The sequence below is a fragment of the Hominibacterium faecale genome (assembly GCF_020734085.1).
GTDB classification, from domain to species: Bacteria; Bacillota; Clostridia; order Peptostreptococcales; family Anaerovoracaceae; genus Hominibacterium; species Hominibacterium faecale.
In genome coordinates this window covers 1-115,343 of record NZ_JAJAGH010000005.1, presented here as the reverse complement: position 1 = coordinate 115,343, position 115,343 = coordinate 1, and the positions used below count along the sequence as shown (strand labels likewise).

General features: G+C 46.6%; 96 protein-coding genes, 1 other RNA gene, 1 pseudogene and 1 other annotated feature (1 of these 99 running past the window's edge). Of the genes and pseudogenes, 93 read left to right on the top strand and 5 right to left on the bottom strand.

The window, feature by feature from the left end; translation table 11 throughout:
* The 7 genes from LG211_RS05695 to LG211_RS05665 all read left to right on the top strand — a co-directional run.
* Positions 1-1,084, top strand: partial view of a lysylphosphatidylglycerol synthase transmembrane domain-containing protein gene (locus LG211_RS05695; RefSeq protein ID WP_269477140.1) — the 3' portion only. It extends 11 nt beyond the left edge of the window; 1,084 of the gene's 1,095 nt are visible here — the last part of the coding sequence; its start codon lies off the left edge, out of view; it ends in the stop codon at positions 1,082-1,084.
* Positions 1,062-1,694: a CDP-alcohol phosphatidyltransferase family protein gene (locus LG211_RS05690; RefSeq protein ID WP_253020468.1), complete on the top strand. Its 633-nt coding sequence runs from the start codon at positions 1,062-1,064 to the stop codon at positions 1,692-1,694. Before LG211_RS05695 ends, LG211_RS05690 begins: the two co-directional genes overlap by 23 nt.
* Positions 1,684-2,535, top strand: a complete 852-nt coding sequence (locus LG211_RS05685) for a phosphatidylserine decarboxylase (RefSeq protein WP_269477139.1) — start codon at positions 1,684-1,686, stop codon at positions 2,533-2,535. Before LG211_RS05690 ends, LG211_RS05685 begins: the two co-directional genes overlap by 11 nt.
* Positions 2,519-3,154 (top strand): phosphatase PAP2 family protein, encoded by a 636-nt coding sequence (locus tag LG211_RS05680; RefSeq protein WP_148396037.1) that lies wholly within the window; start codon positions 2,519-2,521, stop codon positions 3,152-3,154. Before LG211_RS05685 ends, LG211_RS05680 begins: the two co-directional genes overlap by 17 nt.
* A gap of 62 nt (positions 3,155-3,216) precedes the next feature.
* Complete coding sequence (gene spoIVA / locus LG211_RS05675; RefSeq protein WP_253020466.1) at positions 3,217-4,695, top strand: stage IV sporulation protein A; 1,479 nt, start codon at positions 3,217-3,219, stop codon at positions 4,693-4,695.
* A gap of 620 nt (positions 4,696-5,315) precedes the next feature.
* Entirely contained in the window at positions 5,316-5,852 is a 537-nt protein-coding gene (locus tag LG211_RS05670; protein WP_253020464.1) for an RNA polymerase sigma factor, read from the top strand.
* On the top strand, positions 5,852-6,577 hold the full coding sequence (locus LG211_RS05665; RefSeq protein ID WP_253020463.1) for a DUF4367 domain-containing protein: 726 nt from the start codon (positions 5,852-5,854) through the stop codon (positions 6,575-6,577). Before LG211_RS05670 ends, LG211_RS05665 begins: the two co-directional genes overlap by 1 nt.
* A 71-nt stretch (positions 6,578-6,648) precedes the next feature.
* On the opposite strand, the gene LG211_RS05660 is transcribed toward LG211_RS05665, so the two are convergent.
* Positions 6,649-7,125: a hypothetical protein gene (locus LG211_RS05660; protein ID WP_253020462.1), complete on the bottom strand. Its 477-nt coding sequence runs from the start codon at positions 7,123-7,125 to the stop codon at positions 6,649-6,651.
* A gap of 148 nt (positions 7,126-7,273) precedes the next feature.
* Here LG211_RS05660 and LG211_RS05655 point away from each other — a divergent pair, with 148 nt between their 5' ends.
* The 15 genes from LG211_RS05655 to LG211_RS05585 all read left to right on the top strand — a co-directional run bounded on the left by LG211_RS05655 (position 7,274) and on the right by LG211_RS05585 (position 25,018).
* Complete coding sequence (locus tag LG211_RS05655; RefSeq protein ID WP_269477138.1) at positions 7,274-16,138, top strand: DNRLRE domain-containing protein; 8,865 nt, start codon at positions 7,274-7,276, stop codon at positions 16,136-16,138.
* Positions 16,139-16,179: 41 nt separating this feature from the next.
* Positions 16,180-16,722: a hypothetical protein gene (locus LG211_RS05650; protein ID WP_269477137.1), complete on the top strand. Its 543-nt coding sequence runs from the start codon at positions 16,180-16,182 to the stop codon at positions 16,720-16,722.
* A gap of 134 nt (positions 16,723-16,856) precedes the next feature.
* Entirely contained in the window at positions 16,857-17,660 is an 804-nt protein-coding gene (locus LG211_RS05645; protein WP_269477136.1) for a hypothetical protein, read from the top strand.
* A gap of 55 nt (positions 17,661-17,715) precedes the next feature.
* On the top strand, positions 17,716-18,042 hold the full coding sequence (locus tag LG211_RS05640; RefSeq protein WP_269477135.1) for a hypothetical protein: 327 nt from the start codon (positions 17,716-17,718) through the stop codon (positions 18,040-18,042).
* 384 nt (positions 18,043-18,426) lie between these two features.
* A complete protein-coding gene (locus LG211_RS05635) occupies positions 18,427-18,687 on the top strand; it encodes a hypothetical protein (RefSeq protein WP_269477134.1) in 261 nt (86 codons plus the stop codon).
* Positions 18,688-18,813: 126 nt separating this feature from the next.
* Positions 18,814-19,239 (top strand): hypothetical protein, encoded by a 426-nt coding sequence (locus tag LG211_RS05630; RefSeq protein WP_269477133.1) that lies wholly within the window; start codon positions 18,814-18,816, stop codon positions 19,237-19,239.
* A gap of 604 nt (positions 19,240-19,843) precedes the next feature.
* The gene (locus LG211_RS05625; protein ID WP_269477132.1) at positions 19,844-20,536 is read left to right on the top strand and encodes a hypothetical protein; all 693 of its coding nucleotides are present in this window, start codon (positions 19,844-19,846) and stop codon (positions 20,534-20,536) included.
* A 119-nt stretch (positions 20,537-20,655) separates the two neighbouring features.
* Positions 20,656-21,018 (top strand): hypothetical protein, encoded by a 363-nt coding sequence (locus LG211_RS05620; RefSeq protein ID WP_269477131.1) that lies wholly within the window; start codon positions 20,656-20,658, stop codon positions 21,016-21,018.
* 445 nt (positions 21,019-21,463) lie between these two features.
* A complete protein-coding gene (locus LG211_RS05615; RefSeq protein WP_269477130.1) occupies positions 21,464-21,994 on the top strand; it encodes a hypothetical protein in 531 nt (176 codons plus the stop codon).
* Positions 21,995-22,079: 85 nt separating this feature from the next.
* Entirely contained in the window at positions 22,080-22,709 is a 630-nt protein-coding gene (locus LG211_RS05610; protein ID WP_269477129.1) for a hypothetical protein, read from the top strand.
* Positions 22,706-23,173, top strand: coding sequence for a hypothetical protein (locus LG211_RS05605; protein ID WP_269477128.1), 468 nt, complete (start codon positions 22,706-22,708; stop codon positions 23,171-23,173). The genes LG211_RS05610 and LG211_RS05605 overlap by 4 nt, the downstream gene beginning before the upstream one ends.
* Before the next feature lie 381 nt (positions 23,174-23,554).
* A complete protein-coding gene (locus tag LG211_RS05600) occupies positions 23,555-23,992 on the top strand; it encodes a hypothetical protein (RefSeq protein WP_148396063.1) in 438 nt (145 codons plus the stop codon).
* 158 nt (positions 23,993-24,150) lie between these two features.
* The gene (locus tag LG211_RS05595) at positions 24,151-24,300 is read left to right on the top strand and encodes a hypothetical protein (protein WP_253020441.1); all 150 of its coding nucleotides are present in this window, start codon (positions 24,151-24,153) and stop codon (positions 24,298-24,300) included.
* Between the two features lie 16 nt (positions 24,301-24,316).
* Positions 24,317-24,679 (top strand): hypothetical protein, encoded by a 363-nt coding sequence (locus LG211_RS05590; RefSeq protein ID WP_269477127.1) that lies wholly within the window; start codon positions 24,317-24,319, stop codon positions 24,677-24,679.
* A gap of 198 nt (positions 24,680-24,877) precedes the next feature.
* Complete coding sequence (locus LG211_RS05585; RefSeq protein WP_269477126.1) at positions 24,878-25,018, top strand: hypothetical protein; 141 nt, start codon at positions 24,878-24,880, stop codon at positions 25,016-25,018.
* 510 nt (positions 25,019-25,528) lie between these two features.
* On the opposite strand, the gene LG211_RS05580 is transcribed toward LG211_RS05585, so the two are convergent.
* Positions 25,529-27,415: a helix-turn-helix domain-containing protein gene (locus tag LG211_RS05580; protein ID WP_269477125.1), complete on the bottom strand. Its 1,887-nt coding sequence runs from the start codon at positions 27,413-27,415 to the stop codon at positions 25,529-25,531.
* 174 nt (positions 27,416-27,589) lie between these two features.
* Here LG211_RS05580 and LG211_RS05575 point away from each other — a divergent pair, with 174 nt between their 5' ends.
* From LG211_RS05575 to LG211_RS05485, 19 genes are all read left to right on the top strand, one after another.
* Positions 27,590-29,020 carry an MFS transporter gene (locus LG211_RS05575; RefSeq protein ID WP_269477124.1) on the top strand — a complete coding sequence of 477 codons (1,431 nt, stop codon included), beginning with the start codon at positions 27,590-27,592 and terminating at the stop codon, positions 29,018-29,020.
* Between the two features lie 32 nt (positions 29,021-29,052).
* Positions 29,053-30,759: an amidohydrolase gene (locus tag LG211_RS05570; RefSeq protein ID WP_269477123.1), complete on the top strand. Its 1,707-nt coding sequence runs from the start codon at positions 29,053-29,055 to the stop codon at positions 30,757-30,759.
* 16 nt (positions 30,760-30,775) lie between these two features.
* Complete coding sequence (locus LG211_RS05565) at positions 30,776-31,120, top strand: hypothetical protein (protein WP_269477122.1); 345 nt, start codon at positions 30,776-30,778, stop codon at positions 31,118-31,120.
* A 262-nt stretch (positions 31,121-31,382) separates the two neighbouring features.
* Entirely contained in the window at positions 31,383-31,991 is a 609-nt protein-coding gene (locus LG211_RS05560) for a recombinase family protein (protein WP_269477121.1), read from the top strand.
* A gap of 245 nt (positions 31,992-32,236) precedes the next feature.
* Positions 32,237-32,908 carry a hypothetical protein gene (locus tag LG211_RS05555; protein WP_269477120.1) on the top strand — a complete coding sequence of 224 codons (672 nt, stop codon included), beginning with the start codon at positions 32,237-32,239 and terminating at the stop codon, positions 32,906-32,908.
* Positions 32,909-32,936: 28 nt separating this feature from the next.
* On the top strand, positions 32,937-33,872 hold the full coding sequence (locus LG211_RS05550; protein WP_269477119.1) for a cadherin-like beta sandwich domain-containing protein: 936 nt from the start codon (positions 32,937-32,939) through the stop codon (positions 33,870-33,872).
* Positions 33,873-33,878: 6 nt separating this feature from the next.
* Complete coding sequence (locus LG211_RS05545) at positions 33,879-34,772, top strand: hypothetical protein (RefSeq protein WP_269477118.1); 894 nt, start codon at positions 33,879-33,881, stop codon at positions 34,770-34,772.
* 3 nt (positions 34,773-34,775) lie between these two features.
* Positions 34,776-35,507 carry a WecB/TagA/CpsF family glycosyltransferase gene (locus LG211_RS05540; protein WP_148396072.1) on the top strand — a complete coding sequence of 244 codons (732 nt, stop codon included), beginning with the start codon at positions 34,776-34,778 and terminating at the stop codon, positions 35,505-35,507.
* Between the two features lie 14 nt (positions 35,508-35,521).
* Positions 35,522-36,703, top strand: a complete 1,182-nt coding sequence (locus tag LG211_RS05535; RefSeq protein ID WP_269477117.1) for a nucleotide sugar dehydrogenase — start codon at positions 35,522-35,524, stop codon at positions 36,701-36,703.
* A 16-nt stretch (positions 36,704-36,719) separates the two neighbouring features.
* Positions 36,720-39,242: a glycosyltransferase gene (locus tag LG211_RS05530; RefSeq protein ID WP_148396074.1), complete on the top strand. Its 2,523-nt coding sequence runs from the start codon at positions 36,720-36,722 to the stop codon at positions 39,240-39,242.
* The gene (locus LG211_RS05525; protein ID WP_269477116.1) at positions 39,224-40,000 is read left to right on the top strand and encodes an ABC transporter permease; all 777 of its coding nucleotides are present in this window, start codon (positions 39,224-39,226) and stop codon (positions 39,998-40,000) included. Before LG211_RS05530 ends, LG211_RS05525 begins: the two co-directional genes overlap by 19 nt.
* Complete coding sequence (locus LG211_RS05520) at positions 40,000-40,761, top strand: ABC transporter ATP-binding protein (protein ID WP_269477115.1); 762 nt, start codon at positions 40,000-40,002, stop codon at positions 40,759-40,761. The genes LG211_RS05525 and LG211_RS05520 overlap by 1 nt, the downstream gene beginning before the upstream one ends.
* Positions 40,762-40,775: 14 nt before the next feature.
* Complete coding sequence (locus tag LG211_RS05515; RefSeq protein WP_269477114.1) at positions 40,776-45,503, top strand: methyltransferase domain-containing protein; 4,728 nt, start codon at positions 40,776-40,778, stop codon at positions 45,501-45,503.
* Positions 45,500-49,291 carry a DUF6270 domain-containing protein gene (locus LG211_RS05510; RefSeq protein WP_269477113.1) on the top strand — a complete coding sequence of 1,264 codons (3,792 nt, stop codon included), beginning with the start codon at positions 45,500-45,502 and terminating at the stop codon, positions 49,289-49,291. The genes LG211_RS05515 and LG211_RS05510 overlap by 4 nt, the downstream gene beginning before the upstream one ends.
* A gap of 10 nt (positions 49,292-49,301) precedes the next feature.
* Positions 49,302-50,012 carry an N-acetyltransferase gene (locus LG211_RS05505; RefSeq protein ID WP_269477112.1) on the top strand — a complete coding sequence of 237 codons (711 nt, stop codon included), beginning with the start codon at positions 49,302-49,304 and terminating at the stop codon, positions 50,010-50,012.
* Entirely contained in the window at positions 50,005-50,412 is a 408-nt protein-coding gene (locus LG211_RS05500) for a MaoC family dehydratase (protein WP_253020435.1), read from the top strand. The genes LG211_RS05505 and LG211_RS05500 overlap by 8 nt, the downstream gene beginning before the upstream one ends.
* A 26-nt stretch (positions 50,413-50,438) precedes the next feature.
* The gene (locus tag LG211_RS05495) at positions 50,439-51,221 is read left to right on the top strand and encodes a polysaccharide deacetylase WbmS family protein (RefSeq protein WP_148396079.1); all 783 of its coding nucleotides are present in this window, start codon (positions 50,439-50,441) and stop codon (positions 51,219-51,221) included.
* Positions 51,222-51,246: 25 nt separating this feature from the next.
* On the top strand, positions 51,247-52,341 hold the full coding sequence (wecB, locus tag LG211_RS05490; RefSeq protein ID WP_253020434.1) for a non-hydrolyzing UDP-N-acetylglucosamine 2-epimerase: 1,095 nt from the start codon (positions 51,247-51,249) through the stop codon (positions 52,339-52,341).
* A gap of 21 nt (positions 52,342-52,362) precedes the next feature.
* On the top strand, positions 52,363-53,820 hold the full coding sequence (locus tag LG211_RS05485) for an LCP family protein (protein ID WP_269477111.1): 1,458 nt from the start codon (positions 52,363-52,365) through the stop codon (positions 53,818-53,820).
* 754 nt (positions 53,821-54,574) lie between these two features.
* On the opposite strand, the gene LG211_RS05480 is transcribed toward LG211_RS05485, so the two are convergent.
* Positions 54,575-55,420 (bottom strand): metallophosphoesterase, encoded by an 846-nt coding sequence (locus tag LG211_RS05480; RefSeq protein WP_148396082.1) that lies wholly within the window; start codon positions 55,418-55,420, stop codon positions 54,575-54,577.
* A gap of 67 nt (positions 55,421-55,487) precedes the next feature.
* On the bottom strand, positions 55,488-56,300 hold the full coding sequence (locus LG211_RS05475; RefSeq protein WP_253020432.1) for a PAS domain-containing protein: 813 nt from the start codon (positions 56,298-56,300) through the stop codon (positions 55,488-55,490).
* A 134-nt stretch (positions 56,301-56,434) separates the two neighbouring features.
* Between LG211_RS05475 and LG211_RS05470 the strand changes: the two genes are divergently transcribed.
* The 14 genes from LG211_RS05470 to cls all read left to right on the top strand — a co-directional run bounded on the left by LG211_RS05470 (position 56,435) and on the right by cls (position 72,876).
* The gene (locus LG211_RS05470) at positions 56,435-57,829 is read left to right on the top strand and encodes an MFS transporter (RefSeq protein WP_148396084.1); all 1,395 of its coding nucleotides are present in this window, start codon (positions 56,435-56,437) and stop codon (positions 57,827-57,829) included.
* A 5-nt stretch (positions 57,830-57,834) separates the two neighbouring features.
* Positions 57,835-59,133: a Sapep family Mn(2+)-dependent dipeptidase gene (locus LG211_RS05465; RefSeq protein WP_269477110.1), complete on the top strand. Its 1,299-nt coding sequence runs from the start codon at positions 57,835-57,837 to the stop codon at positions 59,131-59,133.
* A gap of 335 nt (positions 59,134-59,468) precedes the next feature.
* On the top strand, positions 59,469-60,458 hold the full coding sequence (locus LG211_RS05460) for a hypothetical protein (RefSeq protein ID WP_148396086.1): 990 nt from the start codon (positions 59,469-59,471) through the stop codon (positions 60,456-60,458).
* A gap of 10 nt (positions 60,459-60,468) precedes the next feature.
* A complete protein-coding gene (locus tag LG211_RS05455) occupies positions 60,469-60,693 on the top strand; it encodes a helix-turn-helix domain-containing protein (RefSeq protein ID WP_148396087.1) in 225 nt (74 codons plus the stop codon).
* Positions 60,686-61,585, top strand: coding sequence for a hypothetical protein (locus tag LG211_RS05450; protein WP_148396088.1), 900 nt, complete (start codon positions 60,686-60,688; stop codon positions 61,583-61,585). The genes LG211_RS05455 and LG211_RS05450 overlap by 8 nt, the downstream gene beginning before the upstream one ends.
* Before the next feature lie 132 nt (positions 61,586-61,717).
* Entirely contained in the window at positions 61,718-62,923 is a 1,206-nt protein-coding gene (locus LG211_RS05445) for a Na+/H+ antiporter NhaA (protein WP_148396089.1), read from the top strand.
* Positions 62,924-63,003: 80 nt separating this feature from the next.
* Positions 63,004-63,684, top strand: coding sequence for a response regulator transcription factor (locus LG211_RS05440; RefSeq protein WP_148396090.1), 681 nt, complete (start codon positions 63,004-63,006; stop codon positions 63,682-63,684).
* The gene (locus LG211_RS05435) at positions 63,684-64,604 is read left to right on the top strand and encodes a sensor histidine kinase (RefSeq protein WP_148396245.1); all 921 of its coding nucleotides are present in this window, start codon (positions 63,684-63,686) and stop codon (positions 64,602-64,604) included. The genes LG211_RS05440 and LG211_RS05435 overlap by 1 nt, the downstream gene beginning before the upstream one ends.
* 94 nt (positions 64,605-64,698) lie before the next feature.
* Positions 64,699-65,415, top strand: coding sequence for an ABC transporter ATP-binding protein (locus LG211_RS05430; RefSeq protein WP_148396091.1), 717 nt, complete (start codon positions 64,699-64,701; stop codon positions 65,413-65,415).
* A complete protein-coding gene (locus LG211_RS05425) occupies positions 65,402-67,915 on the top strand; it encodes an ABC transporter permease (protein ID WP_269477109.1) in 2,514 nt (837 codons plus the stop codon). Before LG211_RS05430 ends, LG211_RS05425 begins: the two co-directional genes overlap by 14 nt.
* A 799-nt stretch (positions 67,916-68,714) precedes the next feature.
* Positions 68,715-69,698 carry an ABC transporter substrate-binding protein gene (locus LG211_RS05420; protein WP_148396093.1) on the top strand — a complete coding sequence of 328 codons (984 nt, stop codon included), beginning with the start codon at positions 68,715-68,717 and terminating at the stop codon, positions 69,696-69,698.
* 3 nt (positions 69,699-69,701) lie between these two features.
* A complete protein-coding gene (locus tag LG211_RS05415; RefSeq protein WP_272490542.1) occupies positions 69,702-70,604 on the top strand; it encodes an ABC transporter permease in 903 nt (300 codons plus the stop codon).
* On the top strand, positions 70,597-71,370 hold the full coding sequence (locus LG211_RS05410) for an ABC transporter ATP-binding protein (RefSeq protein ID WP_148396094.1): 774 nt from the start codon (positions 70,597-70,599) through the stop codon (positions 71,368-71,370). The genes LG211_RS05415 and LG211_RS05410 overlap by 8 nt, the downstream gene beginning before the upstream one ends.
* Positions 71,371-71,397: 27 nt before the next feature.
* Positions 71,398-72,876, top strand: coding sequence for a cardiolipin synthase (gene cls, locus LG211_RS05405; RefSeq protein WP_269477108.1), 1,479 nt, complete (start codon positions 71,398-71,400; stop codon positions 72,874-72,876).
* Between the two features lie 72 nt (positions 72,877-72,948).
* Here the strand turns inward: cls and LG211_RS05400 are convergent, their stop codons facing one another.
* The gene (locus tag LG211_RS05400) at positions 72,949-73,356 is read right to left on the bottom strand and encodes a LysM peptidoglycan-binding domain-containing protein (RefSeq protein ID WP_148396096.1); all 408 of its coding nucleotides are present in this window, start codon (positions 73,354-73,356) and stop codon (positions 72,949-72,951) included.
* 162 nt (positions 73,357-73,518) lie between these two features.
* Between LG211_RS05400 and LG211_RS05395 the strand changes: the two genes are divergently transcribed.
* From LG211_RS05395 to fusA, 38 genes and pseudogenes are all read left to right on the top strand, one after another.
* Positions 73,519-74,235 carry a site-2 protease family protein gene (locus LG211_RS05395; protein ID WP_148396097.1) on the top strand — a complete coding sequence of 239 codons (717 nt, stop codon included), beginning with the start codon at positions 73,519-73,521 and terminating at the stop codon, positions 74,233-74,235.
* 12 nt (positions 74,236-74,247) lie between these two features.
* Entirely contained in the window at positions 74,248-76,464 is a 2,217-nt protein-coding gene (locus LG211_RS05390) for an ATP-dependent helicase (protein ID WP_253020428.1), read from the top strand.
* A gap of 11 nt (positions 76,465-76,475) precedes the next feature.
* Positions 76,476-78,470: an NAD-dependent DNA ligase LigA gene (ligA, locus tag LG211_RS05385; RefSeq protein ID WP_269477107.1), complete on the top strand. Its 1,995-nt coding sequence runs from the start codon at positions 76,476-76,478 to the stop codon at positions 78,468-78,470.
* A complete protein-coding gene (locus LG211_RS05380; protein ID WP_253020427.1) occupies positions 78,463-79,467 on the top strand; it encodes an AIR synthase family protein in 1,005 nt (334 codons plus the stop codon). The genes ligA and LG211_RS05380 overlap by 8 nt, the downstream gene beginning before the upstream one ends.
* Positions 79,468-79,598: 131 nt before the next feature.
* Positions 79,599-79,698, top strand: an RNA gene (gene ffs, locus LG211_RS05375) — signal recognition particle sRNA small type.
* 54 nt (positions 79,699-79,752) lie between these two features.
* On the top strand, positions 79,753-81,309 hold the full coding sequence (gene dnaX / locus LG211_RS05370; RefSeq protein ID WP_269477106.1) for a DNA polymerase III subunit gamma/tau: 1,557 nt from the start codon (positions 79,753-79,755) through the stop codon (positions 81,307-81,309).
* 10 nt (positions 81,310-81,319) lie between these two features.
* The gene (locus LG211_RS05365) at positions 81,320-81,673 is read left to right on the top strand and encodes a YbaB/EbfC family nucleoid-associated protein (RefSeq protein WP_148396102.1); all 354 of its coding nucleotides are present in this window, start codon (positions 81,320-81,322) and stop codon (positions 81,671-81,673) included.
* Between the two features lie 3 nt (positions 81,674-81,676).
* Entirely contained in the window at positions 81,677-82,276 is a 600-nt protein-coding gene (gene recR / locus LG211_RS05360) for a recombination mediator RecR (protein ID WP_148396103.1), read from the top strand.
* A 118-nt stretch (positions 82,277-82,394) separates the two neighbouring features.
* Positions 82,395-82,664, top strand: a complete 270-nt coding sequence (locus LG211_RS05355) for a pro-sigmaK processing inhibitor BofA family protein (RefSeq protein WP_148396104.1) — start codon at positions 82,395-82,397, stop codon at positions 82,662-82,664.
* Positions 82,665-82,868: 204 nt separating this feature from the next.
* Entirely contained in the window at positions 82,869-84,374 is a 1,506-nt protein-coding gene (locus LG211_RS05350; protein ID WP_148396105.1) for an amino acid permease, read from the top strand.
* A 345-nt stretch (positions 84,375-84,719) separates the two neighbouring features.
* Positions 84,720-86,264: an amino acid permease gene (locus LG211_RS05345; protein WP_253020425.1), complete on the top strand. Its 1,545-nt coding sequence runs from the start codon at positions 84,720-84,722 to the stop codon at positions 86,262-86,264.
* Between the two features lie 181 nt (positions 86,265-86,445).
* A complete protein-coding gene (locus LG211_RS05340) occupies positions 86,446-88,140 on the top strand; it encodes an APC family permease (protein WP_269477105.1) in 1,695 nt (564 codons plus the stop codon).
* 517 nt (positions 88,141-88,657) lie between these two features.
* Positions 88,658-90,040: pseudogene (locus tag LG211_RS05335) on the top strand (NADH-quinone oxidoreductase subunit 5 family protein); the annotation flags it as partial.
* A gap of 550 nt (positions 90,041-90,590) precedes the next feature.
* Positions 90,591-91,454: a respiratory chain complex I subunit 1 family protein gene (locus tag LG211_RS05330; RefSeq protein WP_148396109.1), complete on the top strand. Its 864-nt coding sequence runs from the start codon at positions 90,591-90,593 to the stop codon at positions 91,452-91,454.
* A gap of 13 nt (positions 91,455-91,467) precedes the next feature.
* Positions 91,468-91,947: an NADH-quinone oxidoreductase subunit B family protein gene (locus LG211_RS05325; RefSeq protein ID WP_148396110.1), complete on the top strand. Its 480-nt coding sequence runs from the start codon at positions 91,468-91,470 to the stop codon at positions 91,945-91,947.
* Positions 91,948-92,301, top strand: a complete 354-nt coding sequence (locus tag LG211_RS05320) for an NADH-quinone oxidoreductase subunit C (protein ID WP_148396111.1) — start codon at positions 91,948-91,950, stop codon at positions 92,299-92,301.
* 15 nt (positions 92,302-92,316) lie between these two features.
* Complete coding sequence (locus LG211_RS05315) at positions 92,317-93,396, top strand: hydrogenase large subunit (RefSeq protein WP_269477103.1); 1,080 nt, start codon at positions 92,317-92,319, stop codon at positions 93,394-93,396.
* 9 nt (positions 93,397-93,405) lie between these two features.
* The gene (locus LG211_RS05310) at positions 93,406-94,257 is read left to right on the top strand and encodes a 4Fe-4S binding protein (RefSeq protein WP_148396113.1); all 852 of its coding nucleotides are present in this window, start codon (positions 93,406-93,408) and stop codon (positions 94,255-94,257) included.
* Positions 94,258-94,317: 60 nt separating this feature from the next.
* Complete coding sequence (locus LG211_RS05305; RefSeq protein ID WP_148396114.1) at positions 94,318-94,806, top strand: DUF8052 family protein; 489 nt, start codon at positions 94,318-94,320, stop codon at positions 94,804-94,806.
* Positions 94,807-94,836: 30 nt separating this feature from the next.
* Positions 94,837-96,483, top strand: a complete 1,647-nt coding sequence (locus tag LG211_RS05300) for a carbon starvation CstA family protein (protein WP_253020422.1) — start codon at positions 94,837-94,839, stop codon at positions 96,481-96,483.
* A 5-nt stretch (positions 96,484-96,488) separates the two neighbouring features.
* Positions 96,489-96,743 (top strand): hypothetical protein, encoded by a 255-nt coding sequence (locus tag LG211_RS05295; protein ID WP_269477102.1) that lies wholly within the window; start codon positions 96,489-96,491, stop codon positions 96,741-96,743.
* A 178-nt stretch (positions 96,744-96,921) separates the two neighbouring features.
* Positions 96,922-97,137, top strand: coding sequence for a helix-turn-helix transcriptional regulator (locus LG211_RS05290; protein ID WP_148396116.1), 216 nt, complete (start codon positions 96,922-96,924; stop codon positions 97,135-97,137).
* Positions 97,127-97,873 carry a PCI domain-containing protein gene (locus tag LG211_RS05285; protein ID WP_148396117.1) on the top strand — a complete coding sequence of 249 codons (747 nt, stop codon included), beginning with the start codon at positions 97,127-97,129 and terminating at the stop codon, positions 97,871-97,873. Before LG211_RS05290 ends, LG211_RS05285 begins: the two co-directional genes overlap by 11 nt.
* A 75-nt stretch (positions 97,874-97,948) precedes the next feature.
* Positions 97,949-98,509, top strand: coding sequence for an RNA polymerase sigma factor (locus LG211_RS05280; protein ID WP_148396118.1), 561 nt, complete (start codon positions 97,949-97,951; stop codon positions 98,507-98,509).
* Positions 98,502-99,440, top strand: a complete 939-nt coding sequence (locus LG211_RS05275) for a DUF4179 domain-containing protein (protein WP_148396119.1) — start codon at positions 98,502-98,504, stop codon at positions 99,438-99,440. Before LG211_RS05280 ends, LG211_RS05275 begins: the two co-directional genes overlap by 8 nt.
* Positions 99,441-99,554: 114 nt before the next feature.
* Positions 99,555-100,055, top strand: coding sequence for a PaaI family thioesterase (locus LG211_RS05270; protein ID WP_148396120.1), 501 nt, complete (start codon positions 99,555-99,557; stop codon positions 100,053-100,055).
* A 125-nt stretch (positions 100,056-100,180) separates the two neighbouring features.
* On the top strand, positions 100,181-100,330 hold the full coding sequence (rpmG, locus tag LG211_RS05265) for a 50S ribosomal protein L33 (protein WP_148396121.1): 150 nt from the start codon (positions 100,181-100,183) through the stop codon (positions 100,328-100,330).
* Positions 100,331-100,342: 12 nt separating this feature from the next.
* Entirely contained in the window at positions 100,343-100,594 is a 252-nt protein-coding gene (secE, locus tag LG211_RS05260; protein WP_148396122.1) for a preprotein translocase subunit SecE, read from the top strand.
* 234 nt (positions 100,595-100,828) lie between these two features.
* Entirely contained in the window at positions 100,829-101,353 is a 525-nt protein-coding gene (gene nusG, locus LG211_RS05255) for a transcription termination/antitermination protein NusG (RefSeq protein ID WP_465250787.1), read from the top strand.
* 17 nt (positions 101,354-101,370) lie between these two features.
* A complete protein-coding gene (gene rplK / locus LG211_RS05250; RefSeq protein WP_148396123.1) occupies positions 101,371-101,796 on the top strand; it encodes a 50S ribosomal protein L11 in 426 nt (141 codons plus the stop codon).
* Between the two features lie 45 nt (positions 101,797-101,841).
* Entirely contained in the window at positions 101,842-102,537 is a 696-nt protein-coding gene (gene rplA / locus LG211_RS05245; RefSeq protein WP_148396124.1) for a 50S ribosomal protein L1, read from the top strand.
* Between the two features lie 8 nt (positions 102,538-102,545).
* Positions 102,546-102,682, top strand: a sequence feature (ribosomal protein L10 leader region).
* Positions 102,683-102,719: 37 nt separating this feature from the next.
* Positions 102,720-103,244, top strand: a complete 525-nt coding sequence (gene rplJ, locus LG211_RS05240) for a 50S ribosomal protein L10 (RefSeq protein WP_148396125.1) — start codon at positions 102,720-102,722, stop codon at positions 103,242-103,244.
* Positions 103,245-103,307: 63 nt separating this feature from the next.
* A complete protein-coding gene (rplL, locus tag LG211_RS05235; protein ID WP_148396126.1) occupies positions 103,308-103,685 on the top strand; it encodes a 50S ribosomal protein L7/L12 in 378 nt (125 codons plus the stop codon).
* Positions 103,686-104,143: 458 nt separating this feature from the next.
* On the top strand, positions 104,144-107,842 hold the full coding sequence (gene rpoB / locus LG211_RS05230) for a DNA-directed RNA polymerase subunit beta (protein ID WP_148396127.1): 3,699 nt from the start codon (positions 104,144-104,146) through the stop codon (positions 107,840-107,842).
* 24 nt (positions 107,843-107,866) lie between these two features.
* Complete coding sequence (gene rpoC / locus LG211_RS05225) at positions 107,867-111,640, top strand: DNA-directed RNA polymerase subunit beta' (protein ID WP_148396128.1); 3,774 nt, start codon at positions 107,867-107,869, stop codon at positions 111,638-111,640.
* Positions 111,641-111,913: 273 nt separating this feature from the next.
* The gene (rpsL, locus tag LG211_RS05220) at positions 111,914-112,327 is read left to right on the top strand and encodes a 30S ribosomal protein S12 (RefSeq protein WP_148396129.1); all 414 of its coding nucleotides are present in this window, start codon (positions 111,914-111,916) and stop codon (positions 112,325-112,327) included.
* Positions 112,328-112,620: 293 nt separating this feature from the next.
* Positions 112,621-113,091 (top strand): 30S ribosomal protein S7, encoded by a 471-nt coding sequence (gene rpsG / locus LG211_RS05215; protein WP_148396130.1) that lies wholly within the window; start codon positions 112,621-112,623, stop codon positions 113,089-113,091.
* A 30-nt stretch (positions 113,092-113,121) separates the two neighbouring features.
* Positions 113,122-115,185: an elongation factor G gene (gene fusA / locus LG211_RS05210; RefSeq protein ID WP_148396248.1), complete on the top strand. Its 2,064-nt coding sequence runs from the start codon at positions 113,122-113,124 to the stop codon at positions 115,183-115,185.
* The last annotated feature ends 158 nt before the right edge of the window (positions 115,186-115,343 follow it).

Sequence of the window (115,343 nt, the reverse complement as noted above, 5' to 3'; positions counted from 1 at the left end):
GGCTACTTTCAAGGCGGGAAACAGGAAAAATCAGCTGATCAGCCTGGCTGTCATCGCTGCACTTGTTCTCCTGACCTTTTACACACTTCACAGCAAACTGGACGGCATTAATTTCCGCCATCTGTGGAGTGTTTTTGTTCATTTGGAACTAAAGTATATTGTGCTTGCGGTGGTTTCCATGTTCGTTTTTGTTGTCATTGAGGGACAATGCCTGGCAGTGATCGCAAGGTCGCTGGGGTATAAAATGAAGCTGCATCAAGCGACCGTTTATTCGGCTGCGGATCTTTATTTTTCCGCCATTACGCCATCGGCTACGGGCGGGCAGCCAGCATCGGCTTACTATATGGCTAAAGACGGAATTAAAGTTTCTGACGGAACTACCATTTTGGTGCTCAATATTTTGCTTTACACCATGTCACTGATCATTATGGGGACCTGGGGGCTTTTGGTAAAACTGAATTTCTTCATGGAAGCGGGCCGGATTTTCAAGCTGCTGTTTGTCATTGGCTTTGTGCTGCAGATTCTGCTGGTGGCGCTGTGCCTCTTGTGCATGTTCTCAAAAGAGCTGATTCGCAATTTGGGCGTTTTTCTGATAAAATGCTTGTATCGGCTGCGGTTTATCAAGTACAAGGAAGAAAAGATCGAGAAGATAAACGGATATATCGACCGTTATCAGGCGGGAATGGATTTGGTAAAACGAAAACCGGGTGTGATGGCTGTTGTACTGCTGGGAAATATTCTCCAGCGGATTGCCTTTTTCTCAATCGGTTATTTTGTATATAAGAGCTTCGGACTTTCTCAGGCCGGATATGTGGACATGGTGGCGCTCCAGTCCCTTCTGGCGATGGCTGTGAACAGCCTTCCCATTCCGGGAGCCATCGGAGTCTCAGAGGGGAGCTTTCTGCTGTTGTTTTCCAGTGTCTTTCCAGCAGCTGCGCTGGCTCCGGCGATGATCTTCACAAGGGGGATCAATTACTATTTGTGTTTTATATTGTGTGGGATTTACACCATTGCCTATCATCTGTCTATTTTGAAAAGGCAAAGCAAAAGGAGGAACAAAAATGAAGCTGATCGGATATTATAACTATACGGTCATACTGACCGATTTGTCGCTGATCTCATCAGTATTTGGAATCTACATGGCCATGCGGGGGCACGTGGCAGGGGCAGTCTATTGCCTGATGGTATCGGGGTTCTGTGACATGTTCGACGGTAAAGTGGCAAGGACCAAGAAACGGTGCGAGGCGGAGCAAAAGTTCGGCATACAGCTGGACTCCCTGAGCGATTTGGTCTGTTTTGGCGTCCTGCCTACGGTCATCGGCTATGCAATCGGAATGACCAACAAGTTTTATGTATTTGTATTTTTCATCTACGTGATGGCGGCCTTGACAAGACTGGCTTATTTCAATGTGATGGAAGAGGAGCGGCAGAGCCAGACGCCGGAGCGGCGCAAAGAATACGTGGGCCTTCCAGTTACTTCCGTTGCCCTCATTATTCCGCTGATCTACATACTTGGGAGGTTTGTAGAAATCGAATTCCACAAGATTTATGGGATCGGTCTGCTGGCAATCGCCTTTGCTTTCCTGCTCAATTTTAGAATCAAAAAACCAGGAAAGGCGACGGCGGTGGTTATGATCCTCATCGGTATTGCTGAAATTGTGTGCATGCTCTGCGGGTTTCATTATGTCGGATAAAAGAAGACCGGTACTCCAGCCGCAAAAGGACGGCGGCTCGCTGAAATTTCTCTATGATACGGCCCCGGGCAGGCTGGTTTTGAAGGCCTTGGTAAACCCTTTGTTTTCCAGGGCCGGAGGCGCATTTATGAGCAGCCGCTTTTCCAAGAGAATGATCGGCCGCTTCATCGAAAAAAATGGAATTGATATGAACAGGTACGAGAAAGGCCCTTTTTCGTGTTACAATGACTTTTTTTGCAGACGTCTGCGCCGGGAACTTTCTGTATCGGCAGGTCAGGGAGTGCTGATTTCCCCCTGCGATGCCAAGCTTTCCGTTTTTCGGATTGAGGAGGACAGCCGCTTTTTTATCAAAGGCTCATCTTACAGCATAGCCGATCTTTTGCAAAACCATGAGCTGGCGGAATTTTACCAGGGGGGATGGTGTCTGATCTTCCGCTTGACGGTGGATGATTATCATCGGTACTGTTATGTGGACGACGGCGCCAAGGGACCCAATGTTTTTATTCCGGGCAAGCTGCATACGGTGCAGCCCATTGCCCTGAAGCGGCATGATATTTATAAGGAAAACTGCCGGGAATACACGGTGATGGATACGGATCATTTCGGCCAGATCGTCCAGATCGAGGTGGGCGCTCTGATGGTGGGAAAGATTCTCAACTTCCACCAGTCAGGCAGCTTTCACAAGGGTGAGGAAAAAGGGATGTTTCAGTTCGGCGGTTCGACCATCGTCCTCTTGCTGCGCCAAGGCAGCGTGCAGCTGGATCAGGAGCTCCTGGACAATACCGCGGACCAGTTGGAAACCATCGTTAAAATAGGTGAAGGAATTGGAAGATCAATTTAAGAAAAAACGAGATCTGCTGATTTTCGCCGGTATATTGCTGGCATATATATTTTATTTGATTTCTGTTCATATTCCTATGGAGCGGCATCTGATTCACGTGCCTTTGGACGATCAGATTCCTTTTTGTGAACTCTTTGTTCTTCCGTACATTTGGTGGTACGGATTCATTTCCGGGCCGCTGATCTGGTTTTTTTTAAAATCGCGGCAGGATTTTCTGGACTTGGGAATCTATCTGCTGGCAGGGATGTGGTTTTGCTCTGCATTTTTCCTCATTTATCCCACTTATATTGACTTTCAGCCCCAGACTTTGCCCAGAGAAAACCTGTTTTCCTTTTTGGTGGAATTGCTCTACAGGGCGGATGAACCGGCCAATGTTTTTCCCAGCATTCACTGTTTTGAATCCACGGCTATCTGCATCGCCATCTGGAAGTCAAAGCTCTGGGGAGGGTATCGCAAACCTCGCATAGTAGGGCTGGCATCGGCTATTTTCATTTGTCTGTCCACCATGTTCATCAAACAGCATTCCGCAGCGGATGTGGCTGCCGGCGTGCTTTTGGCGCTGATCCTCTACTTTCCGGTCTATAAAATAAATTGGCCCTTTCGCAAAAGATTTGAATAATCCATAAACCTCTCTAATATACTATATTGATTCAAAGTCACTAGCACAGGGAGGTTTTTGTTTTGGAAAATTTAAATATCTATGAAAGCATCGCTAAAAGATCCCAGGGTGATATCTATATAGGCGTTGTAGGTCCGGTCCGCGTAGGAAAATCAACCTTCATCAAGCGGTTCATGGATCTGCTGGTAGTGCCTAATATGAAAAATATCTACGCCAAAGAGAGGCTGCTGGACGAAATGCCCCAAAGCGGTTCCGGCAGGACGATCACGACTACGGAACCAAAATTCGTGCCGGCAGAGGCTGCCAGCCTGAAGATGCCCGGCAATATGAACTGCCGGGTTCGCCTTGTGGACTGCGTAGGATATTTAGTGCCGGAGGCACTGGGCCATTCGGAAGACGGCAAATCCAGAATGGTAAACACTCCCTGGGATGAGGAAAAAATTCCGTTTGAAGAAGCTGCGGAAAAAGGAACGAGAAAAGTAATCGAGGAGCATTCGACCATCGGCATCGTTGTAACGACGGACGGTACCACTTCGGATATTCCGAGGAAGAACTACGAGGAGGCGGAGGAAACGGTCATCCGCCAGCTGAAGGAGTTGAAGAAGCCCTTTGTGGTGGTGGTCAATTCCACTGAACCCAAATCGGTCGCGGCTCAGTCTCTGGCCCAGGCGCTGGAGGAAAAACATCATGTTCCGGCCATGGCGGTCAACTGTATGCGCATGAGCAGCGGGGAGCTGAATCAGATTGTGGAAAAGGTACTCTATCAATTTCCCATCAGCGAGATATCCTTCGAACTGCCGGGATTCATGGAAGGGCTGGAAAATGACCACTGGATCAAATCCTCGGTCATTGAAAGCATCCGCGGCTGGTCGGGCACCTTCGAAACGGCGGAGGACATTCAGAAAACCGTCGATTCTCTGGCAGACGGACAAATTATCCAGTCGGTCCGCGTGGCGGATATGGATTTGGGCAGCGGGCAGGTGGTCATTGACGTGCAAATGGCCGATGGGCTGTTCTATAAGGTGATCGAGGAGCTGATGGATGAAAAGGTGGAAAACGATTACGAATTTTTCCGCCTGCTGCGCGAATTTTCAGAAGCCAAAAAGTCTTATGATAAGCTGAAAGGGGCCATGGAGCAGGTTGAGGCCACCGGATATGGAATCGTTCAGCCAAAGCTGACGGAAATGGTTTTGGGCGAACCGGAGGTGTTCAAGCAGGGGAGCAAGTGCGGAATCCGCCTTACTGCAAAAGCACCCAGCTTACATATCATCCGTACCGATATTACGACAGAGGTGGCGCCTGTGGTGGGGACGGAGCAGCAGACTGAGGATTTGGTCAAATATTTGCTCACGGAATTTGAGAATGAGCCGGAGAAGATCTGGGAAACCAACATCTTCGGAAAGACTCTGTACGATATGGTTGCCGAGCAGATGCAGAGCAAGCTGGCCGGGGTGCCGGAAAATATCCGGGTTAAGGTGCAGAAATCCCTGCAGAAGATCTGCGATGAGGGAAAAGAATATTTTATTTGTATTGTGATATAGATGGCGATACGTGAATGGCGAAACGAGGGCCTTTCTCCGCTGGGCAAACTGGCGGGGAGGGCTTTTTTATTTCTTGGAGACAGGGTGAGGGCTTGGGGAAAAGGTGACGGGAATCTGCGGGAAAAACTGAAAAAAATTTTCGCTATTTACGCAGGTTTCAACGGCTGCGGCGCTTTCAGATTCGCGATGGGACCGCACGGGCCGCAAGTTGGTGGATCAGGGCCTCGCAATCCCATAACTTTGCGTAAAAAATGCAAATCTTTACAGAAGTTTACCGGGATGTGGGGCTGCTGCGGCGTGGAGATAGGCTGCGGGGATCTGGGGAAAAAAACTGAAAAAAACTTTCACTATTTACGCAAGTTTCAACGGCCGTGGTGCTGTCAGATCCGCAATGGGGCCGCGCGGGCCGCAAGTTGATGGGATTAGGTCCCGCAACCCCATAGCTTTGCGTAAAAAATGCAAATTTTTACAGAAGTTTACCGGGATGCGGCATGCGGGCCAGCTGCGGGCCTGCTGGCCCCAGGCCCCAGGCGGATACAGAAAAATATCATTTGTCAGCAGCGCAAAAAAACGATATGATAAGAAAAAGGATATGTAATGGTAAGGAAAAACGAGTGCATATGAAAAGAGACAAATTATTTGAACAAACAATCGTGCCTTTCTATCAGGAAATATTGAAATATCTATATGCTCAGACCAATGACCGGATACTGGCAGAGGATTTAACCCAGGAGACCATGCGAAGCGCCTGGGAAAAGCTGGATCAGGTCAGGCGGCGGGATTCATACAAAAACTGGCTTATGCAGATTGCACACAATGTGCTGCGATCCCATTACCGGGCCCAGCAGGCGGAAAAGCGGCGCGGCCATGAAGGCGGGCTGCTCAATATCGATGATTATGAGATTGTGGACGAAGAAGCAGGGAATCTGCTGGACGAGCTGATCGATCAGGAAACGGTGCTGGAACTATTCAAGGATTTGGAACCGGCCCAAAAAGAGATCATTTCGCTCCACCTGTTTCTCAACGTTCGATTTTCCGATGTGGCGGAAATCCTCAATATGAACCACAACACCGTCCGGGTCTATTACCGGCGGGCATTGAAGCAGGTGGAAAAGAGCTATTATCGTCAGAAAAATAAGGAAGGAGGCAGCCTGTAATGAATGAAGAAAAGAGTCAGGAAAAATTTGAAGACGCGCTGAAGGAGGCCTTTGAAGCAGATTTTGAACAAAACTGCCAGGGCAGGACAGGGCCTGACCTGAGCTTTATGAAAGAGCAGGCCCGGGAAAAGCCGAAGAAAAAATACCGGGTTTCCTTTGGTAAAGTCGCGGCAGTGGTGGTGATCGTCCTGCTGGGAACCAATGCGGTGCTGCTCCTTTCCAATAATTCGCAGTCTTACGGAGACAAAGGGATTCTGCACCGACTCTATCAGGGAATTGCGGGAATTGTAACCGACTCTGACGAAGAGGTGAATCCGGAAGACGAAGTGGAATCCCTCACCATCACCAGCATGAAGGATATGGATAAAGCGAAGCGTTTCCTGCCGGAGCTGTATGTGCCCGAATATATTCCCCAGGGCTACCAATTGAACAACTTAACCATCGACAAATATGCGGGCGGCGATTATGTGGGTACATATGAGTTTACCGATGAAGAGGGCTCCGTATTGGGAATTTGCCCGATGGCAATCGCCGGCGACAGCAGCTATGCTACTTCAGGAAAAGGAGAGATGATCGAGCTTGCCGACCGAAAAATCCTGGTTGCTTATGATGATGTGGAGCAGTGCTATACTGCGGCGGTCTATACGGAAAGCTGTCTAATGGACATCAGCGGCAAACTGGATAAGGACGAGATCATACGAGTGGCAAAGGGATTGAAACAATAACAGGCGGCCCCCTTGTCAGAAAAAGGCCGGGCAGAACCGATGGGCCTCCGCCCGGCGAAAACAGCCGGCTGCTAGGATGATAACGCCTTATAATAAGTAGCGGAACTGGACGTTCCACTCTTCACGTATTTGACCGTCGCCTTGATGCGATATGTTTTCTTAGATGAAATGGTAAATTTGGCTGCGTGGCGGATTCTGCTGGATTTGGCAGTCTGAACGGCCGCCGTACCGGTGTTTTTGTAGGTCCCGTCAGAAGCCAGATATTGGAGCTGAATGGTGGACTTGATGCTGGAAGCCCCTGTTCGTGCTGCGATCACGGCAGCCTGCGCTTTCGTGGAAGACAGCTTTGTGAAAGACAACGTGGTAGAGACGGCAAAAGGCACGATCTGGCCGCTGCCCTCTGATGCCGGCTCATCATCCAGGTACACTTTATTTTCCAAAAGCTCTTCTACAAAACCATCCTCTGAAGATGCGGCTGCGAAGGCTGTCTGTGAAGCCAGCAGCCCCAGGACAACGAGCAGTGGAAGAAATACGTTTAATCGCTTCATAACTACCTCCTTAAAAACCCCCTTTAATAAGTAAGACGCAAAATCAGCAAATTTTGTTACAAATTTCGAAAAAGTTGTAACATTTTGACTATGAAAATGCGTCTTATATTATATATAGGGGGGATTTTTTTAAAAAGGAGGAAAGAACATGGAAACGAAACGAAGCTACAAGGCGTTGGCATGGATCCTATCCATCTGCCTGGTCATCACACTGATCCCAGAATTGGGTTTCGCAGCAAGCACAGGCGCCGGCAGCGCAAAGACACCTGCCATCAGCCCGGACGAGGTGACCGAAGAAAACGTCGTTGAATCCAAGAAAACGACCGACACCACCACCTATGACCTGGGAGGCGGTCAGGAAATGACCGTTTTACACGGAGGAGAGGTCCGTTATGAAAACGAAAAAGGAGAACTGGTCGATTACGATCCTTCACTGGTCAAAATCCAGGATGGAGAAAAGACGGACCAGGATCAGAATCTGGACGAGTACGCCTATGAGAACAAAGAGGGAGATAAGAAACAATATATCCCACAGACCCTTTCAGAAAAAACGCCCATTCTCATGGAGTACAAGGACTACCGAATCACATTTGCGCCCACAGATAAAACCCTGAAACAATCCGGCGCAGGAAAAGAACCGGTAGAAATCAAAAAGGAAAAGATTCCAACCACCTACGAGCAGGAAGAGAAGCTTCCCATCAATGCAGTCTACGGGGATCAAGAGGCGACCCTCACCTATACCTCAGGAGAACATGGTATCAAAGAGACCCTTACCCTGGAAAAAAAGCCTGAGAACAATGTATTCCAGTACCGTCTCCAGCTGAAAGGCATGACCGCCCGCAAGAATGTAACCGACCAGGGGATCACGCTGTACGATCAAGAGAGCGGAGACATTGTGGGGGATATTTCCGCGCCCTGGATGAACGATGCCAGCGGCGATGCGTTCAGCGAAGCCATCACTTATCAATTGAAAAAAGACGGGGACAAGGAGGGCCAATATCTGCTTTCCATGACAATCGATGAGGCATACCTTTCCGACCCGCAGCGCCAGTATCCGGTAACCGTGGATCCATCTACCACCTGGACCGGTTCCAGCAAAGTAAAGGACGCCTATATCATCAGCGGCAGCTATAAAAATACCAACTTTTACGAAAGTGGAACCAAGGTGATGCCCGCGGGAAAGAACAGCACCGGTACCCATCGTACCTGCATTCAGTTTACCGACATCAAGAAAACCATAAAAGGCCGCACCGTAACCAGCGCCAAGCTAACCGTGTATGAAACCGGCACCGGCGCCAGCAAGCAGAAGGTGGGCGCTCACCGCATCAAGGAGTCCTGGTCGCCGGGAAGCGTAACATGGACCAAACGGCCGTCCTTTGTCAGCACGGCCTACAGCACTATCACCACAAAGAAAACGGCCAAAACCGCCCATACCTTCAATCTGCTGTCCTATGGGCAGAGCCTGGCAAATGACAGCATACCCAGCTACGGAATCATTCTCAATAATAATACCGCATCCCCCAGCTATGCATGCTTTTACGGAAGCCGGCATGCCACCAGCGGATACAGGCCAAAGCTGGTGGTAACTCACTACAAGGTGCCCAATGCCCCCAGCGTATCCCTTTCCACATCAGGAAGCAATACAGGAACGGGCCTCAGCTTTAGCCACAGCGGCATGGACATGACCGATGTGAAGAGCGTTCAATATAAAATACAAAGATACAACGGATCCGCCTACGCAGACTACACGTCGGGAGCGGCCAATCAGACAGGAAGCACCGGTCTTCCCGCTCTGCCGGACGGAATCTATCGCGTCCTTGTTTGGGGCGTTAATAAGGGAGACGCGGCAGGAAGCGCCGGATACAGCGGAAGCTTGACGGTGGATAAGACACCGCCGGCCATAGGAAGTATTAGTCTGTCTCCATCCACCAAGGAAAATCCAGGACCATCAAGTCCATTGTTATCATGGAGTGGAGTTTCAGATACACATTTAAAAGAAATTGATTATTCAGTCAATGATGGACCATATAAAAAAGCTGGTGCGGGAGCATCTGGCAGTTACACAATCCCGAAGAATGATTTCAGTAAAACTGGAGTACAGACAATACGGGTAAAAGCAGTTGATACTTTCGGAAATACAACAATAAAAACAATTTCTGACTACTATGTATGTCTGGAGGGGCCGGAACTGGGTACTGTAAAACTTACGGACCGGTCCGGTAAAAATTTAAGTGACTCAGATTGGACGACAGAAGAAAATCCAACTGTATATTTTGAACATGTCCAAGATAAAAATGTAAAACTTACAGAGAGAAATGTCAGCTATGCATTGGTTAAGAAAAACGCAACTCCAGTCGCAAGCGATTATAAAGCTCCAGCAAATCTTGTGTTTGAAGAAGAAGGTGGAGTTTATAACGGCTCATTTCAATTGACAACAGAAGATCAGGCTAAGAGAGGTGACGCATACAATTGTTATGTACGGTTCACCAATTCGATTGGAAATTATGGCGAGAAAGTTTTATCCTATAATAAAGATCAGGACAGCCCTTTTGGAGCCGTCCAAGTGATGGATATAACGGGGACAACTTCACTGGAAACTCTTACAGATACTGTTCAGATTATAGGCAAGATCGGAGATAAAATCAAAGTTGTAAAAGGTGAAACAGAGCCTACTGTTAGTAAGATCAAGGAGAGCAGTATAAAGCTATTCCGGAAAGATCCTGTAGACGGGAATACCGAAGAAAAGCAGGTAGCGATTATTTATCAAGATAATAGTACTGCAGAGAATACTCTTAGATTTTGGCAAGGATCAGGATCAGAGGCTCCTAGTGGAGTGGGCCGCCCTCAAAGCGTAGGAGGAGAAAGTTTTGATCTGACAGAGTATGAAGCTATGGAATCTGTTGTGCGTTCCTTTGATACGACGAAATATGCAAATGGGACGTATATTTTAAGATTATCAGCAGAAGACAATGCTGGGAATTCTGTGACAGATGAAAAATCTATAAAAATAAAAAATCCAATTCCGGCCCCCAAAATAGAAGCAAGGGAAAATGGGGACAAGACCTGGACGTTAACCTGGAAATGGAAAAAAGCAGATGATTTGAAAGAGGTACAGTATCGGATCGGAAAAGAGGGGAACTGGACGGGTATCCCACAGTCGGCTGTGCTGGAAGGAAGCGCGCAGATTCAACTGCCGGAAGAGGAGGGAACATATACACTTTTCGTACGGGGTATGGATGCCGCAGCTGTGCCGGGAGCAGAGAGTGAAAAAATCTGTGTTCAAGATCGGACAGCGCCGAGCGCAGAACTTTCCGAATTTGTTTCTGGAAAACTGATAGGGACTGCAAAGGATACCCATCTTGCTTCCTGGACTGTAGAGATTAAAGAAAAGGATTCACAGGAGGCAGAATACCAAAAAGTCCTGGAAGGAAAAAAACAAGTAGAAAATGATGAGCTGGGATTCATCGACCTTTCAGGTAAAAATTATCAGGAAGGAAAGCGATATATCCTGAGGTTGGAAGTACTTGATACTACGGGCAACAAACAGATCGCGACAAAAGAGATTACCAGAAAAGAGGACGAGCTTACGGCCCGCCTGGAGAAGCCGCAGTTTCGGATCAAGCGACCGGACTACCAGAGCTATCAACAGACAACGGTCGTTTTCCCAACGAATCTGACAAAAATGGAACTGCAAGCCGAATCAGGCATTATGCTAGATGAAGCAAAAACCGACTGGTATGCAGATGGACAAAAGAAGGGGACTGGTCTTACTTGGAGTGCAGATTTCTCTGCCGGAGAAGGAACTTCATTTCAAGCAGAACAGAACTATCCGGTGCTAGTTGTCAGCAAAAACGACCAGGAACAAGACATTTACAGCGCGCCTGTCATTCGAAATGGTGAAGTGCGTGAATTGAGTTTCCTGAATGTGACACCAGAAAACGGAATCTTCACAAAAGAATTGGAATTGTCCCAACCAGTAGTAGCGCTGCGTATAGAAGGTGACGAGCAAACAGCGGAAGGCGGGGCGCTTCACTATTCGATACAACTAAATAACGGAGATTTCAAACAGGTGCAGCCAGGGCGTTCTTATATGATAAGAGAGCTGGATCAAACAAGTGTATACGCAAATAAATTAACCGTAAGGGTAACTGCACCGGAAGGCGTGGAAACATTGCGAAATGTGACTATGGTCGCAGATAGCCTTCAAATGGAGAACTTTTGCCTTTCTTCCGCTGAGAATTATCGGCCGACAGAACTTTCCGCCAAAGATCAGGTCAACTACAAGACGTATCTGAAATGGGCTCTGCAATCAGGAGCAGAGACTGTTCCGGAAAACGTTACCTTTGAAGTCTATCGCAGCACCAAAGATGGATTTACACCAGGAGCAGATACACTGGCCGCTGCCGATGTAAAAGGACAAAGCTTCGCCGAGATTAATATGAACTATTCAAAGAAGTTCTATTATCGAGTGCGGGCGGTTGAAAAAAAGGCAGATGGACAGATTTATTACAGCAGCTTTTCGGAACAGGCATATGGGCGAGTTGTTGATGCTGACGAAAGCTTGAAACGGCTAGGTATCAAAGAATACTGGAGCTATGCCAAAATGGGGACTCCCAATGGTACAGCAGCTATAGAGAAGAGCGAAGGAAATCTGACCTATCAGCAGACTGACGCCAGTCTTGCCAATGAAAAGCTGGTGGTAACGCTGGATCGAACCTACAACAGCCGGGCTACTGTGAAATCCGCCTTTGGTATGGGTTGGAGTCATACATATGATATGGAGCTTTTGAAGCTAAATCAGGGCAGCCAACTGGACGACAGCTTAGTATTGCGCTATGGCGACGGAACCATGTATCAATTTGTCAAACAGGGAGATGCGTATATTTCTTCATTAGGAAAGTATATTTCCTTGACAGAAGATCCAAAGAGTCAGCAAATATCCTTCTCAAAGAGAGGAGTTGGTACTGCGGATTCTGATGAACAGGAAACAGTGACCGTTAGCAGACAGTATATCATCAAGACTAAGGAGAAAGAAGAGTATTGGTTCAACGAGAGCGGACAACTAGTATATATGACCGAACCAAATGGTAGTTTCCTGTTGTTTACCTATGATCAGAAAAAGGGATTGCTTACGAAAGTGACAACCAACCGCAATCTGTCTATGGAATTTGTCTATAATAATAAAGGCGGACAGGATCCGCTTACGATCAAAGAAGTAAGATTACCGGATGGCAGCAGGTATGAATATGAATATGTAGGAAATACCAGCCATGAGAATACTAAGCTTTTAAAAGTGACACATAAAGGAAATGACGGAAGTGCGATTGTTTATCAGTATGATTATGACAATGCGGAAATACCAAACCTGAATAAGATCATTGATGCGGAGGGAAACGCCTACACCGTAGAATACGATCAGGAAGAAGACCGGGCTCTGAGCATTAGCGATCCGCAGGATAAAATGATCAAGTTGACCTATTCGGCAGACGGGTATGAGACAAAAACTGAAACGTTTATCAAACCGGCACCATTTTCCGAAGAAGAAGTCGTCGCATCTGAGCTGGACCGATTCGATGGGTTTTATGGGAACTGTATGGAGCATATCGATGCAGATGGTGTGAAAACGACCTATACTTATAACAAAAACCTGCTGGAGAAGACAACCAGTCAGTTGGAGTATCAGACCGTGAATCCGGAATCAAAGAATGTGACCTTTGAACAAACAGAAAAAACAGAGATTACAAAATATGATAAGGATGAAAACATTGCTTCGGAAAAGACCGTTGGTCAGAATGAAACAAAATATACTTATACTGACGGAAGTGGAGGTGAGAACCAGAAAGACTTAGTTAAAAAAGAGACCACGGTAAATAGTGATAACATAAAAACAGCAGATATTACATATGATTATGACGCGTACGGCAATGAGATTTATCAATTTGATGATGTGACTGATGAAGAATATGACGCTGACTATTATGATGAAGAAGACGAAGAAGTGGATGCTGGCGCTTTGGCAGGTGAGCTGCGTTCCGAAATCGAAAAAGAGCAGGGCAAGGTCGTGAGCAAGACGACTTATGAATACCAATATACTGAAGATGGCAGCAAGACCCAGACCGCTATTACCACCTGTGACGGGATCACGACCAAAACAATTACCAAAACAGACGCAATGGGCAGAGAACTTTTGACAGAGACCATAGCTGGTGGCAAAACCACCTCAAAGGTGGAAAATACCTATGATGGCTTTGGAAGACTGGTTCGAACGGTAACAACAGAAGGAGATCAAGTCACAACGACCCGGACCTCTTATAATGCAAATGGTACTGTGATTTCCGAGACCGATGGAGACGGGACTACGACAACTTATGCCTATGATACTGTTAATCGAGTGACTTCCAAAACAGTAGCTAAGGGCGGCATGGAAAAGACCTGGGACACAAATTACTACTATGCGGATTGCCAGGTACAGAATGGATCAGATGCAGTTACCGTAGAGAATGCCTTTGTGACAGAGGAAACAGATCCGGACGGATTTATCACCAGTAAAACCTTTGTTGATCCCGTGGGAAGAACCGTAAAAGAGAAAAGCAGAGGCAGCTATACAGATATGACATATAGCAAGCAGGGAAGCCTCCTCACGAGCTTTGAATATGGCAGCGACCCGCAGTCCGGCAGTCTGACACTGAATCTATATGACCGCAATGGGAACCAGACTCATACGGCACTGGAACCTGCATTGCAAGATGGGACTTATAATTTGGGCGGAGCGTGTATTGTAAAAGAATCTGCCTATGACAGTGAAGGAAACATGACGGCCAGTATTGACGCAGAAGGCAATCGGGTCAAATTTCTTTATAACGCTGAAAACCAACTGACAGAAGTGCATCAGCCGGGAAGTGCGATTACCAAGTTCGCATATGAAAAAGGACTGGAGGATGGCGCTTCTAAAGTAACGACTATTGATGCCAGCGGCAATCAGTCCAGTATCCTGACGAATGCCAGAGGTTTGGAAGAGTCTATAATCGATTATCTGGATGCCAGCGCGGAAGGTATGAAACGTACTTACGTGTATGATGAACAAGGCAATAAAGTGAAGGAAACAGAACTTGCGGGTAATTATCGTACTTATGCGTATGATGGCAAAAATCGGCTAACCCAAACCCGCTATTATGATACGGCGGGCACAGAATCACTGAGAACTGAATATACTTATAATGCAGCGGATCAGATAATCGAAATGAAGGATTATCATGTGTCCGGTGAGACCGTGACCCTGTATCGAACAACAAGCTATACTTATGACGCCCTGAAGCGAATGACTGGATATTCTGAAAAAGATGATAGCCGCAGCGGGGCATCTGCCCATACTGTATCCTATTTCTATGATATGGATAACAACCTGACGAAGATTGACTATACAGGTGGAAGCAGTCAGGTGAGCGGCTTGACCTTCGCATATACCGCAGACAAATGGCTCAAAGAAATCAAAGCAATGAAAAAAGGCGGCGGCATGGAAACTTTGCGGGAATACGACTACGATGATCGGGGACGTGCTTCGGAGATAAAGGACTATTATGCATTCCTGGACAGCAGAGATCATATTAAGCGTACCTACGAGTATGATACCTTTGGCCGTGTGACCACCATGACTTATCAGGACAGCAAGAAGGAGCATGTAAAGGAGTCTTATACCTATACTTATGACCAAAATAGTAATATTCTTTCTGAGCGCATGGTCAGCCAATACTTGACCGATGATTCAGGTGCAGCGATGGACCGCACCAGGGAATATACCTACGATGCCAGGGGACAGCTTTTAAAGACCGTGGAGACGGACAATGTTCAAGGCGGGCAGAGCAAAACGACTGCGACTTACACTTACGATAAGGTGGGCAACCGTCTGAGCGAGGTAAAAGATGGACAGTCTACCGCCTATACCTATAATGGACTGAAACAGCTGACAAAGAGCCAGACCAAACAAAGTGAAGCAGTTACTGCTAATCGGACCTATACCTATGATAAAAACGGCAATCAAATCAGCGAGACAGACAGTGCGACGCAGATAGCTAATACGATGACTTATGACGCAGATAATCGGCTAAGCAAGTTTGTGAAAAAGGAAGGCGGGAACGTTGTACTGACTCAGGAAAATCAGTATAATGGAGAAGGACAGCGGATCCAGAAGAAAGAGACCAAAGGAGAGAAAACGGAAGTACGCAATTATTATTATCAGGATGGAGCTGTACTGTACACCACAGATGAAGCGGACAGACAAACCAGCATGAATCTGATGGGGACGAGCAGCAACGTGATTGCCACATCCAGAGGGACGGGCAGCAATGAAAACTGGTATCTATATAACAAGGACATCCGGGAAAGCACCTCCAGTCTGGTAGACAGCACGGGAGCCGTTGCTACTGCCTATGTGTACGATGATTTTGGTAACACAGAGGTCAAGGTTGGTGCAGATTTCGACAACGAGCTCTGTTATACCGGACAGGTTATGGATAAGAATACAGGCTTGTATTACTATAATGCCAGGTTCTATGATCCGGAAAACGGCAGATTTCTTTCGCAGGACACCTATCGCGGGGAACAGAATGAGCCGGAGACCTATCATTTGTATGCGTATTGTGCAAACAATCCGATTAACTATGTGGATCCGAGTGGGCATTTTGTATGGAAAATAGTGGGTGCAGTAACAGTTGGAACTACAGCATATAAATTGGGAAAAAAATATGGGTTAAAAGGCTGGAAATTAGCATTGTGTACTGCCGTAGGCGCAGGTATAGGAGGATTGGTTGGACGTTTAGTAACTCCATTATTAAAGCCTGTAATGCATGTTTTTATAAACTGGGGAAAGGCCGCAGGTGCAACATCTAAAGTTGGAAAATTTAAGATAATGTTTCATTGGAAGCACCATGGAAAAGGATATCATGTTGTCTTGCAAAGATATAAAGTTACTAGATGGCGAACCGTATTTGAAAAAGGGTTTAAAAGACGAAAATAATTATTCTTTATGGTAAAGGCAATTTGCAGAGAGGGATAATAATGGAAATAAAGATTGCAATACCTTTAGAAATAAAAAGAAAAAAAGATTTGAAAAAATGGATTCAGATCGGATATAAATGTATCGCTTTAATAAATAAAAACTCAGAGGAAATAAAAGGAAAGATTATTTCACAAGGAGAAAAACTATTGCAAATATCTGAAAAAGCATACGCAATTATCTGGTTTTTTGATGATGGTATGAGTCAACAGCATTATGCGCAATTATTGAATAATGCAACTTTGATATTAAGAAGAAATGATTGTTTGATTTATGAAATTACGCAAATTTCCCAGATCTCTTCCCTGTCAACATATTGGGGCGAAGCAGATAGTTTGGATATTGTTTTCCCTAAACCTGCTAGTGAATACAGGGTTCTTTGTGAAGGAGTGTTTTATAAAAACTATAATTTGTACAGAAAAGATTTCATTACCAGAGTATTAAATGCAGAGGCCATCATTCAGGATTCAGGAGATGGAAACGAGGTGCAGTTGATTTTATCAGAGAAGAGTTATACTAAATTAGTTAACATGCCTGAAAGATAAGCACATCCTCAGGAATCGGATATCTACTTTTCCTCCCAGAGCGAATAAGGGATACATTTCCTTTTCTGCATTAAAAGGTTTGAAAGTAGTTCTCAAAGGTGCAAATTTATGTGCAAAATGAGGGGGAGCCGATAATGAAAACGACGAACAATATTTGCCGTCATCTTGGTGGATATGAAGCCATCGTATCTGAGAAAAAACAAAGGTATATTGTTGCGAAAGATCGGCGGATAAACATTCATGATTTGAAAAGCCTGCGTCGAATCAAAACAATACCGATCAATAATCCTTCAGAGTTCTGCATGAACTCTGAAGAATCTTTTCTGTTTTGTACTACTACAGAAAATGATCTTTACATACTGGATACAGAGAACGGCGAACTTAAAAGTGAAAAAAGAATCAAGTTGGAATCGACGGTCGATGGAGTTGAGATTGGAGAAATACAGAAGCTAATTTATGTGAAGGATCCTTTATTATTAGTTGTTCCCGTGGGTCCACTGGAAATATTCCTTGTCGATTTTCAATCAGGGGATGCTGATTGCCTATTCAAAGCAGAGGCGTCCGAAGATTCTTTTAATATCGTTGATTTTAAATATGATCAGGAAAGGCAAGTTCTGGCTTATAGCTATATAGAATATGGAGACGAACAGGTGAGTAAAGAGAGGGTCGTCAAGCGACCGCCTAGACAGCTTGAATCTAAATTATTTGACTGTGTCATCAATTTAGAAAAAATCGCGATAGATTCTGCCGTTCTTTTTTTCGACATTGAACAAGAAATGTTTTTAATGAAAACCTATAAGCCCCGCTTTCTAAGGAAAACACAAACAGAGATTGTTTTTTTTGACCGGAAGAAGGAAATTAAAAAAACTTATCAGGTTTTGCATAAGCTTTATCGCATGAAAAAGTTTTTTTTGATCGATTGGAAAAAATTGTCATAGTATTTGAAGATAAAATTGCGATCTTCGACTATATGTAGGATGAAATCATAGTAGAATGGATAAATCTGCCATACTTGGCAGAATGCAACTCGTATTCGTCTGGGGAAAAACTATTACTGACAGGCTGGGAATCAGGAATGGTTGTAGATTTAGAACATCTCTGACAAACGGCACGCAGAAAAAGATTCTTGATCTGGCATCATTAGACGGCATTGGCAAACATTCTAAAGGCACATCGATTGGTTCAGAGATTAATTTTTGTACGGACTATATTGCAATAGAGACCTGCTATGAAACTGGACTCGAAGACTTTCCTAAAGAAAACCGAAGTCTTTTGATTTTTGACTATCATGGAAATTTAATATCGGAAAACGAGCTTTAAGCCGGTAAAGAAAAAGGCGGAAACGCTGGAATCTGAGGCAAAGTGAAATGATCCGGTTGGGGGGACTAAGGAAAGGGAAAAGAAAACATGGCAAAAAAGAGTATTGATTATCGTCCTTGTTTTGGCATCATTGCTGCCGCTGCTGTTAGCATTGGAAATCGGCGCAACTGTGGTCATGCTCATTGCGCCTGACAGTGCATTGGCAGAATTTATTACCAACATACTGAATTTTTTTATCAGAACCTTTTTTTTAGAACAATAGGAATGAATAAGATGCTTAAATGGCACCGAAACATCCATCTGGTCGGGATTTTGGAAATCACCACAAACTTACAGGGATAAGACGCCAACACAAGTTTCTATTTATCAAGCACAGGTGCGGACTTGAACGGCGAAATGGCAGGAAGATTATATGCTGTCTACAATTTTAAAGCTGGTGGATTGACGGATCCCAATGGGGAAGCGTTTTGTGGAGTTTATTACTCGTTGGGAGGAAAGCCTCTGATCGTGGAAGGTTTTCAAGAAAAGTTATTGAAAAAAGATGGAATAGGGTGGTCATATATTTCAGATAAAAAATATTACAGATATTATACGGAGAAAATCAAAGGCAAGTGTTATTACTATGAAGGGGAGGCTTATCCATAGCTGGGATCAAGGTATGCAAAAAGCGAAATGATAGTCTGATCATTTAACGATTCCGGATTTGTAATGAGGTCGCCGCAGTCCAAAATAGGATGAGAATAATAGAAAACTCCAGAGGAGGAACCTGAAATGAGAAAAAAAGATTCGCTGACTCCCCAATACCGCTCCCATAAATTTTTCTTCGGATACGTCATAGTGTTCACAGCAATTTGTCTTGCAATCGTTTTGTTTGGAGAAGGAGAGGGCCCTGACAACGATGCGAATCTTTACTGGGGATTGGCCTGCATGGTATTTGTTCTGACAATCAGCGCCTGCTTATATAGCTTCTTCAATAAACAGATCGTAGACATAAGATGGGAGGAAGAAGGGCTGGTCTTTGTTTCAAATAGCGGAAAAGAGCATCGTGTCGCATGCGAAAACGTCCAAGAGATTAATAGTACCGCAGCCCGATATGTCTTTATCCTGCGCGGGGCAAAAAACTGTCAGCTTACAAGCATATGTCAATGGTTCCCTGCAAAAAAGATGACCTGCTGGGCAATAAAATTGACAAATTAAAACAGGCGGGAGCATTTCCTAATTTGAAAAGATAAACGAGAGTAATTGGTTTGTAGAAGATGAAGTGCCGGCTTGATGCAACCAAGCTTAATGTAATGTAGCTCGATGCCGATGTTTTCTGGCCCTACTACATCAACAGGAAACAAAGCTATTGACGCAATAGCCCCACACAACTCTCAAAAACAAAAATTTTCGCAAAACCTATTCGAAACCGGCCTTTTGACGGTCAATGTCCATATAAAATCACGTAAGGGTCACGTAAAATGATGCGGTGGACCAGTTTAATTCGATTGGTACATCCAGTTAACCGCATACAAATCTAAAAAAGTATATATATACAGCAAATAAATTCCTTTTCTCAGCCTTACTTACTGCGAAAACAGCAAAATGCCCTGTTTTTCTATGGACTTTGCTTCCAAATCAGGCCATTTCGAATAGAAATCAGCAAAAAAAGTTTTTTGCCTGCTTGGCCCGGCCCGACAGGCCCTATGCCGATACTTGCTAACCCGGTTTGGTAGGCCCCGATGCCACTGCTTTCCAGGCGCAGGGCAGCTGCAAGAATAGGGATATTGCTACAAATATCCCTGAGGAGAATGGAGCAAACATGAAACGAGTTTTATTTAGGATTATATCTATAATAAAGAAAAACCATTTTATTCTGGAAGATGTACCGGATCCACCTATTCCAAAACGTCAATTTACCATTATATGGTCTGTATGGATTGTAGGAGCGATTCTAGTATTTAAAAAACTAATGACAGGTGAATTTTTAACGAAAGGAGCACCAACCATTATGCTAATTGTAGTTGGGATGGTGCCGTCCATTTGGATATTTTGTAGTAAAGAATATGTTAAATCGTTAAAAAAATCTGCGAGAAATTTAGTGTGGTGGCTCTACCGTTTGAATTTGATTTGGATAATCCTGTACGTCATTGGAGAACTTCTTTGCCGGTGGATATTGCTATATGGAGATAATCGAGCCTCATATGAAAACGATCCCATTTATGGAAACGCAACGTTATCTTATTTAGCAGTGCAGTGCGTATTTCTATCCTTTTGGTTTTTGTCAATTTCCTTAGTGCTGGTCTATAAACCATGGTTGTGGGGAATACAGGCTGCGGGCATCATAGGTATCACAGCTGGGTACTATTATTTTCTGAAATGGTATATAGGAAGCTGGGATGAAATTTCCTTCGTTTCACTATGTTTGACTGTGGGTGGAGTGGTAGCTTCTGCAGTTTCCAGCTATAAATTATCCAAGAAGAGGATGAAGACTTTGTTTTCTGATGAGCGCTGATTTCTGCTTGAAATGATAAGATAAATGATGCAGGAGGCGGATGATATGGAGAAAAAACACACTTTGAATCCGATGTTTTTCCGGTTGAGATTGCAATTTCAATCTTTCGTGAGGATCAGATGATGGTTCATAAACCGGGAGTGCTGTATTATGTTGATCCAAATGAATGGTACTCTTTGGTCATGGAAGATACTCATTTTAAAATGCAGTCTGTGCTTGTGGACAATCATTCAAACGAAATCATAAAACGGATACCAGCCCCTAATCGATATTGTCCTATGGAAGCGACTTTGATCCCGGAGTGTGAGTGCCTGGTGCTGGAGCACACGAAAAAGATCGTCATATTTAGTATAAAGGAGCTTGCGTTTGAAGTTCAAGCTGCTGTACATATAGATCTGACTTTCTCACCGCCGCTGTATTTTCAGGATACAGAGCAATTATTGATCTTAGATTTGGAAGAGGGAATATGGATCGATGTTTGATATGCATATATTCTGCTTTCAGACAGTAGGGATTGTATGAATCGCGGCAGTAGTTAGTTGGAATATCTCTCGCCGCAGGATTAAAAAACTGTTCAGCTGAATTGGGTGGTGGTGAAAATAATAGAATTCATATATAAACAAATACTTGCGCGACTGCTGGGACTGATCATAATAGCAATACCTCTTTACGCATTTGCAGCACGGATCATAAGATTTTAAAAAATAAAAGGGATAAAATACAAAAAAGGTATACGGGGTTTTTTGATTACTTATTTGATCATGGTTTTGGCACAGCGCTTCTCATTCCGTGGGTTCCAGTGCTCGCAATAGCTATTTTGCTAGCCATATTTGGGTGTTGATCTTCGTCGGCGTCATTTCTTCATGATGAAATCTATAAGTAATAGAAGACCGATTAAACAGTTTGTTATGTAGAGGGTACTATTTGATGTATAAATTAGAATTTTATTATGTTCCGACCAGCTGCATATTTCAAAGTGAAAAACAGAAAGAACTATGCAGATTAAATCTGGAGCATTGGGTCCAAATAAATATCGGCGATGCACAGGAGCGCTTCAGCGGAAAAAGTTTGTGGGAAATCAAGACATCTTTTACTTTTGTTGATTACTCTGAAGAAGTAGCTAAGCTATTATGGGATCTTAAAGAAGGCGATGAAGATTTAATTTTTAGAGTCAAGCCATATAGGTATAAAAGAATTTATGAAAATGAAAAAATGAAAACGCTTTATACGCTTAATGATAAGATAAAAGATGCAGCGATGCATAAAGTCAAAAACGTCTTTTTGTATTTGCAACAGAAGCAAATAGTAAAACTCGTCAGTATTTCTGAAGGCGAGATAATTGAGGTTTTCGCAAGGGAAGAATGTGCAGCATCACTGGAAAATGCAATTTCTAAATGGGCGGATAAGACAGAGTATTACAAATACGAGCTGGATTTGCATGATACTGCAGAGGAATGATGAATCAAATACAATTACGCAGATATTATTTGCATCAGAATCTTAGGTGAAAGGACAAAAAATGCAAGGATGGAGCTCCAGAAAAATGCGATTTGCAGAAATCGTGAGCTGGTTGGGCGGACTGTTTTTATTAGGATGCCTGGACTATATTTGTGCGGATATTGGCGATATAGAAGCAGGGCTTGCTGCTGGCGTGATTCTAACAATTGTAATAATGGTTCTCAAGAACTTTGCTTTAGCTTGTAGAGGTCCAATTTTGATTCCATGCCTCATAGTATTTCTATTATTAGGATTGCTAACACCACAGGCAGACAAAGCGGTGCTGTTTATATCCTATGTGCAATTTTCTGCACTTGTGATTTTGTGCATTATTTTGTTGGCATATATCGGAAAAGCTGCGGGCAAAAAATTTTCCTTGAAAAATTGTAACAGAACCATTTGGATGCTTCCCATTTCATGTGCCGTAGGCTTATCTATGTATTTGTGGCCGGAGGGCCTCCAAAGCAGATTGCTGCTTATTACTGACCAAACCTTACAATTAGGTTTATTCGTTGCATTTTCAGTTATATTACCGATTTATATTGGCAGGTTCAGCGGTCAGGAAAATAAATCACAGGAGAATGAAGAAGTGACTTTTGGGGCGGAGCAGAAGGGGATAAACTTCTCTGATCTTCTATCCAGATGCCCAGAAATCCGATTTGGAGGCCAGCTATGAAATCCATATTTTCTACAATAAAAGAATTCTCATCAACTGGTGATGATACTCCGATCCCAAAACATCCAGTTTTAACTATCTGGATTATATGGTTCGTTGGAATCATTGTGCTTTTTGATATTGTGTTTGCAGACGAAATATTGAGTCCCAGCTCAAGGACGGCAATATTTCTAGGAGCCGGGATGATAATTTTTCCGCAGTTTATTGCAAAAGAAAGTGTATTCTTGCTGTTCTGGTTTTTATCTATTCCGTTGGTATTGCTCTATAACCCATGGCGATGGGGAATATGGGCTGCAGCCATTTTCATAGGAACGATTGCATATAAGCTGATTCTGGATGAATGCCTCAAGTATTGGTCTGCGGTTACATTGCCTTTCCTGCTTTTAACGGGCGGTCTTGTATTAATCGCGACCATAGTTAGTTGGAATATCTCCCGCCGCAGGATAAAAAAACTGTTCGGCTGACCTGGATGGAGCAGCAGGGTTACATCTCGCGCAAAGCTGCGAAATTAGTGTAATTCCAGGCGGTATAGCGTTTTACAGAAGCCTACCGGAATGCGAGGTGGCTGCGGTTGGAAGAAAGAACGTGGGGTTTCGGGAAAAAACTGAAACAAAATTTCACTTTTTACACAAGTTTCAACGGTCGAGCACTCTCAAATTCGTAATGAGGCCGTGCAGGCCGCCAAGTTGGCGTGATCGTGCCTCGCAAACCTATAAATTTGCGTAAAAAATAAAATTGTTTAATAAAATTTTCCCATGACAGCAGCAGCCCTGTCGCCGCTTGTAAGGCGCGGGCGATCCGGTATAATGGAAATGAATAGAGGCTTTACATAAAAGGAGGAGCGCATGCTAAAGCGAATATTACTTTCCCTTGTAGCGATATTTGCAGTTTTTTGGATAATTGGGTTTCTGGTATTGGAATCACAGGAAGGGCTGTCGATACTGGAAATCGGGCTGCTGGCCCTCGGCGTGGCGATCTTTTTTACAATTGCAATAGCGCTATTTCTCTTTTTTCAAAGGCAAGTGGTCCAGATAAATGCGATAGAAAACACAAAAGTTGAGTTTGTTCTCTCAGGCGGGACAACCTATAGATGCGAGATAAGCGATGTCACAGAAATTGTGAGAGCACCCAGCCGATATGTGTTTGTTACCAGAGAAGGAAAACGAATTTCTTATTACCAGCATTCTTCTCCAACAGCGGTATTCAAAAAGCAAAAGCCGCTGGTCGAACAGGAGATCCGGCAAATGTTTCCGCATGCTAAAATAAAAGACAAAGTTTGGTGACCATAATTGCAGCACCGAACAGCGTTCGGCTGAATAGAATCAGCATTTTAAGGCGCATACACTTTGGAACCCGGCCGAAACAGGAGACAGAAATAAGTTCAGAAGAAAGGAAAACCGGTATCATGATAAAGGGACTCTTACTAGGAGGTGTGATTGCCATGACATTTTTGATGATGGGATGCTTCCCCAAAAGCCAGAACCTGCAAACGGAAAATGACAAAGACAGCAATGGAAAAACACCTTACGATTACGCCACAAGCGAGGAATGGGAAAACACCTTATCCGAAAATGCGGCGCTGCTGAGATAATTAGGAAAGCGGATTTATGAAACAGCCATATTTAGGTAAGAAGAAGCGGTTTGTAAACGGTTTTTATATCTTCGTCATTGTATTTTTGATTATATGGATGTGCGGATTTTTCTTGTTCGGAGAACCGGAAGCCCTCAGTTTTGGGGAGAGCATGTTTTTTGCTGTACCAGGGGTTCTCATTCTTGTGGTGGGCCTTAGTCTATATGTATTTTTTAATCGGCAGACTGTGAGCATATCGGAAGATGAAGATCGGTTGAGCATCTGTTTTTATAATACAGGAAATATCGATTGCGTAGCATTTCCTGTATTTCAAAAAAGTTTACCTTGTGAAAGTGAGCGCGAAGCGCGAATAACGTTTCCAGAGGAAACTTTTTTATAGTGGAAAAGCGGTTCACTTGAAAGCGGGTGCGATTTTCCAAATCCGTGAAAATTCGAACCGCTATATCTTCCACCTGCGCTCAGGAAAACGGTATTCTGCGTATAAGTACATGCCTCCAAAACCGATGGACCATGCGAAAATGCTGAATGGACAGATACGGTCGCTTTGCGAGCGGGGCGTGCTGCCGGATGTGAAACGGTGAGCGGAGTTAAACTTCGTCTACCCCGTGACAGCAGCAACCTTGTGGTTGTTTGCCAGGTTCAGGCGGCCCGAGGCCGTGTAGCGGCCAGGCTGGTGGTGCGAAACCATCAGAATGAAGAGGTTTATTTTGGGGCTTGAAGCTCCACACAACTCCCCAAAACAAAAATTTTCGCAAAACCTATTCGAAACCGGCCTTTTGACGGTCAATGTCCATATAAAATCACGTAAAGGTCACGTAAAAGGGTGCGGCGGACCAGTTTAATTCGATTGTTACATCCAACTAACCGCATATAAATACGAAAAAGTATATATATACAGCAAATAAATCCTTCCTCTCGACCTCCCTTGTTGCGAAAACAGCAAAATGCTCTGTTTTTCTATGGACTTTGCTTCCAAATCAGGCCGTTTCGAATAGAAATCAGCAAAAAAAGTTTTTTTCCAACCGGGCCGGGCGCATATCTCTGCCTGGCCGGATCGGCAGCCCCTCCGATGCAGATCTCTGCCGGGCTGACTCGACAGACCCCGGTGCTGATCCCTGCTGGCCAGGCCCGGCAGGACCCGATACCGATCCTTGCTAGTCCGGCTAGGCCCGGCCCCGGTGCCAATGCCTCCCAGGCACCAGAAGCCGGGCCGCTGCATAAATACGGCCTATTCGATTTCGATCAGCCGGATTGTTTTTGGTATGGAGGAAAGAAAGAGGTTATACTCCAGCAGGGATTCGATGACATCCACTTCCATGGCAGGCTCCGCAGCGATGTTAAGCTGGCGCTGAAGCTCCAAATCCGCAGGTTTGCCCAGAGCGAGATTTTGGAAAATAGCAGAGGCGCTTTCGTAGCTGTCGTCGATGATAAAGGATTTATACAAGTACTTCCTTTCCAAATGCTTTAACTTGAACATATATTTTTGAATACCATTCCCATCCTCGTCGGCAGAACGGTTGTTGTACAATAATATCGCGGCTTTATTTTCCGCACGGGTCACATAACAGCCATCATCAGCGTACAGGAATTCCGGGAGCATGCGGTTAAGAAAGGTGTATGCATAAAATGCGCTGGTTTTCAGGTTGTTGCTGTCAAACATGAATGGCACATTGAGCTTATTTTTATATAAAGTCGGATACGACACTGCGTTTTGCAAATGACCCGCTGTGATTGAAATTGGACAAGCAGGATTTGAAAATTTGCCCGGGGATGGCATGCTCTCTGGCGAAAAAACGATTTCAGGACCGGCAAACTGCCTGGAAAAACCAGTCAGGCTTTCGAATTCATTCCCATCGCTGCCGTGAATGAGCAGCGAAAAACCATCTTCTTTGATCACCTTGAGAACCGTACCGATCATATCCCAGCTTCCAAAGGCTGAATAAAAAGAAAGCAGGGAGTCTTTCGGCACACATATCTTTGAAAAACAATGATGATCCCTCAGCATCGACAGAGCCCCCAGAGTATGAAAAGAGAGCAGCTGACGGGGGTCCTCGATCAAAACCGTATCCCATGAGGCGTTTACTGCCCTAGAGGCTGTTTCACAAAAGCTGATTGAGACAGCTTCCGTATGATAGGATTTGTTTTCAAGACTGTTGACCGACGCATTGCCAACGTTTTTCAGGTGCATGAAAGGCGCAATGTCAGAGATATCCATATATGTGAGTACGTCAGAATCGCTTAAAGGAATATCATTCAGTGTGTGGCCGCAGGCCCTTTTTCTGTCCTCTGTAGGGGTGAAGCCAGTGTTCTTCAGATAGGCCTTTCGGAAGATTTCGGTACTGGAGAAACCAACAGCGGAGGCAATCTCGCCCAACGTCATGTCGGTAGCATACAGGTAATCCTGCGCGCAAATCGCACGAACCATACCCAGGTAATCTCTGAGCGGCATGCTTAAAAAATCGGAAATGAGATGGGAAAGATAATACTTACTGATGTATTCCTTTGCGGCGATATCTTCTAAGCGGATATTACCCGCAATGTTTTCATAAATGTAGTGCATGACACGTTTGATCCGTTCCGCCTGAAGCGGCCTTTTTTTCATGGTATTTTCATTGCGTATGGAAGCTCCGTCGTGAGCAAGGTAGTTAAAATGATTATACAGGGTGGAGAGAAAGTTTATACAGCTGTCCATTAATTCATCCTGAGCAGGAGGCTTGATATTGAAGTAATGAGCCGCAGTTTTTGCAAAAGCGTTTTTCAGAAGCTCATAATGTTTGTCAAACTCCGCAGCGGAAGCGGAGTTGCAGATGATGAGCGTATTTTCGATTTCAGGCATAAGGGAACTGAAATGATTGAGATATAAATGACAGATCAGTACGATATTATCATCGCTTGAATTATAGTGGTGAAGGGTTTCGGTGTTGACAACCGCAATGTCTCCTGCCTGCAAAATGGACGAATATATGGAGAGGCTGCAGCGCAGACTTCCCTGCAGCACATAGATGATTTCCATGGTTTTGTCATCATGCATATGCCATGGATGTTCGTTTATGTTGAGAAGCTCCATGTGGAGCGGGGTCTGCTGATTGCACTTGGTGGACTGTTTCAGTAGCATAACACCCTCCTTTAGTTGCTATAAGAAAACGGTTTAGTTGCGATTTAATTATAAAAGCAAAAAATAAGGAAAGCAACACAAGACATACAATTAACAATATTCATACTTTTCTAAAAACGCTAATTGGCATATAGTATGTATATACTCGGAAATCGTGAGAAAGGGAGGCTTGATATGACACAGGAAAAACTTATGGCTGATCAAAAGGTACCATTGTTAGTGAAAATCGGCTATGGAATCGGTACTGCAGGTGATTCTGTACCGTACAACTTATTTTTTACTTACTTTTTATTTTTCTTAACCGACGTAGCCGGTGTAAACCCGGCGCTGGCAGGTATCATTTCCTTCATAGCAGTTATGTGGGATGCTGTAACAGACCCGGCAGTGGGCTTTATGTCCGACAATTCAAGAAATCCAAACGGCAGAAGGAGGCCGTGGATCTTCAGGAGCATGTGGCCGCTTGCCATCGTGACGTTCCTGCTATTCATACCAAATGAATTTGCCGGCGTGGCCCAGTCTGTATACTACATACTGATGGCCATACTGCTGTGGACCTTTTACACAACTTACGCAGTACCTTATGCGGCTTTGGGCGCAGAGATCACACGTGACTACAACGAGAGAAACACCATCAGAATGATCGTAGGTCTGGCAGCCTATCCATTCGTTGCATTATGTAATTCCGGTCCCATGTGGATCATCGCGGCGCTCGCTCCAAAGGGCGTTGATGTCAAAACGTGCTGGGGGATCGCAGGCGCGGCAGCTGGAGTCGTTATCATCCTTTGTGGACTCATCTTATACTTTGCGACCAAAGGCAGAGAAGATATGACCTATCTGCAGAATATTGAAAAGAACAAGCCGAGAGAAAGCGTTATAAAGACATACAAAGAGCTGTTCAAAATCAAAGCTTACAGAAATCTGATATTTACAGGGATTTTCTACATCATTGGATACACGCTGTTCAGCGGCGTTGGCGTCTATCTGATGACCTACTGCGCAAAGCTGACACCGGGACAGCAGGCAACCTTCTGGTCGGTCTATACGGTCATGGCGATTTGCTGCACACCGGTATCCATCATCGTTGCGAACAAAATCGGAAGCAAAAAAATCACATTATTCATTTTCAGTTTGCTCTTTGTTGCCAATGGCATTGTGATGTATTTTCTGGGAATGACTTGTTTCACCCATGTCATGATAAACGGATTTATGATCGCACTGTCCACGAGTGCGTTCTGGGGTCTTTATTATGCAACCGTATATGATGTTTGCGAACTGGATGAATTCATCAATGGCAAACAGAGAGAAGGCAGCGTTGTCGCAGTTGCGCAATTTTTCCAAAAGGCAGGCGGAGCATTTGCCACTTCCGCAACCGGCTGGATGCTGACCGCATTCGGATACACGGGCAGCGGAGCGGAAAGCGAAACCGCAATCCATGGGATTCTTTTGATGGCAACTATTATTCCGGCAGTATTCGTTTTTATCAGTATGCTGATCTTTTCCAAGTATCCAATAAATAAGAAAGAGTTCGACGCGATCAAGGAAGCGCTGAAGAAAAAGAAGGCCGGCGAAGAATATTCCACCGAAGGATTTGAAAAAGCATTATAATAAAAGCAAGAATATTTAAGAGAGGGCAGAAAATGAAAGCTGATTTGATTATCAAAAATGGAAAAGTGTTTAACAAGGAAGCGCTCTGGGAACATACGGCCATAGCGGTTGCAGGTGGAAAGATCCTTACAGTCGGTACAGATGCGGAAGCGGTCTCATCTGCCGGCCCCGATACGGAGGTGATAGACGCCCATGGCAACAGTATTTTGCCGGGATTTATCGATTCTCATCTGCACGCGACCATGTGCGCCGAGCTATATCTGACAAAGCTGATCTATGACATTACGCGAGAAGAAAAAGAATCCCGTGAGGCCTACATTGGGAAAATGCTTGCGCCGGTAAAAGCTTACGCAGAAGAAAACCCTGACATGCCGGTGGTGCGCGCGACGGGCTGGAACCCTGCCTTTTTTCAGACCGATCCGGAGGGTCCGCCGACCAGAGAGGATGTGGACAAAATTTGTTCTGACAGACCGGTCATTTTGCGGTCTTACGATCACCACAGCATTCTGGTAAATACAAAAGCCTTAGAAATGGCCGGTATCGATGCCCATACGCCAACCCCGCGGATGGGAGAAATGCCCCGCGATGAACAGGGAATGCCGACAGGGCTTTTTCAGGAGCTTTCGGCGACGTGCCTGCTTTTGGATTCGCTAAAAGAAGCGGACTTTTCCGTAGAAGAATACATCGAAGGAATCGGAAAATTTCAGGAAGAACATGCTTTCCCCTGCGGGCTCGTAGGAATCTTCGATGCTTATGCGACACCGAATGCCATAAAAGCGTATCGCAGTATGGCCATGGACGGCAGCCTGAAAATAAGGGTTCGAACAGCGCATCTTGCTGATTTATCAAAACCTTTTTCCCAGTTTCAGCAGATGGTGGATGAAAAAGGCAAGTACGATGTTGGAGATATTTTTAAAATCGAAACAGTGAAATTTTTCTGCGACGGCGGAGGCTTTACCTTTTATATGAATGAGCCTTTTGAAAAAGAGGCGCTGGCTGAAGCAGGTTTGACCGAAGATTACCGCGGTTTCCCCCAGTGGCCGGAGGAGGAAATGAAAGAGGCCTGTTTGGTCCTGGCAAAAGGGGGATATCAGATCCATATGCACTGCATGGGAGACGGAGCGGTAAAACAGGCTCTCAACTGTTATGAATATATCGAGCAAAACGGCGTGAACGGAAAAAGAAATACGATCGCTCACATTATGTGCATCGCAGAAGATGACATAAAGCGTATGGCAGATCTGAATATTGTGGGTTCTGTGCAGCCAACGTGGCCGGTGATTGATGCTTTTACAGACTGCCTGATGATTCCCTTGCTGGGAAGAAAGCGGTCGTATGAGCAGTACCCGATCGGAAGGCTGGTGAAGGCGGGGGCAACTGCAGCGGCGGGCACGGATTTTCCCATCGTTCCCGATCTAAACCCTATGATGGGAATGCAGATCGGCATGACCAGGACCATACCTAAGGAAGCGCCTGATTATGAAAAGTACAAAGGGATCATCTCCGGGCTGGAAGAGGATCCGCGGTCAGATTGCCTGGAGCTTGAAGAAATGATAGAAAGTTATACCCTTTCGGGGGCGTACCAAATGTTTGCAGAGGAGATAACGGGGACGATCGAGGCGGGCAAGTGCGCCGATATGGTGATACTGGACTCTGACATCACCAGCGTGGCTCCTATGGACATCGGAAAAATAAAAGTGGATACGGTTATTTTTAAAGGCGAGAAAGTAAAGGGCTGAAAGAGCCCGGGTCTGGGTGAAAATTATCGGATTTGGTAAAAGTAACCGGCGGCGGTTTGAAAATGGGATGCGGGGGTTCGGGAAAAAAGTAAAACAAAATTTCACTTTTTACGCAAGTTTCAACGGCCGAGCGCTTTCAAATTCGCAATCAGGCCGTGCGGGCCGTCAAGTTGGCGTGATCAGGCCCCGCGAGTCCATAACTTTGCGTAAAAAACAAACTTTTTCAATAAACTTTTCCCCTAGAAACAGCAACCTTGCGGGCGCCTGCAAAGCCCGACGGGCGACCCGAGGCCGTGGAGGTGCCGGGCTGGTGAAGAGAAACTATCAGAAAAAATACCCCCACCAGCGTTTTTCGATTTAAATGCATGGGAATGCGGGTATAAGCATATAGGAAACATAATATTTGGCAGCAAGGATAAGAAGCCTTGCTGCCATCTTTTTCTTTTTTATGAAAATTATCTTCCGCTGGCGAAGCGCTATTCGGACCATCGACAATAAGTAGGCCGGATGGATGAAGAAATGTGGATTATACTAATACGTAGTACGGAAGCCTTAGAAATGAGTGGGACTACGATAGAGGTCGTACATTAGATGAGTAGTGAAATCGTACAAGGAGGAGAAGTATGGGAAAGCTTTATGGTTATATTCGTGTCAGTACTAGGGAGCAAAATGAGGATAGACAATTGGTGGCGATGGACGAACTTTCGATTCCGAAGAAAAATATTTTTATGGACAAACAATCCGGAAAAGATTTTGAACGTCCTCAATATGAAAAGATGCTTCGTCGACTGAAAAAAGACGATGTGCTATATATTAAAAGTATTGATCGGCTTGGCCGCAATTATTCGGAAATTCTAGAGCAGTGGCGGATTCTGACAAAAGAAAAAAGAGTTGATATTGTTGTACTGGATATGCCGCTTTTAGATACCCGCAGGGGAAAAGATTTGATGGGAACCTTCCTCAGCGACATTGTGCTGCAAATTCTATCCTTTGTAGCAGAGAATGAACGCCACAATATTCGCCAGAGACAGGCAGAAGGAATTGCAGCTGCAAAAGCTAGAGGGGTAAAATTCGGCAGACCGCCGCAGGCGCTGCCGGAGAACTTTCATCAGATCTATCAGCAATGGCAAAAAGGAAATATAACCTGCAGTGCAGCGGCGAAAGCTTGTGGGATGCCGATTTCGACATTCCGTTACAGAGCGGAACTTTACAGAAAAACAAAGCAGCTATAGTAACTTGAAAATTTTACAATAAAGTGTAGGTTTTCGCAAAATATTTAACTTTCACAATTTCTATCAACTATATCATAATCATAAGCAAAGATCCAGCAAATTTCTTACTTTTATAAGAAAATTCGACTATTACAATCTGCCTTTTCCCCTTTCCAAAACCTTACACTTTTTGATTCTTTTTAAGGGCCTGTTACAGACCCTTATAGAGGAGTATTATGCGCAGCGCATATGAATTCAGAGGATTAATGGAAGAGAAATTTGCAATTAAATTGAAACATATCTGCATGGAACAGAAAGGACACCGGCAAGGACTGCAAAATATTTCCCTTACTGTTCAGCCGGGTGAATCTATTGCGTTCCTGCAGAAAGAAAAGACGCAGGAACTGTATAACAGTCTAAAGAAGCTACTATCCCACTCAGGTGAGCCAGCCTTTGGAATTCTTCGAATCAATGGAACCATTAAAGCTCTGGAAAATGCGCCAGGCTTCTTTCATGTCAATGCCAGCGGCAGAAGAAATATTTACCGAAAAGGGGCCGAACATGGGCTGAAAAAAATAGAAATTGAAGAACTGGAAGAAGAAATTGTTGCTTTTGCCGAGTTGGGGGATATGATCGACGAACCGGTAAAAACCTATTCGGAAGAAATGCGAATGCAACTAGCCTTCGCATTTATCTATTGCATGAGGGGCAGCATTCTGCTGATGGATCCGACGATCACCCTAAAGGAAGAAGCGTTTCAGAAAAAGTGTCAAAGAAAGCTGGAAGACTGGATTCAGGCTGGAGGAACTCTTATACAGGTTACCAATTCTGCGGATGCGGCAAATTTTTTTTGTAAACGAGGAATTATCTTGATAAACGGCAGACTCGTAGAAGATAGCCCAATCAGTGAGGTGCTGGAGATTTTTCAACATCTTTAGCGCTCCGAATCATACAAACAGGAACAGAATGAAGAAACAAACATGGAACACAGTTGGATATCCAATTCTGATCGGCCTCGTCCTCTTAGGGCTCATCAGCATTTTTTCGAGTGGAGAGGTTGCTTATGGTACCCCGCAAGAGGAAAGCGCCGTACAGCTTTCCAGCTTATCCATTGATTGTGGAGAGCTGGTGCCGGAATTTTCGCCCAATCACCATGAATACCGCGTATATGTGGAAGAAGATTCCAAAACAGATAGCTGCCGTACATCAGCCAGAGTCAGTGATAATTCATTACGCATCGAGGCAGAAGGTCCGGAAAAACTGAATGGGAAAGATGTGAAAAAAACCGTTACCGTAACAGCAGCGGATGGAAAAAAAACAATTTATACCATTCAAGTACATTTTGTAAAAAAGCTTGAAATTCTTTCAAAAGGCAAACTATATGTCCCCCAGGAAAAACCGGATTTAAAAGCTCTGCCAAAGGGATTTACATTTTCAGAACAAAAGATAAAGGGCCAATCCATCGCTGCAGCGGAAAATTCGAAAGAACACCTAATATTGATTCAATATGCAAATGACCTGGATAAAACCGATACACGCTGGTATGCATACGATCCAGGGAAAGATGCGCTGAATCACATAGAAATAAAAACAATCGACGAGAAACCATATATTACCGTACCATCTGGAAAAGAACTGCTGTATGGAGGCGGAGAAGAGCAGTCAGGGTATTACCTGTATGACCCTGGGAAGAAGCAAATCCAATCAATATCGAAAGAGCAGCCATCTTATGCGACCAAATACATCGTAATCGGGGGAGTAATATTTACCCTGCTGCTGTGTGCAATTCTGATCATCACCCTAAGAAATGGCAGGAAGCTTCGAAAGGAACAGATCCGCTATTTCGGCCCGTCTCTTTCTCTGGATGAGGCAGAAGACAGCAGCCAGGAGGAAGGAGACTGATCACCGGTGCGTTCAGATCAAAAACATAAGAAAAAGAAGCAAAAAGAGAAATGGGAAGAAGCCTATCTGGATACGCTGTTTCTAAGCTGGTTTGAAGAACCGCATACAGAGACGGAGATTTATCGCAGAATGCAGTTTGACAGTGATCTTCGAAGTTTCGGCAGCCGGAACTGGATGAAACGGATGCTGAAAGCCGGCTATCTGAAAAAAGAAAAATCCGTAGCGATTACATCTACGGCAAAGGGCAGGACGTTTTTGTCCGAGGCAGTCATTTCGATTACAGAAAAAGGAAAAGCCTTTGTATCAAAGCGGCAGGATTTCCTGCTGTTTTTCAAGTTTGCCAGTCCTTATGTGACAATTTCTGACTACCAGAAGTGGAAACGCCGTACAGGAAAGTCCGATTTTGAAACCGTGATGATTTCCCTGCTGATGAGCAAGCTCAATCACCATAGAAAGCAAAACGATTATCTGGGAGTTCAGAATCTTTTCTGCGAGATTGGGGAGTTGTATGAGCGGATATCCTGTAAACCGCAGGCCCTGTACAGCTATCTGAGCGCCTTGTATTTTGAGGCCAGCGGGCTGGATTATTACGAATATTTTCTAAAATATATTCGCAATCAAATGACCCGGGAGGAGCTGCAGGGCGGCTATGAAGGCCTGTATCTCAGCCCGGGGATTCGCAGTCGACTGCAAGGTGTCAAAGACAAATACCAGGAGGGGCTGATCGAGCACATATATCAGAAGTTTCCGGTAAATATGCATCTGTCCACTAAGAAACAATTTCAAAAGATCGTTCTTGAGATTTTGGAAAACCGGTTTTCCAATTACAGATGGCAGGCGGTATTCCAGGAAAATTTTGATCGGATGATATCTGTAGTCGATGAATATAAACGGAGATAAGAAATGATAATTATGGATGAACTGGAAACCATTCATATGCTGGGGTACGAGATTTATTCGGGAAGCCGCGGAAAGCTGATAGAAAAAATCAAATCTGATTTTCAAAAGCAGATTTCCAACATCGTATTTGCCATCAATCCGCTGAAGGTTATGCTTGCATATGAAAAGCAGGAGATCCGGAAGGTGCTGCAAAGTGCGGATGTTTTGATTCCCGATGGTGTTGGAATCCTGTATGAGGCTAAAAAGAAACAGCTTCGAATTCAGGAGCGGATAACCGGAATTGACTTTATGCACCAGATCTGCATGCTGTCCTTGGAGCTTGGTTCTTCGATTTTTATCTACGGTGCGTGCCAGGAAAATCTGGTACAGGCCGTAGAGAATTTGAACAAGTTGTATCCGGGCATTCGCATTGCCGGATATGTAAACGGATATGAAACAGATACGGAATACGTCAACCGTCTCATCAATGAAAGCAAAGCGGATATCCTGTTTGTGGCCTGCGGAAGCCCATTGCAGGAACTTTACATACATGCCAACCGGGACGCGCTGCCAAATGTAAAATTTTTTCTTGGCGTAGGAGGTTCGGTAGATGTGATTTCAGGGAATGTCAAGCGGGCTCCGGCCTTGATTCAGAAGGCCAATCTGGAATGGCTGTATCGAATCGTATTTCAAAAGAAACGGTTTTCGCATATTATGTTGATTCTGAAATTTTTATATATGAATCATAAGTTATAGGAGAGGAAGCAGAAATGAATGTAAGTGTAATCGGACTGGGGTATATCGGACTGCCGACGGCAATTGCGCTGGCGATGAACGGTTCGAAGGTAAAGGGCTTTGATGTATCGGAGGATGTTGTAAGAAAACTGAATGAAGGGCAGATACATATCGTGGAGGAAGGGCTGCAGCCTTTATTTGAACAAGTGGTGAGAAACGGGATGTTCCAGGCCTATGATACCTTGCAGGAAAGCGATGTCTACATAATTTCCGTTCCAACGCCGTTTAAAAACGATGAAAAAATCGCAGACCTGTCCTATGTGGAACAAGCGGCCCGCTCTGTGGCAGCGGTCTTAAAAGAAGGCGATCTGGTCATTCTGGAATCCACGGTGCCGCCAACGACCACCAGGGCCATGACCGATATTTTGGAACAGGCAAGCGGCCTTGCAAGAGATACGTTTTATACAGCACACTGTCCGGAGCGGGTGATGCCGGGAAATATTATGTATGAAATGCAGAACAACGACCGAATCATCGGCGCGGAACGGGAGGAATCGGCGCTCAAGTCCAAAGCCCTGTATGAAACCTTCTTAACCAATGGGAACATTTTTCTGACCGATGATGTGATGGCGGAGCTTTGCAAGCTGGTTGAAAATTCTTATCGGGATGTCAACATCGCCTTTGCCAATGAGCTGTCTATGATCTGCAATAAGCTTCGGATCGATTCAGGAGAATTGATCCAGCTTGCCAACCGGCATCCGAGAGTGAATATTTTATCGCCGGGAGTTGGCGTGGGCGGTCACTGTCTGGCCGTGGATCCTTACTTCATTGTGGAACGATTTCCCAAGGAAGCCCAGCTGATTGATGCGGCAAGAAGGGTCAATACATTCAAGCCCCATTTCCTGGCAGAAAAAATTGCGGGAAGGCTGGAAACGTCCAAGGACAGGCCGATCACCATTTTGGGAATGAGCTATAAACCGGATATTGACGATTTTCGGGAGAGCCCGTCGCTGGTGCTCGCAAAGGACCTGCAGGACAGAGGCTATTTGGTACGAGGCTGCGACCCCAACATAAAAGAAGAGGCTATAGAAGGAATACCGATGGTTTCCCTGGAGCAGGTTCTCTCTGGTCCTGATTTTTTGGTGCTGGCGCAAAGGCACAAGGAATTTATAGAGCGCAGGCAGGAGCTGGAAGCGGCCGACTGCCTCTGCGTGTAAGTGCAGGAGGCAGCAAGTGAAATCATTGATCCTCAGATTAAAGCATCTAACTTGGCGCAGAGTGTTTAATAAGATCGGACAGATTCTGTCAGGAATCATGCAAAGCTTCACCATTCGACCTGTTCCTCAGAAGAACTTGGAACTGATGAACAAGATTGAGAACATTGCCGGGAGTATCGCCGACTCCAATGGCAGCGCCTATTACAAAAAATCTGAACTGACCATCGGCATCCTTACGGATGAGTTCATGTATAACTACTATAAAGACGCTGCGGGATTTGTTGCCATTCCTTATGAGCACTATCAGGAATTTATCGACAATGCGGGGCTGGATATGGTCATGTATGTGAGCTGCTGGAGAGGGATGTACCAGAACGACTGGTATGGAGATGAGCGGCACGGCCAAGTGCCCGAGCTGATTCGCTATGCCAATGAAAGGAACCTTACGACGGTTTTTCAGTCCATTGAGGATCCGACCAATTATGACCGCTATCTGCCCATTGCCAGAGAATGCGATTATATTTTCACCACCGATCAGGACTGTGTAAAGCGCTATCGGCAGGATACGGGAAATCCCAATGCCTTTCTGCTGGAATACGGAGTAAATCCGCTGTTTCACAATCCCATTGGAATGAATCGAAAAAGAGCGATGGAGGATGTCTACGATTGCTCTACCGTGTTCTTTGCCGGAAGCTGGATGGAGCGGTATAAAAAACGATGCAGGGATATCAACCTGTTGTTCAAAGGGGTCCTGGACAGCGGCCACAATTTGATGATTGCCGACCGGAATACAGAGGTAACCCTTCCAGGATACCGGTTTCCAAGAAGATACCGACCTTCTGTCATACCCGCAGTGGATCATACCCTCTTGCAGAAAGTGCACAAGCTGTTTGATTTTAATGTGAATATCAATACGGTTCAGGACAGTCCGACCATGTGCGCCATGAGAGTGTACGAACTGCAGGCGCTGGGATGCCTGATGCTTTCCAACTACTCCCTGGCGGTTTCTGAACGCTTTCCAGGGTTGTTTCTGATCAATCATTCCGAAGAAGTGGGAGAAATTCTGGATGGTTATACCAGGGAAGAATTGTACCGGATGCAGATTGAGAATCTCCGGGCGGTGATGTCTGATAAAACAGTCTTTGAGCGGCTCAATACCATCTTTGAGAAGTGCGGCGTGGACCATCGGTTCCCAGCCCGCCGGGTAACCGTGCTGTGCAGCGAAAAAAGTCCGTCGATCCGCCGCATGTTCAATCAGCAGAGTTATGAAGAAAAAGTGCTGTTGACTGTGGAGGAGGATGAGAAATGCTCCAGTCCGGATGGGTTTGTCACCTGGTTTTGCGAGGACTACGAATATGGCCGCCATTATCTGACGGATATGATGAATGCTTTCAAATACTGTGATGTGGATTTTGTCACAAAAGATCCGGAAGCAGAAGGCGAGGAATATGACTTTATCCGGCAAGCCGCAGATCCGGCTCTTACGATCATGACAAGAGATGCTTATGAAAACATGCGAAAGCTGCAGAGCCAGTGGGCAGATGGAAGGGGCTTTAAGCTGGATCCCTTCGAAGTCAATGAAATTAAGCGGGTCACAGAGCAGGAAAAAGAAATCGCCGTCATTGTTCCAGTTTACAATAACGGCACATATCTGCAAGGACGGTGCTTCCGAAGCCTGATGCGAAGCAGTATCTTTGACAAAATGCAGATTTATCTGATCGACGACGGTTCCGATGACCCCTACACCCTGGATGCGATCCGGGATTTGGAGCGCCGGTATGATAATGTGACCGCCTATTTCTTTGAAACAGGCGGCAGCGGCAGTGCGGCAAGGCCGAGGAATAAAGGGGTGGAGCTGTCCAAAGAGCCATTTATCACCTATTTGGATCCGGATAATGAAGCGATTAATGACGGCTATGCCAAGTTATATGACAAACTGATCCAGACAAATGCTGACATGGCCTTTGGCGCCATTTTCATGAGGGCCACAGCAGATAAGTTGATGCGGATCGGCTATTTGTTCAAAGATCAGAAGATTGAGCAGCCAAAAGAGCTGCTGCTTTCAGAAAACTTCCGAAGCCAGAGTATCCAGGCATGCTTAATCCGGCGCGAGCTGATTACGGAAAACGGGCTGGAGAATCCAGTGGGCGCTTTTGGAGAAGACACCTGGTTCTTTCATGAGCTGATGCTGAATGCACAGACCGTCTATTATCTGAATGTGCCGATCCATACTTATTACGCTCAGCGGATGGATTCATCCATCAATGATGTGGGCGAGGGCTTCTTTCGCAAGTCTCTGATTTTAGAGGAATATCAAGTGGGGCGGCTCAGAGATTATGGTTTATTAGGGGAATACATTGAACGAAAATTGGATTTCTTTGTAGTTAACTGGTATATCGATAAATTGCAGGATACCAGCCAGGAAGAGCGGAACGCGTGCATCCAAGTCATCGATCAGATCGTCCGGCTGTACGGGAAGACAATTGAAGACTATGCATGGCAATTGGAGGAGCAGGAAAGATGTTCATCAGAGACTTAAAACGATATTCAAAATATGCGACTTACTCGGCAGTTTCCGAATTAAAATCCCAAGTGGCGGGGTCGTATTTGGGCTGGATGTGGTGGGTGCTGGACCCGCTGCTGTTTATGCTGGTCTATACCTTTGTCGCGGCCTATATCTTTGGGTGCGAGGTGGATAATTTTCCCTTGTTTGTTTTTTTGGGAATTACAATATGGAATTTTTTCGGAGCAACGGTAGAAGGGTGCGTTGGCATTATCAACTCTTATTCGGCTGTGACAAAAAAAGCCTACATTCCCAAATTTATTTTGGTTTTAATGAAGCAGTTTGAAAACCTGATTAAGATGTTCATTAGTGTTGGGATCTCTATGGTTACGATACTGATTCTCAAGATTCCCATTACTTTGAATCTGTTAGCCTTTTTTCCAATCCTGCTCGTATATTTTGTGCTGATCTTTGGGGCAGGGACTATCTGCGCCTATCTGGGAGTCATTGTTTCGGATTTGAGCCATGTCATCACTGTTTTTATGCGATTTTTATTTTACCTATCCGCGGTTTTTTATCCACTGGATCGGTTTGGAGAAGGGCTTTTGAATATTTACAATATGATCTGCCCCACTGGATTTATTATTGTACAGTTCCGAAACGTCATGATGTATGGTTTTGGAGCGGATTATTTCAGACTGTTTTACTGGCTGATTATTGGCCTGGTGCTAAGCGTAGTCGGCGTTACTCTGCTGTACCGGGGGGAAAAGGACTTTATGAAGGTGGTGTTCTAATGAGTGGAATCGATACGGAGCTGGCAATTGATGTAAAGAATGTAACCATTGCCTATCGAGGCACGGCAGCGGTCAATTATCGAATATTTTTGAAAAACCTGCTCAAACCTAAGAAAAAAAGGGTTTCTACCAGCAACGACTTTCAGGCGGTGAAGAATGTTTCCTTTAATGTCCGAAAAGGAGAGACCATCGGCATTGTGGGAGAAAACGGCTCTGGAAAAAGCACGCTGCTTGGCGCGATTGCCGGAGTTTACGGAGTAGATAAGGGACGGATTACCGTCCGCAGCGATCATTGCTCGCTGCTGTCCCTGGGAACCGGATTTCAGTCCAGGCTCTCCGGGTATCAGAATATCTTCTTGTCCGGATATGCCATGGGATTCAGCAAGGAGGAAATTCTGGCGTCACTCGATGAGATCATTGAATTTTCCGAACTGGAGGACTTCATCCAAAAGCCGGTGAAAACCTATTCCAGCGGCATGTATTCCAAACTGGCCTTTTCCATCAGTTCGGTTTTGACACCGGAAGTTCTGCTGGTGGATGAGATTCTGGCTGTTGGAGACATGCGGTTTCGGGAAAAGAGTTATGCCAAGATGAAACAGATGATTACGGATGAGCATCGCAGTGTCATCATCGTCAACCACTCCACGGAAAGCCTGAGGGGCTTATGCAGCCGGATTCTTTGGCTCCATCAGGGCGAAGGAAAGATGTTCGGGGAGACGGATGAGGTGCTGGATGCGTATCGGAAGTTTATGGTGGGATGAGGAGTGTGCCGCATATGGAAACAAAATATTTTGATCGGATTAGTGAAGGCTATAAAGGTGAACTGGGAACAGAGGTCATGGAACAAGCAAGAAAACGAATTGACTGGATTTGTGCAAAAAGTCAAGGGGAAACAATCCTTGATATTGGATGCTCACAGGGAATCATATCGATTCTGCTGGGGCGCCGCGGAAAAAAGGTGCTGGGAATTGATAGTGAAATCAGCAGAATTCAGTATGCAGAAAAAGAACTTGAAGAAGATCCTGAATTGAAAGAAACAGTGAGGTTTCTGTGTGATGATTTTCTTAACTGCAAATTCGAAGAGAAGTTTGACTGTATTATAATGGGCGAATTTTTAGAACATGTTTTTGATCCCATTCTATTTTTGGATAAAGCCATGAGTCTCCTGAAAGAGAACGGAAGACTTATTGTAACCGTTCCTTTTGGCATAAATCCGTTCCCGGATCATAAGCGGACCTATTATTTCACAGAACTGTTTTATCAAATCAATGAAAGAATCTGTGTTAATGATGTGTGCTTTTTTGGCGGATGGATAGGTTTTGCTGCAGATAAAAAAATCCAGGGTAATAGTATAGACATTAATCGTGATTTGGTCCGAAAATTGGAGAATAGCTTTTTTTACGTGGAAAACAGAAAACAGATTCGGATTGATCAATTGGCATCGCAGTATGATGAAATCAAAGTAAAGCTGGCAGCAGCAAATCAACAGGTGGAACAATTAAAAAAGAAGGCTTCTGAGTTAGACGAAAAAACGGAAGCTGTAAGCGAATTAGCCTCCAAATTACAAAAAGTGTCTTGGGAAGCGGAGCGTTATAAAAATGAAAGCGCTTCTAAGGAGGCAGTTTTTTCGATCATGAATCAAGAACTGGAAACGGCAAGAACTTATATAAAAGACCTCAACAAAGATAAAGAGGAAAAGGATGTTAAGCTTGCGGGGCTTTATGAAGAACTGGAGCGGGCTGAAAAAAGGCTTCGTCTGATGGCAAAGGAATTGTCAGATGTAAGGACAGCTCTGGAAGTGCAGAAAGCTGCAGCTATATTGACAGATGAGGATACGGAGAACACTGAAACAACAGAAACGACGGATGTTCTAAATGAGAAGCTGGAGGAAGCTTTTGCAAGTATTGAAAAACTGACTGAGGAATTAAGAGTTACAAAAGCTGGGATTGAGACAAGAAATAGAAAGCTAAAGGCATCAGAGGAAAAATTTGAGAAGCAGACGCAGCAGAAAAAAAGATTGATCCAAGAAAAAGAAGAACTGCAAAAGCGTTTTAATGAGTACAATACACTGCTGTATCAGGCGAGAAAGCAGAATGCTGCTTATGAAAGATTTCCAAGTATCAAGCTGTATAACTGGGCAAGGCAATTAAAAAAGCGTGAAGACACTATTGCTTCCCAGGGGGATCATGCTGACGCTGACTTGCCCGTGCAGAATCTTTCTACAATAGAGGAACAGTCAGACCAGTCCCAAACAAACCAAAAGCAATCAGACCTGGAAATAAAGTATGACATGCTTTTCAGCGATTTTATTGTGGCAGGAGCTTTGGAGGTGAAAGAGCGTAAAAGCTTTGAGCTTCGTCCGGAATGTAAAACGCTGAAAGAACTGAAAGCTGCATGTATTATGGATGACTTTACCTTCTCCTGTTTTTCACCTGAATGCAATTTGCTGCAGTTGACCCCGGATAATTGGAAGGAAGAACTGGAACAATTCCAGCCGGATCTTCTGTTTGTAGAGTCGGCATGGAATGGGAATAAAGGCCTGTGGTACGGCATGGTTGTCAAAACAGCGCCGCAGTTTTGTGCGTTAACCGAATATTGTCATGAGAATAGGATTCCTGTGATTTTCTGGAACAAAGAAGACCCGGGCCATAATGAAGCATTTATGGCTGCTGCGGGCCTGTGTGATGTTGTCTTTACCACAGAAGTAGACTGTATTGCACAGTATAAACGAAGTCTGGGACATGACAGCGTGTATCTGCTCCACTTTGCGGCTCAGCCTGTATTACATAACCCCATTGAAACGATGGAACGGAAAGACTGCTTTTGCTTTGCAGGGGCATATTATACCAACTATCCGGAGAGAAGAAAATGCTTTGAGAATCTTGCCCATTATGCGATGCGGACAAAAGGACTGGACATCTATGATAGAAATTATAACGCTCCTGAGTCGGATCACCAGTTCCCCGAATACTACAAACCATTTATTTTGGGTTCTCTGGAACCAGATGAGATCGATAAAGCCTATAAAGGTTATGCTTATAATATCAATGCAAATTCCGGAACTTGGACTCAGACGATGTTTGCCAGGAGAGTGTTCGAACTTTTGGCTAGCAATACCGTTTCGGTAGGTAATTTTTCGAGAGGATTGCGGAATCTGCTCGGAGAACTGACAATTGCTACCGATAGCGTGGATGAGGCGGCAAATTATTTGAATGCGTACTGCTCGGATGAAATGGAGATGCACAGATATCGACTGCAGGGGCATAGAAGAGTGACCCAGGAGCATTTGTATGAAGACAGACTCGATTACATTGTACAGAAGGTATTTGGAGTGTCTTTGAAACGGGAATTACCACATGTGACGGTACTAAGTAAAGTGCAGAATGAGGACCAGCTTAATAAAGTGCGGATGATGTTCCAGAATCAGAGCTATGAACCTATAAGCCTGCATATAGAGCCTTTATATGACTGTCAGGCTGATGGGAAGGACATTCTGCCAGGCAAACTGAATCTGGAACAGTTTATAAAAGAACACATAGCAGATGGGTTTGTCGCTTATTTTGATCCGCAGGATTATTACGGTGAGAACTATCTGCTGGATTTGATGCTCATGTTGAGATATGGGGAGTATGATGCCATAGGAAAATCTTCCTATTATAACGGAATACGTGGGTTTATGCTTGATGAGCCCGTATATCACTTCGTATCTGCATTGAATGCAAGAAGAGCGGTATTTTCCAGTAAGGTGGCACAATGCCTTGACTATAACAGCGATGGGATCATCTGCGGAGAAGATTTGAATCTGGTTTCGGTACATGAGTTTGACTATGTTGAAGCCTGTAGTGAGATGCCAGAAGAAACGGATTCATACATTTCAATTGCAGATGCAGGAATTTTGTATCGTGACCTGGAGCGGGAAGCTGAAGAAATTCGGATCAATCCTGCGGACAGGGGCTATCTGATAGAGCTTTCCAGATTTTTTAAAGCAGATACTTATGGCGGAAAGGTGGAACTTTCCGACAATGAGAGAGGCATTGAAATCCGTTCGAAACTTGCGGAAGATACTCATACGTATATATATGCGAAAGAGGTTCTTCGGTATGATATTGAGATGGATGCTCCTGCATGGCTGATCTTTGAAGGAGATACGACCTTAGATGTGATGGCGGCAATCATATGCCATGATGCGTCCATGAAAGCAATACAAACCATATATGCAAGCTCCGGTCTGTCAAAAAAAATAGAGTTACCAGTTGGAACAAAATATATGAAGCTGGCGCTTCGGATAAAAGGATCGGGAACTGCGAATGTCAACCGAATAAAAATAAATCGTTCACAAATCGATTGTCAGAATCTGTTCCTGTCAAAATCAAATACCCTGGTTCTTACGAATATTTATCCGGCGTATGGTGATTTATATAGAAATGCCTTTGTGCATCAAAGGGTAAAGGAGTACAAGAAAAGAGGCTTGAATGTTGATGTATTTTGTTTCAACGAGGTAAATAAGGCGGGATACAGAGAGTTTGAAGGAATTGATGTTGTAACTGGATTTACGGATAAACTGGAAATGGTCCTTGCATCTGGCAAAATCGATACAGTGTGTGTGCATTTTCTGGACCGAAATATGTGGAATGTATTGAGCAAGTTTAAAGACCATCTCCGGATCATTGTATGGTGTCATGGGTCGGAAATACAGCCGTGGTGGAGACGTGAATTTAATTACAATACGGAAGAAGAGCTGGCACAAGCGAAAATTTTATCACAAGATAGAGTACAGTTTTGGACAGATGCATTTAAAAATATTGGTGGATACAACATTCATTTTGTCTTTGTTTCAAAATACTTTAGGGATGAAATTTTTGAGGATTATAAAATAGAACTGACAGAACAACAGTATAGTATCATACATAATTACATAAATACAGAACTATTTAACTATGTACCAAAGTCCGTGGAAGCGAGGAAACATATTCTATCAATACGTCCATTTGGATCAAGGAAATATGCCAATGATCTGACAGTTGAGTGTATAAAGAAACTTTCAGAAAAAGCATACTTCAAAGATCTGAACTTCCATATAATTGGCAGAGGAGACTTATTCAAACCACTTACGGAAGAACTGGATCAATTTGAGAATGTAACGATTGAAAACAAATTTTTGCATCAAGACGATATTGCTCGACTGCATAAAGAAAATGGAATTTTTATCGTTCCAACTAGAATGGATGCACAAGGTGTATCAAGGGATGAAGCGATGTCCAGCGGACTTGTTCCAGTTACAAATGCAGTAGCTGCCATACCGGAGTTTGTAGATGAAACATGCGGTATCCTCGCGCCAGAAGAAGACTATTTGCAAATGGCTGAAGGTATCGAGGATTTGTACCATAACCCGGAAAAATTCCTGGAAATGAGTGAAATGGCTGCGATGAGGGTGAGGAGTCAGTGCTCTTTTGAATATACAATAAACAGCGAGCTGAAACTGATAAAAAGGGAAATAAAATGAAAAGGATAAATATATTTGGGAGTAGTGTATCACGAGATATCTTTCGGTTTGATCGAAAAAATGAATATGAAGTCCCTGTATATATTGCGCGCTCATCTTTATTATCAAATTTGCAGATGAATAGTTGGGAAATAGAAGACGATCAACTTCTACTCGATTCTAAGATACAAAAAGAAACCGTTATACGTGATTTAAATAAACATGTATACGCAGATGTGGCGAGTGGGGAACCTGATTATTTAATGATTGATTTTATTGATGAACGATTTCGAATTGCAAAGCTGAATGATAAATATGCGACTTACTCCAATGAACTGGTAAACAGCCAACTATTAGAAGGACGCGGATTCGAGCTGTTAGATAAAGTTCCTAAAACGGTGGGATGGGGATATACCTTTGAAGGGAAAGATATTGAACCTTATATAAAGTCATTTGCGCATGAACTGAAATCACGCTATAAAGAAGAGCAAATCATCATACATGAAGCGTATATGAGGGATACCTATATATCTAAAGATGGAAAATTAAAAAAGTTCCCGCAGCATATTTGTAATGACGTAAAACAGAAAAACCGCATGCTGAGATATATGTATAAAATGCTATATGACTATATCCCAGGAGCAAATGTAATGAATTTATTCAATGAAAGGGAGTTTTTGATAAATGAAAAGCATTTATGGGGGCTAACCCCCATGCATTATGAGGATGATTATTATTATGAAGCTTTGAATAGGTTGAATGAGATTTTGAGTGAGGGCGGAGATAAACAAATTCATAAAAGAGAGCTGGATGAATTCTCTGCGGATGACGTTGAAATAAAACTTGCCGGCAATATGATTACAGCGATCAATCATTTTAAACCACTAAAGAGAAAGACACAATATTCCTGGTATGTGAACACAATAAAAGAAAATAAAATAGAAAATGTATTCAAGAGCAGTTCCTGGTCTGAAGACAATACTTTTAAATACAGGGCGGAAGAAATTGATACAAGTTACCTGCTAATTGCGTATGTGAAATTCGCAGATGATAATAAAAGAGTCAACCGGATTGCCGGAAGAATTGAACGGTCTCCCAATTCACATGAATGGATCGTGCAAGGCCTTGCTATAGACGACTTGGACAGAAAACATGTAAGCTTTATAACCGATACGATATCAATGAAAGTGGATGTCACCTTTGATGCTTATGCCCCACTCCAATATGCATGGTATATATTTGAAAACGATTACAGACATCTTATATATAAGAGCAAAGGGTTTTCTCCTGAACCAACTTTTTCATTTATACCGTCCGATGCGGAAAGTACGTACTACTTTCAGATATATGCGAGGGATATTTCAGGATTTAAAAAAATCATAAAGACTAAAGGGGTACGTGTAGGTTTTTCTGAAAAAGGGATGTTTGGGATGACGATAAATCAATTTAACTGTGACATGGCTTTGCCAGAGGATAAAACCAATCTGATGTGGGCCGATGAAATTGTAAAGGGCAATCTATATATACATAAAAGCTTTCAATCAGCGCCCAATATCAGAGATGGCTTGGACTGGAATATCGTTTTTTCCCAATCCCCCGGAACCTATCAGTTACGGCTGCAATCTCTGGGAATGATAGGAATATTGGTAAGGGCATATCAACTGAAAAACAGTCTGCCATATTTAAAAACAGCGAATGAATTTCTATTGAGCTGGATTGAGTATGAGGAGAGCAGCTGTTCAAATGAAAATACAATAGTGTGGCATGATCATGGCAGTGCTTTGCGAGTAAATACGATTATCTATTTTGCTTTGACAGCGGAAGAAGCCGGCATAATGGATGAGGCAACTGCTGAATTTATTCGCGGCCTAGTCAGAAAGCACAGTGAATTTCTTGCAGATGAGGTTAATTATACACAAAATCACAATCACGGTATTTTCCAAGATCAGTCCTTACTATACTGTGCTTATTTTCTTAATGACAGAACTTTAGCGGATCTCGCAAAAAAAAGACTGTGCAGGCAGATTGAATTTGCTTTCAATGAGGAAAAGGTACATGTGGAAAATTCGTCCGCATATCATATTGCGCTGCTCTATATGTTAGATGATATTGCAGGCATTCTGGAAAACATGAAGGATTATTTTTCCTCTTATGTACGGGCTAATATTAAGGCATCAGCCGATTTTTGCGCGTACCTTTGCAGGCCTTCTGGAAATCTGATAAATACCGGGGATTCCAGCATAGATAACAACCGTAGAAAGTATGATATTCGCGCTAAAAAACTTGGAAGCGAATCTTACTTATTTTCTGCGACGCAGGGAAAAGAAGGGAAGCAGCCAGAACGTGCTTCTATTATGTATCCGAAATCTGGATATTATTTTTACAAACAGGACCACAATTTATGCACAAGATTTACAGATGCCACATGGAAAATGTTTAAATCAGGCTACAGCTCCAGGACACATAAGCATGCGGATGATTTATCGTTCGCAATGTATTCAAGAGGGTATGATATTTTTTCCGATACTGGCTATTATAACTACAATTCAGGAAATGCTTATTGCGATTATTTCAAATCCGCAAAAGCGCATAATACGGTGATTGTGGACGGTGATTCCTATTCTACAGAAAATGAAAGTGCGTATAAAGTCGGAATTTATGATTACGAACTGACCGATCAATATGATCACATTATCGGATATAACGATATGTACGAGGGCGTTTCAATAGACCGGCATTTTTACTCACTTCATGATGTAACCGTACTATATGATAACATCATGGCAAAAGGAACGCATACCTATACGCAAATATTTCACCTATCTGAACACATGAAAATTGTGGATAAAAGCAACAGACAGGTTTTGATGCAAATCAAAGATACAGAATATATGGTTCGAATCAAACAATATGGGAAACAAAAATGCATGTTAGAAGAGATTCGGGGAGAAGAAAATGAAGACATGGCAGATAGAGAAATACAGGGAGGATATTTATCCTATGCGCAAAATGAGGTGACAGCTGCGACAACATTACATTTCTCTATTTCGGGAGACAATGTGGACTTTATAACCGTTATTACGGTTGAAGATAAAGAAGGTAAGAGTATTTATCATAATCCACATGATAAATATATAGAAAAAATTAGCTATGATAAGTTTGTTTACAACGAAGAGAGCAATCGTCTGCTGTTTGGAGAAAATAAGATCAAGCTTGATGCAAGAAAACGAAAAAACTTGGATGCGGTCGCAGTGAAAATTTCAGAGCGTCAGATCATGATTCATGATATGGAGAGGAGCATTGATGAAGGCTGCGAATATGAATATGAACTGATCCGGGCAGATACAGGGCTGATTTTTTATAAAAAGGTGTATTCAAACAATGATAAATGTATCTCGGAACTGCCAGAAAATGATGTCTTAGTAAAAGGAAAACTAAGAAGGAATGGAAAAGAAATATGCAAAAAAATGATAGCTTATATTAAATATGATTCGAAGTTAAAAGAACATTACCTAGACACCTCTAATTATCCATTTTTAAATTTGATTTATAAAGGACAACATATAGAAAAAATTGAAGAGGAGGGATATACCTTTATCGTAGATATTGAGTATTCTCTCAACTACAAAATAAAATGGTACGTGTATCGAAATGGTGTATATGAATTTGTTACATTAACGGAAAATCTGAATACATTTACATATTATTTCAAAAAAGCCGGAAGTTATACAGTAAGCTACTACATTATGACAGGCTCAGGTGAAAATCAAATGTATAGCTTTAAGCGGATTATGATAAAAGAACACTGAGGAGAGACCAATGCAAAACAATATGGAAAAGAGCGAAACTGCATATATTGCGGCAACTGCGCAAATAGGAGAAGACTGCGTCATAGGCAAGGATGTGGTGATACACCACAATGTCATACTCTATCCGGGGACAAAGGTTGGCGCCGGGACAGAGATTTTTGACGGCGCCGTGATTGGCAGGCCGCCCAAAGGCGCCGGGAACCTGGTGCATAAACTGGAATCCAACTTCGAACCGGTGGAAATAGGGACAAGCTGCGTAATTGGAAGCAATGCAGTGATATATGCGGCAAACAGACTGGGAAATAATGTACTAATTGGAGACGGAGCGCAGCTAAGAGAGCATGGGGATATTGGTGACAATGCATTGATCGCGCGGCTATGTACAACGAACCATCATGTCATAGTAAAGGAAAATTCCAAAATAATGGATATGACACATATTACCGCTCGGACAGTTGTTGAGGAAGATGTGTTTGTGGGTGTAGGGGTCTGCTCTGCAAACGATAATACTATGAGGATAAAGGGAAGCGAAGTAGGTGAAGCGGCCATCATCACGCTGAAAAAGGGGTGCAAGATAGGGTCAGGAAGCACCCTCTTACCAGGAGTAACCGTTGGCAAGAATGCGGTGGTTGGCGCAGGTGCTGTTGTGACAAAAGATGTGCCAGAGACTTCAACGGTTATGGGAGTCCCTGCAAGAGTAACGGAGCAGGGGCATGGGTGATATCAGGAATTTTCGTGTTGGCGATAAAGCTGCTATTAAACAAAAGGTGACAAAACAGATAATCGAAGATTATGCGGATCTATCTGGAGATAGAAATCCGATTCATATGGATATTAAGTATGCGGAAAAAACGGTTTTTGGTGAAAGAATTGCACACGGCTTGTTTTGCCAAGCTCTCGTTTCCAACGTGATCGGCAATAAGCTGCCTGGAGAGGGGGCGATCTTATTAACAGAACGGATTAATTACAAAAAACCGGTTTATATTGGTGACGAAATCCAATGCGTCTGTGAGATCAAAGAGGTTCGACCAGCAAAAAACCAATGTTTGGTTGCATTTGACTGTATAAACCAATTGGAGGAATGTGTTTTAGATGGAGAAGCATTGGTGCTTTTACTATAATTTGAGAGAGCAGCAGGTAAGTTTTGATGAAAGAATTATTACATAAACTCGAAAAAGCAAGAAAAATTTTAGAAACCAAAAATATGATCTGCATCACGTCGGATTTGGATTGGGCGTCAGAATATGCAGCTCGTAAAGCCTTTGAATACTTTGATGAGAATCAGGTGAAAGTTACGGCATTTGTGACCAACCCCAACCCTGCAGTGGACGAATACGCAGAAAAAGGAACAATCAGGCTGGGCATTCATCCTAACTTTATGCATGGAAGCAGCCAGGGAAGAAGTTATGATGAGGTAATTGATTATTGTTTCAAACTAGTGCCGGAGGCGGACTGTTTCAGGGCGCATCGTTACTATGATGTTAATGACACGATGGACAAGCTTACAAAACGAGGCATTCTTTACGAATCAAATGTATGCACCCTTATGGATATCGTGCCGCCGTTTCTTCATCGCTCAAAAACCATCAGTTTTCCGATCTTTTGGGAGGACGGAGCTTTCTTATATTATTCAAAGGACTTTGACTTTTCCCTTATGAAAAAACAGCTGCTGTCGCCAGGGCTGAAGGTGATCAATATCCATCCGATGCACCTGCTGCTCAATACGCCGTATTTTTCATATACAAGAGAAATTAAAGACAGGCTGACCAGAGCAGAATGGAATCAGATGGACGAGTCTGCGATACAGAAACTTTCTTATCAGGGGGAAGGTATCGCAGACTATATTGACAAGATTATGGAGACGATATCAGTCAACAACTTAGAGACGGCTTTTTTAGAAGAAATTTACCAATGGATCCTTTCCCTTTAATAAAAAATAAAAAAAGTAGAAAACAATGAAAAAAATAATGTTAATTTTCGGCACGCGCCCAGAGGCGATCAAAATGTGCCCCTTAGTAAACGAGTTAAAAAAAGAAAAAGAACTGGAAACAATCGTCTGCGTTACCGGCCAGCACAGACAGATGCTGGATATGGTACTGGACGCTTTTGAAGTCACGCCGGACTATGATCTTTCCATTATGAAAGAAAAGCAGACCCTTTATGATGTAACGGACAGCGTACTGATGAAGATGAAGGAAGTACTGGAGCTGGCAAAGCCGGATGTGGTTCTTGTCCACGGCGACACCACAACCACCTTCGCAGCAGCTCTATCCTGCTTTTATCAGCAGATTGCGGTGGGACACGTTGAGGCAGGCCTGCGGACCTACAACCTCTACTCTCCCTTCCCGGAGGAATATAACCGGCAGGCAACCGGCATCATTGCCGACTATCACTTTGCCCCGACTCTGGCAGCAAAAGAAAACCTCCTTCGGGAAGGAAAAGATCATTCGCGCATTTATGTTACGGGAAACACAGGCATCGACGCGCTGAAAACAACTGTAAGGAAAGAATACCACCATGAGCTTCTGACATGGGCCCAAGACAGCCGCCTGATCATGCTAACCGCCCACCGGAGAGAAAACCTGGGCGAGCATCTTTACAGCATGTTTCGGGCCATCAAACGGATTGTAGATGAAACGCCGGATGTAAAAGTCATCTATCCGGTACACCTGAATCCGGTCGTGCGAAAAACGGCGCAGGACGTGTTCGGAGACAATGCCAGAATTCGTCTGACGGAACCTATGGAGGTCATTGATTTTCATAACTTTCTGGCGCGCTCCTATATGATTCTGACTGACAGCGGCGGCGTTCAGGAGGAAGCGCCGTCTCTTGGAAAGCCCGTGCTGGTAATGCGGGATACGACAGAGCGGCCGGAAGGTATCGAAGCCGGAACCCTGCGCCTTGTAGGAACAGAGGAAGAAACGATTTACAGGAATTTCAGACAGCTTCTGGACGACAGGGCTGAATATGAGAAAATGAGTCAGGCGAGCAACCCCTATGGGGATGGCAATGCCAGCCGTAGAATCGTAGAGGTGCTGAAATCAATTTAATCAGGAAAAGAGGAACCTACCATGCAAAACGATAACCGAAAACTACATATCCTGCCAAACTCAATCGGACTGCTGATTCTGGAGCTGATTGTTTTAATCGCGGACATCGTATTTCTGACTCTTGTGGCAGTGCTGGACATTCTGCCGATGGCGGCCAATATTGCGATCTTTGCGATTGTGATCATACTGACCGCTTTGATTTTCAAATTGTTAAACAGTAGAAAGGAAGGAACGAAACAGCGAAAGACAGGCGCTGTTTTATCCGTTTTGCTGATTCTGCTTCTTGGTATAGGGTGCTTTTATTTGTTTACCACCTACGCGGTCTTTCACAATATGAGCGATGAGGACAAACAATATGAATCCTTTTATGTAGTGGCGCTGAAGCATGGCGATTATAAAAAACTCAGTGATATTAAGGGGCAGACCGTTTTTACATACGAGAGTAATTCTTCGGTCTATAAGGAAGCGCAGGAAACCTTGAAAAAAGAGGCGGATGTAAATTATAAAGAAGTCGGCGGTTATATGAAGCTGCAGACAACTTTGATTGATGGAAAAGATAAGGAACATGACCGGATCATTTTTCTCAGCAGCAGCAATTATGATATGATCTGTGAATATGCAAAAGAATTTGAAGATAATACTAGAATTATTCATCAGGTTAAAATCGATATCCAGAATAAAGATCTAGCAAAGCGGGTTGGGATAACCAAAGAGCCGTTTAACGTCTATATCAGCGGCATTGATACCTATGGAGGAATCGGCAAGGTTTCGCGAAGCGACGTGAATATGATTATGACGGTGAATCCGCAGAAAAAGCAAATTTTGCTTACTTCCATTCCGCGGGACACTTATGTAGCGCTCCATTCTTATGGGCAGCTGGACAAACTGACCCATTCCGGGATTTATGGCATTGACGAAACTGTTTCTACAGTTGAAGACTGGCTGGACCTGGACATTAATTACTACATCCGGGTTAACTTTACATCACTGCAGGATATTGTGGATGCCATCGGTGGGATTGACGTAACCTCACCGCGCGCATTCAAGTCTTCCGTATCGGAGTATTCTTATAAGGAGGGAGAGAACCATCTGGACGGCGAAGCGGCTCTTTTCTTTGCTAGAGAAAGAAAGTCTTTTTCCGATGGCGACCAGGAACGGATTAAGAACCAGCAGCGTGTGTTAAGCGCAATCTTGGAAAAAGTGACAGGCAGCAGCGTGATTTTAACAAAATATACCCAGCTGTTGAATGCGGTTGGAGATGAAATTCAGACCAATCTAAACCAGAAAGACATCTCGTCCCTCGTTAGAATGCAGCTTTCGGATCTGGGTGGCTGGAGTATTGAAAGTATCTCAATCACCGGAAGAGGGACCTATGATTCGACTTACAGCATGGGAAGCAGACAGCTCTATGTTGTGATTCCGGATGACGCATCTGTGAAAGAGGCGCAGGAGCGGATTGAAGCTATTTTGGAAAAATAACCGAATCTAAATCTCAAAGGAACGAAACGGAGAAACCTCTCTAAATTTGATTGAAAAGAGGTTTCTTCATTTTGTCTGCCCCATGACAGAAGTAACCTTGCGGCCGTTTGCAAGATTCGGGCAATCCGGGGCTGCGGAGAGACACGATCAGAATGAAGCTGCTTTTTTTGGGTATCTGATCGTTTGACGGCTATTTGCCAAGATGCACCGGTTGGCTGCATAGAAGAGGGTCAGATTTCGCAATAAGCGGGCGCGTTTCCGTCTCTTTTCAGAAGGCGGCCGGAAGAAGGTATCGGTATGGAGGACAATTAGAATGAAATCCGACCTTTTATCATCCTGGCCACACCATTTCAGGCCCGGCCAGCGCCGCCAGGCTCTGAGCAAACTGGGGCTTGGAAAACTATCAAATTTAAAACGTTCTCATAAACATTATGATAGCCGGCGCAGCCTGTGCTGCCCAACGCGGCAAAGCGGTCCTATTTTCACTTTTTTTGCTGATTTATATTCGAAATGGCCAAAATCGTAATGCTTGTCCATATAAAAATTAAAGATTTTTCCTTCCGGCTGGGAGGGGCCTTATTTGCTTGCTGTATATTACGTGCCTCATCTGGAGAAGTTTGCACTAACTCGCTCCAAAATCCTTGACGTCTAGCCAGGGTTCCTCTTTTTTCCCCTTTTTTGACTCCAAAAGTCTAATTTTCTATGGACATTGACAGCTAAAAGGCCGGTTTCGAATAGAAATGGCGAAAATTTTTTATTTTGCCTGTTCTTTTATTATGTCAATGCACACGGGCCCGGCAAGTTCCTCCCGCGCCACATACAGGCTCATATCCTCCCGGGTCCGCATGGACCACTTGACCAAAGTGAGACAGCGCCCAGTAACCTCAATAGAGGTGACGCCGTAAGGGTGGACGCAGCTGCCCGTATTGAAATAAGGCGAATCCTTTGACCCGAGGCGAGGCCTGTGGGTGTGACCCGAAACGAGAAGGCGGCTCCGCTCTTCCGCCCAGAGAGAAAGCTTTTTTTCCGTTTTGTTCTTGCGCTGATTATTTTTGGCAGCGCTGGTGGGATCCAAAACGCCGAAATGCTCCAGCGGTTTCCACAAATAGCGCACCATCAGGCGGGAGAGCCGCCACAGATTGCAGTTGAGAAAATCAGCCTGATGGCCGTGAATCAGATAGAGATCGCCGTCGCCTTCCGAATCCTGGAGGATGAGCCCGGAGTAATGCTCGATTGCCGGAAAGCCGATAGGAGCCGGGTGCTGGTTCACCTTATCGTGATTGCCGTATAAAAAATAAAGCCGCCCCTGCTGATAAAACTGAAAGAGCAGCTCAAAGGTCTGGCTGTGGATTTGGATGATTTGCCGCAGATCGCGGTTTTCCCACAACTCATCACCGTCGCCCAATTCTATGTAGGTATAGCCCTTTCGAAAATAATATTCCAAAGCAGCGTAATAAAGATTCTGGTTTTTGAGAAAATTATCATTGGAAGTGCCGTTTCCCCGATGACAGTCGCTGACAAGAACATATCTGGTTTCATCGGAAAGAGGCAGATGGGGCACGTCGGAAAACGCCCGGTCAAGGCGCGAAAAATAGCTCATGCTTCAACCCTCCTATCTGCAGTTTATGCGGAAGGGGAGGAATTGGTCACAAAAAAACGCGCTATAATTATGTGTGAGAAAAGACAGAATGAGCCAGATGGTTTAAAAACGAACGGATTGCCGCCTGCTCCAGAGGCTTTTGCAAAAAGAGATTGATCCCGATTTCCTCTGCGGCGGGGATCGTTTCCTGATCGTCCTCCGAAATCAACAAGATCAGAGGAATTTCACCTCCGGCCGGATGGTCCGAATGGCGAATCTCCTTGGAAAGCTCAAAGCCGTTCATTCCGGTCAGTTTGGAGCCGATAAAAATTGCGCAATATGGATCCTCCTCCGAACCGCTGAACAAGTCCAAAGCCTCCAGCCCGTTGACAGACGTTTCACAGGTTCCGCCCATGGATTCGATCAGATCGGTGAGAATATGGCGATCCCAGGAATCGCCGGCAGCAACGAGGAAATGGCACCCTTCCAACAATGAATGACGAGGCGCTTCGATGGGCGAAAGCACACAGTAAAAATAAAGGCGTCCGCCTTCTTTTTGCTGAACCAGTTCCGCAGATAGATTAGTCCATTTATAAGTTCCGTCTTTGCAGAGGATGCGGCAGTCATAATTAAATAATTTTCCGTCTCGCATGGTAGCGATGATCTGACTGTAAAGGCGATCTACGTAATCAGGGTGAAAAATACTCAGCGAATCATCACAAGTTAAAGCCAAAAGGCCGCCCTTTTCATATCCGAACATGTCGTCGGCAGCCCGGTTGAAATGAAGGAACTTCAATTCGTCGGACAACATGAAAAGGCTGACTCCATAAGTGATTCCATCTAAAAGTTCAGCCGTGTACTGTCTGTTATTTTCAAAATCATGGAAAATATTTTTGTCCATAACGTTTCCTCCACTCACCCTAATCTTAATTATAAAGTGTGGAGCGAACATTGTCAATTTAAGCCAGGATTTGTTATAATTAGAAAATGCAGAAAAACACAGTATATTTATGGGAAAAGGCAGATAATAAGGTTATGAAATACGAAAAAGAACAAAGGACAACAATCTTTGTAGTAATTACTACAGCGTTTATTACAACATTTACCGGCAGCGCGCTCAACTTGTCCATCCCTGATATGGGGCATCATTTCAACGTGAGCGCCAGCTTTGTCGGCTGGCTGGTGACGGCCTATATGCTCACAGTGGCCGCTCTGTCGGTCCCCTTTGGGCGGATCGCTGACCTGACTTGCCGCAAGCGCATTCTGGTGATCGGGATTCTGATTTTCAGCTTGAGCTCCACCGCATCGGTATTCGGCATTTCCATGTGGATGCTGATCGGCCTGCGGATTTTACAGGGGCTGGGCGGCGCCATGATCTTCAGCACCAATACGGCTGTCCTCATCAGCGCTTTTCCGGGAAAGGATCGGGGCAAGGTTCTGGGCTACTCCATCGCTTCAACGTATGTGGGGCTTTCGGCGGGACCTGTGATCGGCGGCTTTCTCAATCACAATTTTGGATGGCGGTCGATCTTCGCCTTGACGGCGGTCATCGGTTTCGTTGTTTTGATCATTGCCTGGAGCAAGCTGCCAAAAGACAGCTGCGAGAGCAAAGGGGCCGACTACGACATTCTGGGAAATCTCCTTTACATCGGAATGATCGTCCTCACCATGTACGGACTATCCGATTTCAAAATGGAACTGCTTCCCATCGCGCTGGTGGCCTGCGGGCTGCTGCTGGGCGTTTTCTTTGTGCGCCATGAACTGAAAATAAAAAACCCGGTCGTGCAGGTGCGGATCTTTAAGAGCAACCTTGCTTACAGCTTTTCAAACCTGGCGGCGCTGCTCAACTACGGAGCGACCTTTGCCATCGGCTATCTCATGTCCATTTACCTGCAGGTGGTCATGGGATACAGCTCGCAGGCTGCCGGATTTATCCTTATTGCCCAGCCGGCCCTGATGGCCATCCTATCGCCCTATACCGGCAGGCTGTCCGACCGCATATCGCCCTTTAAGCTGGCCTCCTTCGGCATGGGTCTGTGCGCCGCCGGCGTGTTGATTTTTGCCTTTGTGGGTATGAATACGCCGCTGTGGGTCATCATCGGAGCGCTGGTCATTACGGGCATCGGCTTTGCTTTCTTTTCGTCGCCCAACACCAATGCGGTCATGGCCTGCGTGGAAGCCAAGGATTACGGGGTAGCGTCGTCCATTCTGGCGACCATGCGCTCTATTGGCCATACTTCCAGCATGGTTATCGTAACCGTGATCGTATCCAGATACATGGGAAGCCAGGCTCTGTCCGATGCCCAGCCGGAGCTTTTGATCCGTACCATGCATACTGCTTTTCTGATCTTTGCGGGGATCTGCGCCGCCGGCGTGTTCATATCCCTCAAACGTAAGAGCGGGAAAAAAGAGACTGAGAAAGGAAATTAATATTCATGTTTGAAGCGAAAATACAAGAATATAAAGACGATTTGATCAAAGATTTGCTGGGGTGCGTGGCTATCAACAGCGTGCGTGGAGCGGCAGGACCTGAAGCGCCCTTCGGCCCAGGACCCCGGGAAGCGCTGGAATATACCCTTAATCTGGCGGAATCCATGGGGTTTCGTACCTGCAATCTTGACAATATGATCGGATACGCCGAATATGGGGAGGGCAGTGAAATGATTGGAATTCTCGGCCATCTGGATGTTGTGCCGCTGGGCGGGGGCTGGGATCATGATCCTTTAGGCGAGCTTTGCGGGGACCGCATTTATGGCCGGGGAACGCTGGATGATAAGGGACCCATGATCGGCGCGCTGTATGGTCTGAAAGCGATCAAGGAATCCGGTGTTTCTTTGAAGCGCAGGATCCGCCTGATCTTCGGAACCAATGAAGAAAACGGAGATGAGGATGTGGACCGCTATAAAGAAACGGAAGAACTGCCTGTCATGGGCTTTACGCCCGATGCGGATTATCCGGTTATTTTTTCCGAAAAAGGGTTGGCTTGCTTTCGAATCGAATGTCCGCTGGACTCAGGCGTTTTAGTCGCAGCTCAGGCGGGAGAGGCAGTAAATCAGGTGCCGGCTCTTGCAAAAGCGAAACTGCGCTTTGCAGACGGAACGGAAAAACAGCTGGAAGCCCGGGGAAAATCGGCCCATGCCAGCACGCCCTGGGAGGGTGAAAACGCCATTGCAAAGTTGATGAAGCAGCTTGCGGATTATCAGCTCCCGGAAGATTTGAAGGCATTTGTGGACTTTTTCAATACTTGCGCAGGAAGCCAAACGGATGGCCATGATCTGGGCATCGGCCGGGATGAAGGAAAATTCGGCGCAGTGACAGTCAACGCCGGCCTCCTGAAAGGCGATGAAAGACACATTGCCGTTTCCTTTGACTGCCGCTATCCCTACGGAATGGATTTCAAGGAAGCCTTTCAAAAGGTGGAAGAAAAAGCAGCATCCTTTGGCCTTCATGCCAAGCTGGAACGGTTGGAACAGCCGCTGTATGTGCCGGAGGAAAGCGTTTTGGTGCGGACCCTCCAGAGGATTTACCAGGAGCAGACCCAGACTGAGGCCGAGCCCATCGCCATCGGCGGCGGCACCTACGCCAAGACGATGGAAAATATTGTTGCCTTTGGCCCGATTTTTCCGGGACAGGACAATGTGATCCATCAGAAAAACGAATATATATCCATCCCCAATCTGCTGAAAAACACCCGCATCATGGCACAGGCCATGTATGAGCTGGCAAATGCTTGATGAGTGTGGGCCAGGGGCTGGCCCGCTCATCAGGCTCATTGATGCGGGTATAAAAACTGGAAAATTTTTGTTTTCTGTATCTGTTTTCAACACATATAAAGGCTAATTTTCTCAAAACCTGTGAAAATTCATCAAAAGCGCCTTTTCCACTCAAAAATCCACAGTAGCAGCCCTTGCCAGGCTGTAATTTTGATACAAAAAATAAAAAGGATTAGCTTTTTGCAACCCGGCCGCTTATCTGCATCCATAAATCCCAAAAAATTATTGACAAACGATAATATCCGCAGTATATTAAACATATAATTATCGTTTTACAATAATTAAGAGGTGTGTTTATGAATGAAAGAAGTGTAAAAAAACTAACCGCGGCAGCAGCGATCGTTGCTCTGATTGCTGCGCTCCTGCTCATTTACGGGGCAGGGGTCCAAAACGGACTGGAAGCGGTCGCCTGGCCCTTTACCAAAATCGCCGCTGGCCTGAGAACCATCTCTTTATCGGGAGACGCAGGCAACGTGGCGGCAATCGTCCTTTACCTTGTCATCTGCCTGATCCCATGCGGATTTCTGGTGCGCCGCTGCATAAAAAAGCGGGCATCTGCTGCCGACATTCTGCTGGCCTTCATGAGCATATGGCTGCTGTTCCTGCTCTATATGATGATCAACCCAGGGCGAATGACCCTGCTGTTTTCCATCCCGGAAAGCATCATGCAGACAGCCGGCAGCGTCACCCTATCCCTTTTGCTTTACAGTTTCCTCATCGGCTATCTGGCCCTGCGGCTCATGCACAAAATAGAGAGCAGGCAGTCCGAAAGTCTGATGAAATGGATGAGCGGGATTCTGACGGCATTGGCGGTCTTTTACACGTTTCTCGCCGTATACGGAGCCGTCTTTGCCTGTCTGGCCCAGTCCGCCGGGGCAAACGCAGCTTACGGATATGAGGGACTGGACATGGGCGGGCAAGCCATATCTGAAGCATTGGCCATCGGCCTTTCCGCGCTGCGATTGATTCCGGTCCTGTTTATCCTCAAAACAATATTTGCCGCAGTGGCGATCCTGGACAGCATGAGCGGTGAGCCCTACAGTGAAGCCATCGTGGAAAACACCAGGCGGCTGTCGCAAAACGCCAGAAATACGGTCATCGCATCCGTGATCTGCGGCCTTTTTCTCGGAGCAGTCCAGCTGCTGGCGGGAACCTGGATCAGCAAAGTGGAAATCACCATCGACTTTCCCTTCCTGCCCATGATCCTGGCGCTGGCGGCTATGATCTTGGCAAGATACATGCAGGAACACAATGCTTTGTACGAAGACAAACAATCCATCATTTAAGGAGTCAGAAATGGCGATACAGATCCATCTGGATGAAGTTTTGAAACGGAATAAAATGACCTCCAAGCAGCTTGCGCGGCAGATCGGCATCACAGAAGCCAACCTGTCCATTTTGCGCAGCGGCAAGGCAAAGGGGGTGCGTTTTGAAACGCTGAATAAAATCTGCTGCTATTTAAAGTGTGATGTGGGGGAAATCCTCAGCTGTGACGGAAGACTGGAGGAAGAAAATGAATAAAAGAAGGATAAAGGCAGCTCTGCTGCTGACGCTGCTCCTGGCCGCAGGGACGCTCTGCGGATGCAGCCTGGCCGACGAAACCATGCAGGCGGACAGCGCAGATGATCATGCCTGTGGGGTTTATGTGATCCGCCGGTCCCAGCAGGAAGCGCTGGACAAAAAACGGTACAATGAACAAGGAGATTTCATCAAAAATTACGCGCAGATGAAAAATACCGGAGACGGCACCTTGTTCAATTTTGAGGGAGTTGACGGTGAATATCTGCTGGTTCAGCAGGCGGACGGCGCCGCAAGCGTAACTAAAAGCGAGGCCATGGCGGACAGCGGGCTTCGGGTGGAAGGAAATGAACAAACGGGAGCGGAAAACCTGGAAGAACAAAAAAATGTCGTCTGCGGAACGGTCCATTTTGTAAGGGGATCTGAAAGTGAATTCCTCTGCTGTTTTATCCGCAAAGACAAGAAAGGCTATTACCTGGGAGAGCAGGCTACCGCAGGGATCGACGCAGTTTTAGGAGGCAGCCTCGGCGGGGAAGCTTCCTGGACTGTAACCGAAAACAACAGCCGCATTACCAAAACCTTCGCCTACGAGGTGAATTTTGAGGAAGAAGATCCTGTCCTCAGCGTGGCTGCAAAGGAGATGGACGGCCGTGACCAGGTGGTGAAAACCACAGAAATTCAGTTTAAAGACGATGGGTATCATCTCAAGCTAAAGCCTCAGACCCAGTATGTGATCGTAGAAGAGACAGCCAAAGACCAAAAAGGCAAAGAGATTAAGAAACGCAGCATTTATGATTGGAGCAAGAGCGAGGATGGAGAGGAACTCACCCATTACAGCTACGTTTCCCATAAGTCAGGCATCCTCAAGCCCCAGGAACTCATCTTCACCAAATAGGGCTGCCGGGAAAAAAGATTAAATTCTGAATAATCCGATATTGACAATGACCAATATTTTCTTGTACAATGTATACAATTAACTGTTGCTTTAATGTGAGAAAGTGTAAGCGGGGAGGTAATACATTTAAAGATGCGAGAAAAACTGAACAACATATGCAGGGAATTTTCAATTCCATTGATCTTGGGTGTGGCGTGCGCGATGCTTTGCGCCAACCTGTTTCCAAATCTATACCACCATGTGATTCATGAGCCGCTGTGGGGAGATACCGTTAGTCTCCATTGGCTGGTAAATGATATCTTCATGGTGTTTTTCTTTGCCATCGCGGGAGTGGAAATCGTCAACAGCCTGTCCAAAGGCGGTTCGCTCAATCCACTGAAAAAAGCCGTCGCTCCCTTGATGGCCACGGCGGGAGGCGTGCTGTTTCCGGCGGCAGTCTTTCTGCTGATCAACTGGGCGGCCGGCGACACCGCTTACGCTTCGGGATGGGGAATCTGCACGGCTACGGATATTGCCCTGGCATGGCTGGCAGCCAGAGTAATTTTCGGCAAGCTTCATCCTGCCGTCAACTTTCTGCTGCTCCTGGCAGTAGCCGACGATGCCATCGGCCTGGTCATTATCGCCATTTTTTACCCCGAACCGGGCAGCTCCGTTCAGCCTTTGTGGCTGGTGCTGGTATTGGCGGCAATGGCCCTTGCTCTGGGGCTTCGAAAGCTGCGCGTCCGTTACTTCGAACCATATGTTCTCCTTTGCGGAACCATCAGCTGGCTGGGAATGTACCAATCGGGCCTTCACCCGGCTCTGGCACTTGTGTTCATTATTCCCTTTCTTCCCAAATCAGGAACCAGCGTACATCAAAATGATGAACATGGCCCGGACCATACCCAGGGAAAATCCGCCCTTCATACCTTTGAACAAAGGATCGGCGCCATGGTCGACTATGGTCTGTTTTTCTTTGGCTTTACCAACGCAGGGGTAGAACTGGGAAGCTTGTCATCTTTAAGCCTGATTATTTTCCTCGCATTTCTCGTAGGCAAGAGCGGAGGCGTAATGCTGTTCACCTGGCTGGCTGTAAAATTAAAGGCTGCCCTGCCGGAAGGCATGAGCTTTAAAGATGTGGCCGTAGTGGGCTTTATCAGCGGCATCGGCCTGACCGTGGCCCTGTTCGTCTCAGAAAATGCCTTCATGGATTCAAAGCTGACGGATGCGGCCAAGATGGGGTCCCTTTTGAGCCTTTTGACCGCGATTCCGGCAGCGATTGTCGCCAGAATCTGCAAGGTAGGGCGATGGCAAAGAGAACCCGGCCGGCGCCTGGAAAGGCTGTGCGGAGAATCATGAAAGGGGAGGTTCACAAACCTCCTTTTTTTTGTTAGTATAGGGGCATATGCGTTATGAGCAAAAAAGGATGGCGAGAACCTATGAAAAAAATATTACTAATTGAAGACGACCAGGCGCTGAACGCAGGGCTGACCTATGACCTGGAGGCGGAAAATTACCGGGTCTATTCGGCTTATTCGCTGGCGGAAGGAATGGAGCTTTTAGACAAAAATCAAGTGGATCTGATTCTCCTGGATGTGAACCTGCCCGACGGGGAGGGCTATGATCTGTGCAGGGGCGTGAAAGCGCAGATGGGTACACCGGTCATTTTTCTCACTGCCCGCGACTTGGATGAGGACGAGCTGAAAGGCTTTGACTGCGGCGCCGATGATTATATTACAAAACCCTTTAACATGGAGGTTTTACACAAGCGGATCCAGGTCGCTTTGCGAAAACATGCGCCCAAGGCCCAGAATACCCGATACAGCGACGGCTATTTGATGATTGATTTCGGAAAGATGGTTTTAAAAAAGGAAGGACGGATTTTATCCCTCACGCCCACGGAATTTAAAATACTGAATCTTTTAATCGCAAGCAAAGACAGGGTTTTGACCAAACAGCTGCTGCTGGAAAAAATTTGGGACAGCGAAGGCAATTTTGTCGATGAACATGTGGTGGCGGTGAACATCAACCGGCTGCGGAAAAAGATTGAAGATGAGAACCATTCCTATATCAAAACCTTGTACGGCATGGGATATCAATGGACAGGAGGCGGCTTTTGATGGAACGGATCCTATTGGCTGCTGGTATCCTTCTTTTGCTGATCAACATTGGCATCGTCATCTGGATGCGTCGAAAGCTTGTCACATATACGTCCCGGATCATGGAGAGCCTGGAAGGGATGATCACAGGGAAAAAAGACCTGTTTTTAGAAGAAGAAACCGATACCTTAATGTCCAAGATTCAGGTGAAAATGCGGCAGCTTTACGAAATTTTTGAAATGCGTGCACAGCAGCTTCACCAGGAGAAAAGCGAGCTGCAGGAAATCGTTTCCGACATCTCACATCAGGTGAAAACCCCCATATCCAACGTTCGTATGTATCATCAGATTTTGATGAGCCGGGAAATGCCGGAAGCAAAACGAACCGAATTCCTCCAGGCAGCCGACTCCCAGGTGGAAAAACTGGATTCCCTGATGCAGAGCATGATCAAGCTTTCCCGGCTGGAAACGGGGCTGATCGATGTTTCGCCAAAACCTTCCTCCATCTACCCGATGATTCAGCAGGCGGTCTGCGATATTGCCCTCAAGGCCGAGGCAAAGAAGATCAATATCACAGTGAATTGCAGCGAAGAGATCCGGGCGCTCTGCGACAGCAAATGGACCCTGGAGGCGGTTTTCAATCTTCTGGACAACGGGGTCAAATACAGCCGGGAAGGCGGGCATATTCACATCGATGTTTCAGAAACCGATTTCTTTGTGAAGATCGCAGTCAGAGATGACGGGAAGGGTATTGAGCCGGACCATTTCAATCAGATCTTCCAGCGTTTTTACCGGGAGAACGATGTTCGCCAGATCGAAGGGGTGGGCCTGGGCCTGTTTTTGACCAGGAAGATCATAGAAAGCCAGAGAGGCTTTCTGGACGTAACCTCTGTTGTTGGAGAAGGTTCCGTCTTTTCCATACATTTGCCCTGCCTGGCATGATGGAAAGATTATCACAAACCTGTAACAATGTTGAGAAGTGTTTGTGATAATCTTTTTGTATACTACAGGTATCAAAATAAAGAGAGGTATCACAATGAGCTGTATTTTACAGGCAAAGAATTTAAAAAAATATTATGGAAAAGAACCCAACCTTACAAAAGCACTGGACGGTGTCAGCTTGGATATTGAACAGGGCGAATTCGCCGCCATCGTCGGGACTTCGGGTTCGGGAAAATCCACGTTGCTCAATATGCTGGGCGGTCTGGACACGCCCACCTCAGGCAGCGTTTCCATTCGCGGCAAAGAAATCGAACATATGAACGACGAACAGCTGACCGTATTCCGCCGCCGTAATATCGGTTTTATCTTTCAGGACTACAATTTGGTTCCTGTTCTCAATGTATATCAAAACATCATCCTTCCCATTGAGCTGGACGGCAATCCGGTGGATCGGGATCATATCGATCAGATCATCCGTTTGCTTCATTTGGAAGAAAAACTTTCCAACCTGCCCAGCAATTTGTCCGGCGGGCAGCAGCAGAGAGTGGCCATTGCCAGAGCTTTAGCCAGCAAACCGGCTATCATTCTCGCCGACGAACCGACGGGCAATCTGGATTCTAAGACCAGTCAGGATGTGCTGCGCCTGATGAAGCTTTCGTGCAAACAGTTTCACCAGACTTTGGTTATGATCACCCACAATCCTGAAATCGCGCTGATGGCAGATCGCATGATCCGCATTGAGGACGGACGGATCGCCGGAAGGACGCAGCCTGGTAAAAAACTGGGAGGTGGGGAAGATGCTGCAAAATAATAATAAGCGGTTTATTAAGACCCTTTCCCAAAGCTGCCTCAAGGCCAGCCGCTCGCGGAATATCATCGCTGTCATCGCCATTATTCTTACGACCATGCTCTTTACTTCCGTGGCGACTGTGCTCCAGGGCAGCATGTACTGCTATAAACAACAGACCATCCGCCAATCGGGAAGCCAGGCCATGGTTTCTCTCAAGTACATGCCCCAGAAAAAAGCAGAGCAGATCATGGAAAATCCCGCTTTTAAAGATGTGGGCGCCATGCGCTTTGTAGGGACCGGAACCGATCCCAGACTGACCCGTATGGCGGTGAACGTGTCCCAGATCGACGAAATCCTTTATAAAATGAATTTTATGGAGCTGAAAGAGGGAAAGCTCCCCCAAACCGCTGATCAGGTGGTCTTGGATACGGTGACCATGGATTTGCTCAAGCTTCCCCATGAGACAGGCGTTTCCTTTGATCTTCATTATGAAGTGAATGGAAAAGAAAAGGTGAAGCAGGTCCAGGTAAGCGGGTTCTGGGAGGGAGAAAAAAACGCTTCCATGACTTACATCGGTGTATCCAAGTCGTTTGCTGATTCAGCCCTTTTAGGTGTTTCCAACCCCAGGCCCGGCGAAGCCAAAGCAGGCGCCCTGGTGATCATGGGCACCCTCAAGGATGATACACATATTCAGGAGCAGCTGGACAGCATCGTCCAAAGCGCCGGATACGATCCGGCAGCAGAGGTGGGCGAAGCTGACTTCATAAAAGCTAACGTCAATCCGGCTTACGAGCGGGTGGACACTGTGGACCCCGGGCTTGTGGCAGGCGTGATCGGAGCCGCGATTCTCATTCTGCTGGCCGGCTACCTGATTATCTACAATATTTTTCAGATTTCGGTGCTCAAGGACATCCGTCTCTACGGGCAGCTGAAAACCATCGGCGCTTCGCCCAAACAGCTGGCGTATATCGTAAAGCGGCAGGGTATAAAGCTGTCGATCATCGGTATACCGGCGGGTCTGATTTTTGGATGGCTGCTGGGAAACGGGCTGCTGCCTCTGATCATGCAGACACTGGACGGCAAGACCGCTTATTTTGTGCCTCCCAATATCTGGGTCATGGTGATTTCCGGGCTATTTGCGCTGTTTACCGTATGGATCAGCTGTCAGCGTCCCGGCCGTACAGCCGCAAAGATTTCTCCCATCGAAGCGCTCCGGTATAGCGGACAGAAGGAGAGCAAAAAGACGGTCAAGAGCGGGAAAGAATCGCGCATGCGCATCGCCCAGATGGCGATTGCCAATCTGACAGGCAGCAAAGGAAAGACAGCTCTGGTGGTTCTGTCCATCGCTCTCAGTATCGTGATTTTTAACAGCGTGCTCAACTTTACCGGCAGCTTTGATCAAAATACCTTCGTCAAAGGCCGGGTGGCAGCGGATTTTGCGGCAAGCAGTTCCGATTCCGGGCGAGGAGATGAATCAAACTATATGCTTTCTCAGGACTTTGTCCGCTTTATTCAAACACAGCCTCAGGTAAAGGACTTGTCCAACGTCTATTATTACCATGATACCAGTGGAAATATCGAGGAAACCGCCTCTGTGAAAACCAGGAACGGCAAACCTTATGAAGATGATAACGATTCGGGCGGAAAACAGGTCTATGGCTTTGATGAGAATGCCTTGAAGCGCTGCAAAGTCTTTGACGGCAAACTTGATTTGGAGAAATTTGCTTCCGGAAAATATGTGCTGGAAATTGGGTATCTGGATGATAAAGGGCAGGAAGCGGATATGGACGGCTTTACCCTTCGCCCTGGAGACCGGATCAGCGTTGATTTTCACGGAAAGCAGCGGGAATATGAGGTGATGGCCTGCGTTGCGGTCCAGTACTCCATGCTCTATGACGCCAGCTATGGCGACTACGCAGGTCTGCTGCTTACGGCTGAGCAGTTCCAGTCCCTTTATCCGGAAGCAAACCGGCCCATTCGCTGCATCTTTGATGCCCAGGAGGGCAAATTCGGTGCGCTGAAAGAAGCCATTGAGGGCTATCAGGATCGGCCGGGCGCCAATATCCGGGTCATTTCCAGAGAAAGCGTGGACAAGGACTTTAAGGAGCTCAAGCAAACCTTCAGTATGAGCGGCGCAGTGATTGCCGGCATCTTTGGGATCATCGGAATCCTCAACCTGCTCAATGTGATTTTGACCGGCGCCATTGCAAGGCAGAGGGAATTCGCAGTGATGCAAAGCATCGGCATGACCAGAAAACAGCTGCGAAAACTCTTTGTACTGGAAGGGCTGTTCTACGCCGCCGCTGCCGTGATCGCAGGAATCCTGCTCAGCGCTGCTGTCTCTGCGACCATTGTAAAAGGGATGACTGCCGGGTGGTGGTTCGCGTCTTACCATATGACGCTGCTTCCCGCCTGCGGGCTGGTGCCGGTGTATCTGCTGGCTGCGGTTGCCATCTCGGCCTTTGTGGACCGTATGTGGAATAAGGACAGCGTGGTGGAGCGCCTCAGGCGCAGCAAGTAAGTGTGTGTTGGTTTAATGTTTGTTTTTTATGGGTCGGCTCCGGGGGTGGGGCCGGCTCGCTAGATCTGGGGGCCGGGTCTGGGCCCCTCAAATCGAAAAAAGGCCAGATTGCGGAAAACTTTTGAAAAACTTTGCATTTTTTACGCAAAGCTGCAGGGTTACGGGACACGATCCCGGCAACATGGCGGCCCTTGGGGGTCCATTGCGAATTTGAAAGCGCCCGGTCGTTGAAAGTTGCGTAAAAAGTGAAATTTTGTTTTAGTTTTTTCCCGCAGATCCCCATATCGTATCTCCAAGCCGCAGCAGCTTGACGGTCCGGCCAAACCCCTGCATCCCCTCTTGACAATCCGGGAACTAAGGTGGTAAAATAACTGTATATCAATACGAAACCGAGGACGAGGGAGTAAAGCTGAGAAACGGTTTTACAGCGAGCCCGGGGCGGTGCAAGCCGGGCAGACGACAGTTTCAGCAGAATGGGCCTCCGAGGGCGAAGTGAACAGCCGCAGCATTAAGCGGCCCGCCAAAGCAGCAAACAGCGATCGCGAAATGAAACGACAAAGCGACCGGTCAGCCAGGCGGGACGGTAAAATGCAGACAGGCCAAGTAGCCGAGACGCGAAGCCGGCGTAACGGGCAAAGAGTGTGATGGCACTCTGCAGAGAGGATGCGCAGGCATCAAACAAGGTGGTACCGCAGGTTATAAGACACTTGTCCTTGTATGGGACGGGTGTTTTTTTGTGGAACGCCTACCGAGCAGAGAACATCCAAAAAATAAACAATATAGATAGGAGAAAAAGAACATGAAAAAACGGATTGCAATTTTAATGGTGCTGATTATGGCAGCAGCCGGCGTGCTGGCAGGCTGCGGATCGGAAGACGGTGCAAACAAAGATACGATGAAAATCGGGCTGGTTCAGCTGGTGGAACACCCATCTCTGGACACCATTCGCGAAAGCATTATCAAACAGCTGGAAGCGGACGGCTATAAAGATGGGGACAATATCACCATCGACTACCAAAACGCCCAGAACGAGCAGGCCAACCTCAAGACCATCTGCCAGGGATTTGTAGCGGACAAATGCGATCTGATCATCGCCATTTCCACCCCGGCGGCCCAGGCTGCTTACGGCGAAACAAAAGACATCCCAATCATCTTTTCTGCAGTCACCGACCCAGTAGCGGCGGAGCTTGTGGAAAGCTTTGAAAAACCGGGCGCAAACATCACCGGGACATCGGATTTAGTGTCGGCGGACAAGATCATGGATCTGGCGCTTAAAATCACACCGGATGTTAAGACCATCGGCGCGCTGTACAATTCCAGCGAAGTCAACTCCGTATCTGTTGTAAACGATCTGAAAGCCTTTGCCAAGAAAAAGGGCATGAAGGTGGAAGAAGCTGCTGTGACCAATTCCAATGAAATCCAGCAGGCGGCCCAGAGCCTGGCAGGAAAATGCGATGCCGTATTTTCGCCCATCGACAACACGGTAGCATCAGCCATGTCCGTTGCCGCTACTGTATTCAACGACGCCAAGGTGCCGTTTTATGTGGGAGCGGACTCTATGGTAAAGGACGGGGGCCTGGCCACTTACGGAATTAACTACAAAACACTGGGGGCTGAGACGGCGAAAATGGCGGTGGAAGTTCTCAAAGGCGGAGATACCAGCACCATGGCCGTAAAAGTTATGGATGATATGCAGGCGTATATTAACCGGGCGACAGCAGATGCAATTGGTGTGAAAATACCTGAAGACATTTTGAAAAATGCAGAAAACTTAGGAGAGTAAGCGATGATAACAGTCGGTGCACTGATCGGTTCCATAGAACTGGGAATGATATATGCCATATTGGCTTTAGGCGTTTTTCTGTCCTTTCGTACACTCAACACGCCTGATTTGACAGTAGATGGGAGTATTGTTACAGGGGCGGCGGCTTCGGCCATGCTCTGCACCCTAGGCGTCCATCCGCTGCTGGCGCTGGCAGCGGCATTTATCGGCGGGGCCTGCGCAGGCGCCATCACGGCCCTGCTTAATACAAAATTAAAAATACAAGCTCTTTTGGCAGGAATTCTTGTCATGTTGGGAGTCTATTCCATCAACTTGCGCATTATGGGAGGAAAAGCCAACCTGCCGCTGATGAAAAGCGAAACGCTGTATACAAAGGCCGGAGAGATGTTCCCAGCCCAGTATTCTAAATTGATCGTCGGCGCAATTGTGCTGATCGTGGTCATCGCCATTTTCTTTTTCTTCCTCAAAACCAGAATCGGATTTGCCCTAAGGGCGACGGGAGATAATGAAGAAATGGTGCGGGCTGCCGGTATCAGCAGCGACAATATGAAGCTTTTGGGCCTGGCTGTTTCCAACGGGTTTGTAGGCCTCGCCGGCGGCCTTTTGTCACAGTATCAGGGATACTGTGACATTGGCATGGGCGTCGGTATGGTGGTGATCGGGCTGGCCTCGGTCATCATCGGTGAAGTGATTTTTGGCACTACAAGCCTGCTGAGACGACTGATTGCAGTAGCCCTTGGCGCCGTGGTATACCGGCTGATTCTGGCCATTGCCTTGAATTTTGGCATGCAGGCCACAGATATGAAGCTGGTTTCTGCGGTTATCGTGGTAATCGCCTTATCCATGGGCGTACTGGGAGAAACCTTCTCCATCAGAAAGAAGAAGCGGGGGGCGAAAAATGCTTAAGATTACCAATCTGACAAAAATATTCAGCCCGGGTACCATCAATGAAAAGCTGGCATTAAATAATTTGAATTTGTCTCTGGAAAGAGGTGATTTTGTTACCATCATCGGCAGCAACGGGGCCGGAAAGTCGACACTGATGAATTGTATTGCGGGTGTACACGCTGCGGACGGTGGTAAAATTCTTCTGGATGGGCAGGATATTACCAGGCTGCCGGAACACCGGCGGGCAAAAAAAATCGGCCGTGTGTTTCAGGACCCCCTAAAAGGGACTGCCTTTGATATGACGATTGAAGAAAATCTTTCCATTGCCTACAATAAAATTCGCAGCAGAGGATTCCAGCCGGGCATTACCAAGAAAGATAGAGAGCTGTTCAGGGAAAAACTCAGGCTGCTGGACATGGGGCTGGAAGACAGGATGAAGGAAAAGGCCCGGCTTCTGTCAGGCGGACAGCGGCAGGCGCTGACCTTGTTCATGGCAGTCATCGCCCAGCCTAAGCTTTTGCTTTTGGATGAACATACCGCTGCCCTGGACCCATCGGCCGCCAGGAAAGTTCTAGAGCTGACTGACCTCTTTTCTCAAGAAAAGGATATGTGTACAATGATGATTACCCACAATATGAAAGCAGCCCTGGAACATGGAAACAGAACCATTCTCATGCGGGACGGCCAGATTGTCATGGATTTGTCGGGAGCTGAACGTGAACGGATGACTGTGGAGAAACTGATTGATAAATTTGAGATCGATAATGACAGAATGCTTCTGTAGTTAAATACTGGAGGCAAAGAGGAGTTAATGATGTTTGACTGGTTTGGTATATGGCGGGAATTACCGCACTTTGCACAATTTACAAGCGTGCTGTTCATAGTGAACCTGATGATCGCGTGCACCATTATCTTCCTTGAGCGCAAAAATCCGTCGGCAACGCTGGCATGGATCATGATTTTATTCCTGCTGCCCATAGCAGGAATAATTTTTTATTTTTTGTTCTCACAGCATATTTCCAGGAAACGAATTTTCAGACTGACCAGATCAGAAGAGGAGGCCATAGACGGAAGCCTCAAGGAGCAGATGACGGACATAAAGCGGGGAACCTATCAATTTGCCAATCCTGAGGCAAAGCGCTGGAAAGATATGATCCATCTCAATCAGCTTTACGGCAGGGCGTATTACACTCAGAACAACAAGATTACCATTTTAACCGGCGGCCGTCACAAATTTCGCACCCTTCTGCGGGACATTGAAAATGCCACCACTTCCATCAACATCATGTATTTTATCATCAAAAACGATCCAGTAGGCAGGCGCTTTCTGGAGGCCCTGACAAAGAAGGCCAGAGAAGGGGTGGAAGTGCGGCTCCTGATGGATGCCATGGGCAGCAGACAGATCAACGACCGGCTGCTGGAGGACTTTATAAAAGCAGGCGGCAAACGGGCCTATTTTTTTCCGCCCAAGTTTAAAATTATCAATATCCGCTTTAATTACAGAAATCATAGAAAACTGGCAGTCATTGACGGAGAAGTGGGATATATCGGCGGATTTAACATTGCTAGAGAATATTTGAGCATGAAAAAGAAGTTCGGATTTTGGCGGGATACCCATCTGCGGGTTATGGGAAGCTGTGTTCAGGATATCAACGCCAGATTCCTGCTGGACTGGAGATTTGCCGCAAAGGAAGATGTGAAGCTTTCACAGGCCTACTACAGCGATGTAATCGAGGTGGGAAGCACCGGAGTCCAGATCGTATCCAGCGGGCCCGATTCGGAGCGGGTGGAAGTAAAGCGGGCTTATTTGAAGATGATTACCGGGGCGCAAAAGAACATTTACCTGCAGACCCCCTATTTCGTTCCGGACGCCAGCATTCTGGAAGCGCTGAAAATGGCCGCCCAGAGCGGCGTGGACGTGCGCATCATGATCCCCTGCATGCCGGACCATATCTTTGTCTATTGGGCCACCTATTCTTATGTGGGCGAGCTGATTCGCTCCGGCGGCAGAGCCTTTATCTACGACCGGGGATTTCTCCATGCAAAGACCATTGTGGCCGACAGCGAAGTGGCCAGCGTAGGCTCGGCCAACTTTGACCGGCGCAGCTTTATGCTGAATTTTGAAGCCAACGCCTTTCTCTACGACGGCGAAGAAGCCCGCAAGCTGGAAGCCATATTTGAAAATGATATGGGGGACTGCCACGAGCTGACGCTGGATTTGTACCAACAGCGTTCCCTTTGGATTCGTTTTAAGGAAAGCCTGGCCCGTCTGCTTTCCGACTTGCTGTGACCGGAGGCAAACTCCGCGGACCTACGTACGGATACGCAGCGCAGGCCCAGGACCTTGCCGAAGCAAAACTTCTTACTGAGGAATACAAAGCTCCGTTCCAACCTGCAAGTTGTAAGGGTCGATGTTTGGATTGGCGTTCATCAGCGCATCCAGCGTGATCTTGTGCATCTTTGCGATCATATAAAGGGTATCGCCGGACTTAACGGTGTGAGTAGTTTTGCAGCCTGGATTGGGTGAAGCATCCGGCTGCGGCTCAGGCGTCTCTTCCGGACCCACTTCCGGCAGAGGCTGAGGAATCGGATCCTCCTGCGCAAGACCTGGTATGCAAAGGTTTGTTCCGATCCTCAGGTTGTAGGGATTGTGCACTTTGTTAGCCCGCATCAGAAGGCCGACATCCACATTGTAGCGCTGTGCGATTGAATAGAGCGTATCTCCTGCCCGGACTGTGTAAACATCCACGCAGACATATTTATTAGCCATAAAGAATTGTCTCTCCTCCCTGGCCGCTTGCGGCCAATTTGTTTCTTATTTATCATATTTAAAAACCGGCGGAATTGTGATAGAATATATCATACTTTATGTATTAAGCAGAAGTTTGCCGGCTGGGACCGGCCAAAAGGTAAGAAAGAAAGGATGAAGGATTTGAGAAGAAGAATAGTTGACCCTGTGTTTTTAATATTTCTGGCATTGATGGTTTTTTCATCGCTGCGAAGATTTTCCAGCCCTATGGAATGGCTCATGCACACGATTTTAATCATACCGGGCGTTATCGTAGGAATTTCGTTTCATGAATTTGCCCACGGCTGGGTAGCGTATAAGCTGGGCGATCCAACACCCAAATATCAGGGGAGGGTGACGATCAACCCGGCGGCTCACGTGGACCCCATCGGCCTGGCTGCCCTCATGTTCGCCGGCTGGGGCTGGGGCGTGCCGGTGGAAATCAACCCCAACAACTTTAAGAAGCGCAGACGGGATGAACTCCTGGTCTCTTTGGCCGGAGTAGTGATGAATCTGATCGTAGCCATAGTCTTTGGCTTTATCATGAAGCTGGTACTGATGGTGGCAGGCCAGGGCTTTATGCTGGGCGGCTTCGGAGAGGCCCTGTGGACGATCCTGCTCTACGTGGTTCAGATCAACCTGGTGCTGATGATCTTCAATTTGATTCCGGTTCCGCCTCTCGACGGGTTTTCCATTATCAGCGAAATCTTTAACATCAAGCATACCCAGCTTTACTATACGATCTATAACAACGGATTTTTCATACTGATGTTCCTGGTGCTGTTTAACATCACAGGCATCATTTTGAATCCGGGCGTGAACTTTTTTATGAATCTGATCTGGAACTATATTATATTTTAGGCGGAGGAAGAAATGGATTACTTAGACAATCTCAATCCGCAGCAAAGGGAGGCAGCTCTGTACACAGAGGGGCCTCTCCTGATTTTAGCGGGCGCGGGAAGCGGCAAAACCAGCACCATGACCCATCGAATCGCGTATTTGATCGAGGAAAAGGGAGTCAATCCGTATCATATTTTAGCGGTTACCTTTACCAATAAGGCGGCTCAGGAAATGCGGGACCGGGTGGAAAGCCTCATCGGATCCGGGGTCAATATGTGGATCCTCACCTTTCACTCGGCCTGTCTGCGCGTGCTGAGAAAACACGCGCAGCTTTTAGGCTATAAAAAGGATTTCGTCGTCTACGATCCCACGGACCAGAAAGCGGCTATGAAAAACATCGTCAAAGAGATGAATCTGGATGATAAGCGGTATACACCCGCCTATTTTCTCAGTATTATCAGCGACTGCAAAGAGAAAGAGCTGGACCCCAAACAGTATCTGGCCACATACGGTGAGGACCCCAAGACAAAGATTGTCTACCAGGCCTACCGCTCTTATGAAACGCTGCTGAAAAAAAACAATGCCATGGATTTTGACGATCTGCTGCTCAATGCGGTCCGGGTATTTAAACAGGACGAGGCGGCCTTGCTTGAATATCAGAATCGATTCCAGTATATTATGGTGGATGAATACCAGGATACCAACTTTATCCAATATACATTTATAAAAATGCTGGCGGAAAAGCACAAAAATCTTTGCGTGGTGGGAGATGATGACCAGTGCATCTATCAGTGGCGTGGCGCGGATATCCGCAATATTCTGGAGTTTGAAAAGGACTTCCCCAATGCCAAAGTGGTCAAGCTGGAACAAAACTATCGTTCCACCGCCAACATTCTGGCGGCGGCCCATTCGGTGATTGAAAAGAACCGGGGAAGAAAAGAGAAAAAACTGTGGACCTCAAAAGCGGACGGACAGAAAATTGCCTATTACCGTGCGGATGATGAGCGGGACGAAGCCCATTACGTGGCCCAGCAGATCGACCATCTGAAGAGAAAGGACCTGCGCTACAGCGATTTTGCAATCCTCTACCGCACCAATGCCCAGTCCAGAACCTTTGAGGAAGCCCTCTCCAGGAGAGATATTCCTTACCGGGTTCTGGGAGGACTGAGGTATTACGATCGAAAGGAAGTTAAGGATATTGTCAGCTATATGAGGCTGGTACAAAATCCCGATGACGATCTGGCTCTGCTGCGCATTATCAATGAGCCCAAGCGCGGGATCGGCGCAAGGACGGTGGACAAGCTGCAGGCTTTGGCGCGGGTTCGGGGAGAAAGCCTCTTCGATACGCTGATGGATGAAGAGGTGGTGAGCGGCCTGTCGGCAAAAGCATCCGCCGGTATCCGCAGCATGGTTGAAGTGATCCAACAATACAGCAAAGAACAATCCAATTTAAGGGTTTCGGATATTTACGACGGGCTGCTGGTTGGTACGGGTTATTTAAAAGCCCTGGAAGAGCAGAACAATCTGGAGGCGGAAAGCCGAATTGAAAACTTGATGGAATTCAAATCAGTCATCTACGATTACGAGAAGGATGATGAGCAATTGTCCCTGCCCGACTTTATGGAGCGGATCGCCCTTTTGGCGGAAGTGGACAACCACGATGAAAGCGAAAACGCGGTGGTTCTGATGACCATGCACAGCGCAAAGGGTCTGGAATTTCCTTTTGTGTTCCTTCCTGGCCTGGAGGACGGACTTTTCCCCGGCTGGCGGGCTTTCGAGAAAGAAGACGGGCTGGAGGAAGAACGGCGGCTTTGCTATGTGGGCATGACCAGAGCCAGAGAGCGGCTTTTTCTCACCAGCGCAAGCATGCGGACCCTGTACGGAAAAACCGATTATACCAGGGAATCGCAGTTTTTGCGTGAAATGGATAAACATCTCATCGATGGGGATGCTATTTTTGAAAAGAAAAAGGAAGCCAGGAACTCCCGTTCCCTTGACGGATACAGTCGTGAGACGCCTTTTAACCCCTTCGATCAGTTGAAATATGTCAAACAGCAGGTCCGCCAGAGAGCGGCATCGGGTGAAACCTTTCAGGTGGGAGATGATGTAACCCATCCCAAATTCGGACGGGGCACCGTGCTCAAGGCAAGCGACAAGATCATCGAAGTGTCCTTTCGGGACGGATCGGTAAAAAAGCTGGCCGCAGGCATCGCTCCCCTTACCAGGTACATACCAAAAAATGAAAGGTAAGCAAGACAAGAATGGAAGATAAACGAAAAGAAATACAGGAAAAAGTGGAGCTGCTCAATCAGGCTTCCCGCGCTTATTATCAGGAGAGCAGGGAGATCATGAGCAATCTGGAATACGACAGGCTGTATGATGAGCTGGCCCAGCTGGAAAAGGAAACAGGCATCGTACTGGCCCAGAGCCCAACGGTCAATGTGGGCTACCAAGTGCTGGATAGCCTGCCCAAAGAGCGCCATCCGTCGCCCATGCTTTCTCTGGACAAGACTAAGGATACCGGGGAGCTGGCCGACTGGCTGGGAGAGCAGAAAGGCCTGCTTTCATGGAAGATCGATGGCCTGACCATTGTCCTTACTTATCGGGAAGGGCAGCTTTACAAGGCGGTTACCAGGGGCAACGGGGAAATCGGAGAAGTGATTACCTCCAACGCCAGAGTCTTTAAAAATATTCCGGTGAATATTCCCTTTCAGGGCGAGCTGATTCTCAGGGGCGAAGCCTGTATCAAATATTCGGATTTTGAAAAGATCAATGAAACCATTGAAGATGTTGACGCCCGTTACAAAAACCCGCGAAACCTTTGCAGCGGCAGCGTGCGTCAGCTGAATAACGAAATTACGGCCAGGAGAAGGGTACATTTCTTCGCCTTTGGACTGGTGAGCGCCGAGGGTATGGAGATGACGTCCCGGGAGGAACAATTTCTCTGGCTGGAAAAACAGGGCTTTCAGGTGGTGGAATATAAGATGGTCACACGCGAGAATCTGTCCCGGCAGGTGGCATGGTTTGCCGATCATGTGGAGAAGAATGATATCCCTTCCGACGGGCTGGTTTTGATATTTGACGATATCGCTTATGGAGCCTCCCTGGGAGCTACTTCCAAATTCCCCAGAGATTCCATCGCTTTCAAGTGGCGGGATGAGATCAAGGAAACCACGCTCAAGGAAATTGAATGGAGCGCGTCAAGGACCGGCCTCATCAATCCGGTGGCAATCTTTGATCCGGTCCAGCTGGAGGGTACTACCGTTACCAGGGCCTCGGTGCATAACGTGAGCATTTTAAAGGAGCTGCGCCTGGGTCTGGGGGATCATATTCAAGTCTATAAAGCGAACATGATCATTCCTCAGATCGCGGAAAACCTGACGAAGAGCGGCAATTTGGCCATACCCGATGCCTGTCCTGTGTGCGGCGAGGAAGCGGTGATCAAAAAGGATAAGGATGTGGAAGTGCTCTATTGCACCAATCCTGAATGCCTGGCAAAACAAATCAAGGCTCTGACTCATTTTGTCAGCCGCAATGCGATGAACATCGACGGTTTGTCGGAGGCGACGCTGGAAAAACTGGTGGCCCGCGGGTATATCAAAGAGCTGGCGGATTTGTTCCGGCTGGGGCGCTTTAAAGAGGAAATCACATCCATGGAAGGCTTTGGAGAAAAGTCCTTCGACAACTTGATGAATGCGCTAAAGACAGCCAGAAACACCACGCCAGCCAGACTGCTCTACAGTCTGGGGATTCCCAATATAGGTGTGGCCAACGCCAAAGTTATCGCTAAGGCCTTTGAAAATAAGTGGGAGAAGATACAAAACGCAGAAGAGGAAGAGCTGGATGCCATCGACGGGATTGGAGATGTTATGGCTGCTGGATATACAGCGTTTTTTCAGAAGGAAAAAAATCGCCGGATCATCGGCGATCTGCTGGAAGAGCTGGTATTGGATGAAAGCTTTCAGCAGGAGGAAGTCCAGGGGTTTGCCGGCAAGACCTTCGTAATCACAGGCAGCCTTAACCATTACGAAAACCGGGATGCCCTCAAGGCGGTCATCGAGTCGCGGGGCGGAAAGGCGGCCGGATCGGTGAGCAAAAAGACAGACTATCTGATCAACAACGATAATCAATCGACCTCATCCAAAAACAAAAAAGCCAAGGAACTGGGAGTCCCCATTATTACGGAGGAACAGTTTATAGAACTTCTTGATGAAGCGGATAAATCTAAGTCTGAAAAGGAGATTACAAATGCTTAAAACCGGAAAACTGGACAGTGAACTGCTGGAAAAGATCGTATTCAACAACATCAAATTCAAAAGGCCGGAGGTCCTCACAAGGCCGGGCATTGGGGAGGACTGCGCGGTGGTGGATTTCGGGTCGTATGAATGTATCATGTCCACGGACCCCATCACGGCAGCCATCAGTGAGATCGGCCGGCTGTCCATCCATATTTCCTGCAACGATATCGCATCCAACGGCATTCAGCCTTTAGGCATCATGCTGGCCGTCATGCTGCCTGTGGGAACGACGGAGGAGCAGATTGAAGAGATGATGCGCCAGGCCGGCGAAGCTTCGGAAGAGCTGGGCGTGGAGATCATCGGCGGCCATACGGAGATCACTCCGGCTGTGACCAAGCCAGTGATCGTTTCCACAGCCATCGGCAGAGGCGAAAAATGGGCTTCTCAGCATTCGGAAAACATGCGGCCGGGGGATTTGATCATGATAACGAAATCCGCCGGTCTGGAAGGCTCTGGGATCATTGCCTGCGATTTTGAGGAGCAGCTGCAAAAGGTGCTCACCCATGAGGAGATCGAGAAAGCTAAAAGCCTGCTGGGAAAGGTCAGCGTTGTAAAAGAAGGAGTCGCGGCCGGAAAGGTGGGAACCCATGGGATGCATGATGTGACTGAGGGCGGCGTGCTGGGGGCTGTCTGGGAAATGTGCCAGATCGCCGGCACCGGCGCCGAGCTGTGGGTGGATCAGGTCCCGGTGGAGCCGGTAACAAGAAAAATCTGCGATTATTTTGATATCGATTATCTGCGGCTGATTTCCAGCGGCTGTATGATTATCATGGTTGCGCCTGACAAGAAGGAAGAGATGGCAGAGGCCATGAAGGCTGCGGGTGTGGAGGCTTCTTACATAGGCGTGATCAAGGATTCGTCAGCCGGCATCTGCATGAATGTCAACGGGGAGCTGATCGAGATCGCGCCGCCTGCCAGCGATGAGCTGTATAAGGTGGTGGGTGAAGAAAGCTAGTGCAGCCCCAGGCATGGCTGGCATGAACCACGAATTCCAAGCGGCCGCATGAAATAACCCTTGACGAAAGACCTTAAAAATAATATAATTGATAAGCATGAAATTGCCCTTTGATAGCTCCGTCTGGTATGGTTGGGGTCCTGCGCAATAAGACTCCGTGAACCTTGTCAGGTCCGGAAGGAAGCAGCAATAAGCGGAAGCTCTTATGTGCCGCAGATCAGCCTTTGCTAACGCTTTGCGGAGCTTTCAAAGGGCAATTTGTTTTTTGATGAAGTGAGGTAGAACATGTATACTGCTCTCTACAGAGCCTACAGGCCGGAGGTTTTCGAGGAAATTCTCGGTCAGGGCCATATCATTAAAATATTGAAAAATCAGCTGGCCACCGACTCGGTGAGCCACGCTTATTTATTCTGCGGAACAAGAGGCACCGGCAAGACCACCACGGCCAGAATTTTGGCCAAGGGCGTCAACTGCACGGCGGACGGCGGACGGCCCTGCGGCGTCTGTGCCAACTGTACGGCCATCAAGGACGGTACCTTCATGGATGTGATAGAGATCGACGCGGCTTCCAACAACGGGGTGGAAAACATCCGCGAGCTGCGGGAAAGCGTCAAATACCCGCCGGCCGTGGGCAGAAAAAAAGTATATATCGTGGACGAAGTGCACATGCTTTCCACGGGAGCTTTCAACGCACTGCTCAAAACCCTGGAAGAACCGCCGGAAAATGTGATGTTCATCCTTGCCACCACAGAGCCGCAAAAGCTTCCCGCCACCATTCTCTCCAGATGCATGCGCCTGGATTTCAAGCGGGTGCCGGAAGAAACCCTGGTGGGAGGGATGGAAGATATCTGCCAGCAGAAAGGCATTGACGTTTCTCAGGGCGCGCTGCGGCTGATCGCGGCCAACGCGGATGGATCGGTGAGAGACGGACTCAGTATTCTGGACCAGTGTATTTCTGGCGGACAAACCCGTGTGGAGCGTGAGGACGTCCTGGATTTTCTGGGTACTGCCGGAGAGGAAGTGTTCCTGGAACTGACCGATAAAATTACGCTGAGACAGCCCCAGGAAGCGCTTTTGATGCTGGAACAGATTCTGGCCGACGGAAAGGATGTAAGGCAGTTCATGAAGGACTGGCTGTCCCACTACCGCAACCTGCTCATCACCAAATTTATAAAAAATCCGGAGGATATGCTCAACCTGTCCCCGGAGAACGTGGATCGGATCCGCCGCCAGAGCGACAGCCTGGATCTGGCGGATATCAACAATGCTATTATTGAACTTTCCAGGACTATGTCGGAAGCCAAATGGTCCACCCAGCCGAGGATTTTACTGGAGCTGTGCATGGTGAAAATGGCCACCGATCTGATCGACCCGGCCGGAGCAGCGCCGAGAATGGTTCCGAGAACCGCACCGCCTGCTGCCAGCACCACCATAAAAACGCAGAGTCCCGATCAGGTGGATGCTTCTGCACCTGCAGAGGGGCAGACCCATCCGGACGGCAGCCCCGCACCGGAAAAAAGCTTTGATTACGACAGCCTGTGGCATGCTATTTTTGAAGAAGCTGAGGCATCCAGAGGCAGCTTCAATCTGATCCGCAGCGGAACCAGATTGACGGAAATGACCGATGAGCTGTTTACAGTCGTGGCGTCCAATGCCGCTGTGTGCGGATACGTGGAAAACAACAGACAGGTATTGGAAGACCTGATGGAAAAACATACAGGCAAGCGAAGGGGGCTTCGCTGTCAGCTGGAAGGCGAGGATTGCGCGCCAAAGACCGACGATGCTCAGCGCCTTGCCAAAACAGCGGAGACAAAACTTGGATTAAATATCGAGATTGAATAAGGAGGAGAATATGGGAAAAGGAATGAGAGCCGGAAAAAAGCCAAAGGCCGGCGGCATGGGAAACATGCAGAAACAGATGCAGCAGATGCAGGCTATGCAGCGCAAAATGGATGAGCTGCAGGGTGAAATCGATCAGATGGAAACGACGGCTACATCGGGCGGCGGCGCCGTGACGGTAACGGTGACCGGCAAAAAGGAAATCAAGAACATTGAAATCAAGCCGGAGGTCGTGGATCCGGACGATATTGAAATGCTGCAGGATTTAATCTTGGTTGCGGCCAATGAAGCTCTGAGGCAGATGGAAGAGATTTCGCAGAACGAAATGAACAAGCTGACTGGCAGTCTGGGGATTCCGGGGCTGTAGGTCATGAAATATTATGCCAAACCGCTGAGCAAATTGATCAGCGAACTTTCCAGGCTGCCGGGCATCGGGGGTAAAACCGCCCAGCGGCTGGCTTTTCATATTCTGTCCATGGACGAAAAAGAAGCGCTTGCCCTGGCAGAATCCATAACGGAAGCCAAGAAAAACATGAAGTACTGTTCCGTTTGCGGTAATCTGACGGATACGGATCCTTGCATGGTCTGTTCCGACCCCGCCAGAGACCGCAGCGTTATTTGTGTTGTCGAAACACCCCGGGATGTGGCAGCCATGGAACGGATCAAAGAATACGGCGGCCTCTATCACGTGCTTCATGGAGCGATTTCTCCCATGGAAGGGATCGGACCTGAGGACATCAACCTCAAACAGCTGATCGTCAGGCTTCAGCAGGAGGATGTACAGGAGATCATCCTGGCGACCAATCCCAATATTGAGGGGGAAGCCACTGCCATGTATATTGCCAGACTGGTTAAACCCTCCGGAATCAAAGTCTCACGCATTGCCCACGGCGTTCCGGTTGGCGGCGATCTGGAATATGCCGATGAAATTACTTTGCTTAAAGCCATGGAAGGCCGCAGAGAATTGTAAATCATTTTCTGAAAATAAAAGAAGACGTGCGACTCGTTCGATAGGACGGGTCTTTTTTTTGTCCTCTGCGCATAGCCTGTTACATAAGAAACAATAGATAAAGCTTAAGGAGGTTATTATGAGCTTTGGATTGGAAGCCGGCATTTTTGTGGCCTACGCGGCATGCCTTTTTTTGATTTACGTGCTGGGAAAGCTATTGATCGTGCCCCTTAAATGGGCGGGGAGGATGCTGATTAACAGCATGATAGGAGGTGTGCTGATTGTTTTAATCAATATTCTGGGCGGGAATTGGGGGCTATTTGTGCCTTTAAACCCTTTGAGCGCGGTCATTATTGGAATTCTGGGCCTGCCGGGAGCCGTGGGCCTGTTATTGTTTTTTAATCTATAATTCTCAAAAATGATACGAATAAAAATTAAAAATGAGAAAATTCTCATTAATATTGACATTTTTGCACGAATGTGAAAAAATAGAGCAGTCCATTAAGTAACTGAAAATTTCGAATTACCTTTTACCCTTGGAAAGGTTGAGCCTGCTAGAGAATGGACGAATCTAATCATCTGCATATCTTGTATATGTGAGAAGGAGGCAAAAATGTCAGAAGAAAGAAATGTAGCTCCGGCGGGAGAAGAGACGCAGGAGCTAAAAAGAGGTATTAAGGGGTGGCAGGTCGCATTTATTGGTCTTGGCGGCGTAATCGGATCCTGTTATTTTCTGGGTCTTGGTATTTGCGTCCACGACATGGGACCCGCAGTATTTATCGCTTTTGCGGTAGTTGGTGTTATCGTTTATGGACTTATGATCGCTTATGCGGAATTATTGGTCAACCTTCCGAGGAAGGGTTCTTTTGTAGCTTATACCAATGAGTTCTTAGGGCCAACGATATCCACCGGCATGGGATGGGCATTCTGGTTCAACTGGGTATGCTACTGTCCTTCGGAAGCCATTGCCGTTGCTACGGTATTACAGTCCTTGACGGGGGCGACGAGCGCGACTTCGTATGTGGCCTTCGCAGTTGGAGCGCTGTTGGCGCTGACGATTATCAATCTTTGCGCGGTTGATATCTTTGCGAAGATCGAATCGGGACTGGCTATTACAAAGGTTTGCGTAATTATTTTATTTATTATCCTGGCTTTCGGAATTTGGGTAGGCCTCTGGGGAAGCGACGGTTTCCTGGGTGCTACTGTAAACTTCGGAGATGCAGCTGTCGGATTCGGATCACAGCTTTTCCCCAACGGGGCAGCTATTGTAATGACCTCCATGGTTGTTGTGCTGGTAACCTTCCAGGGTACGGAAATCGTAGGCTTGACAGCTGCGGAAGCGGAAAATCCGGACCAGTCGGTTCCAAAAGCATGCAAGAGCGTTACCTATCGTATCGTGGGACTGTATATGGTTCCGATTCTCTTGCTCATCCTGATCTTCCCATATGCACTGGGATCAGATGCTACTCCGATCTTTGCCGATACGCTCAAACTTTATAATTTGAATGGATTTGCTTTGATCATGAGCGCTATCGTACTGGTTGCGGCCTTCAGCTGCGCCAACACCGGCTTCTATGGAACAGTTCGCTGTATGTTCGGTCTTTCCATCGAAGGTCTGGCACCGAAGTTTCTCAGCAAGCTCAACAAGAACGCCAATCCGAAGAACGCAGTATTGTTTACACTGCTCTTCATGTGGATTGTGTTGATCATCGGTCTGTTTTCTCAGTTGACCGGCGCGCTGGAAAGCTTGTACGCCAGCCTGCTGTCCATGTCCGGCTTTACCGGAACTCTGGCTTGGGTAGGCATCATTGCTTCCCAGATACTCTTTAGAAGAAGATTGAAGCAGAGGGGCTACGATCCGGAAACCTGCCTGCGGGCTAAAGTAAGCAAGGGACAAGCCTGGATTCCGTGGTTCGCTATGATCGCCCAGCTGGCTTGCTTAGTGTTGCTGGCCTTTGGCGAAGGACAGCTGCCTATCTTTGGCCTGGCCTGCGCTGCCGTATTCGTGCCCATGATCGTGCGTGCGATTCTGGCTAAAACGGGACATGTGCGTGACATCAACGCGCTGGGAAGCGACGAAAAGTCCTTTGACGAATTATATCCGGATTTGACGAAATAGTTAGAAAATTACATATTAACAAGGGAAAATAGAAAAGAGATCGAACCGCTTTTGTCATGTGGTTCGATTTCTTTTTTTTGAAGAAGGATATGTAAGTTTTAGAAGACACTAATGAGGCCGTTGAAAGCACGCGATTGCAGTTGCTGATATCTCAGTATTGAGAAACGGAAAAATCAGAATTGAGAAATTTCTCAGAATCGTTGACAATGAGAGAAAAGTATGAAAAAATAAAAAAGCCCTAAAAAACTGAATATTCTGCTTATGCTTTTACCCCTTGGAAAGCTGCGGAACTATGAAGAGAGGGCAAATCTAATCATATTTTTAATATGTGAGAAGGAGGCAAATATGTCAGAAGAGAAAAAAGTTGTTCAGGTAACAGAAGAGCCTCAAGAACTAAAAAGAGGCATTAAGGGCTGGCAGGTAGCGTTCATTGGTCTTGGCGGTGTAATTGGATCCTGCTATTTCCTCGGAGTAGGCTGGTGTATCCAGGCTATGGGACCAGCAGTATTTTTAGCGTTCGGCGTAGTTGGAGTTATTGTTTACGGACTTATGATCGCTTATGCGGAATTATTAGTCAACTTACCGAGAAAGGGTTCTTTTGTAGCCTACACCAATGAATTTCTAGGAGAGACCATGTCGGTGGGCATGGGCTGGTCCTTCTGGTTCAACTGGGTGTGCTATGTACCTTCAGAAGCCATTGCGGTTTCCTATGTACTGCAGAGCCTGACGGGCAACAAAAGCGCAATCGCTTATGTTGCATTTGCAGTGGGAGCCTTGGCGGCACTGACGATCATCAATCTTTGCGCAGTCGATATCTTTGCGAAGATCGAATCAGGACTGGCTATTACCAAAGTATGTGTTATCATTTTGTTTGCGCTGCTGGCCTTTGGTATCTGGGTCGGACTGTGGGGCAATCCTCAGGGCGTTGTCCAGGGTGCCGTGGAAGATGGATTCAAAGGCATGGGCGTGAATTTCGGCGATGCTGATTTTATGGCCGATCTGTTCCCTAACGGATTTGCAATCGTATTGACCTGCATGGTTGTTGTACTGGTTACCTTCCAGGGCACGGAAATCGTCGGTCTTGCAGCGGCAGAATCTCAGGATCCGGACAAATCTGTACCGAGAGCCTGCAAGAGCGTTACATATCGTATCGTAGGTCTTTACCTGGTACCTATCCTTTTGGTGCTGCTGGTTTATCCGACTGACTTGGGTACTGATGAAACACCAATCTTTGCCGATATCATGAAAGCTTACGGCATGGGACCCTTTGGCTTTATCATGAGCGCTGTCGTACTGGTAGCGGCCTTCAGCTGTGCCAATACGGGATTCTACGGAACAGTAAGGTGTATGTACGGCCTGGCGGTTGAAGGTCTTGCGCCTAAATTCCTGGGCAAGCTGAATAAGAAGGCGACTCCTAAGAATGCGGTACTTTTTACCTTGCTTTTCATGTGGATTGTACTGATCATCGGTCTGGTTTCAGAACTGACCGGCACTTTATCAAATCTGTACACCAACCTGCTGTCCATGTCCGGATTTACCGGAACACTGGCCTGGGTCGGCATTATTGCTTCTCAGAAGCGATTCAGAGTAAGGATTAAGCAGAGAGGTTATGATCCGGATACTTGTCTGCGTGCCCGCGTGAGCAAAGGACAGTCCTGGGTTCCATGGTTTGCTATGATTGCGCAGCTATGCTGCCTGCTGTTGATGGCATTTGCGGATCCGGAAATTACCGGCGGCGGCCCCATTGTATTTGCAGTGGCATGTGCAGCAGTTATTGTTCCTATGATTGTGCAGAAGATTACCAAGTCCATGGGTAAGACGAGGGTCATCAATTCGCTCGGCGCAGACGAAAAGACCTTCGATGAAACCTTCCCGGATTTAACTAAATAGTGAAAAACATTCGTATACAAGGGAATTGAAATTGTAAAGGAAAATAACAATTTTGAGATTAAAAGAGAACGGGTTTGCTGTTCTCTTTTAATTCGTCTTAATTAATTGATAATTCAAACAAATGGTGTATAATTAGATTTGTAATTATGTTTTATTTATTTTGTTTTGAGGAGGTAAAGACATGAGTGAACAAAGAAACTCAGCGCCTGTTAATGTAGGCGAACATGGGTTGAAGAAACATGACATTAAAGTGTCCACCGTAGTGTTCATGATCTTCTGTCTGGTTGCCGCCGGTTGTTACGGAATCGAGGAAATGATTCCGGAATGCGGCCCTGGACTAACCATCGTTATGCTGTGCGTTCTGCCTTTTGTTTGGGGACTGCCCTTTGGCTTGGTAGCTTCCGAATTGGGTTCTGTAAGACCGCAGGAAGGAGGCTATTACAAGTGGGTCCAGGAGGCCCTTGGCGAGTTCTGGGGATTCCAGGCCGGCTGGTGGAGAACGATCTCCATCTACATCGATAACACATCCTATGTTATCCTTGCAGGCGGGTATGCTGCCACGGTATGGGATATGACATGGGGGATGGAATTTGCTCTAAAATTTGCAATGATTTTAATTTTTACGCTGATCAATATCCGCGGAGTAAAAGATGTAGGTATTGCAAGTACAATCCTGTCGATTTTGGTAATGGTAGCCTTTGCTGTCGTCGCGGTTTGCGGCTTCATCAATTGGGGTGGCGATGCGGAGACGGCATCCACGATTTCCTTCCAGATGACGGCGGAACCTGCAGAAGGCCTGAGCGATTGGTTCTTCTATATTGCGGGAGGCATTTCCATCGGAATGTGGATGTACTCCGGATATGAATCCATGTCCACCATTGCGGGAGAAGTTTCCAATCCGCAGGTTATTCCAAAAGGTACGTTGATTACCATTCCGCTCATCATGGCTGTTTATATTCTGCCGACAACGGCAGGCCTGGGCTCTCTGGGCAACTGGGAAAACTGGGGAACAGAAGGCGATGCTGTGGGATATGCGACGGTTGTCTCCCACTTCTGGGGACCTGCATTCGGTATTATATTCGCCATTGTGGCAATTTTGGCTCAATGTTCCATCTATAATACATATATCGCATCTGGATCCAGAGGATTCTTCGCTTTGGCAGATGACTTCCTTGCTCCGCCGGTAATGGTAAAGTGTGATAAAAAACATGGTGTTCCGTATGTGGCAGTATTATCAGTAGGAATTTTCAACTTGATTTTCTGCATGTTCCCGTTTGGGTTCATTATCATACTGGATGTCGCGCTGTTGATGGCTTCCTACATTTTGGTATACATCTCAGCGATGGTGCTCAGAAGAAGAATTCCGAGAGAAGAATATGTATTCAGAATTCCTGGCGGCAACGGGCTGTTGGCCGCGATCTGTATAGTACCAATCTGCGTGGCGCTGTTCGCCAATTTTGTCAACGGTTCCGACTACTACTTGGGCGGTATGATCGGTATTATTACAGGACCGATTCTGTACTTTATCTGGAGGAGAAGATACGGTGGTCTTACTAAAAAAGATCCAGTCAACTTCCCGAAAAATGAAAAAACCGGTCTGGCTGTTGGAGATACAAAGAAGATTGCCTTCCTGTTCCTGGTAATGACCATCATGAATGGGATTGCGCTGCTGTTCGAGCCTTGGTATGAAGGTTGGGGCACAGAGGATGCCTGGGAATCAGGCGACTATTTCGACGGTATTCTGGAAGGATCCAATGTGGATACCATTGTTGGAACGATTCAGATCGGTCTGGCTATTCTGACGGTAGTCTGTGCAGTGGCGTGCATCGTATTCTTCATTCTTTCGAAGAGCGTTGAACCGAAGAAAGAGAAATAAGCCAAAGTTTGTTATAGAATTATCGAAAGAGGCTGTCGCATTCAATTAGTTATGAATGCGATCAGCCTCTTTTTTGCTTTGGGCCGGAATGGGCTTTAAGCCGGGTCGCGGCGGGCTGACCTTTGAGCTAGCCACCTGTCAGCCGGTCATCTCGGGGCAAACCCCATCATAAAACGCAGATGGCATATATTCTCAAAAAAGAGATTTTTTGAGATGAATGCTTCTTGTTAGGGGTGTCTTACTATGAGAAATATCCCTTCTTTAGGAAATCTTTAAAATGAGAACGTATACAGGATCCACAGGAGTTCTGCCAAGGTCCGCCAAAAAATTGTCTTTTTTTTGAGACTTTTTTGCTGAAAAAATAAAAACCGCAGAAATTCAACCGTTTGCGCTGGATAAACAGAAATTTCAGAAGATTGAAAATATAATCTAACGCTTGTTATTGGATATATATATAGGTATAATGAGGTGTGAGAAATTGGCACTCATAAAAAGTTTTATTTATTAGGAGGATAAAATGGGCACTATATTTTTTCTAATCTTGTTTCCATTAGTTGTGGCCTTTGTTCTTTTAGTAGTTAAAGCTGACGCAGCAAGAGACGTGATCGTTAAATTTGCGGCAATTGTAATCGCCGCCGGATCCATCTTCCTTGCAGTACAGTATTTCAGAAATGGCGGTCAAATGTTTGACTTCAGCCATGAAGCAGTCAATTATGTCATGATGATTATCGAAGCCTGTCTGGCAATCTATATCATCATCATCGGCATCAGACACAAGAAATACCTGGCATCAGTTTTTGCAGCCATTCAGACACCGCTTCTGATATGGTTCGAACTTACTAAAGGACATCACATCGAAGTCGTCAACAATATGTATATTGACAGACTTTCCGTGATCATGGCTCTGATCATTGGAATCATCGGAAGCCTTATCTGCGTGTATGCATTAGGCTACATGAAAGACTTCCAGCATCACCATGCTGGTGAAAAAGACAGAAGACCTTGGTTCTTCTTCGTTATGTTTCTCTTCCTGGCAGCGATGTTCGGTATCGTTACATCGAACAACCTGATCTGGATGTACTTCTTCTGGGAGATCACGAGCCTTTGTTCTTTCTTCCTCATCGGGTACACCAAGACTAAGGAAGCAACCAACAATGCGTTCCGCGCCCTGATCATGAACCTTTTGGGCGGCGTTGGTTTTGCGGCCGCCATCCTCATCCTGGGAATCGTTTACCAGACTCTGGAACTGAGTACAATGATTACATACGGAATGATGTACTCCGGAATCATGGCAATCCCGGCAGCGTTCCTGGCATTTGCAGGAATCACTAAGGCGGCTCAGATGCCGTTCAACAGCTGGCTGCTCGGCGCTATGGTAGCACCGACACCGACTTCGGCGCTGCTCCACTCTTCCACAATGGTTAAAGCCGGCGTGTTCCTGATTATTAAGCTGGCACCATGTCTGGGGATGGGCAACTTCGCGGGTCTGATGACCATGACTGTAGGCGGTGTAACCTTCCTGCTAGCATCCTTTGCTGCTATCTCGCAGAGCAACGCCAAGAAGGTACTGGCTTACTCGACCATTGCCAACCTGGGACTGATCGTAACCTGCGGCGGTATCGGTACGGCCGGTGCGGTATGGGCAGGCATCATGCTGATCATATTCCACGCAATCACCAAGTCTCTGCTGTTCCTGTGCGTAGGTACTGCGGAACACAATATCGGCAGCAGAGATATCGAAGATATGGACGGTCTCTTTGGAAGAATGCCTCGTTTGGCAGCTTTCATGATGATCGGCATCGCAGGCATGTTCTTGGCACCTTTTGGAATGCTGATTTCAAAATGGGCCTCCATGACAGCGTTCGTAGATTCCGGCAATTTGATTCTGGTTGGCATCATCTGCTTCGGCAGTGCGGCGACCGCTTTCTACTGGACCAAATGGCTCGGTAAGATGGGTGCTATCGTAGCTGGCACGGAAAATATCCAGCAGAAGGTACATAAAGAAGAATGGTTCGTACAGGGAACGCTGGTTGCGCTGACCATCGTTGCATGTCTGGCTTTTCCGCTGATTTCCAGCTATTCCATCGTTCCTTACCTGGAAGGCGTATTCGGAGGACTTTCATCCATGGCGCTCTCCGCAGACAACATGATCATCATGGTTATCATGGCAGCCGTGGTACTGCTGTTGATCGCGTTCTTCTTCGGACGAACAAAGAAAAAAATCGTACCTATCTATATGGCTGGTGTTAATGAAGGAGATGACCTTCGTTTCCACGGCGCAATGGACAGACCGGTTGATGCATCGCTGCGTAACTGGCATATGGAAAAATATTTCGGCGAAATGAAGATGAATGTCATCGGATGCATCATTACTTCGGCAGTTATCATTATAGGACTGGGCCTGATGATCGGGTCACTGGTTGCGATCATGACAGGAGGTGCTGCTTAAAATGATTAAGATAATAATATTTGTAGTCGCATATCTTGTTCTCGCACCGCTCGTTGGAGGATTCTTAGCAGGTATCGACCGTATCATTTCCGCAAGAATGCAGGGAAGAGTGGGACCGCCGGTTCTGCAGCCGTTCTACGATGTGCTGAAGCTGAGAGAAAAAGAAGACATTACTGTTAATAAAGTACAGGATTTCTACGTAACTTGCTTCTTCATCTTTGTGCTGGTTACAGGCGGAATCTTCTTCGCAGGCGGAGACCTGCTGCTGGTCATTTTCACACTGACTTTGGCAAGCGTATTCCTCATCGTTGCAGCCTTTTCATCCAATTCTCCTTACTCCCAGATCGGTGCTGAGAGAGAATTGCTGCAAATGCTGGCATATGAACCGATGGTACTTTTGACGGCGATTGGATTTTACATTGTGGTTGGAAGCTTTGAAGTGCGTCAGATTGTTGCTACTGACTCTATGTCCTTCCTGCCGTTGATCGGAGTGTTTTTCGGATTCCTGTTCATTTTGACCATTAAATTCAGAAAGTCGCCTTTCGACCTGTCCATGTCGCACCATGCGCATCAGGAATTGGTAAAAGGACTGGTTACTGAATTTTCAGGAAAGACGATGGCTTTGATCGAAGTTGCTCACTGGTATGAGAACATTTTCCTTTTGGGATTCATATTCCTGTTCTTTGCCAACGGCACGATCTGGGGAGCTGTAATCGGCGTAGTTGTATGCCTTGCAGCCTACTTCCTGGAAGTGTTCATCGATAACTGTTTCGCAAGAATGAAGTGGCAGGTTGCCATCAACTCAGCGTGGATTGTAGCGCTGGTGCTTGGTATGATCAACTTGTTCATCGTATATCTGGTATAAAGGAGGTGTAGAGATGTCATATGTAACAAAATCACCATGGGTCATCCATTATGACGGCTCCAGCTGCAACGGATGCGACATAGAAGTACTGGCATGCCTTACACCTATGTACGACGTTGAGCGGTTTGGTATCATCAATACCGGTAACCCAAAGCATGCGGATGTGTTTCTGGTAACCGGATCTGTAAATGAGCAGAATAAAGAAGTCGTAAAGCAGATTTATTCCCAGATGCCGGAACCAAAAGTGGTTGTGGCCATTGGAATTTGCGCCAACAACGGCGGCGTTTTTAAAGAATGCTACAACATTCTAGGCGGCGTCGATACCGTAATCCCGGTAGACGTATACGTTCCGGGCTGCGCGGCTAGACCGGAAGCAATCATTGATGGAGTTGTAAAAGGCCTGGGCGTTCTTCAGGAAAAGAGAAACGCTATGAACGGCAATACGGCAGCTCCGGCGATCGACGCAGAACCTGCAGAAAAGGAGGAAGCTTAAATGAGATCATATAGAGAACAAAGCATTGAACCCGTTGCAGCTTCTGATCTTTTGTCAAAAGCCAGAAACATGAAAGCGGAAGGCTACAGGCTGCTGCAGATCTGCGCGACAAAGGTTTCGGAAGGATTTGAAATCCTTTATTCCTTCGATAAGGATCATGAGCTGTTTAACCTGAGAGTGACGATTCCGGAAGAAGAAGAGATTCAGAGCGTTACCGGCGAGTATTGGAGCGCGTTCATTTATGAAAATGAAATGCACGATCTGTTCGGAATCAAGATTAAGAATATTGAATTGGATTACGGCGGACATTTCTTTAAGGTGGCTGAACCTACTCCATGGAATCCAAAGAACTAAGAAAGGAAGAAAGATATGGGTAAAAGAACGATTATTCCTTTCGGACCGCAGCATCCGGTGCTTCCGGAACCGGTTCATCTCGATCTTGTGCTCGAAGATGAAGTGGTAGTCGAAGCGATTCCTTCTATTGGATTTATTCATAGAGGCCTGGAAAAGCTGGTGGAAAAAAAGGAATATACCGAAATGGTATATGTTATAGAAAGAATCTGTGGTATCTGCAGTTTCGGACACGGCTGGGGCTATTGCGCCTCCGTGGAAGGGGCCATGGATATCCAGGTTCCGGAAAGAGCTGAATATTTGAGGACGATTTGGCATGAACTGTCCAGGCTTCACAGCCATCTTTTATGGCTGGGCCTTTTGGCTGACGCCTTTGCTTTTGACAGCTTGTTTATGCATTGCTGGAGAGTCAGAGAATCGATTCTCGATATTTTTGAAAAGACGACCGGCGGAAGAGTTATCTTTTCCGTATGTAAAGTCGGCGGCCTGAGAAAAGATATCGATAACGAAACTCTGAAAGAGATCGTGGATATTCTCAAGGGTTTGAAAAAAGAAATCAAAGAGCTGACAGATGTATTTATCAATGATACTTCTGTTAAAAACAGACTGTGCGGCGTCGGCGTGTTGTCGAAAGAGGATGCGATCGATCTCAGCGCCACAGGCCCGGTAGCAAGAGGATCGGGACTGGTTCAGGATTTGAGACTGAACGGGCCGGGAGTCTATGATAAGCTGAATTTTGAGCCGATCGTTGAAACGGAAGGCGATTGCTATGCAAGATGCAAAGTGAGAATCGGAGAGGTTTTCCAGTCCATTGATTTGATTGAAGAGGCTGTTTCGCAGATTCCGGACGGACCGATCGATGTGCCAGTAAAAGGAAATGTGAAGGGCGAGTTTGCAGTCAGATTAGAACAGCCCAGAGGCGAAGCGTTCTATTACGCCAAGGGTGCGGACTCCAAGTTCCTGGAAAGAATGAGAGTCAGAACACCGACCAACATGAACATTCCTGCGCTTGTAAAAATGCTGCAGGGCTGTGATCTGGCCGATGTTCCAATTCTGATCTTAACGATCGACCCTTGTATCAGTTGTACAGAAAGGTAGGTGAGAGTAATGGCAACTTTTAGAATCGGAAAAGTCGTACTAAAAAGTCTGTTCAGAAAGCCTGCGACTCTCATGTACCCAGTAGTACCAAGAGAGTGGCAGGAGCGGACGAGAGGACAGATCGGTATTCGTACGGAGGACTGTATTGTCTGTGGTATTTGTGCCAAAAAGTGCCCGGCCAATGCCATCACCGTTGATCGAAACGCCCGTACATGGACCATCGAAAGAATGCAGTGCATTCAGTGCAACTGCTGTGTTGAAGTGTGTCCGAAAACTTGTCTGACCATGGAAAATCAGTATACAGAACCGGGACCAGAAAAAGTCGTGGATACCTTTGAGATACCTAAGCAAGACAAAACAACGCTCAACAAAGAGAAGGACGGCGGCGCAGCCGATAGCGGCGAGCTGACCTGTAATCTGGACGACTGTATTTACTGCGGACTTTGTTCCAAGAATTGTCCTTGCGAGGCGCTGACTGTTGATCGCAAGGAAAAGGTTTGGAAGGTGGATACAGACGCTTGCGTAAGCTGCGGAGTCTGTGTAGAAAAATGTCCGAAGAAGTGTCTCTCGCTGGGCGGAAAAGCAGAAGCTTCCCAAAGCGAGGAAAAGGCAGAAAAGAAAGAGGCGAAAAAAGAAGCGGAAGCGGAAAAAGAGCCTACATACAGCTGCCCTGAGGATGAGGAAGGTTTGAGATGCAAAACCAGCGACTGTATTTACTGCGGTATTTGCTCCAAGGCCTGCCCGGTGGACGCACTGACCATAGACCGCAAAGAAAAGGTTTGGAAGGTAGATAAAGAAACTTGTGTGACATGCGAAGCCTGCGTGAACCAGTGCCCGAAAAACTGTCTGGAAATAATTTAAGAAATATGATAAAAGCGGCTGACATGTTCAGCCGCTTTTTCTGTAAGGGAGAATTGCAGTATGAACCTGGAACAATATGCGGAAATGATTCGAAAGCGGCTGGAAGCTAATTTTCAAATAGAAGCACCTGGCAAAGAAAACGGCCGGCAATATCTTATGATTGCCCGATACCATGATGTTTCCGGCAGAATCTTTCTTACAAAGCAAGATATCATTGATCGCTATGAAACCTTTGAAACTTGCTATATGAAGGCAATTGCCGCGCCGGATCTGGAAGATGTGGACTCGTTTTTTTGTGAGATGTGTGAAAAAGTAATGGCGCTGAGTCCGGGAAAGGATCATTTTTACACGGATATTACCGGAATCCTTGTCTGTGATACTCTGCCCCCTGGGACTGAAAACCTGGTCAAGAGGCTCAAGTTTGAAAAAATGTTTCACTTCTTTTGGCGGGGATTTTCCAAAGTGCGGCTGGTTTGTGTTGACCTGAAAGGAAAAAAAGTGTATACTAATAAAGTGGGAAAAGAAATTAAACAGGTATATCAATGGTGATGGAATACGATTTTGCGAGGTGAACGAGAGATGAATGCAGCATTATTATTGGTAATTGGCATTGGAGCATTCTTCATTGCCTATGTGACTTATGGAAGATTTTTAGCGAAAAAGTGGGGGATTGACGCCTGCAGGCCGACGCCCGCTCATACCTTACGGGATGATGTTGACTATTGCCCTGCGGACGCGAAAGTCATACTGGGTCATCACTTTTCTTCGATTGCAGGAGCGGGGCCGATTACAGGGCCAATCCAGGCGATCATTTTCGGCTGGCTGCCCGTTTATTTGTGGGTGGTAATCGGCAGCATTTTTTTCGGCGGTGTCCATGACTTTGGTTCTATTTTTGCTTCGCTGCGCCATGATGGAAAGTCCATCGGTGAAGTGGTGCGGCAGAATATCGGTCAGACTGGAAAGCTGCTGTTCAATCTGTTTTCCTGGCTGGCGCTGGTCCTGGTAGTGGCGGCCTTTGCCGATATTTGTGCGGGAACCTTTGCTTACGACCCGGCAAATCCGAACAACCTGACAGGGGCTATGGCCGGTACTGCGTCGGTTTTATTTATTTTGCTTGCCGTCTTGTTTGGAATTTTTGTTTATCGAAAGAATGCCAACATCGTAGTATCGACGATTATCGGGGTGGCGGCACTCTTCTTCTGCATTTGGATCGGCTACACGTTTCCCATCCTGACCTTGTCCAAAACCGCATGGATTGTGGTTGTTCTCCTGTACATCGTGGTGGCGTCTGTGATGCCTGTGTGGATTCTGCTTCAGCCCAGGGATTACCTGTGTTCATTTCTTCTTTACGCAGTTTTGATCGGCGCAGTTGCGGGTATTTTCATTGAACATCCGACTTTGCAGATGGATGCCTTTACGTCATTTGCTGTGAACGATGGGAAAGCGGTTCAATATTTATTTCCAATTTTGTTTATTACCGTTGCTTGCGGGGCGATTTCCGGCTTTCATTCGCTGGTCGGTTCGGGAACGACTTCAAAGCAGATCAACAAAGAGTCTGATGCTAAGCTGATTGGCTACGGTGCTATGTTGATTGAGGGGATTGTGGCGATCGTTACGATCATTGCCGTTGCTTATACGGCTGTTCAGGTCGATGGAACTCCTGCGGTAAGATTCGCGGCGGGCGTGTCTGAGTTTATGGCCGGATTCGGCCTGCCTAAAGAGGTGGGGATGGTGTTTATCATCTTGGCTTTTTCGGCCTTTGCCCTTACGTCTCTGGATACGGCGACCCGGATTGCCCGGTATATGTTCCAGGAGCTGATGGGAAAAGGGGAGAAAAAGGACCAGCCTCAATTTCAACGATTTTTGCAAAAGCCGGTTGTGGGGACGGTGGTGACAGTGGGCTGCGCAGGACTGCTCATGCTTTACGGCTACGATAAGATTTGGCCGATTTTCGGCGCGTCTAATCAGCTGCTGGCCGGTCTGGCTCTACTGGCGCTGACCGCGTGGTTCGCAAGAACAGGAAGGGGTGTGCTGCCTACGGCTATTCCGATGGTGATTATGTTCGCGGTGACCCTTACGGCTCTCGTCATGCTGGCCAAGTCCTTCTATGGGGCGGGTAATATCCTTATGGGAAGCATTGCCTGCGTCCTGCTGATTTTGGCTGTGGTTCTGATTTTGACCACGGTTCGGTCAATGAGTAAAAAGGATGTGCGCCTGGAACGGTGATAGAAATGGTAGATTGGAAGGCTGCTGCACGAAGTGAAAAGATTGATTCGCTTCATGCAGCAGTCTTTTGCTGTTCAGGCGGAGAGGGTATACCCCGCTCCGGCCTGGGTATTGGTGCGATGGTTGTTGAAACGGGGCGGCCCAGCCCCGGATATCGGGATTGCTGCAAAAAGGAGCTAGTTCTGATAGTTTTTCAGCTCTTAACTGGTTTTATGGGGGCGGAAAACCGGAAAAACATCAAAGATTACTATAAATCTTAACTCTTTTGATTTTTTCTGGCACTCTCCTCGCCGGGGCCCAACTCCACCAAAAGCCAACAGGTCTGCTTGACAAGGATTTTTGTCAGAACTATAATAAAGATGACTATGATTCTTGTCATAATGACAACTCATATAGTCAAAATGCAAATAATAGTTGTCAATAGAAAGGTTTGTGAATATGCCTCTGAGGAATCGATTAAAAGAGTACCGGGCGAAATTGAATATGAACCAGCAGGATTTTGGCCGGCTGGTCGGAGCGTCCAGACAGACCATCAGCCTCATTGAACGGGGAGACTACTCGCCTTCGGTGACCCTGGCGCTGAAAATTGCCAAAATGCTGAATGTAAGGGTGGAGGACGTGTTTGCATACGAGGAGGAAAACAATGAACATTAAACGAGCAGGAACAGTAAATTGGGGGATTGTTTTCCTGGCAGCAGTGACAATCCTGTGCGTGATAGCGGCCATCGGCGTCTTTGTTTTTTTAATTTTCTTTGAAATAAAAAGTGAAACCCTGGATTTTTCCAGCGATCAGATAATCCGTTCAATTTGGCTGCTGACCTGGATTGTGATCGGCATTGACCTGGTAATCAGTGCCCTTGGGTGGCTCCTCAAATTTGAAAGCCAAGATGCGTTGAAAGAAAGCGATGATACAGCAGGAGGAAAGTGGGAAAAAATAGAAGGAGGACTGGAAGCCGCGGACTACCTTCTAGAGCTGTTCATGATGCTGACCTTCCTTTTCATAGGAATTCGTTTTTTCCTTTGCAGCAAAACAGGTAACGGCGCACAGATATGGGTGGCGATAGCCCTTTTCGCGGCTATTGGAGCAATGTGGTGTTCAAAAAAGATGCTCTTCAAGCTCAGCCGAAGGCCCAGTTTGAATCAAAAGGGCAATCTTCACGAGGAAGCGGTAATCCGAGAACGGATGCTTGCCTACCGAAGCGGATACCGAGTCTTTAAAATGATGAATCGAATTTTAATTGGCGCAATGCTGGCCATCATGCTGCTTACCCGCTTCTCCTCCTTTCTGGCGACTGCTTTATTTTTGGAAGCGGGTGTCATATGGGCCGTCATGAACGGGCTGTTTCGATTAGAACGGAGCAGGCTGAGAAAAAAAGGAAAACGTAGATAAAAAATAATTTAGGAAAAAGTGAGTGGTTTTCACGACAAGGCAAGTATAGGTAAGTGAAAGGGACCTTTTCACAGCATGGAAGACAAAAAACTGATTCGAACAATTGAACGAAATCCGGAAAAGGGCATTGCCATCGCGTTGGATTTATACGGAGACTCGGTAAAGACCATCTGCAGAGAGATTCTCGCCTGGGGGACAGATGAGGATGTGGAGGAAGCGATCGCAGAAACTTTTATACGCCTGTGGCGATATCGAAAGAGTTTCAAGCCCAACAAAGGCACTTCTCTGAAAAGTTACCTTTATGGAATCGCCAGAAATGCCGCTCTGGATAAATGCAAGCGCCTGCGAGGGGGACTTGAGGCGGACATTTATCAGAAGGAAGAGATCCCGGACGACAGCGAGGGGATTGAAGATATGGTGATTCGCAGAGAAGAAGAGCTGACTGTTCGTCAGGTAGTGGCAGAAATGGAGGAACCGGACCGAACCATCTTTGCCATGCGTTTCTTCCAGGAATATAAGGTGAAAGAAATCGCTGGAAAGTTGGAATTGTCGGAAAAACAAGTGGAAAATAAACTCTTTCGTTCAAAAGCGATCTTAAAGAAGAAATTGGAGGAAAGGGGGATACGTCATGAATAAAGAAGAAAAAGAGCGGATACTTGCGTGTGTTGTGGAACAGATAGAAAAAGAACGTACTCCCCGAAAAACTCGTCATCTCAGAAGGACGGCCGCCATTGCCCTTGCCGCTGTCATGCTCCTTGCCTGCGGAGCGTTTACCGTAAAGGTGCTAAAGCTGGACAGCAGACTGGCAAGCCTGTTGGGGGGAACTAGTGATCAGATTACCCAATCGGTAACGGATATCAATGCGGCTGTCGAAAAAAATGGTCTGCGCATCGAGGCCAAACAAGCGGTGGGAGACGGGCACCGGGTCTTTGTTTTGCTGGAGGTGACTTCCTTGACCGATCTTAAGCTGGACCAGATGTGCTGCTTTGAATCCTTTGATATGGAGTCCCAGCAGACCGGTATGCTGAGTTTGAGCCCGATGAAGGACGGCGTATCAGCAGATGGAAAAACTCTCAGTATGCTCATGGAGCTGTCATCAGATGAAGCGGCCAATAATCGGGAAGTGGAACTAAAACTGAAAAATTTTGGAAAAGTGATCAATGTGCAAGAGGGCGATGAAAAAGTTCTGATCGAAGGCAGCTGGAAACTCAACTTTAAGCTGGCCTACAAGGATGTTTCCAAGACCTATAAACCGTCAGCTGAAATTCCCGCCGGAGAAGGTTCTCTGGTGATCGAAAAAATTACCATTTCTCCGATTTCCTGTTTTGTGGAGGGCAAAGTCGGTCGCTATTACGAAGATGTGGAAGCGGGATGGGAGTCCTTGACCGCCCTGAAGATTAAAATGAAGGATGGAGCGGCGGTACCTGTTCAGATAGACGGTTCTTCCTGGCTGTCCGACGGAAGTCATTCCTCAGGAACTATGGAGGGCGTGCTTGGCAAGCTAATCGATATGCAGCAGGTGGAAAGCGTGCTGCTGGATGGAAAAGAAATTCCGCTGCACCAATAGGAGAAAAGCAAAAAGGCTGGTCCTGATCTCTTGACGGAGACCGAATAAAAGAATATAATAAGAACAGAAACTGAAAGCTGCGGCATCCGCCGCAGTTTTAAAATGGAGTAAATCATGAAGCAAAGGGTAAAACGAAAACAAAACAACAGTGCCAGATGTATCGTCTGCGGCGACCAAAATAAAGCCAGCCTGGGCTGCCGGTTTTATGAATTGGAAAATGGCGAAATCGCAGCTACATTCCGATCGGAGGACTGGCACCAGAGCTACCCGGGCAGAATGCACGGCGGAATGGCCGCAGGTGTTTTGGACGAACTGATCGGCCGGGCAGCGGCCGACGGCCGGGATGACTTTTGGGGCGTAACCGTCGAACTGCATATGAAGTACAAAAAGCCCATTCCAACGGAAGCGGACCTGAAGGCAGTTGCCAGGGTGACAAAACGGAACCGCAAACTGTTTGAAGGTACAGGGGAAATTTTGCTTCCCGATGGCAGCGTAGCAGTAGAGGCCTGGGGCAAGTATATGATCATGCCTTTGGAAAAAATCAGCGAAGGCGGATTCGTGGATGAAGAGTGGTACCAAATTGAAGAAGACGATCCCAAAGAAATCGATCTCTAGAATTGGTAAAAATCTCTTGACATTGACGAGCCGCTAATATACAATTATCAAGCGACTTTATGATGATGATTACAAACAGAGCTTTCTGAGGCTCTGAATTTTGAGTTAAACGGAGGACAATCAAGATGAGAGTTAAAGTAACATTGGCTTGCACAGAATGTAAGCAGAGAAACTACAATACAATCAAGAACAAGAAGAACGATCCTGATCGTATCGAAATCAAGAAATACTGCAAGTTCTGCAAGAAACATACGATTCATAAGGAAACCAAATAAGGAGTAGTAATCATGGCAAAAAAGGACAAGGACGTAAAACGAAAAGTTCCTGTAGCTCCTCCTAAGAAAAAAAGAGGCAGCCTGAAAGACTACTTTAAGGGTGTCAAGCTGGAAATGAAAAAGGTAGTATGGCCGACAAAGAAGGAACTGGGTTCCTATACGGTGGTCGTACTGGTTGCCTGTGCTGTCTTTGCTGTCGCATTCTGGGCGATTGATACCGGATTTTTGGCAGCGCTCAAAGGCTTGCTTGGTATTACTATGTAATGAAAGATAAAAAGGACTGAAGGTGCAATGGGAGAGAACGAAAAGGATACTATCATGGAAGAAAACCTTGCGGCGGAGGAATCCTCTGTAATTGAGGAAACTGCGGACGGGGCCTGCTCTGATCAGGTATCGGAAGAGGAAACTCCTTCTGCACGGGCTGAGGCCGAAACGGCAGATGAAGCTCCTGCGGAAGAACCTCCGAAGAAAAAGCTGAACATCGAAGAGCTGGAAGGATTGAGGGGTGACGGTGAAGCCAAGTGGTATGTCGTCCACACTTATTCCGGCCACGAGAACAAGGTGAAAGTGAATATTGAGAAGATCGTTGAAAATCGGGGAATGCAGGATCTGATCCTTGACGTTGTTGTGCCGACAGAAGACCGGGTAGAGATTAAAAACGGACAACGGAAGATCAAAACCAGGAAAATGTTCCCTGGGTACGTTATTGTAAAAATGATTGTTACCAACGAATCTTGGTACCTGGTGAGAAACACCCAGGGCGTAACAGGTTTCGTAGGTCATGGCTCCGACCCGATCCCTCTTTCCACAGAAGAGGTGAGAAGAATGGGTATCGAGAAAATATACATCGATCTGGATGTGGAAGTGGGCGACAGTGTAAAGGTTATCAATGGACCATTCGAAAGCTTTATGGGAGTAGTAGAAGAGGTCAATATGGAAAAACAGACGCTGAAAGCTAGAATCTCCATGTTCGGACGAGATACGCCTGTGGAGCTTGACTTCGCACAGGTAGATAAAATCTAAGAGAAAGGAGAAACACAATGGCTAAGAAAGTTGAAGGTTATATCAAACTTCAGATTCCGGCCGGCAACGCAAATCCGGCTCCTCCAGTAGGACCTGCTCTGGGTCAGCACGGCGTTAACATTATGGACTTCTGTAAACAGTTCAACGCCAAAACTCAGGACCAGCCAGGCATGATCATTCCTGTAGTGATTACTGTTTATGCGGACAGATCGTTTTCGTTCATCTGCAAAACACCGCCTGCAGCAGTTCTGCTCAAGAAGGCCGCGGGACTTGACACTGCATCCGGTGAGCCTAACAAGAAAAAGGTGGCTACACTGACAACCGCACAGGTCGAAGAAATCGCAAAGACAAAGATGCCGGATCTTAATGCAGCAAGCCTTGAATCAGCTACAGAGATGATCAAGGGAACTGCAAGAAGCATGGGAATCGTAGTAGAAGACTAAGAGCGTGGGAGGCAGAATGCCGCTAATACCACAAGGAGGTTTAAGATGCCTAAAAGAGGTAAGAATTACAAAGAGTCATTAAAAGCATATGACAGACAGGCGGTATATGAAGTACCGGAAGCCATGGAGCTGGTTACTAAGACAGCCAAGGCAAAATTTGACGAAACTGTTGAAGTGCACATCAGACTTGGTGTAGACGGAAGACACGCTGACCAGCAGGTCAGAGGCGCTATCGTTCTCCCGCACGGAACAGGCAAAACAAAGAAAGTTTTGGTATTCGCAAAGGGACCGAAGGCAGCGGAAGCAGAAGCGGCAGGCGCTGATTTTGTGGGAGCTGAGGAAATGGCCCAGAGAATCCAGACAGAAAACTGGTTTGACTTTGATGTGGTTATCGCAACTCCTGACATGATGGGTGTTGTAGGACGTCTGGGTAAGATTTTAGGTCCTAAGGGCCTGATGCCGAACCCAAAATCCGGTACAGTTACAATGGATGTTGAAAAAGCCATCCAGGAAGTAAAAGCAGGTAAAGTGGAATATCGCCTTGACAAGAGCAACATTATCCACACACCGATCGGAAAGGCTTCCTTTGGAAAGGAAAAACTGGAAGATAACTTCAATGCGTTGCTGGAAGCTGTTATCAAAGCAAAACCTGCTGCAGCTAAAGGTCAGTATCTGAAGAGCGTAACGGTTGCTTCAAGTATGGGACCTGGAATCAAAGTCAACGCGCAGAAGCTTGGCTAAGATTTAAAACAAAATAAGAATAATAACCGTAGACAGCGGGGGCGAGTATGTTGATACGAGCTTAATCATCCCGCCGAGGTACAATATAAATGAATGTATATTGGCCTTGATTTGTCTTCGCAGATCAAGGCTTTTCATTTACGGCGTACCGCAAACCAAATCTCAGGAAAGGAGAGAAACGTATGTCAAAAGAAGCATGGCAGGAAAAACAGGTCATCATTGACGAGATAAAAGAAAAGCTGGAAAAAGCGCAGGCTGCCATAGTGATCGACTATATGGGAATCACAGTTGCGCAGGCTGACGAAATGAGAAGAAAGCTTCGTGAGGCAGATGTGGACTATACCGTCTACAAGAATACGCTGGCTAAGAGAGCTATCGAAGGCACTCCCTATGAGTCCCTGGGTCAGGCCCTGGAAGGACCCAGCGCATTCGCCATCAGCTACGACGATGCTACGGCTCCGGCCAGAGTCATCAATGGAGTGATCGAAGAATACAAAAAAATGGAATTCAAAGCAGGTGTCATTGAAGGTGAATTCTTTGATGCAGAAGGCGTAAAACAGATCGCCAAGATCCCGTCAAGGGAAAACCTGATCGCAAAGTTCATGGGAAGCATCCAGTCCCCGATCACCAACTTTGCACGTGTGCTTAACCAGATCGCTGAAAAAGGCGAAGGCGGAGCAGAAGCTGCACCGGCAGAAGAAGCTTAAGAGAAACAATTTAAACGAAAGTTTTATTATGAATCATTAAAATTTAATTGGAGGTAAATTAGAATGGCAAAATTAACAACAGCTGAATTTATTGAAGCTATAAAAGAAATGTCCGTACTGGAATTAAACGAGCTTGTAAAGGCTTGCGAAGAAGAATTTGGTGTGTCCGCAGCAGCAGGCGTTGTAGTAGCGGCAGCTGACGGAGCAGCAGCAGGCGGAGCAGAAGAACAGACTGAATTCACAGTTGTTCTGGCAGAAGTTGGCGGAGAAAAGATCAAGGTTATCAAGGCTGTAAGAGAAATCACCGGCCTGGGACTGAAGGAAGCAAAAGAGCTGGTTGACGGAGCTCCGTCCAACGTAAAAGAAGGCATTGAAAAGGCAGAAGCCGAAGCAATCAAGGGTCAGCTGGAAGAAGTTGGCGCAAAGGTAGAACTGAAATAAGCGCAGTTATGGACAATCTGGCAGGCGGGATGCGTTCCCGCCTGCTTTTGCGTATAAAAAATGCTGTTTTTTACAGAACGTTTCCCGGATCGCAGCCTGCTTCCAGAACCTGACTGGATCCTGGCGGGCTGGTCTAAATCTCGTGCCAAGGCTGATAGGGCCAAGGCCAGGCAGCTGATCAATCAAGCGGCGGCTTGAACAATGCGGCACATCAGGCAAAATCGGTTGCTGTAAAAATAAATATTCCTTATTTCTATGCGTCGCCTCCCCTCGCTGGGCTGCACCCGATCACGCCCCGCCTATCGGGCAAAATCCCCATCGCAAATGACCAAATCTATTCACCCGAAAGCAAAAAACTAGAAATTTCCAAAAATAATGTTGACAAATTGACACCTCCGTGATATCATATTAGACTGCCACGCAAATGTAATTTGTTAGAGATATAAGGAGTGATAAATATGCCAAAGCCAGTAAAATTAGGTAGAAAAGACCGTATGACATTTTCCAAGATCAATGAAGTCGCGGAAATGCCAAATCTGATCCAGATTCAAACGGATTCCTACGATTGGTTCATCAAAGAAGGCCTGCAGGAAGTCTTTGAGGACATATCCCCGATTAAGGATTATGCAGGAAATTTAGTGCTTGAATTTATCGACTATTCCTTAAACGATCCTCCCAAATACGAGCAGGAGGAATGTAAGGAACGCGATGTAACATATGCAGCTCCACTTAAAGTAAAAGTAAGATTAATCAATAAAGAAACAGGGGAAGTAAAAGAGCAGGAAGTATTCATGGGGGACTTCCCGCTGATGACCGAAAAAGGTACCTTCATCTATAACGGCGCCGAGCGAGTGGTGGTAACTCAGCTGGTGCGTTCTCCGGGACCTTATTATGCGGTAGAAATAGACAAGTCGGGTAAAAATCTATTCTCGACGACCATTATTCCAAACAGGGGGGCATGGCTTGAATATGAGACGGATTCCAATGAAATCATCTCAGTAAGAGTTGACCGTACCAGAAAACAGCCTGTCACAACACTCCTTCGAGCACTGGGGATGGGAAGCGATCAGGAGATTATTGATACCTTCGGAGAAGACACAAGACTTAGAAGAACCCTGGAAAAGGATGCGACTGACAGCTACGAAGAAGGTTTGAAAGAAATCTATAAAAAGCTCAGACCAGGAGAGCCGCCTACCGTGGAAAGCGCCGAGTCTCTGCTCAATTCCTTATTTTTTGACCCGAAACGATATGACCTTGCCAAAGTAGGCAGATATAAATACAATAAAAAACTGGGACTCTTCAACCGGATCGTGGATCGTGTCGCAGCAGAAGATGTGACAGACCCCAATACCGGTGAAATTCTGGTTGAAAAAGACCAGCGCATCGATGCACAGATGGCCCGCCAGATTGAAAACGCCGGCGTCCATCATATCTTCGCGTATGGAAACGATGAAGAGACCGTGACAAAAATAATCGGCAACCAGTTCGTCGACATCAGCACCTACGTGGAATTCGACCTTTCCGACACCAAGATTCCGGATAAGGTTTATTATCCGGTACTGATGGAAATACTCAGTGAAAACGAAGGAAGCGATGAAGCATCTCTTAAAGAAGCCCTGGTTTCCAGAAAGCATGACCTGTCGCCCAAGCATATTCTCATCGCCGATATCATCGCCTCAGTCAGCTATATCCTCAACCTGAACTATGGAATTGGAGAAGTTGATGACATCGACCATCTGGGCAACCGGAGACTGAGAACCGTGGGCGAACTGCTGCAAAATCAGTTCCGCATCGGTCTTGCCAGAATGGAGCGAACCGTTAAAGAGAGAATGACCACACAGGATATCGAAATCGCAACGCCTCAGGCGCTGATGAACATTCGTCCTGTGACGGCTTCCATCAAAGAATTTTTCGGAAGCTCCCAGCTATCCCAGTTTATGGACCAGACCAATCCGCTGGCCGAGCTGACACACAAGAGAAGACTGTCGGCTCTGGGTCCGGGAGGACTGTCCAGAGAGAGAGCCGGATTCGAAGTACGTGACGTACATCATTCCCATTATGGAAGAATGTGCCCCATCGAGACACCAGAAGGCCCTAACATTGGGCTGATTGGCTCCTTAACAACTTATGGAATTATCAATGAATATGGATTTATCGAAACTCCGTATCGTGTAGTAGATAAAGAGACAGGCCGTGTAACGGATGAAATCCATTACCTGACGGCCGATGATGAAGAAGATAAAATCGTAGCCCAGGCTAACGAACCGCTGGATTCAGAAGGACACTTCGTCAATCTGAAGGTAGCTTCCCGCGGTGTAGGCGGAGAAATCGACCTGATGCCGAGAGATCAAATCGACTATATGGACGTTTCGCCCAAGCAGGTTGTATCTGTGGCTACTGCGATGATCCCCTTCCTGGAAAACGATGACGCCAACCGGGCGCTGATGGGTTCCAACATGCAGCGTCAGGCTGTTCCGCTTCTGGTAACGGAAGCGCCGATCGTCGGAACCGGAATGGAGCACAAGGCTGCTAAGGATTCGGGTGTCGTACAGCTGGCTAAAAATTCCGGTACGGTAGAATTCGTCGATGCCGATAGAATCACCATCCGCAGGGATGACGGAAAAGGAACGGATAAATACACACTGCTTAAATTTAAACGTTCTAACCAGGGAACCTGCATTAACCAGAGACCGATTGTCTGTCACGGCGAACATGTAGAGGCCGGAGAAGTAATTGCCGACGGTCCTTCCACGGAAAACGGTGAAGTCGCACTGGGCAAAAACCTGCTGATCGGCTTCATGACTTGGGAAGGCTACAATTACGAGGATGCAATCATACTCAATGAAAGACTGATTATGGAGGATGTTCTCACATCCATCCATATTGAAGAATATGAATCCGAAGCCAGGGATACCAAGCTGGGACCGGAAGAGATCACCAGAGATATCCCCAATGTGGGCGAAGACGCGCTCAAGGACTTGGATGAAGAAGGCATTATCCGAATTGGTGCTGAAGTTAACGCATCCGATATTCTGGTTGGCAAAGTAACTCCAAAGGGAGAAACAGAGCTGACTGCGGAAGAAAGACTGCTGCGGGCTATTTTCGGAGAGAAAGCCAGAGAAGTTAGAGATACCTCGCTTCGTGTTCCTCACGGAGAGACTGGTATTGTAGTCGACGTAAAGATTTTCTCAAGAGAAAACGGCGATGAGCTGCCTCCAGGCGTAAACAAACTGGTGCGCTGCTATATTGCCACCAAGAGGAAGATCAACGTGGGAGACAAGATGGCCGGCCGCCACGGAAACAAAGGTGTTATTTCCAGAATCCTGCCGGAAGAAGATATGCCGTTTATGGAAAACGGCCAGTCCCTGCAGGTCATGCTCAACCCTCTGGGTGTACCTTCCCGAATGAACGTCGGACAGGTGCTGGAGGTTCATCTGGGATTGGCGGCCAAGAGAAAAGACTGGTATATCGCTACGCCGGTATTTGATGGAGCAAACGAAAAGGATATCATTCAGCTGTTGGATGAAGTCGGCGTTGATAAAAGCGGTAAACTGAAATTAAGAGACGGACGTACTGGCGAGCAGTTCGATAATCCGGTAACCGTGGGCTACATGTATATGCTGAAGCTTCACCATCTGGTAGACGACAAAATTCACGCCAGAAGTACAGGTCCGTATTCATTGGTTACCCAACAGCCTCTGGGAGGAAAAGCCCAGTTCGGCGGACAGCGTTTTGGGGAAATGGAAGTTTGGGCACTGGAAGCATACGGTGCTGCATATACTCTGCAGGAAATCCTTACGGTTAAGTCTGACGATATCGTAGGGCGTGTCAAGACCTATGAAGCAATCGTCAAGGGCGAGAACATTCCTGAACCGGGAATCCCCGAATCCTTTAAGGTTCTGATCAAAGAAATGCAGAGTCTGGGACTTGATGTAAAAGTTCTGACCGAGGACAACGAAGAGATTGAAATCAAGGAGGCGCCGGAGATGGAAGGTTTGTCCGCCATCGAAGATATTATCGACGCTGATCCTGATGTTGCCGACGAAGACGAAATCTTCGATGAAGGCGGTTTCTCAGAAGAGGGGCCGGACGATGACGATTTGGAGGATGACCTGGAAGACGACGTGCTGGCCGAAGATCCGGATGAACGGTTATAGGGAATAGGGAAGGAGAAGTGACCAATGAGTGAAAACAACAACTATGAGTTAAATAATTTTGAATCCCTGCAGATCGGCCTGGCTTCCACAGAGAAGATCCTGGAATGGTCGCACGGAGAGGTTACAAAACCTGAAACTATTAACTACAGGACCTTAAAGCCGGAGAAGGAAGGCCTTTTCTGCGAAAGGATATTTGGACCTCAAAAGGACTGGGAATGTCACTGCGGAAAGTACAAGAGGATTCGTTACAAAGGAATCGTCTGCGATCGATGCGGTGTTGAAGTTACAAAAGCAAAGGTTAGAAGAGAGCGGATGGGCCACATCAAGCTGGCCGCGCCGGTATCCCATATTTGGTACTTTAAGGGCATCCCGTCAAGAATGGGACTGGTTCTCGACATATCGCCGAGAAATCTGGAAAAGGTCCTGTACTTTGCCGCATATATTGTGCTCGATCCCGGTTCCACGGAATTCGCGTATAAAGAAGTGCTGACCGAACAGCAGTACAGAGAAGCAAAAGAGAAATACGGAAATGAATTCAAGGCTGCCATGGGCGCGGAAGCAGTAAGAGAGCTGCTGACCCATATCGACCTGGGAGAGTTGTCTGAAGAACTGCGGGGCAAGCTGAAGGACGCCACCGGACAGAAAAAAATCCGTATTGTAAGACGTCTGGAGGTTCTCGAAGCTCTGAGAGCATCCGGCAATAAACCGGAGTGGATGATCCTGGAAGTGATTCCCGTTATCCCGCCGGATCTGAGACCGATGGTTCAGCTGGACGGCGGCAGATTCGCCACCTCCGACCTGAACGATTTATATCGGAGAGTAATCAACCGTAACAATAGACTCAACCGTCTGCTGGAGCTGGGCGCGCCCGATATCATCGTGAGAAACGAAAAGAGAATGCTCCAGGAAGCGGTGGACGCCCTCATCGATAACGGCAGAAGAGGCCGGCCGGTAACAGGACCGGGATCCAGACCGCTCAAATCCCTGTCTGACATGCTCAAAGGAAAACAGGGACGTTTCAGACAGAACCTGCTGGGTAAGCGTGTCGACTACTCGGGCCGTTCCGTAATCGTAGTCGGACCGGAGCTGCGCTTCTGGCAGTGCGGTCTGCCTAAGAAGATGGCTCTGGAACTGTTCAAACCCTTCATCATGAAAAAGCTGGTGGAAAACGGTTACGCCCACAACATCAAGAGCGCCAAGAGAATGGTTGAAAAAGTAAGGCCGGAAGTGTGGGATGTGCTGGAAGGCGTCATCAAGGAACACCCGGTTATGCTCAACCGTGCTCCGACCCTTCACAGACTGGGTATCCAGGCCTTTGAGCCGGTGCTGGTGGAAGGAAAAGCTATTAAACTTCATCCGCTGGTATGTACAGCCTTCAACGCTGACTTTGACGGCGACCAGATGGCGGTACACGTACCTCTTTCTGTTGAAGCTCAGGCGGAAGCCAGATTCCTCATGCTCTCCGTGAACAACATTCTGGCGCCCAAGGATGGTTCTCCGATCACAACGCCGACGCAGGATATGATCCTGGGAAGCTACTACCTGACCCATCCTGGCGTGGATGAAAGAGACACGCCGGCCGAAAAGGGCGACGGAAAAGTATTTACCGACATCGACGAAATGTTGATGGCTTATCAGAATAAAGAAGTGGGGCTTCACGCCAAAGTAAAAGTCCGCATGTATAAGGACGAAGACGACAAGCGGGGCAAGCTGGTGGAATCCACGGTTGGAAGATTTATCTTCAACCAGGAAATTCCGCAGGACCTGGGCTTTGTCGATCGGGAAGCCGATCCTTATGCGCTGGAAATCGACTTCCTGTGCGATAAGAAAAAGCTGGGACAGATCATCGACCGCTGCTACCGGATCCACGGAAACACCGGGACGGCCATCATGCTGGACTATATCAAAGACATGGGCTTCCACTATTCCACAAGAGCAGCCATTACCATTGGTATTTCCGACATGGAGATCCCAGAAGCAAAACAGGGGATCATTGAAGAATCGGAAAAAATGGTTGACAAATATGAAAAAGCCTTCCGTAAAGGACTTGTTTCCAACCAGGAACGATATGAGAAGGTTATCGAGATTTGGAACAAGACGACCGACGATGTGGCCGACGCTCTGATGGACTCCCTGGGTTCTTTGAACAATCTGTTCATCATGGCCCATTCAGGAGCTCGAGGCAGCAAGAACCAGATCAGACAGATCGGCGGTATGCGTGGTCTGATGGCCAACGCCACAGGTAAAACCATCGAAATGCCGATCAAAGCCAACTTCCGTGAAGGGCTGTCCGTACTGGAATACTTTATTTCCTCCAACGGCGCCAGAAAGGGTCTGGCCGATACGGCGCTGAGAACGGCTGACTCCGGTTACCTGACAAGACGACTTGTTGACGTTTCCCATAACGTCATTGTCCGCGAATTTGACTGCGGCACAGACGAAGGTATCGAAGTAAGAGCCTTCACAGACGGCAAGGAAGTAATCGAATCGCTGAAACTGCGTATCATCGGCAGAACCTCGCTTACGGATATCTATCATCCGGAAACTGGCGTGATGCTGGTGGAGCAGAATGAAGAGATCACAGAAGATCAGGCACAGGCCATCGAAGATGCGGGCATCAAATCCGTAGCCATTCGTTCGGTAATGACCTGCCACAGCAAGACGGGAATCTGCGCCAAGTGCTACGGCCGCAACCTGGCCACCGGCGAAGCGGTTAATATCGGTGAGGCGGTCGGCATCACAGCCGCCCAGTCCATCGGAGAACCGGGTACCCAGCTGACCATGAGAACGTTCCACACTGGCGGTGTAGCGGGTTCCGACATTACCCACGGTCTGCCTAGAGTTGAGGAGCTGTTCGAAGCCAGAAAGCCGAAAGGTCTGGCCGAAATTTGCGAAGCGGACGGCACGGTGGTTTCCATCGAAGCCAGAAAAGACAACAAGACGCTGGTTAAAGTCCGCGGCGAAGAGGAACGGGAATATATCGTGCCTTACGGCGCCAGACTCAATGTGAAAGAAGGCGACTATGTGCTGGCAGGACAGAATATTACCAGAGGACCGCTGGATCCGAAGGATATCTTAAGGCTCAACGGCGTAGAGGGTGTATATCAGTACCTGCTCAAGGAAGTGCAGCGAGTGTATAAGCAACAGGGTGTAGATATCAACGACAAGCATGTAGAAGTAATCGTAAGTCAGATGCTTTCCAAGTGCAAGATCACCGATGCGGGTGAAACCAAGCTGCTCCCGGGAGGACAGTACAGCAAGCATGAGATCGAGGAGGCCAATGCGGCGCTTTCGGAGGATCAGGAACCGGCTAAATACGAAAGGATTCTTCTTGGTATTACCAAGGCCTCCTTGGCAACCAATTCCTTCCTGTCTGCGGCATCCTTCCAGGAAACCACAAGAGTGCTGACCGACGCGGCGATCAAGGGTAAAAACGATAAGCTGCTTGGTCTTAAGGAAAACGTTATCATTGGTAAACTTATCCCTGCGGGAACCGGTATGAAACGTTATAAGAATATCGACCTGGATTATGGTGTAAATACAGCTCTCATGGAGGCCTATACGGCGATGATGGCTGAGCAGGAAGAAGAGGATGATGATTTTCTGGCAGAAGCTCCGGAAATGGAGGCTGTAAGCCGTCAGCCGGAAATCGAAGTCGACGAAATTGAAGCCGATATCGAAGAAATCTTTGAGCTGGAGGATGATGCTGATCTGGAACTGGCAGATGCCGACGCAGAAGTAGCTCAGGCGCCGATTCAAGGAGAATCTTCCGAGATCATCGAGTTTGATGAAGAATAAAAAAGTTTCCTTCGGAAACGTTATTCGCGCTTCGCGCTCACTTTCACAAGGTAAACTTTTTTGAAATACAGGAAATGCTACGCAATGGATATTTTCTGTATTATAAAAAATATTTGAATTAAATTGACTTTTTGTGGAAACCTATGATAGAATTAACTTCGGTCTCGGGCTTGACAAAGCCCGAGATTCGAGTGCATAAAAAGATTTTAAGCTCAAATCGAGTTTGAAATAGACAAACAGGCTGCGGACAGCAGCGCAAGAAAGGAGAAAAGAATGCCTACTATCAACCAATTAGTACGTCAGGGCAGAACCAGCAGCGTGAAAAAGTCAACTGCACCGGCTCTGGGTAAGGGTATGAACTCCATTAGAAGAGTTCCGACCAACGTTAATTCACCTCAGAAAAGAGGCGTATGTACGTCTGTAAAGACCGTTACCCCGAAAAAGCCGAATTCAGCTCTTAGAAAAGTTGCAAGGGTTCGTCTTACGAATGGTATCGAAGTAACAGCCTATATTCCTGGTATCGGCCACAACCTGCAGGAACATAGTGTTGTACTCATCAGAGGCGGAAGAGTTAAGGACCTGCCAGGTGTAAGATATCACATCGTTCGCGGTACACTTGACACTGCTGGCGTAGCAGACAGAGGCAAAGCCCGTTCCAAATACGGCGCTAAACGCCCTAAGAAGTAGTAATCGGGAAATAAAGCGTGTTCTTGATCATAGATTTATGTATACGATGAAATCCATGCGCTCACTTAGTTCGCTGGGATTTCTAGCATAAACTTTGTCTTGCAGCTTGCTAACGCTTGCTGGACAGACTATTATGTCATGAGCGCCGCGGGAGTTTCGGCGGGATAAGGCTGATACTCTCGAGTACCGAAAGCACACTTGCCCGTTTTCAATTCGAGTATTCAGGAAAGCGGGGAGAGTAATTTTCCACGAGACCGTGGAAAGTGAAGTAATATGGCAAGGAGGGAAGAGAAGTGCCAAGAAAAGGAAACGTACCAAAGCGTGAAGTGCTTCCAGATCCAGTATACGGAAGTGTCGTTGTAGCAAAGCTGATCAACAGCATCATGTTAGACGGCAAAAAAGGAACAGCCCAGGCGATCGTTTACGGTGCCTTCAAACAGGTAGAAGAAACGACTGGCGAAAATCCATTGGAAGTATTTGAAAAAGCAATGAACAACATCATGCCGGTTCTGGAAGTAAAAGCCAGACGTGTCGGCGGTGCCAACTATCAGGTACCGGTAGAAGTAAGACCGGAAAGACGTCAGACCCTGGGACTGAGATGGCTGACAAAATACACCAGAGCCAGAGGCGAAAAGACGATGGCCGACAGACTGGCCAAAGAACTGATCGATGCATCCAATAATGCGGGCGCATCCGTGAAGAAAAAAGAAGATACGCATAAGATGGCAGAAGCCAATAAGGCCTTTGCTCACTACAGATGGTAATGCGTAAAAACAGGTAGAAGGGAGGATATGATGCCTAGAAGTTTTCCATTAGAAAAAACTAGAAATATTGGGATTATGGCGCACATTGACGCCGGTAAGACCACAACCACAGAACGAATTCTTTTCTATACAGGAAGAACGCACAAACTCGGCGAAACGCATGAAGGCGCCGCCACAATGGACTGGATGGAACAGGAACAGGAACGTGGTATCACTATCACCTCTGCTGCTACTACAGCACAATGGAAAGACGTTAGAATCAATATTATCGATACACCGGGACACGTGGACTTCACCGTTGAGGTAGAGCGATCCCTGCGAGTACTGGACGGAGCGGTTACTGTACTTTGCGCCAAGGGCGGGGTTGAGCCCCAGTCCGAAACTGTTTGGAGACAGGCGGAAAAGTACGGTGTTCCGAGAATGATCTTCGTCAACAAAATGGACATCATGGGAGCTGACTTTTTCAGAGTCGTAGACATGGTAAAAAACAGACTGAAGGCCAATGCAGTGCCTATTCAGCTGCCAATCGGTGCCCAGGAAGATTTTATTGGGATTATCGACTTAGTAGAGATGAAAGCAGAGATATACAAAGACGACTTAGGAAAGGAATTTGCTGTTGAGGAAATTCCGGAAGACCTGAAAGATACTGCTCAGGAATGGAGAGACAAGCTGGTGGAATCCGTTGCCGAAACGGATGAGGAGCTGATGATGAAATTCCTGGAGGGCGAAGAACTGACAAAGAAAGAAATCAAAGACGCCATCAGAGTGCAGACTCTGGCCGGCGAAATGATTCCTGTAACTTGCGGTTCCGCTTACAGAAACAAAGGTGTTCAGATGATGCTGGATGCTGTTGTGGATTATATGCCTTCTCCGCTGGACATTCCGCCGATCAAGGGAATTGTTCCAGGAAAAGAAGAGGAAGAAGAACGGCCTGCTGATGATAAAGGTCCGTTTTCTGCTCTGGCATTTAAGATCATGGCCGACCCGTTTGTGGGAAAACTGGCCTTCTTTAGAGTGTACTCCGGCAGTCTCAAAGCGGGCTCCCACATTTACAACTCAACGAAGGGCAAGAAAGAAAGAATTGGCAGAATCCTGCAGATGCACGCCAACAAGAGGGAAGAAATCGAAGAGGTTTATTCCGGAGACATTGCAGCTGCAGTAGGATTGAAAGATACTACGACAGGGGATACTCTGTGTGATGATAAACATGAGATCATCCTCGAATCTATGGAATTCCCCGATCCGGTAATTGAAATTGCCATTGAGCCGAAGACAAAGGCCGGTCAGGAAAAAATGGGTATCGCGCTTGCAAAGCTTGCGGAAGAAGACCCGACTTTCAAGACTTATACCAACGAAGATACCGGTCAGACCATCATCGCGGGTATGGGTGAACTTCACCTTGAAATCATCGTAGACAGACTGCTGCGTGAATTCAAAGTAGAGGCCAACGTAGGTAAGCCACAGGTATCCTACAAAGAAACGATTTCACAGCCTGCTGATGTTGACCATAAGTATGCGAAGCAGTCCGGCGGCCGTGGACAGTATGGACATGTTAAAATCAGAATTAACCCGAGAGAACCGGGCGAAGGCTTCGAGTTTACCAATGCAATTGTGGGCGGTGCGATTCCGAAGGAATACATCGGCAAAATTGAAGAAGGTATTAAGGAAGCGATGCAGACAGGTCCGATTGCCGGCTATCAGGTTGTTGACGTTGGCGTTGAACTTTATGATGGATCCTATCATGAAGTCGATTCCTCTGAAATGGCCTTCAAGATTGCCGCTTCCATGGCATTCAGAGAAGCCTGCAAGAAAGCGAAACCTGTACTCCTTGAGCCGATTTTCAAAGTTGAGGTTACAGTTCCGGATGAATACATGGGCGACGTAATCGGAGACATCAGTTCAAGAAGAGGCAGAATCGAAGGGTCTGACATGAACAACGGCGCAGTTGCGGTAAGAGGTTATGTGCCCCTTTCCGAAATGTTCGGTTATGCGACAGACCTGCGTTCAAAGACACAGGGCAGAGGCGTTTATGTTATGCAGTTCGACCACTTTGAGAAACTGCCCGATAACTTGGTGGAATCCATCAATAAATAACCTTTCTTCCACGAAAACGGCATGGCCGTGGGAAGAAGGGATTGCGATCCGCCAGGTGCGGGTCGAGAGAAAGGAGAATAAAAATGGCAAAGGCAAAGTTTGAAAGAAACAAACCACATATCAATATCGGAACCATTGGACACGTAGACCATGGTAAG

Bases quoted from the DNA above. Each gene is read 5' to 3' on its own strand.
- LG211_RS05475 (WP_253020432.1), bottom strand. From the start codon at position 56,300: ATGGACAAAAATATTTTCCATGATTTTGAAAATAACAGACAGTACACG.
- LG211_RS05595 (WP_253020441.1), top strand. From the start codon at position 24,151: ATGACATTTTTGATGATGGGATGCTTCCCCAAAAGCCAGAACCTGCAA.
- LG211_RS05485 (WP_269477111.1), top strand. From the start codon at position 52,363: ATGCAAAACGATAACCGAAAACTACATATCCTGCCAAACTCAATCGGA.
- LG211_RS05665 (WP_253020463.1), top strand. From the start codon at position 5,852: ATGAATGAAGAAAAGAGTCAGGAAAAATTTGAAGACGCGCTGAAGGAG.
- LG211_RS05325 (WP_148396110.1), top strand. From the start codon at position 91,468: ATGTCATATGTAACAAAATCACCATGGGTCATCCATTATGACGGCTCC.
- rpmG (WP_148396121.1), top strand. From the start codon at position 100,181: ATGAGAGTTAAAGTAACATTGGCTTGCACAGAATGTAAGCAGAGAAAC.
- LG211_RS05320 (WP_148396111.1), top strand. From the start codon at position 91,948: ATGAGATCATATAGAGAACAAAGCATTGAACCCGTTGCAGCTTCTGAT.
- LG211_RS05425 (WP_269477109.1), top strand. From the start codon at position 65,402: ATGCTGCAAAATAATAATAAGCGGTTTATTAAGACCCTTTCCCAAAGC.
- LG211_RS05515 (WP_269477114.1), top strand. From the start codon at position 40,776: ATGGAAACAAAATATTTTGATCGGATTAGTGAAGGCTATAAAGGTGAA.
- LG211_RS05660 (WP_253020462.1), bottom strand. From the start codon at position 7,125: ATGAAGCGATTAAACGTATTTCTTCCACTGCTCGTTGTCCTGGGGCTG.
- LG211_RS05690 (WP_253020468.1), top strand. From the start codon at position 1,062: ATGAAGCTGATCGGATATTATAACTATACGGTCATACTGACCGATTTG.
- LG211_RS05630 (WP_269477133.1), top strand. From the start codon at position 18,814: ATGAGAAAAAAAGATTCGCTGACTCCCCAATACCGCTCCCATAAATTT.
- LG211_RS05615 (WP_269477130.1), top strand. From the start codon at position 21,464: ATGTATAAATTAGAATTTTATTATGTTCCGACCAGCTGCATATTTCAA.
- LG211_RS05410 (WP_148396094.1), top strand. From the start codon at position 70,597: ATGCTTAAGATTACCAATCTGACAAAAATATTCAGCCCGGGTACCATC.
- LG211_RS05350 (WP_148396105.1), top strand. From the start codon at position 82,869: ATGTCAGAAGAAAGAAATGTAGCTCCGGCGGGAGAAGAGACGCAGGAG.
- LG211_RS05415 (WP_272490542.1), top strand. From the start codon at position 69,702: ATGATAACAGTCGGTGCACTGATCGGTTCCATAGAACTGGGAATGATA.
- recR (WP_148396103.1), top strand. From the start codon at position 81,677: ATGAAATATTATGCCAAACCGCTGAGCAAATTGATCAGCGAACTTTCC.
- LG211_RS05570 (WP_269477123.1), top strand. From the start codon at position 29,053: ATGAAAGCTGATTTGATTATCAAAAATGGAAAAGTGTTTAACAAGGAA.
- LG211_RS05295 (WP_269477102.1), top strand. From the start codon at position 96,489: ATGGTAGATTGGAAGGCTGCTGCACGAAGTGAAAAGATTGATTCGCTT.
- rplK (WP_148396123.1), top strand. From the start codon at position 101,371: ATGGCTAAGAAAGTTGAAGGTTATATCAAACTTCAGATTCCGGCCGGC.
- LG211_RS05650 (WP_269477137.1), top strand. From the start codon at position 16,180: ATGGAAATAAAGATTGCAATACCTTTAGAAATAAAAAGAAAAAAAGAT.
- LG211_RS05275 (WP_148396119.1), top strand. From the start codon at position 98,502: ATGAATAAAGAAGAAAAAGAGCGGATACTTGCGTGTGTTGTGGAACAG.
- LG211_RS05500 (WP_253020435.1), top strand. From the start codon at position 50,005: ATGGGTGATATCAGGAATTTTCGTGTTGGCGATAAAGCTGCTATTAAA.
- wecB (WP_253020434.1), top strand. From the start codon at position 51,247: ATGAAAAAAATAATGTTAATTTTCGGCACGCGCCCAGAGGCGATCAAA.
- LG211_RS05270 (WP_148396120.1), top strand. From the start codon at position 99,555: ATGAAGCAAAGGGTAAAACGAAAACAAAACAACAGTGCCAGATGTATC.
- LG211_RS05440 (WP_148396090.1), top strand. From the start codon at position 63,004: ATGAAAAAAATATTACTAATTGAAGACGACCAGGCGCTGAACGCAGGG.
- LG211_RS05510 (WP_269477113.1), top strand. From the start codon at position 45,500: ATGAAAAGGATAAATATATTTGGGAGTAGTGTATCACGAGATATCTTT.
- LG211_RS05555 (WP_269477120.1), top strand. From the start codon at position 32,237: ATGGAAGAGAAATTTGCAATTAAATTGAAACATATCTGCATGGAACAG.
- LG211_RS05655 (WP_269477138.1), top strand. From the start codon at position 7,274: ATGGAAACGAAACGAAGCTACAAGGCGTTGGCATGGATCCTATCCATC.
- LG211_RS05330 (WP_148396109.1), top strand. From the start codon at position 90,591: ATGATTAAGATAATAATATTTGTAGTCGCATATCTTGTTCTCGCACCG.
- LG211_RS05540 (WP_148396072.1), top strand. From the start codon at position 34,776: ATGATAATTATGGATGAACTGGAAACCATTCATATGCTGGGGTACGAG.
- cls (WP_269477108.1), top strand. From the start codon at position 71,398: ATGATGTTTGACTGGTTTGGTATATGGCGGGAATTACCGCACTTTGCA.
- LG211_RS05400 (WP_148396096.1), bottom strand. From the start codon at position 73,356: ATGGCTAATAAATATGTCTGCGTGGATGTTTACACAGTCCGGGCAGGA.
- LG211_RS05290 (WP_148396116.1), top strand. From the start codon at position 96,922: ATGCCTCTGAGGAATCGATTAAAAGAGTACCGGGCGAAATTGAATATG.
- LG211_RS05625 (WP_269477132.1), top strand. From the start codon at position 19,844: ATGAAACGAGTTTTATTTAGGATTATATCTATAATAAAGAAAAACCAT.
- LG211_RS05430 (WP_148396091.1), top strand. From the start codon at position 64,699: ATGAGCTGTATTTTACAGGCAAAGAATTTAAAAAAATATTATGGAAAA.
- secE (WP_148396122.1), top strand. From the start codon at position 100,343: ATGGCAAAAAAGGACAAGGACGTAAAACGAAAAGTTCCTGTAGCTCCT.
- LG211_RS05575 (WP_269477124.1), top strand. From the start codon at position 27,590: ATGACACAGGAAAAACTTATGGCTGATCAAAAGGTACCATTGTTAGTG.
- LG211_RS05620 (WP_269477131.1), top strand. From the start codon at position 20,656: ATGATGGTTCATAAACCGGGAGTGCTGTATTATGTTGATCCAAATGAA.
- LG211_RS05455 (WP_148396087.1), top strand. From the start codon at position 60,469: ATGGCGATACAGATCCATCTGGATGAAGTTTTGAAACGGAATAAAATG.
- LG211_RS05380 (WP_253020427.1), top strand. From the start codon at position 78,463: ATGCTTAAAACCGGAAAACTGGACAGTGAACTGCTGGAAAAGATCGTA.
- LG211_RS05685 (WP_269477139.1), top strand. From the start codon at position 1,684: ATGTCGGATAAAAGAAGACCGGTACTCCAGCCGCAAAAGGACGGCGGC.
- LG211_RS05305 (WP_148396114.1), top strand. From the start codon at position 94,318: ATGAACCTGGAACAATATGCGGAAATGATTCGAAAGCGGCTGGAAGCT.
- LG211_RS05640 (WP_269477135.1), top strand. From the start codon at position 17,716: ATGGATAAATCTGCCATACTTGGCAGAATGCAACTCGTATTCGTCTGG.
- LG211_RS05310 (WP_148396113.1), top strand. From the start codon at position 93,406: ATGGCAACTTTTAGAATCGGAAAAGTCGTACTAAAAAGTCTGTTCAGA.
- LG211_RS05580 (WP_269477125.1), bottom strand. From the start codon at position 27,415: ATGCTACTGAAACAGTCCACCAAGTGCAATCAGCAGACCCCGCTCCAC.
- LG211_RS05560 (WP_269477121.1), top strand. From the start codon at position 31,383: ATGGGAAAGCTTTATGGTTATATTCGTGTCAGTACTAGGGAGCAAAAT.
- LG211_RS05480 (WP_148396082.1), bottom strand. From the start codon at position 55,420: ATGAGCTATTTTTCGCGCCTTGACCGGGCGTTTTCCGACGTGCCCCAT.
- rpsL (WP_148396129.1), top strand. From the start codon at position 111,914: ATGCCTACTATCAACCAATTAGTACGTCAGGGCAGAACCAGCAGCGTG.
- dnaX (WP_269477106.1), top strand. From the start codon at position 79,753: ATGTATACTGCTCTCTACAGAGCCTACAGGCCGGAGGTTTTCGAGGAA.
- LG211_RS05645 (WP_269477136.1), top strand. From the start codon at position 16,857: ATGAAAACGACGAACAATATTTGCCGTCATCTTGGTGGATATGAAGCC.
- LG211_RS05535 (WP_269477117.1), top strand. From the start codon at position 35,522: ATGAATGTAAGTGTAATCGGACTGGGGTATATCGGACTGCCGACGGCA.
- LG211_RS05390 (WP_253020428.1), top strand. From the start codon at position 74,248: ATGGATTACTTAGACAATCTCAATCCGCAGCAAAGGGAGGCAGCTCTG.
- ligA (WP_269477107.1), top strand. From the start codon at position 76,476: ATGGAAGATAAACGAAAAGAAATACAGGAAAAAGTGGAGCTGCTCAAT.
- LG211_RS05450 (WP_148396088.1), top strand. From the start codon at position 60,686: ATGAATAAAAGAAGGATAAAGGCAGCTCTGCTGCTGACGCTGCTCCTG.
- LG211_RS05505 (WP_269477112.1), top strand. From the start codon at position 49,302: ATGCAAAACAATATGGAAAAGAGCGAAACTGCATATATTGCGGCAACT.
- LG211_RS05445 (WP_148396089.1), top strand. From the start codon at position 61,718: ATGCGAGAAAAACTGAACAACATATGCAGGGAATTTTCAATTCCATTG.
- LG211_RS05600 (WP_148396063.1), top strand. From the start codon at position 23,555: ATGCTAAAGCGAATATTACTTTCCCTTGTAGCGATATTTGCAGTTTTT.
- rpoC (WP_148396128.1), top strand. From the start codon at position 107,867: ATGAGTGAAAACAACAACTATGAGTTAAATAATTTTGAATCCCTGCAG.
- rplJ (WP_148396125.1), top strand. From the start codon at position 102,720: ATGTCAAAAGAAGCATGGCAGGAAAAACAGGTCATCATTGACGAGATA.
- LG211_RS05495 (WP_148396079.1), top strand. From the start codon at position 50,439: ATGAAAGAATTATTACATAAACTCGAAAAAGCAAGAAAAATTTTAGAA.
- LG211_RS05280 (WP_148396118.1), top strand. From the start codon at position 97,949: ATGGAAGACAAAAAACTGATTCGAACAATTGAACGAAATCCGGAAAAG.
- LG211_RS05520 (WP_269477115.1), top strand. From the start codon at position 40,000: ATGAGTGGAATCGATACGGAGCTGGCAATTGATGTAAAGAATGTAACC.
- LG211_RS05355 (WP_148396104.1), top strand. From the start codon at position 82,395: ATGAGCTTTGGATTGGAAGCCGGCATTTTTGTGGCCTACGCGGCATGC.
- LG211_RS05525 (WP_269477116.1), top strand. From the start codon at position 39,224: ATGTTCATCAGAGACTTAAAACGATATTCAAAATATGCGACTTACTCG.
- LG211_RS05670 (WP_253020464.1), top strand. From the start codon at position 5,316: ATGAAAAGAGACAAATTATTTGAACAAACAATCGTGCCTTTCTATCAG.
- rplL (WP_148396126.1), top strand. From the start codon at position 103,308: ATGGCAAAATTAACAACAGCTGAATTTATTGAAGCTATAAAAGAAATG.
- LG211_RS05340 (WP_269477105.1), top strand. From the start codon at position 86,446: ATGAGTGAACAAAGAAACTCAGCGCCTGTTAATGTAGGCGAACATGGG.
- LG211_RS05605 (WP_269477128.1), top strand. From the start codon at position 22,706: ATGAAATCCATATTTTCTACAATAAAAGAATTCTCATCAACTGGTGAT.
- LG211_RS05285 (WP_148396117.1), top strand. From the start codon at position 97,127: ATGAACATTAAACGAGCAGGAACAGTAAATTGGGGGATTGTTTTCCTG.
- LG211_RS05420 (WP_148396093.1), top strand. From the start codon at position 68,715: ATGAAAAAACGGATTGCAATTTTAATGGTGCTGATTATGGCAGCAGCC.
- LG211_RS05550 (WP_269477119.1), top strand. From the start codon at position 32,937: ATGAAGAAACAAACATGGAACACAGTTGGATATCCAATTCTGATCGGC.
- rpoB (WP_148396127.1), top strand. From the start codon at position 104,144: ATGCCAAAGCCAGTAAAATTAGGTAGAAAAGACCGTATGACATTTTCC.
- LG211_RS05590 (WP_269477127.1), top strand. From the start codon at position 24,317: ATGAAACAGCCATATTTAGGTAAGAAGAAGCGGTTTGTAAACGGTTTT.
- LG211_RS05365 (WP_148396102.1), top strand. From the start codon at position 81,320: ATGGGAAAAGGAATGAGAGCCGGAAAAAAGCCAAAGGCCGGCGGCATG.
- LG211_RS05610 (WP_269477129.1), top strand. From the start codon at position 22,080: ATGCGATTTGCAGAAATCGTGAGCTGGTTGGGCGGACTGTTTTTATTA.
- fusA (WP_148396248.1), top strand. From the start codon at position 113,122: ATGCCTAGAAGTTTTCCATTAGAAAAAACTAGAAATATTGGGATTATG.
- LG211_RS05465 (WP_269477110.1), top strand. From the start codon at position 57,835: ATGTTTGAAGCGAAAATACAAGAATATAAAGACGATTTGATCAAAGAT.
- LG211_RS05315 (WP_269477103.1), top strand. From the start codon at position 92,317: ATGGGTAAAAGAACGATTATTCCTTTCGGACCGCAGCATCCGGTGCTT.
- LG211_RS05345 (WP_253020425.1), top strand. From the start codon at position 84,720: ATGTCAGAAGAGAAAAAAGTTGTTCAGGTAACAGAAGAGCCTCAAGAA.
- LG211_RS05300 (WP_253020422.1), top strand. From the start codon at position 94,837: ATGAATGCAGCATTATTATTGGTAATTGGCATTGGAGCATTCTTCATT.
- LG211_RS05470 (WP_148396084.1), top strand. From the start codon at position 56,435: ATGAAATACGAAAAAGAACAAAGGACAACAATCTTTGTAGTAATTACT.
- rplA (WP_148396124.1), top strand. From the start codon at position 101,842: ATGCCTAAAAGAGGTAAGAATTACAAAGAGTCATTAAAAGCATATGAC.
- LG211_RS05435 (WP_148396245.1), top strand. From the start codon at position 63,684: ATGGAACGGATCCTATTGGCTGCTGGTATCCTTCTTTTGCTGATCAAC.
- LG211_RS05460 (WP_148396086.1), top strand. From the start codon at position 59,469: ATGAATGAAAGAAGTGTAAAAAAACTAACCGCGGCAGCAGCGATCGTT.